110 protein-coding genes and 1 pseudogene are annotated in these 111,058 nt (G+C 60.5%); 54 read left to right on the top strand and 57 right to left on the bottom strand.

Annotated elements, in window-relative coordinates; translation table 11 throughout:
- Entirely contained in the window at positions 1 to 2,292 is a 2,292-nt protein-coding gene (locus K0H47_RS22070; RefSeq protein WP_219273633.1) for a CHASE2 domain-containing protein, read from the top strand.
- Between the two features lie 180 nt (positions 2,293 to 2,472).
- Here K0H47_RS22070 and K0H47_RS22065 read toward each other — a convergent pair whose 3' ends face one another.
- The 4 genes from K0H47_RS22065 to glyQ form a co-directional block, all read right to left on the bottom strand.
- A complete protein-coding gene (locus K0H47_RS22065; protein ID WP_010168506.1) occupies positions 2,473 to 3,243 on the bottom strand; it encodes a 1-acyl-sn-glycerol-3-phosphate acyltransferase in 771 nt (256 codons plus the stop codon).
- Between the two features lie 84 nt (positions 3,244 to 3,327).
- On the bottom strand, positions 3,328 to 3,867 hold the full coding sequence (gmhB, locus tag K0H47_RS22060; protein WP_172834592.1) for a D-glycero-beta-D-manno-heptose 1,7-bisphosphate 7-phosphatase: 540 nt from the start codon (positions 3,865 to 3,867) through the stop codon (positions 3,328 to 3,330).
- On the bottom strand, positions 3,867 to 5,921 hold the full coding sequence (gene glyS, locus K0H47_RS22055) for a glycine--tRNA ligase subunit beta (protein WP_063033741.1): 2,055 nt from the start codon (positions 5,919 to 5,921) through the stop codon (positions 3,867 to 3,869). The genes gmhB and glyS overlap by 1 nt, the downstream gene beginning before the upstream one ends.
- Complete coding sequence (gene glyQ / locus K0H47_RS22050; protein WP_003213601.1) at positions 5,918 to 6,871, bottom strand: glycine--tRNA ligase subunit alpha; 954 nt, start codon at positions 6,869 to 6,871, stop codon at positions 5,918 to 5,920. Before glyQ ends, glyS begins: the two co-directional genes overlap by 4 nt.
- A gap of 81 nt (positions 6,872 to 6,952) precedes the next feature.
- On the opposite strand from glyQ, the gene K0H47_RS22045 reads away from it, so the two are divergent.
- Together K0H47_RS22045 and K0H47_RS22040 are read left to right on the top strand one after the other, a co-directional pair.
- On the top strand, positions 6,953 to 7,510 hold the full coding sequence (locus K0H47_RS22045) for a DNA-3-methyladenine glycosylase I (protein ID WP_063033740.1): 558 nt from the start codon (positions 6,953 to 6,955) through the stop codon (positions 7,508 to 7,510).
- A gap of 40 nt (positions 7,511 to 7,550) precedes the next feature.
- Positions 7,551 to 8,438 (top strand): lysophospholipid acyltransferase, encoded by an 888-nt coding sequence (locus K0H47_RS22040; RefSeq protein ID WP_003213605.1) that lies wholly within the window; start codon positions 7,551 to 7,553, stop codon positions 8,436 to 8,438.
- Between the two features lie 129 nt (positions 8,439 to 8,567).
- Here K0H47_RS22040 and K0H47_RS22035 read toward each other — a convergent pair whose 3' ends face one another.
- Genes K0H47_RS22035 through def form a run of 5 tightly spaced genes read right to left on the bottom strand, consistent with a single transcriptional unit; the run spans position 8,568 to position 13,124 of the window.
- A complete protein-coding gene (locus K0H47_RS22035) occupies positions 8,568 to 8,879 on the bottom strand; it encodes a tetratricopeptide repeat protein (protein ID WP_063033739.1) in 312 nt (103 codons plus the stop codon).
- Between the two features lie 18 nt (positions 8,880 to 8,897).
- Positions 8,898 to 10,271, bottom strand: a complete 1,374-nt coding sequence (gene trkA / locus K0H47_RS22030; protein ID WP_219273631.1) for a Trk system potassium transporter TrkA — start codon at positions 10,269 to 10,271, stop codon at positions 8,898 to 8,900.
- A 22-nt stretch (positions 10,272 to 10,293) separates the two neighbouring features.
- Positions 10,294 to 11,604 (bottom strand): 16S rRNA (cytosine(967)-C(5))-methyltransferase RsmB, encoded by a 1,311-nt coding sequence (gene rsmB / locus K0H47_RS22025; RefSeq protein WP_219273629.1) that lies wholly within the window; start codon positions 11,602 to 11,604, stop codon positions 10,294 to 10,296.
- Positions 11,601 to 12,560 (bottom strand): methionyl-tRNA formyltransferase, encoded by a 960-nt coding sequence (fmt, locus tag K0H47_RS22020; RefSeq protein ID WP_219273628.1) that lies wholly within the window; start codon positions 12,558 to 12,560, stop codon positions 11,601 to 11,603. The genes rsmB and fmt overlap by 4 nt, the downstream gene beginning before the upstream one ends.
- A 57-nt stretch (positions 12,561 to 12,617) precedes the next feature.
- Positions 12,618 to 13,124: a peptide deformylase gene (def, locus tag K0H47_RS22015; RefSeq protein ID WP_003213617.1), complete on the bottom strand. Its 507-nt coding sequence runs from the start codon at positions 13,122 to 13,124 to the stop codon at positions 12,618 to 12,620.
- 150 nt (positions 13,125 to 13,274) lie between these two features.
- On the opposite strand from def, the gene K0H47_RS22010 reads away from it, so the two are divergent.
- From K0H47_RS22010 to K0H47_RS22000, 3 genes are all read left to right on the top strand, one after another.
- Complete coding sequence (locus tag K0H47_RS22010; protein ID WP_219273626.1) at positions 13,275 to 14,063, top strand: peptidoglycan-binding protein; 789 nt, start codon at positions 13,275 to 13,277, stop codon at positions 14,061 to 14,063.
- A gap of 63 nt (positions 14,064 to 14,126) precedes the next feature.
- The gene (dprA, locus tag K0H47_RS22005; protein ID WP_063033735.1) at positions 14,127 to 15,221 is read left to right on the top strand and encodes a DNA-processing protein DprA; all 1,095 of its coding nucleotides are present in this window, start codon (positions 14,127 to 14,129) and stop codon (positions 15,219 to 15,221) included.
- Between the two features lie 54 nt (positions 15,222 to 15,275).
- Positions 15,276 to 15,833 (top strand): L-threonylcarbamoyladenylate synthase, encoded by a 558-nt coding sequence (locus K0H47_RS22000; protein WP_003213622.1) that lies wholly within the window; start codon positions 15,276 to 15,278, stop codon positions 15,831 to 15,833.
- 140 nt (positions 15,834 to 15,973) lie between these two features.
- On the opposite strand, the gene K0H47_RS21995 is transcribed toward K0H47_RS22000, so the two are convergent.
- Positions 15,974 to 16,951: an NADPH:quinone reductase gene (locus K0H47_RS21995; RefSeq protein ID WP_003213623.1), complete on the bottom strand. Its 978-nt coding sequence runs from the start codon at positions 16,949 to 16,951 to the stop codon at positions 15,974 to 15,976.
- A 158-nt stretch (positions 16,952 to 17,109) separates the two neighbouring features.
- Here K0H47_RS21995 and hemF point away from each other — a divergent pair, with 158 nt between their 5' ends.
- Both hemF and aroE read left to right on the top strand, forming a co-directional pair.
- Positions 17,110 to 18,039, top strand: a complete 930-nt coding sequence (gene hemF / locus K0H47_RS21990) for an oxygen-dependent coproporphyrinogen oxidase (protein WP_003213625.1) — start codon at positions 17,110 to 17,112, stop codon at positions 18,037 to 18,039.
- Positions 18,039 to 18,857, top strand: a complete 819-nt coding sequence (aroE, locus tag K0H47_RS21985) for a shikimate dehydrogenase (protein WP_219273620.1) — start codon at positions 18,039 to 18,041, stop codon at positions 18,855 to 18,857. The genes hemF and aroE overlap by 1 nt, the downstream gene beginning before the upstream one ends.
- Positions 18,858 to 18,969: 112 nt before the next feature.
- On the opposite strand, the gene K0H47_RS21980 is transcribed toward aroE, so the two are convergent.
- From K0H47_RS21980 to betC, 3 genes are all read right to left on the bottom strand, one after another.
- On the bottom strand, positions 18,970 to 20,538 hold the full coding sequence (locus K0H47_RS21980) for a SulP family inorganic anion transporter (RefSeq protein WP_219273618.1): 1,569 nt from the start codon (positions 20,536 to 20,538) through the stop codon (positions 18,970 to 18,972).
- A 164-nt stretch (positions 20,539 to 20,702) separates the two neighbouring features.
- Positions 20,703 to 21,623, bottom strand: a complete 921-nt coding sequence (gene choX, locus K0H47_RS21975; protein ID WP_177069839.1) for a choline ABC transporter substrate-binding protein — start codon at positions 21,621 to 21,623, stop codon at positions 20,703 to 20,705.
- Between the two features lie 16 nt (positions 21,624 to 21,639).
- Positions 21,640 to 23,154 carry a choline-sulfatase gene (gene betC, locus K0H47_RS21970; protein ID WP_177069838.1) on the bottom strand — a complete coding sequence of 505 codons (1,515 nt, stop codon included), beginning with the start codon at positions 23,152 to 23,154 and terminating at the stop codon, positions 21,640 to 21,642.
- A gap of 103 nt (positions 23,155 to 23,257) precedes the next feature.
- On the opposite strand from betC, the gene K0H47_RS21965 reads away from it, so the two are divergent.
- From K0H47_RS21965 to K0H47_RS21940, 6 genes are all read left to right on the top strand, one after another.
- On the top strand, positions 23,258 to 24,208 hold the full coding sequence (locus K0H47_RS21965; protein WP_219273616.1) for a choline sulfate utilization transcriptional regulator: 951 nt from the start codon (positions 23,258 to 23,260) through the stop codon (positions 24,206 to 24,208).
- A gap of 31 nt (positions 24,209 to 24,239) precedes the next feature.
- Complete coding sequence (locus K0H47_RS21960) at positions 24,240 to 24,566, top strand: DOPA 4,5-dioxygenase family protein (RefSeq protein ID WP_177025274.1); 327 nt, start codon at positions 24,240 to 24,242, stop codon at positions 24,564 to 24,566.
- Between the two features lie 102 nt (positions 24,567 to 24,668).
- Complete coding sequence (locus K0H47_RS21955; protein ID WP_219273614.1) at positions 24,669 to 25,637, top strand: 2-dehydro-3-deoxygalactonokinase; 969 nt, start codon at positions 24,669 to 24,671, stop codon at positions 25,635 to 25,637.
- Positions 25,638 to 25,650: 13 nt separating this feature from the next.
- Positions 25,651 to 26,271 (top strand): 2-dehydro-3-deoxy-6-phosphogalactonate aldolase, encoded by a 621-nt coding sequence (locus K0H47_RS21950; RefSeq protein ID WP_003213643.1) that lies wholly within the window; start codon positions 25,651 to 25,653, stop codon positions 26,269 to 26,271.
- A gap of 33 nt (positions 26,272 to 26,304) precedes the next feature.
- Complete coding sequence (gene dgoD / locus K0H47_RS21945; protein WP_003213645.1) at positions 26,305 to 27,453, top strand: galactonate dehydratase; 1,149 nt, start codon at positions 26,305 to 26,307, stop codon at positions 27,451 to 27,453.
- A 172-nt stretch (positions 27,454 to 27,625) separates the two neighbouring features.
- Positions 27,626 to 28,930 carry an MFS transporter gene (locus K0H47_RS21940; RefSeq protein ID WP_063033727.1) on the top strand — a complete coding sequence of 435 codons (1,305 nt, stop codon included), beginning with the start codon at positions 27,626 to 27,628 and terminating at the stop codon, positions 28,928 to 28,930.
- Here the strand turns inward: K0H47_RS21940 and K0H47_RS31190 are convergent.
- The 4 genes and pseudogenes from K0H47_RS31190 to trpB all read right to left on the bottom strand — a co-directional run.
- Positions 28,923 to 29,013, bottom strand: a pseudogene (locus K0H47_RS31190) (outer membrane lipoprotein carrier protein LolA); the annotation flags it as partial. The gene K0H47_RS21940 and the pseudogene K0H47_RS31190 sit on opposite strands and share 8 nt — an antisense overlap.
- Before the next feature lie 21 nt (positions 29,014 to 29,034).
- A complete protein-coding gene (locus K0H47_RS21935; protein WP_063033726.1) occupies positions 29,035 to 29,481 on the bottom strand; it encodes an anti-virulence regulator CigR family protein in 447 nt (148 codons plus the stop codon).
- 139 nt (positions 29,482 to 29,620) lie between these two features.
- Positions 29,621 to 30,430 (bottom strand): tryptophan synthase subunit alpha, encoded by an 810-nt coding sequence (trpA, locus tag K0H47_RS21930; RefSeq protein WP_010168557.1) that lies wholly within the window; start codon positions 30,428 to 30,430, stop codon positions 29,621 to 29,623.
- The gene (gene trpB, locus K0H47_RS21925) at positions 30,430 to 31,671 is read right to left on the bottom strand and encodes a tryptophan synthase subunit beta (RefSeq protein ID WP_063033725.1); all 1,242 of its coding nucleotides are present in this window, start codon (positions 31,669 to 31,671) and stop codon (positions 30,430 to 30,432) included. The genes trpA and trpB overlap by 1 nt, the downstream gene beginning before the upstream one ends.
- A gap of 109 nt (positions 31,672 to 31,780) precedes the next feature.
- Here trpB and K0H47_RS21920 point away from each other — a divergent pair, with 109 nt between their 5' ends.
- Positions 31,781 to 32,677 (top strand): LysR family transcriptional regulator, encoded by an 897-nt coding sequence (locus K0H47_RS21920; RefSeq protein WP_063033724.1) that lies wholly within the window; start codon positions 31,781 to 31,783, stop codon positions 32,675 to 32,677.
- Here the strand turns inward: K0H47_RS21920 and K0H47_RS21915 are convergent.
- Complete coding sequence (locus K0H47_RS21915) at positions 32,674 to 33,000, bottom strand: YqjD family protein (RefSeq protein WP_003170746.1); 327 nt, start codon at positions 32,998 to 33,000, stop codon at positions 32,674 to 32,676. The two genes, K0H47_RS21920 and K0H47_RS21915, sit on opposite strands and share 4 nt — an antisense overlap.
- A 156-nt stretch (positions 33,001 to 33,156) precedes the next feature.
- Between K0H47_RS21915 and K0H47_RS21910 the strand changes: the two genes are divergently transcribed.
- Positions 33,157 to 33,372, top strand: a complete 216-nt coding sequence (locus tag K0H47_RS21910; RefSeq protein WP_017477941.1) for a dodecin — start codon at positions 33,157 to 33,159, stop codon at positions 33,370 to 33,372.
- 117 nt (positions 33,373 to 33,489) lie between these two features.
- Positions 33,490 to 33,717, top strand: coding sequence for a DUF1161 domain-containing protein (locus K0H47_RS21905; protein WP_003214893.1), 228 nt, complete (start codon positions 33,490 to 33,492; stop codon positions 33,715 to 33,717).
- A gap of 59 nt (positions 33,718 to 33,776) precedes the next feature.
- Here K0H47_RS21905 and K0H47_RS21900 read toward each other — a convergent pair whose 3' ends face one another.
- Positions 33,777 to 34,778: an LLM class flavin-dependent oxidoreductase gene (locus K0H47_RS21900; RefSeq protein ID WP_008439586.1), complete on the bottom strand. Its 1,002-nt coding sequence runs from the start codon at positions 34,776 to 34,778 to the stop codon at positions 33,777 to 33,779.
- A 216-nt stretch (positions 34,779 to 34,994) separates the two neighbouring features.
- Here K0H47_RS21900 and K0H47_RS21895 point away from each other — a divergent pair, with 216 nt between their 5' ends.
- Complete coding sequence (locus K0H47_RS21895; protein WP_017477943.1) at positions 34,995 to 35,426, top strand: OsmC family protein; 432 nt, start codon at positions 34,995 to 34,997, stop codon at positions 35,424 to 35,426.
- A gap of 113 nt (positions 35,427 to 35,539) precedes the next feature.
- Positions 35,540 to 35,779, top strand: a complete 240-nt coding sequence (locus tag K0H47_RS21890) for a DUF1161 domain-containing protein (protein WP_063033723.1) — start codon at positions 35,540 to 35,542, stop codon at positions 35,777 to 35,779.
- On the opposite strand, the gene K0H47_RS21885 is transcribed toward K0H47_RS21890, so the two are convergent.
- Complete coding sequence (locus K0H47_RS21885; RefSeq protein WP_177069834.1) at positions 35,780 to 36,202, bottom strand: hypothetical protein; 423 nt, start codon at positions 36,200 to 36,202, stop codon at positions 35,780 to 35,782. It abuts the gene before it with no gap.
- A 141-nt stretch (positions 36,203 to 36,343) separates the two neighbouring features.
- Here K0H47_RS21885 and K0H47_RS21880 point away from each other — a divergent pair, with 141 nt between their 5' ends.
- Positions 36,344 to 37,399, top strand: a complete 1,056-nt coding sequence (locus tag K0H47_RS21880) for an aminopeptidase (protein WP_219273612.1) — start codon at positions 36,344 to 36,346, stop codon at positions 37,397 to 37,399.
- Positions 37,400 to 37,495: 96 nt separating this feature from the next.
- Here K0H47_RS21880 and K0H47_RS21875 read toward each other — a convergent pair whose 3' ends face one another.
- Both K0H47_RS21875 and K0H47_RS21870 read right to left on the bottom strand, forming a co-directional pair.
- Positions 37,496 to 38,149: an HAD family hydrolase gene (locus K0H47_RS21875; RefSeq protein WP_063033720.1), complete on the bottom strand. Its 654-nt coding sequence runs from the start codon at positions 38,147 to 38,149 to the stop codon at positions 37,496 to 37,498.
- Positions 38,150 to 38,160: 11 nt separating this feature from the next.
- The gene (locus K0H47_RS21870; protein WP_063033719.1) at positions 38,161 to 38,703 is read right to left on the bottom strand and encodes a gamma carbonic anhydrase family protein; all 543 of its coding nucleotides are present in this window, start codon (positions 38,701 to 38,703) and stop codon (positions 38,161 to 38,163) included.
- Positions 38,704 to 38,805: 102 nt separating this feature from the next.
- Between K0H47_RS21870 and prlC the strand changes: the two genes are divergently transcribed.
- A complete protein-coding gene (prlC, locus tag K0H47_RS21865; RefSeq protein WP_374106772.1) occupies positions 38,806 to 40,857 on the top strand; it encodes an oligopeptidase A in 2,052 nt (683 codons plus the stop codon).
- Positions 40,854 to 41,126 (top strand): YheV family putative zinc ribbon protein, encoded by a 273-nt coding sequence (locus K0H47_RS21860; protein ID WP_003214872.1) that lies wholly within the window; start codon positions 40,854 to 40,856, stop codon positions 41,124 to 41,126. Before prlC ends, K0H47_RS21860 begins: the two co-directional genes overlap by 4 nt.
- Before the next feature lie 27 nt (positions 41,127 to 41,153).
- Here K0H47_RS21860 and K0H47_RS21855 read toward each other — a convergent pair whose 3' ends face one another.
- Positions 41,154 to 41,840, bottom strand: a complete 687-nt coding sequence (locus K0H47_RS21855) for a dual specificity protein phosphatase family protein (protein ID WP_063033717.1) — start codon at positions 41,838 to 41,840, stop codon at positions 41,154 to 41,156.
- Positions 41,841 to 42,115: 275 nt separating this feature from the next.
- Here K0H47_RS21855 and K0H47_RS21850 point away from each other — a divergent pair, with 275 nt between their 5' ends.
- The 6 genes from K0H47_RS21850 (at position 42,116) to K0H47_RS21825 (ending at position 49,656) form a co-directional block, all read left to right on the top strand.
- Positions 42,116 to 42,856 (top strand): gluconate 2-dehydrogenase subunit 3 family protein, encoded by a 741-nt coding sequence (locus K0H47_RS21850; protein WP_219273608.1) that lies wholly within the window; start codon positions 42,116 to 42,118, stop codon positions 42,854 to 42,856.
- Positions 42,857 to 42,858: 2 nt separating this feature from the next.
- Complete coding sequence (locus tag K0H47_RS21845) at positions 42,859 to 44,643, top strand: GMC family oxidoreductase (protein WP_093203302.1); 1,785 nt, start codon at positions 42,859 to 42,861, stop codon at positions 44,641 to 44,643.
- 12 nt (positions 44,644 to 44,655) lie between these two features.
- Positions 44,656 to 45,954, top strand: a complete 1,299-nt coding sequence (locus K0H47_RS21840) for a cytochrome c (protein WP_219273606.1) — start codon at positions 44,656 to 44,658, stop codon at positions 45,952 to 45,954.
- Between the two features lie 81 nt (positions 45,955 to 46,035).
- Positions 46,036 to 47,094, top strand: a complete 1,059-nt coding sequence (locus K0H47_RS21835) for a PA0069 family radical SAM protein (protein WP_219273604.1) — start codon at positions 46,036 to 46,038, stop codon at positions 47,092 to 47,094.
- Positions 47,095 to 47,291: 197 nt separating this feature from the next.
- The gene (locus tag K0H47_RS21830) at positions 47,292 to 48,023 is read left to right on the top strand and encodes a carbonic anhydrase (protein WP_003214859.1); all 732 of its coding nucleotides are present in this window, start codon (positions 47,292 to 47,294) and stop codon (positions 48,021 to 48,023) included.
- Between the two features lie 85 nt (positions 48,024 to 48,108).
- Complete coding sequence (locus K0H47_RS21825; protein WP_017477956.1) at positions 48,109 to 49,656, top strand: SulP family inorganic anion transporter; 1,548 nt, start codon at positions 48,109 to 48,111, stop codon at positions 49,654 to 49,656.
- A gap of 129 nt (positions 49,657 to 49,785) precedes the next feature.
- Here the strand turns inward: K0H47_RS21825 and K0H47_RS21820 are convergent, their stop codons facing one another.
- Positions 49,786 to 50,433, bottom strand: a complete 648-nt coding sequence (locus tag K0H47_RS21820) for a hypothetical protein (protein WP_063033714.1) — start codon at positions 50,431 to 50,433, stop codon at positions 49,786 to 49,788.
- Between the two features lie 368 nt (positions 50,434 to 50,801).
- Between K0H47_RS21820 and coxB the strand changes: the two genes are divergently transcribed.
- The 4 genes from coxB (at position 50,802) to K0H47_RS21800 (ending at position 55,193) form a co-directional block, all read left to right on the top strand.
- Positions 50,802 to 51,929, top strand: coding sequence for a cytochrome c oxidase subunit II (gene coxB, locus K0H47_RS21815; RefSeq protein ID WP_063033713.1), 1,128 nt, complete (start codon positions 50,802 to 50,804; stop codon positions 51,927 to 51,929).
- Between the two features lie 58 nt (positions 51,930 to 51,987).
- Positions 51,988 to 53,577 (top strand): cytochrome c oxidase subunit I, encoded by a 1,590-nt coding sequence (gene ctaD, locus K0H47_RS21810; protein ID WP_063033712.1) that lies wholly within the window; start codon positions 51,988 to 51,990, stop codon positions 53,575 to 53,577.
- A 141-nt stretch (positions 53,578 to 53,718) separates the two neighbouring features.
- Positions 53,719 to 54,270: a cytochrome c oxidase assembly protein gene (locus K0H47_RS21805; RefSeq protein ID WP_008439615.1), complete on the top strand. Its 552-nt coding sequence runs from the start codon at positions 53,719 to 53,721 to the stop codon at positions 54,268 to 54,270.
- A gap of 35 nt (positions 54,271 to 54,305) precedes the next feature.
- The gene (locus tag K0H47_RS21800) at positions 54,306 to 55,193 is read left to right on the top strand and encodes a cytochrome c oxidase subunit 3 (RefSeq protein WP_219273602.1); all 888 of its coding nucleotides are present in this window, start codon (positions 54,306 to 54,308) and stop codon (positions 55,191 to 55,193) included.
- A gap of 6 nt (positions 55,194 to 55,199) precedes the next feature.
- Here K0H47_RS21800 and K0H47_RS21795 read toward each other — a convergent pair whose 3' ends face one another.
- The gene (locus tag K0H47_RS21795) at positions 55,200 to 55,403 is read right to left on the bottom strand and encodes a twin transmembrane helix small protein (RefSeq protein ID WP_010168612.1); all 204 of its coding nucleotides are present in this window, start codon (positions 55,401 to 55,403) and stop codon (positions 55,200 to 55,202) included.
- A gap of 84 nt (positions 55,404 to 55,487) precedes the next feature.
- Here K0H47_RS21795 and K0H47_RS21790 point away from each other — a divergent pair, with 84 nt between their 5' ends.
- From K0H47_RS21790 to K0H47_RS21770, 5 genes are read left to right on the top strand one after another with little or no spacing between them, the layout of a single operon-like run.
- Complete coding sequence (locus tag K0H47_RS21790; protein WP_093210161.1) at positions 55,488 to 56,228, top strand: SURF1 family protein; 741 nt, start codon at positions 55,488 to 55,490, stop codon at positions 56,226 to 56,228.
- Positions 56,194 to 56,793 carry a hypothetical protein gene (locus K0H47_RS21785; protein WP_093203283.1) on the top strand — a complete coding sequence of 200 codons (600 nt, stop codon included), beginning with the start codon at positions 56,194 to 56,196 and terminating at the stop codon, positions 56,791 to 56,793. Before K0H47_RS21790 ends, K0H47_RS21785 begins: the two co-directional genes overlap by 35 nt.
- 10 nt (positions 56,794 to 56,803) lie before the next feature.
- Positions 56,804 to 57,883, top strand: coding sequence for a heme A synthase (locus K0H47_RS21780; RefSeq protein WP_093203278.1), 1,080 nt, complete (start codon positions 56,804 to 56,806; stop codon positions 57,881 to 57,883).
- Entirely contained in the window at positions 57,871 to 58,770 is a 900-nt protein-coding gene (cyoE, locus tag K0H47_RS21775; protein WP_063033709.1) for a heme o synthase, read from the top strand. Before K0H47_RS21780 ends, cyoE begins: the two co-directional genes overlap by 13 nt.
- A complete protein-coding gene (locus K0H47_RS21770; RefSeq protein ID WP_003214837.1) occupies positions 58,767 to 59,402 on the top strand; it encodes an SCO family protein in 636 nt (211 codons plus the stop codon). The genes cyoE and K0H47_RS21770 overlap by 4 nt, the downstream gene beginning before the upstream one ends.
- A gap of 201 nt (positions 59,403 to 59,603) precedes the next feature.
- On the opposite strand, the gene K0H47_RS21765 is transcribed toward K0H47_RS21770, so the two are convergent.
- The 3 genes from K0H47_RS21765 to K0H47_RS21755 are packed head-to-tail and all read right to left on the bottom strand — an operon-like array spanning position 59,604 to position 62,110.
- The gene (locus tag K0H47_RS21765) at positions 59,604 to 60,377 is read right to left on the bottom strand and encodes a MetQ/NlpA family ABC transporter substrate-binding protein (protein WP_017477968.1); all 774 of its coding nucleotides are present in this window, start codon (positions 60,375 to 60,377) and stop codon (positions 59,604 to 59,606) included.
- 51 nt (positions 60,378 to 60,428) lie between these two features.
- On the bottom strand, positions 60,429 to 61,103 hold the full coding sequence (locus tag K0H47_RS21760) for a methionine ABC transporter permease (RefSeq protein ID WP_063033708.1): 675 nt from the start codon (positions 61,101 to 61,103) through the stop codon (positions 60,429 to 60,431).
- Positions 61,103 to 62,110: a methionine ABC transporter ATP-binding protein gene (locus tag K0H47_RS21755; RefSeq protein WP_063033707.1), complete on the bottom strand. Its 1,008-nt coding sequence runs from the start codon at positions 62,108 to 62,110 to the stop codon at positions 61,103 to 61,105. Before K0H47_RS21755 ends, K0H47_RS21760 begins: the two co-directional genes overlap by 1 nt.
- A gap of 268 nt (positions 62,111 to 62,378) precedes the next feature.
- Here K0H47_RS21755 and katE point away from each other — a divergent pair, with 268 nt between their 5' ends.
- Positions 62,379 to 64,520: a catalase HPII gene (gene katE / locus K0H47_RS21750; protein WP_177069819.1), complete on the top strand. Its 2,142-nt coding sequence runs from the start codon at positions 62,379 to 62,381 to the stop codon at positions 64,518 to 64,520.
- Between the two features lie 112 nt (positions 64,521 to 64,632).
- Here katE and K0H47_RS21745 read toward each other — a convergent pair whose 3' ends face one another.
- From K0H47_RS21745 to zur, 4 genes are read right to left on the bottom strand one after another with little or no spacing between them, the layout of a single operon-like run.
- Positions 64,633 to 65,352 carry a PA5502 family lipoprotein gene (locus K0H47_RS21745; protein WP_003214825.1) on the bottom strand — a complete coding sequence of 240 codons (720 nt, stop codon included), beginning with the start codon at positions 65,350 to 65,352 and terminating at the stop codon, positions 64,633 to 64,635.
- 37 nt (positions 65,353 to 65,389) lie between these two features.
- A complete protein-coding gene (gene znuB / locus K0H47_RS21740) occupies positions 65,390 to 66,178 on the bottom strand; it encodes a zinc ABC transporter permease subunit ZnuB (RefSeq protein WP_017477973.1) in 789 nt (262 codons plus the stop codon).
- The gene (gene znuC / locus K0H47_RS21735; protein ID WP_017477974.1) at positions 66,171 to 66,956 is read right to left on the bottom strand and encodes a zinc ABC transporter ATP-binding protein ZnuC; all 786 of its coding nucleotides are present in this window, start codon (positions 66,954 to 66,956) and stop codon (positions 66,171 to 66,173) included. The genes znuB and znuC overlap by 8 nt, the downstream gene beginning before the upstream one ends.
- Positions 66,956 to 67,438 carry a zinc uptake transcriptional repressor Zur gene (zur, locus tag K0H47_RS21730; RefSeq protein WP_026078035.1) on the bottom strand — a complete coding sequence of 161 codons (483 nt, stop codon included), beginning with the start codon at positions 67,436 to 67,438 and terminating at the stop codon, positions 66,956 to 66,958. Before zur ends, znuC begins: the two co-directional genes overlap by 1 nt.
- Before the next feature lie 58 nt (positions 67,439 to 67,496).
- Here zur and K0H47_RS21725 point away from each other — a divergent pair, with 58 nt between their 5' ends.
- Positions 67,497 to 68,426 carry a metal ABC transporter solute-binding protein, Zn/Mn family gene (locus K0H47_RS21725; protein WP_219273600.1) on the top strand — a complete coding sequence of 310 codons (930 nt, stop codon included), beginning with the start codon at positions 67,497 to 67,499 and terminating at the stop codon, positions 68,424 to 68,426.
- Between the two features lie 128 nt (positions 68,427 to 68,554).
- Here K0H47_RS21725 and K0H47_RS21720 read toward each other — a convergent pair whose 3' ends face one another.
- Positions 68,555 to 69,508 carry a homoserine kinase gene (locus tag K0H47_RS21720; RefSeq protein WP_219273598.1) on the bottom strand — a complete coding sequence of 318 codons (954 nt, stop codon included), beginning with the start codon at positions 69,506 to 69,508 and terminating at the stop codon, positions 68,555 to 68,557.
- A gap of 56 nt (positions 69,509 to 69,564) precedes the next feature.
- Complete coding sequence (locus K0H47_RS21715; RefSeq protein WP_017477978.1) at positions 69,565 to 69,855, bottom strand: DUF2782 domain-containing protein; 291 nt, start codon at positions 69,853 to 69,855, stop codon at positions 69,565 to 69,567.
- A gap of 74 nt (positions 69,856 to 69,929) precedes the next feature.
- On the opposite strand from K0H47_RS21715, the gene polA reads away from it, so the two are divergent.
- Complete coding sequence (gene polA, locus K0H47_RS21710; RefSeq protein WP_177025289.1) at positions 69,930 to 72,722, top strand: DNA polymerase I; 2,793 nt, start codon at positions 69,930 to 69,932, stop codon at positions 72,720 to 72,722.
- Between the two features lie 266 nt (positions 72,723 to 72,988).
- On the opposite strand, the gene yihA is transcribed toward polA, so the two are convergent.
- Positions 72,989 to 73,630: a ribosome biogenesis GTP-binding protein YihA/YsxC gene (gene yihA / locus K0H47_RS21705; protein ID WP_003214811.1), complete on the bottom strand. Its 642-nt coding sequence runs from the start codon at positions 73,628 to 73,630 to the stop codon at positions 72,989 to 72,991.
- Between the two features lie 192 nt (positions 73,631 to 73,822).
- Here yihA and K0H47_RS21700 point away from each other — a divergent pair, with 192 nt between their 5' ends.
- The 6 genes from K0H47_RS21700 to K0H47_RS21675 all read left to right on the top strand — a co-directional run bounded on the left by K0H47_RS21700 (position 73,823) and on the right by K0H47_RS21675 (position 79,441).
- On the top strand, positions 73,823 to 74,125 hold the full coding sequence (locus K0H47_RS21700) for a cytochrome c5 family protein (protein ID WP_063033701.1): 303 nt from the start codon (positions 73,823 to 73,825) through the stop codon (positions 74,123 to 74,125).
- Between the two features lie 33 nt (positions 74,126 to 74,158).
- Complete coding sequence (locus tag K0H47_RS21695) at positions 74,159 to 74,764, top strand: cytochrome c4 (RefSeq protein WP_010168648.1); 606 nt, start codon at positions 74,159 to 74,161, stop codon at positions 74,762 to 74,764.
- Between the two features lie 169 nt (positions 74,765 to 74,933).
- The gene (locus tag K0H47_RS21690; protein WP_063033700.1) at positions 74,934 to 75,572 is read left to right on the top strand and encodes a thiol:disulfide interchange protein DsbA/DsbL; all 639 of its coding nucleotides are present in this window, start codon (positions 74,934 to 74,936) and stop codon (positions 75,570 to 75,572) included.
- Between the two features lie 10 nt (positions 75,573 to 75,582).
- Entirely contained in the window at positions 75,583 to 76,461 is an 879-nt protein-coding gene (locus K0H47_RS21685; RefSeq protein WP_003214803.1) for an endonuclease/exonuclease/phosphatase family protein, read from the top strand.
- A complete protein-coding gene (locus K0H47_RS21680) occupies positions 76,458 to 78,566 on the top strand; it encodes a diguanylate cyclase (protein WP_219273596.1) in 2,109 nt (702 codons plus the stop codon). Before K0H47_RS21685 ends, K0H47_RS21680 begins: the two co-directional genes overlap by 4 nt.
- Positions 78,567 to 78,664: 98 nt before the next feature.
- Entirely contained in the window at positions 78,665 to 79,441 is a 777-nt protein-coding gene (locus tag K0H47_RS21675; protein WP_093203252.1) for an N-acetylmuramoyl-L-alanine amidase, read from the top strand.
- A 16-nt stretch (positions 79,442 to 79,457) separates the two neighbouring features.
- On the opposite strand, the gene K0H47_RS21670 is transcribed toward K0H47_RS21675, so the two are convergent.
- Both K0H47_RS21670 and algB read right to left on the bottom strand, forming a co-directional pair.
- Positions 79,458 to 81,245, bottom strand: coding sequence for a KinB sensor domain-containing domain (locus K0H47_RS21670; RefSeq protein ID WP_063033697.1), 1,788 nt, complete (start codon positions 81,243 to 81,245; stop codon positions 79,458 to 79,460).
- A 10-nt stretch (positions 81,246 to 81,255) separates the two neighbouring features.
- Positions 81,256 to 82,602 carry a sigma-54-dependent response regulator transcription factor AlgB gene (algB, locus tag K0H47_RS21665; RefSeq protein ID WP_003214793.1) on the bottom strand — a complete coding sequence of 449 codons (1,347 nt, stop codon included), beginning with the start codon at positions 82,600 to 82,602 and terminating at the stop codon, positions 81,256 to 81,258.
- A gap of 393 nt (positions 82,603 to 82,995) precedes the next feature.
- On the opposite strand from algB, the gene K0H47_RS21660 reads away from it, so the two are divergent.
- The 5 genes from K0H47_RS21660 to K0H47_RS21640 all read left to right on the top strand — a co-directional run bounded on the left by K0H47_RS21660 (position 82,996) and on the right by K0H47_RS21640 (position 87,383).
- The gene (locus K0H47_RS21660; protein WP_063033696.1) at positions 82,996 to 83,280 is read left to right on the top strand and encodes a hypothetical protein; all 285 of its coding nucleotides are present in this window, start codon (positions 82,996 to 82,998) and stop codon (positions 83,278 to 83,280) included.
- A gap of 77 nt (positions 83,281 to 83,357) precedes the next feature.
- Complete coding sequence (locus tag K0H47_RS21655) at positions 83,358 to 83,522, top strand: DUF1328 domain-containing protein (RefSeq protein WP_003170804.1); 165 nt, start codon at positions 83,358 to 83,360, stop codon at positions 83,520 to 83,522.
- Positions 83,523 to 83,524: 2 nt separating this feature from the next.
- On the top strand, positions 83,525 to 83,992 hold the full coding sequence (locus K0H47_RS21650; RefSeq protein WP_063033695.1) for an inhibitor of vertebrate lysozyme family protein: 468 nt from the start codon (positions 83,525 to 83,527) through the stop codon (positions 83,990 to 83,992).
- 729 nt (positions 83,993 to 84,721) lie between these two features.
- Positions 84,722 to 86,053 carry a glutamate/aspartate:proton symporter GltP gene (gene gltP / locus K0H47_RS21645; RefSeq protein WP_063033694.1) on the top strand — a complete coding sequence of 444 codons (1,332 nt, stop codon included), beginning with the start codon at positions 84,722 to 84,724 and terminating at the stop codon, positions 86,051 to 86,053.
- Between the two features lie 100 nt (positions 86,054 to 86,153).
- The gene (locus tag K0H47_RS21640) at positions 86,154 to 87,383 is read left to right on the top strand and encodes a nucleoside recognition domain-containing protein (protein ID WP_003214785.1); all 1,230 of its coding nucleotides are present in this window, start codon (positions 86,154 to 86,156) and stop codon (positions 87,381 to 87,383) included.
- 92 nt (positions 87,384 to 87,475) lie between these two features.
- Here K0H47_RS21640 and K0H47_RS21635 read toward each other — a convergent pair whose 3' ends face one another.
- The 9 genes from K0H47_RS21635 to K0H47_RS21595 all read right to left on the bottom strand — a co-directional run bounded on the left by K0H47_RS21635 (position 87,476) and on the right by K0H47_RS21595 (position 97,598).
- Positions 87,476 to 88,087, bottom strand: a complete 612-nt coding sequence (locus tag K0H47_RS21635) for an ABC-type transport auxiliary lipoprotein family protein (protein ID WP_093203248.1) — start codon at positions 88,085 to 88,087, stop codon at positions 87,476 to 87,478.
- Positions 88,084 to 89,022: an MlaD family protein gene (locus tag K0H47_RS21630; RefSeq protein ID WP_063033691.1), complete on the bottom strand. Its 939-nt coding sequence runs from the start codon at positions 89,020 to 89,022 to the stop codon at positions 88,084 to 88,086. The genes K0H47_RS21635 and K0H47_RS21630 overlap by 4 nt, the downstream gene beginning before the upstream one ends.
- 1 nt (position 89,023) lies before the next feature.
- Positions 89,024 to 89,827 (bottom strand): ABC transporter ATP-binding protein, encoded by an 804-nt coding sequence (locus K0H47_RS21625; RefSeq protein ID WP_218263571.1) that lies wholly within the window; start codon positions 89,825 to 89,827, stop codon positions 89,024 to 89,026.
- Positions 89,824 to 90,972: an ABC transporter permease gene (locus K0H47_RS21620; RefSeq protein ID WP_063033690.1), complete on the bottom strand. Its 1,149-nt coding sequence runs from the start codon at positions 90,970 to 90,972 to the stop codon at positions 89,824 to 89,826. Before K0H47_RS21620 ends, K0H47_RS21625 begins: the two co-directional genes overlap by 4 nt.
- 55 nt (positions 90,973 to 91,027) lie before the next feature.
- Positions 91,028 to 92,071, bottom strand: a complete 1,044-nt coding sequence (locus tag K0H47_RS21615; protein WP_063033689.1) for a DUF5924 family protein — start codon at positions 92,069 to 92,071, stop codon at positions 91,028 to 91,030.
- Positions 92,072 to 92,143: 72 nt separating this feature from the next.
- Positions 92,144 to 93,526, bottom strand: coding sequence for a pitrilysin family protein (locus tag K0H47_RS21610; protein ID WP_219273594.1), 1,383 nt, complete (start codon positions 93,524 to 93,526; stop codon positions 92,144 to 92,146).
- Positions 93,527 to 93,584: 58 nt separating this feature from the next.
- A complete protein-coding gene (locus K0H47_RS21605) occupies positions 93,585 to 95,243 on the bottom strand; it encodes a Na/Pi cotransporter family protein (RefSeq protein WP_017477995.1) in 1,659 nt (552 codons plus the stop codon).
- Positions 95,244 to 95,457: 214 nt separating this feature from the next.
- A complete protein-coding gene (locus K0H47_RS21600; protein WP_003214768.1) occupies positions 95,458 to 96,225 on the bottom strand; it encodes a TerC family protein in 768 nt (255 codons plus the stop codon).
- Positions 96,226 to 96,290: 65 nt separating this feature from the next.
- Positions 96,291 to 97,598, bottom strand: a complete 1,308-nt coding sequence (locus tag K0H47_RS21595; protein ID WP_017477996.1) for a CitMHS family transporter — start codon at positions 97,596 to 97,598, stop codon at positions 96,291 to 96,293.
- 272 nt (positions 97,599 to 97,870) lie between these two features.
- On the opposite strand from K0H47_RS21595, the gene K0H47_RS21590 reads away from it, so the two are divergent.
- On the top strand, positions 97,871 to 98,272 hold the full coding sequence (locus tag K0H47_RS21590; RefSeq protein WP_219273592.1) for a GFA family protein: 402 nt from the start codon (positions 97,871 to 97,873) through the stop codon (positions 98,270 to 98,272).
- On the opposite strand, the gene K0H47_RS21585 is transcribed toward K0H47_RS21590, so the two are convergent.
- The 11 genes from K0H47_RS21585 to K0H47_RS21535 form a co-directional block, all read right to left on the bottom strand.
- The gene (locus K0H47_RS21585) at positions 98,269 to 100,230 is read right to left on the bottom strand and encodes a DUF4105 domain-containing protein (RefSeq protein ID WP_219273590.1); all 1,962 of its coding nucleotides are present in this window, start codon (positions 100,228 to 100,230) and stop codon (positions 98,269 to 98,271) included. The two genes, K0H47_RS21590 and K0H47_RS21585, sit on opposite strands and share 4 nt — an antisense overlap.
- Positions 100,227 to 100,547 (bottom strand): DUF2388 domain-containing protein, encoded by a 321-nt coding sequence (locus K0H47_RS21580; protein WP_003214760.1) that lies wholly within the window; start codon positions 100,545 to 100,547, stop codon positions 100,227 to 100,229. Before K0H47_RS21580 ends, K0H47_RS21585 begins: the two co-directional genes overlap by 4 nt.
- A gap of 26 nt (positions 100,548 to 100,573) precedes the next feature.
- A complete protein-coding gene (locus K0H47_RS21575; protein WP_017477999.1) occupies positions 100,574 to 100,882 on the bottom strand; it encodes a DUF2388 domain-containing protein in 309 nt (102 codons plus the stop codon).
- 107 nt (positions 100,883 to 100,989) lie between these two features.
- Positions 100,990 to 101,310, bottom strand: a complete 321-nt coding sequence (locus tag K0H47_RS21570; RefSeq protein WP_017478000.1) for a DUF2388 domain-containing protein — start codon at positions 101,308 to 101,310, stop codon at positions 100,990 to 100,992.
- A gap of 154 nt (positions 101,311 to 101,464) precedes the next feature.
- Positions 101,465 to 101,659: a DUF1127 domain-containing protein gene (locus K0H47_RS21565; protein ID WP_063033685.1), complete on the bottom strand. Its 195-nt coding sequence runs from the start codon at positions 101,657 to 101,659 to the stop codon at positions 101,465 to 101,467.
- Positions 101,660 to 101,923: 264 nt separating this feature from the next.
- Positions 101,924 to 102,139: a DUF1127 domain-containing protein gene (locus K0H47_RS21560; RefSeq protein WP_003214752.1), complete on the bottom strand. Its 216-nt coding sequence runs from the start codon at positions 102,137 to 102,139 to the stop codon at positions 101,924 to 101,926.
- Positions 102,140 to 102,457: 318 nt separating this feature from the next.
- Positions 102,458 to 103,951: an acetyl-CoA hydrolase/transferase family protein gene (locus K0H47_RS21555; RefSeq protein WP_093203226.1), complete on the bottom strand. Its 1,494-nt coding sequence runs from the start codon at positions 103,949 to 103,951 to the stop codon at positions 102,458 to 102,460.
- 180 nt (positions 103,952 to 104,131) lie between these two features.
- A complete protein-coding gene (locus tag K0H47_RS21550; RefSeq protein WP_093203222.1) occupies positions 104,132 to 105,568 on the bottom strand; it encodes an NAD(P)(+) transhydrogenase (Re/Si-specific) subunit beta in 1,437 nt (478 codons plus the stop codon).
- Complete coding sequence (locus K0H47_RS21545) at positions 105,568 to 105,888, bottom strand: NAD(P) transhydrogenase subunit alpha (RefSeq protein WP_003187417.1); 321 nt, start codon at positions 105,886 to 105,888, stop codon at positions 105,568 to 105,570. Before K0H47_RS21545 ends, K0H47_RS21550 begins: the two co-directional genes overlap by 1 nt.
- 15 nt (positions 105,889 to 105,903) lie before the next feature.
- Entirely contained in the window at positions 105,904 to 107,025 is a 1,122-nt protein-coding gene (locus K0H47_RS21540) for a Re/Si-specific NAD(P)(+) transhydrogenase subunit alpha (RefSeq protein WP_177025296.1), read from the bottom strand.
- A 447-nt stretch (positions 107,026 to 107,472) separates the two neighbouring features.
- Positions 107,473 to 108,372 carry a LysR family transcriptional regulator gene (locus K0H47_RS21535; protein WP_172834539.1) on the bottom strand — a complete coding sequence of 300 codons (900 nt, stop codon included), beginning with the start codon at positions 108,370 to 108,372 and terminating at the stop codon, positions 107,473 to 107,475.
- Positions 108,373 to 108,529: 157 nt separating this feature from the next.
- On the opposite strand from K0H47_RS21535, the gene K0H47_RS21530 reads away from it, so the two are divergent.
- Both K0H47_RS21530 and K0H47_RS21525 read left to right on the top strand, forming a co-directional pair.
- Positions 108,530 to 109,711 (top strand): acyl-CoA dehydrogenase, encoded by a 1,182-nt coding sequence (locus tag K0H47_RS21530; RefSeq protein ID WP_010168706.1) that lies wholly within the window; start codon positions 108,530 to 108,532, stop codon positions 109,709 to 109,711.
- Positions 109,712 to 109,724: 13 nt separating this feature from the next.
- Positions 109,725 to 110,945 (top strand): CaiB/BaiF CoA-transferase family protein, encoded by a 1,221-nt coding sequence (locus tag K0H47_RS21525; RefSeq protein ID WP_177025297.1) that lies wholly within the window; start codon positions 109,725 to 109,727, stop codon positions 110,943 to 110,945.
- Positions 110,946 to 111,058: the final 113 nt, after the last annotated feature.

Raw genomic sequence — 111,058 nt, 5'->3', positions numbered from 1 at the left:
GTGAGGCTGTGGCACAGGGCTGAAAAGCGTCAGCCGACCCAGGCTCAGCGGCTGTTCAATGGCCTGGTGCGCGAATGGCTCTGGGTCAGCCTGTTGTTGTTACCCATCACGGCATTCCTGTCACTGAGCCCGGGCTTTTCTCTCAACAACCTGCTGTATGACAGCCTCCGCCGCCTGGCGCCTTTGCCGGTGGATCCACGCATCTTGCTGGTGACCATTGATGACCGAAGCCTGAAGGAACTCGGCCAATGGCCTTGGTCCCGGCGCGTACACGCCGACCTGCTTGATCGGCTGAGCGCGGCCAAACCCACGAGTATTCTGTTTGATGTGATCTTCAGTGAGCCTGCCCGGGAGCCGGCCAATGACCTGCGCCTGGCCGAGGCTATGTGCAACGCCGGCACTGTCCTGTTGCCGTTGATTCGCGAAGGCACGCCCCGCTACGATCAACCTGTGGCGCAAATCCTGCCGGTGCTGCCCTTGCGCGATTGTGCCAGGGGTGTCGGCCATATCAACGTTGAAGCTGACGGCGACGGTATCGTTCGAAGCCTGTATTTGCGCGAAGGCCCGCCAGGCAACATGACGCCCCAACTCGCTTGGTTGGCGTTTGAACTGAGTGGCCAGCCATCCGTCATGCCGGGAGCGCTCGGTCCGACGGACAGCAACACCTGGCAGCGTGAAAACTCCATTCGAATTCCGTTCATCGCCAGCCATGCCGGCTTTCCCAGCGTGCCGTATGTCAGCGTATTACGTGGCGAGGTGCCGCCTGAGCTGCTGAGAGACCGCTTGATCCTGGTCGGCGCCACTGCGCCGGGTATGGGCGACCGGTACGTCACGCCGCTGTCAGCCAGCGTCGGCACCACCCCCGGTGTGGAGATCCAGGCCAACATTCTCAATGGCTTGCTGCAAGGGCGTAGCATCGTCGACTTGCCCGCGTGGATGGCGACACTGCTGGCCATCGTCATGGTCGCGCTGCTATTGGGCTCGCTGTTGTTTCGTCCGCGTTATGCACTATGGCTAACTCTCGGTTGCATGAGCGCCGCGCTGCTCGGTTCCTGGAGCCTGTTGCGCCTGGGCCATTGGTGGTCCCCGGGGGCTTGCCTGATCGGCATGTTGCTCAGCTACCTGATCTGGAACTGGCGGCGCCTGAGCGTGATCCTGGCCTACTTCGGTTGGGAGCTGGCACGCCTGGACAACGAACCCAAAGTGCTCCCGGAGCGGCGTAGGGCGCCCGCCAACCAAGGTGATGTATTGCAGGGACGGATCTTTGCCCTGGAACAAGCGGTCAGCCGTACCCGGGACACGCGACGCTTTATGGCCGATGGCCTGGAGTGTTTGCCGGTAGCAACGTTGATTACCGACCCCAAGGGCAACGTCCTGCTGGCCAACCGGATTGCCCGTGATGTATTCGGCAATGAGCTGGTGGCGGAAAACCTCTTGGAGCAGCTCGCGGCATTGGGTTACCCACCGCTGCAGGAGGGCGTTCGCCCTGCCCTGTCGGCACTGGAAATTGTCGAATTCCGCGACATCCATAACCGTAGCCTGCGCCTCGACCTGGCCCCGCTGCTGCCCGCGGACGGTGACGTGGCATTGGGCTGGCTACTCAGCCTCACCGACCTGAGCATTGAGCGCGATGCCCAGCAGCAGCGGGAAACCTTGCTGCGCTTTCTGTCCCACGACCTGCGCGCTCCGCATTCGGCGATCCTGGCCCTGTTGGATGTCCAGGACACTGCAGCACCAATATTTGGCCAGATCGAACAACAAGTCCGTCGCGCCCTGAACCTGACCGAATCATTCGTGCAACTGGCGAAAGCCGAATCTGACGGCTACCAATTCCAGCCCAGCCTGTTTGCCATGCTGGTGCTCGACGCATTTGATCAAGTCGCGGTGCACGCCCAGTTGAAAGGCATCCACCTGGTCCACGATCTGAATGAAGACGGCGAGGAAATGGTCTGGGCCGATCAATCGCTGCTGACCCGCGCCTTGTTCAACCTGCTGGAGAACGCGGTCAAATACAGTCCTTCGGGGACCACCGTGACGTTAAGCCTGACCAGCCGCGAAGATCGTTTGGAATGCCGCGTCAGCGACCAGGGACGAGGAATCGCTGCGCAGGACCTGCCAGAACTCTTCGCTCAATACCGGCGCTTCGCCTCTGCTCAAGGCAGTGAGGGATTGGGATTGGGACTGACCATGGTCAAGGCCGTCGTGGATCGTCATGGTGGGCGAATTGGCTGCGAAAGTGTGGTGGATGAAGGCACGACCTTCATCCTTCAGCTGCCATTGTGGAGAGAGTGAACGGCTGCTTTTTACCTGTGCATAAAAAACCGGTCTCAAGGACCGGTTTTTTAATGCGGAAAAAACTTATGCACCTTTTCCGCTGTTTTATGAGCTTGGGAAATATGTAAGTAAATCAGCAGCCTATAATTGAAAAAGCCCAATTCGCCAACAAACCGTACACAGGTTATCCACAGAAACTCAAATCACCGGAGTGTCGACAACAACCGGCTCCGGCGGCAGCGAACCCATGGCCCTTTGTTGCGCTTCATTCCATGCCTGGGCACGGTCGTTCAGCGCTGCAATAGCGCGTGGGCCTTCGCCCTCGGCATACATCGGTTCGCCAATCACTACAGTGATGGTGCCTTCACGCTTGGCCCAGCCCGTCTTTGGCCAGAACTTGCCGGCGTTGTGGGCAATCGGCAGCACCGGCAGGCCGGCGTTCACCGCCAAGGCCGTACCGCCGCGTGAGAACTTGCCCACAGTGCCATAGGGCACCCGCGTACCTTCGGGGAAGATCAGCACCCAAACGCCGTCCTTGAGCAGCTCGTCGCCCTTCTTCGCCACATGCTTGAGCGCTGCCTTGGGGTTGTCGCGGTCGATGGCGATCGGACGCAGCATGGCCATGGCCCAGCCGAAGAACGGCACATACAGCAGCTCACGCTTGAGCACCTGACTCAAGGGCGAGAAGTACGCAGACAGGAAGAAGGTTTCCCAAGTGCTCTGGTGGTTCGACAAAATCACGCAGGGCTGGTCAGGGACGTTTTCGGCGCCCTTGATCTCGAAACGAATGTTCAGGAACACCTTGGTCAACCACAACGCGCAGTTGCACCAAAAGACGTTGATGAAACGATAGCGCGCCTTGAACGGCAGAAAAGGCGCGATAAAAAAGCTCAGGGTGCACCAGAGGAAAGAACTGGTGCCCAGCAGCAGGTAAAAGAAGAAGGTTCTGATGGCCTGCAAAATCGACATGGCGGCATTTACCGTTGCGGGACAACGCCCGCCTGTTAAAAGCGCGCTCCCGAACAATCCTTGGTCAGGAAGTCAGAAGTGCTGCTAGTTGTTGATAAGTTCTGCGGCAACCGCCGCCAGATCGTCAAAAATCAAGGTACCTACCGGCAGGGTTTTAGCCTGGGTCTTTTCGCCTTTCCCGGTTTTTACCAAAACTGGCTGAGAGTCGACGGCTTTGGCAGCTTCCAGGTCACCGAGGCTGTCCCCGACAAACCATAGACCAGCCAATGGCACGTTGTAATGTTCAGCAATAGTTTTAAGCATACCCGGTTTGGGCTTGCGGCAATCGCAGCCTTCATCCGGGCCGTGCGGGCAATACACCACCAGCCCTACTTCACCGCCCTGCTCGGCCACGAGTGCGCGCAGGCGCGCGTGCATGGCGTCGAGGGTGGCGATGTCGTAGTAGCCGCGGGCGATGCCGGACTGGTTGGTTGCGATAGCCACCGTCCAGCCCGCTTTGCTCAACTGCGCGATGGCCTCGATCGAGCCGGGCAGTGGAATCCATTCCGCCACCGATTTGATGTAAGCGTCGGAGTCGTAATTGATCACTCCGTCCCGATCGAGAATCAGCAGTTTCAACATGATCAGCCCAGTACGGAAATGTCAGCGATATTGATGAACAAGCCACGCAGACGCGCCAGCATGGCGTAGCGATTTTTCCGCACACCCGCATCTTCGGCATTGATCATCACCGCTTCGAAGAACGCATCCACCGGCTCACGCAAGGTGGCCAGGCGCGCCAGTGCTTCGGCGTAGTTACGTTCGGCGATCAGCGGCTTCACTGCGTTTTCTGCCTTGGCGATGGCCGAGTTCAGCGAGAACTCCTTGGCATCGGCAAACAGGCCTGGGTCGACTTCGGCATTGCCGAGGTTGTCGGCCTTGCTCAGCAGGTTCGACACGCGCTTGTTCACCGCGGCCAGGGCACCGGCTTCCGGCAGCTTGCGGAAGGCCTGAACGGCTTGTACGCGCTGGTCGAAGTCCAGCGCCGAACCCGGTTGCAGGGCACGTACCGACAGGTACACCGAAACGTCCACGCCTTCGTCTTCGTAACGCGCACGCAGGCGGTCGAACACGAACTCCAGCACTTGCTCGGCCAGGCCCGCTTGCTTGACCTTGGCACCGAACTGGCCGACAGCGAACACCACGGCCTGGGTCAGGTCGAGGTCGAGCTTCTTGTCGATCAGGATCCGCAGCACACCCAGGGCCGCACGGCGCAGGGCATACGGGTCTTTGCTGCCGGTAGGCAACATGCCGATACCGAAGATACCGACGAGGGTATCCAGCTTGTCCGCGATGGCCACGGCCGCACCGGTGAGGGTGGTCGGCAGCTCGGCGCCAGCACCGCGCGGCATGTACTGTTCGTTCAGCGCCAGGGCGACGTCCTCCGGCTCGCCGTCATTCAGGGCGTAGTAGTAACCGGCAACACCTTGCATCTCCGGGAACTCGCCGACCATCTCGGTGGCCAGGTCGCACTTGGACAGCAGGCCGGCACGCGCAGCCCAGGCAGCATCGCCACCAATGCGTGGCGCGATGTAGGCGGCCAGCTTGGAGACGCGCACGGCCTTGTCGTAGACGCTGCCGAGTTTTTCCTGGAACACCACGTTTTGCAGGCGCAGGTTGAAGTCTTCGAGCTTCTGCTTTTTGTCTTGCTTGAAGAAGAACTCGGCGTCAGTCAGGCGCGGGCGGACGACTTTCTCGTTACCGGCGATGATCTGCTGCGGGTCCTTGCTTTCGATGTTGGCCACGGTGATGAACCGAGGCAGCAACTTGCCGTCGACGTCCAGCAGGCAGAAGTACTTCTGGTTGTCCTGCATGGTGGTGATCAGTGCTTCCTGCGGCACGTCGAGGAAACGTTCCTCGAACGAGCACACCAGCGGCACTGGCCATTCAACCAAAGCGGTCACTTCGTCCAGGAGGCTTGGCGGCACGATGGCGGTGCCTTCCTGCTGGCGGGCCAGCTCTTCGGTGCGCTTGCTGATCAGCTCGCGACGCTCATTAGCATCGGCCAGCACGTAGGCGGCACGCAGGTCAGCGGCGTAGTTGGCCGGCGAGGTGATGCGCACGGCTTCAGGATGGTGGAAGCGGTGACCACGGGAATCACGGCCGGCCTTCTGGGCGAGGATGGTGCAGTCGATGACTTGGTCACCGAGCAGCATCACCAGCCATTGGGTTGGACGCACGAACTCTTCCTTGCGCGCACCCCAGCGCATGCGCTTCGGGATAGGCAGGTCGTTCAGGGAATCTTCAACGATGGTCGGCAACAGGCTGGCAGTCGGCTTACCGGTGATGACCTGGCTGAAGCGTAGTTTCGGGCCGCTCTGGTCGATCTCGCTCAGCTCGACGCCACATTTCTTGGCAAAACCAAGGGCGGCTTGAGTCGGGTTGCCTTCAGCATCGAAAGCGGCCTGGCGTGGCGGGCCGTCGAGGTTGATGCTGCGGTCCGGCTGCTGGGTTTCCAGCGCGGTGAGCAACACCGCCAGGCGACGCGGTGCGGCGTAGACCTTCTTCGCTGCGAACTTCAGGCCAGCGGTTTGCAGGCCTTTTTCGATACCGGCCAGAAACGCGTCGGCCAGGGTGTTCAGTGCCTTGGGTGGCAGCTCTTCGGTGCCCAGTTCAACCAGGAAATCTTGAGCACTCATTGTGCAGCCTCCAGCTTAGCCAACACTTCATCACGCAGATCCGGGGTTGCCATCGGGAAGCCCAGCTTGGCGCGAGCCAGCAGGTAGGCTTGGGCGACGGAGCGCGCCAGGGTGCGTACACGCAGGATGTATTGCTGGCGCGCGGTGACCGAGATGGCACGGCGAGCATCCAGCAGGTTGAAGGTGTGGGATGCCTTCAGAACCATTTCATAGCTTGGCAACGGCAACGGCTGATCCAGTTCGATCAGGCGCTTGGCTTCGCTTTCGTAGAAGTCGAACAGCTCGAACAGTTTCTCGACGTTGGCGTGTTCGAAGTTGTAGGTCGACTGCTCCACTTCGTTCTGGTGGAACACATCGCCATAGGTCACCTTGCCGAACGGGCCGTCAGCCCACACCAGGTCGTAGACCGAATCTACGCCTTGCAGGTACATGGCCAGGCGCTCGAGACCGTAGGTGATCTCGCCGGTCACCGGGTAGCACTCGATGCCACCGGCTTGCTGGAAGTAAGTGAATTGCGTCACTTCCATGCCATTGAGCCAGACTTCCCAGCCCAGGCCCCAGGCGCCCAGGGTTGGCGATTCCCAGTTGTCTTCGACGAAACGGATGTCGTGGACCAGCGGGTCCAGGCCGACATGTTTCAGCGAGCCCAGGTACAGCTCCTGGAAGTTGTCCGGGTTCGGCTTCAGTACCACCTGGAACTGGTAGTAGTGCTGCAGGCGGTTCGGGTTTTCGCCGTAGCGGCCGTCAGTCGGGCGACGACTGGGCTGCACATAAGCGGCGTTCCAGGTTTCCGGGCCAATGGCCCGCAGGAAGGTAGCGGTGTGGAAAGTGCCGGCGCCTACTTCCATATCGTAGGGCTGAAGTACCACACAACCTTGCTCGGCCCAGTATTGCTGGAGGGCGAGGATCAAGTCTTGGAAGGTACGCACGGCTGGCGTAGGCTGGCTCACGAAATTCACCTGTTACTTGGGCTGCGATTTAAAGAGCGGGAGTATACCCGATTCGGCCGCGCCACCATCCCCTGGAGCCTTATGCCACGCTGCTTTTGGTGTTCTGAAGATCCGCTGTACATGGCTTATCACGATCAGGAGTGGGGAACGCCGCTGCGCGATGCGCAGGGACTGTTCGAGTTGCTTTTGCTCGAAGGGTTCCAGGCGGGCCTGTCCTGGATCACCGTTTTACGCAAACGCGAGCACTATCGAAAGGTCTTGTTTGGATTTGATGCACAGCGTTTGGCCCAACTGAGCGATGCCGAGATTGAAGCGCTGATGCTCGATCCGGGCATCGTGCGTAACCGCCTGAAACTCAATGCCACCCGACGCAATGCCGCCGCCTGGCTGACGCTGGAGGATCCTGTGGGGTGGCTCTGGTCGTTTGTCGGCGGCGTGCCCAAGGTCAATCATTTCAAGGATCGCAGCCAGGTTCCCGCGATTACGCCTGAAGCGGAAGCGATGAGCAAAGCCCTGAAAAAAGCCGGCTTTACGTTCGTCGGACCCACCATCTGCTACGCGTTCATGCAGGCCTCGGGCATGGTCATGGACCACACTCAGGACTGCGACCGTTACGCGGACCTGGCCAACGCCGGTTAGAATGGCGGTTTTGCGCACCACACACGATCAGGAGTGACCTGTGGAAAAGTTTAAAGGCGCCTTGCTGGTAGGCGCTCTTCGGTTGTTTGCCCTGCTGCCTTGGCGCGCGGTGCAAGCGGTCGGTTCGGCGATTGGCTGGATCATGTGGAAAACCCCCAACCGCTCCCGCGAAACGGTGCGGATCAACCTGTCCAAATGCTTCCCCGACATGGACCCGGCCGAGCGCGAGCGCCTGGTGGGACGCAGCCTGATGGACATCGGCAAGTCCCTGACCGAAAGCGCCTGCGCCTGGATCTGGCCGGCTCAGCGTTCCATCGACCTGGTGCGTGAAGTCGAAGGCCTGGAAGTGCTGCACGAAGCTCTGGCCTCGGGTAAAGGCGTGGTTGGCATCACCAGCCACCTTGGCAACTGGGAAGTGTTGAACCACTTCTATTGCAGCCAGTGCAAACCGATCATTTTCTACCGCCCGCCGAAGCTCAAGGCGGTGGATGACTTGCTGCGCAAACAGCGGGTGCAACTGGGTAACCGCGTGGCGGCGTCCACCAAGGAAGGCATCCTCAGTGTCATCAAGGAAGTGCGCAAAGGCGGCCAGGTGGGGATTCCTGCGGATCCGGAGCCGGCAGAGTCCGCCGGGATCTTCGTGCCGTTCTTCGCCACCCAGGCGCTGACCAGCAAGTTCGTGCCGAACATGTTGGCGGGGCACAAGGCGGTCGGAGTGTTCCTGCATGCCCTGCGGCTGCCAGATGGCTCGGGCTACAAAGTGATCCTGGAAGCGGCGCCGGAAGATATGTACAGCACCGACACAGCCACTTCATGTGCGGCGATGAGCAAGGTGGTTGAGCGGTATGTGGGGGCTTACCCAAGCCAGTACATGTGGAGCATGAAGCGCTTCAAGAAACGCCCGCCGGGTGAGGCGCGGTGGTACTGATGTACGTCGATCTGTAGACCCCTGCAGATCCAGTGTGGGAGCTGGCTTGCCCGCGATGGCATCACCTCGGTGTAACTGAAGGACCGAGTTGCCTGCATCGCAGGCAAGCCAGCTCCCACAGGAGTCTCTTCAGGCTTGGCGGTCGAGTTTCTTCAGGAACACCGTCATTTCTTTTTCGGCCTGCTTGTCGCCATGGGCCTGGGCCGCTGTAATCCCCTGCTCCCAAGCCAACCGCGCCGCAGCACTATCACCCTGCCCCAACTGCGCCTTGCCTAACAGCTTCCACGCCGCCGAATACTTCGGATCAAACTCGACGCACTTCTGCAAATGCTCCGCCGCCTTCGCGTTGTCCTTCAGATCCAGATAACCCTTGCCCAAACCAAACCGCAGCAGTGAATTATCCACACCCTTGGCGAGCATTTTTTCCAGGGATTCGAGCATGTCGGTCACTCCGTTTGATCAGAAAAAGCTCAGGCCCACGTGGAACAGTTTCTCCACATCGCGGATATGTTTTTTATCCACAAGGAACAGAATCACATGGTCGCCGGTGGCGATCACCGTGTCGTCGTGGGCGATGATCACTTCTTCATCGCGAATGATTGCGCCAATGGTTGTACCCGGTGGCAGGCCGATATCGCGGATCGCCTTGCCAATCACCTTGCTCGACTTCGAGTCGCCGTGGGCAATCGCCTCGATGGCTTCCGCCGCGCCTCGGCGCAACGAGTGCACACTGACGATATCGCCGCGCCGCACGTGGGCCAGCAAGGTGCCGATGGTTGCCAGTTGCGGGCTGATGGCGATGTCGATATCGCCGCCCTGGATCAGGTCGACATAGGCCGGGTTGTTGATGATGGTCATCACCTTCTTCGCCCCCAGCCGCTTGGCCAGCAACGACGACATGATGTTGGCTTCGTCATCGTTGGTCAGCGCCAGGAAGATGTCGGCGTCGGCGATGTTTTCTTCCAGCAGCAGGTCACGGTCCGAGGCACTGCCTTGCAGGACCACGGTGCTGTCGAGGGTGTCGGACAAATACCGGCAGCGTGCCGGATTCATCTCGATAATCTTCACCTGATAGCGGCTTTCGATGGCCTCGGCCAGGCGCTCGCCGATCTGCCCGCCACCCGCGATGACGATGCGTTTGTAGGTCTCATCCAGACGGCGCATTTCACTCATCACCGCGCGAATATTCGCCTTGGCGGCGATGAAAAATACTTCGTCGTCGGCTTCGATCACCGTATCGCCCTGAGGCAGGATCGGCCGGTCGCGACGGAAGATCGCCGCCACCCGTGTCTCGACGTTGGGCATGTGCTGGCGCAACTGGCGCAGTTGCTGGCCCACCAACGGCCCGCCGTAGTAGGCCTTGACCGCCACCAGTTGCGCCTTGCCTTCGGCAAAGTCGATCACCTGCAAGGCGCCTGGGTGTTCGATCAGGCGCTTGATGTAGTGGGTCACCACCTGTTCCGGACTGATGAGCACGTCCACCGGGATCGCGTCGTTGTCGAACAGCCCGGCGCGGGTCAGGTAGGCCGCCTCACGTACCCGGGCGATTTTGGTCGGGGTGTGGAACAGGGTGTGGGCGACCTGGCAGGCGACCATGTTGGTCTCGTCACTGTTGGTGACCGCCACCAGCATGTCGGCATCGTCGGCACCGGCCTGGCGCAGCACCGTAGGAAACGAGGCACGGCCTTGTACGGTTCGGATATCCAGGCGGTCGCCCAAATCCCGCAGGCGCTCCGCGTCGGTGTCGACCACGGTGATGTCGTTGGCTTCGCTGGCCAAATGCTCGGCCAGCGTACCGCCGACCTGCCCTGCGCCGAGGATGATGATTTTCATCCGGTCACTCCCTTAAAACCATTCAGCCGCGAGCGGCGGCAATCTTGATCAGCTTGGCGTAATAGAACCCGTCGTGGCCGCCTTCCTGGGCCAGCAACTGGCGGCCATGAGGCTGCTTGATCCCGGCCTGGATGTCGAGGTCCAGTTCCCGTGCGCCGCTGGTGCGGGCCAGGAAGGCATCGATGACTTCGGTGTTTTCGGTGGGCAGCGTCGAGCAGGTGGCATAGAGCAGGATGCCGCCGACTTCGAGGGTCGGCCACAACGCGTCCAGCAATTCACCTTGCAGCACGGCCAGGGCGGCGATGTCGTCGGGTTGGCGGGTCAGCTTGATGTCCGGGTGGCGGCGGATCACGCCGGTGGCGGAACACGGTGCGTCCAGCAGGATGCGCTGGAAGGGCTTGCCGTCCCACCAGGTGGCGGTGTCGCGGCCATCGGCGGCGATCAGTTCGGCGCTCAGGCCCAGGCGCGCGAGGTTTTCCCGCACGCGCACCAGGCGCTTGGCTTCCAGGTCGACGGCGACGACGCCGGCCAGGTCTGCTTGTACTTCCATGATGTGGCAGGTCTTGCCGCCGGGGGCGCAACAGGCGTCCAGTACGCGTTGGCCAGGCGCCAAGTCCAGCAGATCGGCGGCCAGTTGCGCGGCTTCGTCCTGCACGCTGATCCAGCCTTCGGCGAACCCGGGCAGATTACGGACATCGCCCGGTTCTGTAAGAACGATGCCGTCCTGGCTGTAGACACAGGCCGTAGCTGCTACGCCGGCTTCGCCAAGCAGCGCGAGATACGCATCGCGAGTGTGATGACGGCGGTTCACCCGCAGGATCATCGGCGGGTGCGCGTTGTTGGCGGCGCAGATGGCTTCCCATTGCTCGGGCCAGAATGCCTTCAGGGATTTTTGCAGCCAGCGCGGGTGAGCGGTACGCACCACCGGGTCATGTTCCAGCTCGGCCAGCAGCGCTTCGCTTTCGCGCTGGGCGCGGCGCAGCACGGCGTTGAGCAGGGCCTTGGCCCAAGGCTTTTTCAGCTTGTCGGCGCAACCGACGGTTTCGCCGATGGCCGCGTGGGCCGGGACGCGGGTGTAGAGCAGTTGATAGAGACCCACCAGCAGCAGCGCCTCGACATCGGCATCTGCGGCCTTGAACGGCTTTTGCAGCAGCTTGGCCGCCAGCGCCGACAACCGCGGCTGCCAGCGGGCGGTGCCGAAAGCCAGGTCCTGGGTGAAGCCGCGATCGCGGTCTTCGACTTTATCCAGCTGGGTCGGCAACGAACTGTTGAGGGAAGCCTTGCCGTTGAGTACGGCGGCCAGGGCCTTGGCGGCGGCCAGACGTGGGTTCATAGGGTGTCTACCGCTTGGCCGAGGACGATGCCGACGGCAAATTTCTCACGACGGCTGTTGAACAAATCGCTGAAGTTCAGCGCCTTGCCGCCGGGCAGTTGCAGACGGGTCAGGCACAGCGCCTGTTCACCGCACGCTACCAACAGGCCGTCTTTGCTGGCGCCGATAATCTCGCCGGGGGCACCTTTTCCATCGGCCAAGGTGGCGGCCAATACTTTCAGGGCTTCACCATTGAGGGTGCTGTGGCAGATCGGCCACGGGTGGAAGGCGCGTACCAGGCGTTCCAGCTCAACGGCCGGACGACTCCAGTCGATGCGGGCTTCATCCTTGTTCAATTTGTGGGCGTAGGTGGCGAGGCTGTCGTCCTGCACTTCGCCTTCCAGGGTGCCAGCAGCCAGGCCGGCGATGGCCTGGACTACGGCCGGCGGGCCCATTTCGGCGAGGCGATCGTGCAGGCTGCCACCGGTGTCTTCAGCGGTGATCGGGGTGGTGACTTTCAACAGCATCGGGCCTGTGTCCAGGCCCGCTTCCATGCGCATTACGGTCACACCACTTTCGGCGTCACCGGCTTCAACGGCCCGTTGGATCGGTGCCGCACCGCGCCAGCGAGGCAGCAGCGAGGCGTGGCTGTTGATGCAACCCAGGCGCGGGATATCCAGCACGGCCTGGGGCAGGATCAAGCCGTAGGCCACCACCACCAGCAGGTCCGGCTTCAGCGCAGCCAGTTCTGCCTGGGCGTCGGCGTTGCGCAGGGTTGGCGGCTGCAGCACGACAATGTTGTTCTCAAGTGCAAGCTGCTTGACCGGGCTGGGCATCAGCTTTTGCCCACGACCGGCCGGGCGATCGGGCTGGGTGTAGACCGCCACGATTTCATACGGGCTGGCGAGCAGGGCCTTGAGGTGTTCGGCGGCGAATTCGGGGGTGCCGGCAAAAACGATGCGCAGTGGCTCGGTCATGGGAAACGTCTCACAAAAGAAAAAGGCTTGCCGGAGCAAGCCTTTGAAAGAAGGGAATCAAGCTTGCTGGCGATGCTTCTTTTCCAGCTTCTTCTTGATCCGGTCGCGTTTAAGCGTGGACAGGTAATCGACAAACAGCTTGCCGTTGAGGTGGTCGCATTCGTGTTGGATGCACACCGCCAGCAGGCCTTCGGCAATCATCTCGAACGGCTTGCCGTCACGGTCCAGGGCCTTGATCTTGACGCGCTGGGGACGGTCGACGTTCTCATAGAAGTCAGGTACCGACAGGCAGCCTTCCTGATACTGGCCCATCTCGTCGGTCAGGGTTTCGAACTCAGGGTTGATAAACACCAGAGGCTCGCTGCGGTCTTCGGACAGGTCCATGACCACGACGCGCTGATGCACGTCGACCTGGGTCGCGGCGAGGCCGATACCCGGGGCTTCATACATTGTTTCAAACATGTCATCGACCAACTGACGAACCTTGGCGTCCACTACGGCCACTGGCTTGGCAATGGTGCGCAGGCGTGAGTCCGGAAATTCGAGGATGTTCAAAATAGCCATAAGCGTAATTGCTGCACATGTGAGGTAAAGGCAAGTCGGCGCCGGGGATGGACCCTTGATGTGCCGGAATAAGTGCCGTGGGAAAACGTCCGAAAGCCACGAAGGCCAAGGCGTTTCACGCGAATGCACATAATAAAGGAGATTCACCCCATGAGGAAATCGCTACTCGTCTTGCTGCTGTGGGCCCAGGCCGTTGTTGGCCAGGTTCCCGCGAGCTTTCCACAGGCGGGTCAACCGCTGCCGCTTCATACGCAACAAGCCATTCAGCGCTTTTTACTGCACAACCGCATTCTCGATACGCCCCAGGAACTGGACCACGCTCCCTATATTGTTGCAGCAGATGCCGGCCGAGTATTGGGCGCCAATGGCGAACGTGTTTATGCGCGTGGGGCCTTGGACCCTGCCGTGCAAAGCTACGGGATCTTCCGCCCGGGCAAGGCTTATACCGACCCCGATAGCCAGGAATGGCTGGGCATCAACGCTGATGACATAGGCACCGCACGTTTTGTTACAGCGGGCGACGTCAGCACATTGGGTGTGCAGCGGGTGACCCAGGAGGTGCGTCCCGGGGACCGGTTGCTCAGCCAGCAAGCACCCACGGACCTGGCCAGCCTGGTGGTTCAGTGGCCTGCCCGCGCCATTGCCGGGCAAATCATCGACGTGCCCCGGGGCGTGACGCAGATCGGCGTGCTGGATGCCGTGACGTTGAACAAGGGCCGCCGTGACGGGCTGATGGAAGGTCATTTGCTGGCCGTGGTGAAAGCCGGTGAAACCGTTCGGGACAGAGTGACCGGCGTTCCGGTGAAGATGCCTGATGAGCCTGCCGGGACGCTGGTAGTGTTCCGCACCTACGAAAAGCTCAGCTACGGCCTGGTGCTCGGCGCATCGCGTTCGCTGGCGGTAATGGACCGTTTTGAGGCGCCTGATCAAAGGCAATAATTAGGTTGCTAAATAAGTTACCAACAGAGTTATCCACAGCTTGTTCCGATCAAGGACGATCAAATGTTACCGACGAATGACCGTGAAATTTCCCCAGCAGAACTGGAAGCCCGACTACGCTTGCACAGGCTGCCGGAACTGGGTCCCAAGGGCTTTAAAAAACTTATCGAGGCCTTTGGTTCTGCGTCAAAAGCCATCAGCGCACCGGCCAGTGCCTGGCGTTCTCTAGGCCTCAAGGTGGCCAGCGCCGATGCCAGGCGTTGCGAGGAAGTACGTGATGGCGCCAGTGCGGCATTGGCCTGGCTGGAGCGTCCGGCCCAGCATTTGCTGATGTGGGACCAACCCGACTACCCGGCATTGCTCGCAGAATTGGATGACGCGCCCCCGCTATTATTCGTCGCCGGCAACCCGGCGATTCTGGAAAAACCGCAATTGGCGATGGTCGGCAGCCGTCGTGCCTCCAGGCCAGGAATGGACACCGCCGCCGCGTTTTCCCGCAGCCTGGCCAGTGCCGGTTTTGTCATCACCAGCGGCCTTGCCCTGGGTATCGATGGCGCTGCTCACCAGGCGGCGTTGGATGTTGGTGGACATACAATCGGCGTGCTGGGCACCGGGCTCGAAAACTTTTATCCACAGCGCCACCGACGCCTGGCCGAAGCGATGATTGCCCAAGGCAGCGCCGTGGTTTCCGAGTTTCCGTTGGACGCCCCGCCCCAGGCCGGCAACTTCCCACGCCGCAACCGTATTATCAGTGGCCTGTCCCTTGGGGTGCTGGTGGTGGAGGCCAGCATGGCCAGCGGTTCGCTGATCACCGCACGCCTGGCGGCGGAGCAAGGCCGCGAGGTATACGCCATCCCCGGGTCGATCCATCACCCTGGAGCCAAAGGCTGCCATCAATTGATTCGAGATGGTGCGGTGCTGGTGGAAACCATTGAACACATCCTCGAAAACCTGCGCGGCTGGCAGGCACTGTCCCGCCCGGCACCGATTGCGGTCACTCACCCACTGGTGGCGCTGTTGCACGCGGCGCCCCACACCAGTGAAGCCCTGGCGATTGCCAGCGGAAGGGCCTTGTCCGAGGTGCTGGCCAGCCTGACGGAACTCGAGCTGGAAGGCCGGGTAATCTGCGAAAGCGGGCGCTGGCTTGCGCGCGGCTAGGTTTTGTAACGAAGATCGGTAAACTGCGCAGAGCTTTAGTCCGGAGAGTGAGCAATGGTCAACAGGTGGCGTGTGCGAGAGGCCGCACGAGAAATTCGCGCAGGCGCGGTGATTGCCTATCCAACCGAGGCGGTCTGGGGCCTGGGCTGTGACCCTTGGAACGAAGAGGCCGTGGATCGGTTGCTGGCGATCAAGGGCCGGTCTGTGGATAAGGGGCTGATCCTGATTGCTGACAACATCCGTCAGTTCGATTTTCTCTTCGAAGACTTTCCTGATGAGTGGATGGACCGCATGGCCAGTACCTGGCCGGGTCCCAATACGTGGCTGGTGCCCCATCAGGATTTGTTGCCCGAGTGGATTACCGGGGTGCATGACACGGTGGCGTTGCGGGTTACTGATCATCCGCAAGTGCGGGATCTGTGCTCGCTGGTCGGGCCATTGATTTCCACCTCGGCCAACCCACAGGGCCGCCCGGCGGCGCGCACGCGGATTCGTGTGGAGCAGTATTTCCGTGGGCAGGTGGATCTAGTGTTGGGCGGGAATCTTGGGGGGCGGAAGAATCCGAGTCTGATTCGGGATCTGGCAACGGGTGAGGTTGTGCGGCCGTCTTAAGACCGAGTCACGGCCATCGCGGGCAAGCCCGGCTCCCACACTGATCTGCAGCGAACACAAAATTTATGTTCACCGCAGACTCCAGTGGGAGCCGGGCTTGCCCGCGATGAGGCCCTTACAGGCCCCAGAGACCTAAAGCCCTAAGGCAGCAGAATGGTCGACCCGGTAGTGCGCCGCGCCGACAACTCAATCTGCGCCTTCGCCGCATCCCCCAGCGAAAACCGCTGATTAATATCAATCTGCAACTTGCCACTGATGATCATCGAAAACAGATCATCCGCCATCGCCTGCAGGTTTTCCGGGTTGTTGGCATAGGTCGCCAAAGTCGGCCGGGTGACATACAGCGAGCCCTTGGCCGCCAGAATCCCCAGGTTAACCCCATCCACAGCCCCCGAAGCATTCCCAAAACTCACCACTAACCCGCGTGGCGCCACGCTGTCCAGCGAGGTGAGCCAGGTGTCCTTGCCTACGCCGTCGTACACCACTGGGCACTTCTTGCCGTCAGTCAGTTCCAGCACGCGTTGTGCGACATTTTCCTTGCTGTAGTCGATGGTTTCCCAGGCACCGAGAGATTTGGCCAGCGCCGCTTTTTCCGGCGAGCTGACGGTACCGATCAACTTCACGCCCAGGGCCTTGGCCCATTGGCACGCCAGCGAGCCCACGCCACCGGCAGCGGCGTGGAACAGAATGGTTTCGCCGCCCTTCAACTCATAGGTCTGGCGCAGCAGGTATTGCACGGTCAGGCCCTTGAGCATCGCCCCGGCAGCCTGTTCGAAGCTGATGTCGTCCGGCAGGTGCACCAGGTTGGCAGCCGGCAGCACATGCAATTCGCTGTAGGCACCCAGCGGGCCGCTGCCATAAGCCACGCGATCACCGACCTTGAATTGAGTGACTTCGCTACCCACCGCCTCAACCACGCCAGCGCCTTCAGCGCCCAGACCCGACGGCAAGGCCGGTGGTGCGTACAGGCCGCTGCGGAAATACGTGTCGATGAAGTTCAGGCCAATGGCCTTGTTCTGCACGCGAACCTGCTGCGGGCCGGGTTCTGCGGGGGTGTAGTCCACATACTCAAGTACTTCGGGGCCGCCATGGGCACGGAACTGGATACGTTTGGCCATCTGCACTCTCCTTAAGTCATTTCGCGTAGCCCCCTATCGGACTCCTAAGCTTGATCTTCGTCAACTGTGGCAGTAGTGGGTGCAGTGGTATCCTGTGCGCCCATTTGCCGCCGACGCCCAATGGCCTCGCGTAGCTTTGCCCGATTCAAGGTGATGTCATGACTACCCGCACCGAGGCTGTCAAAGCCTACCTGCTCGACCTGCAAGACCGCATTTGCAGCGCCCTGGAAACCTTTGAGACGGACACTCGCTTTATCGAAGACGCCTGGACCCGGCCTGCCGGCGGCGGTGGTCGTACCCGTGTGATCGAAAACGGTTCGGTGATCGAAAAAGGCGGCGTTAATTTTTCCCACGTGTTTGGCAGCGGCCTCCCACCGTCCGCCAGCGCGCATCGCCCGGAATTGGCCGGTCGCGGTTTTGAAGCCCTAGGCGTGTCGCTGGTGATCCACCCGCACAACCCGCATGTGCCGACTTCCCACGCCAACGTACGGTTTTTCATCGCTGAAAAAGAAGGCGAAGAGCCGGTATGGTGGTTCGGTGGCGGCTTCGACCTGACGCCCTACTACGGCAACGAAGAAGACTGCATCCACTGGCACCGCGTCGCCGAGCAGGCCTGCGCGCCGTTTGGCCCGGACGTTTATTCGCGCTACAAGGCCTGGTGCGACACCTACTTCCACATCAAGCACCGCAACGAACCCCGGGGCATCGGCGGTTTGTTCTTCGATGATTTGAACGAGTGGGACTTCGACACCAGCTTCGCCTTCATGCGCGCCATCGGCGATGCCTACATCGACGCCTACCTGCCAATCGTCCAGCGCCGCAAGGCCATGGCCTATACCGAGCAGCAGCGTGAGTTCCAGGAATTCCGCCGTGGCCGCTACGTCGAGTTCAACCTGGTCTACGACCGTGGCACCCTGTTCGGCCTGCAATCAGGCGGGCGCACCGAGTCGATTCTGATGTCGCTGCCACCGCAGGTGCGCTGGAGCTACGACTGGAAGGCCGCACCGGACAGCGAAGAAGCGCGTCTCACCGATTATTTCCTGCAAGATCGCGACTGGCTGGGCGTGCTGCCCAAGGCGGCGGTTTGATGGATCGTTATGTCGTCTTCGGCAACCCCATTGGCCACAGCAAGTCGCCTCTGATTCACCGTCTGTTCGCTGAACAAACTGGTGAGCAACTGGACTACAGCACCTTGCTCGCACCACTGGATGATTTCACCGGCTGTGCGAAAGCATTTTTCGCACAAGGCCGCGGTGCCAACGTCACCGTCCCGTTCAAGGAAGAGGCCTATCGACTGGCCAGCACCCTGACCGAACGCGCCCAACGGGCCGGCGCGGTGAATACCCTGAGCAAGCTTGCCGATGGCAGCCTGTTGGGAGACAACACCGACGGCGCCGGCCTGGTGCGGGATTTGACGGTGAATGCCGGGTTCGGCCTGCAAGGCAAACGCATCCTGCTGCTGGGCGCCGGTGGTGCGGTGCGCGGTGCGTTGGAGCCGTTGCTGGCTGAGCAGCCGGCTTCGCTGATCATCGCCAACCGCACTGTGGAAAAGGCCGAATTGCTCGCCGAACTGTTCGACGACCTCGGCCCGGTGTCCGCCAGCGGTTTCGACTGGCTGCGTGAGCCGGTGGACCTGATCATCAACGCCACCTCCGCCAGCCTGTCAGGTGATGTACCGCCGATTGCGGGCAGCCTGATCGAACCCGGAAAGACTTTTTGCTACGACATGATGTACGGCAAAGAGCCTACGGCTTTCTGCCGCTGGGCCAGTGAACAAGGCGCCGCGGTGGCGATGGATGGCCTGGGGATGCTGGTGGAACAGGCCGCGGAAGCGTTCTTCCTGTGGCGCGGTGTACGCCCGGATTCGGCGCCGGTGCTGGCTGAATTGCGTAGCCAACTGGCCTGACGCAATCCAAATGTGGGAGCTGGCTTGCCTGCGATAGCGGTGGGTCAGCTACACACTTGGCACTGATACACCGCTATCGCAGGCAAGCCAGCTCCCACATTTTCAACCGTGTTCAGTCTTCGAAATGGATGGGGCATTTATCGCCCCCTTCCAGTTTCTTCAATTCCTCCACCACCTGTTGCCGAGCCTTGCGCAACGCCAGGCTGCGCCCCAATCCGTTCAATCGGCGCGCTTCCTGGTGCAGCATCTCCACTCCGGAATAGTCGATAAAGTTGATCTGCTGTGCCTCGATCACCACCCGCTGACCGTGCAGGCTTTGCAGCCGTACTTGCAGGTAATGGCTGGCGCCGAAAAAGATCGACCCGCCGACCCGCAGCACATCGTCCTCACCGTCACGCCATTGCTGGACCCGCGGTTGCGAGGTGCGCTTGAGGTAGAAAAACAGCGACGCCAGCACCCCGGCGTAAATCGCCGTCTGCAACTCCAGCAACAGCGTGGCAATGCAGGTCAGGCTCATCACCGCAAACTCTGCGCGGCTGACCCGGAACAACGCCCGAATACCGCGATGGTCCACCAACCCCCAGCAAATCAGCAGGATGCTGGCGGCCATGCTCGGGATCGGGATATGCGCGATCAATGCCGCACCGAACAGCGCGAACAACGTCACCCACAGTGCGGAAAACACCCCCGCCAGCGGCGAACAGGCGCCTGCCTCATAACTCAGACCCGACCGGGTGAAGGAGCCCGCCGACAAGTACCCGGAGAAAAATCCGCCGACGATGTTGGATAAACCCTGGGCGCGCACTTCCTGATTTGCATCGAGCAATTGCTGGGAGCGGGCCGACAGTGAGCGCGCAATCGACAGGCTGGTCACCAGCCCCAGCATGCCCACCGCCACGGCACTCGGCAGCAGGCGCAGGACCAAGTCCAAGTCCATCGGCAGCGGGCTGAACGGCGGCAGTTTGCCAACAAATGAACTGACCAACGCCACCTGCCCGAACATCGCCGGCCATAGCCATGGGGTGAGGCTACCCAAGGCCAGCGCGATCAGCAGTGTGGGCCAGCGCGGCACCCAGAGTTTCAGCAGTACACCCACCAGCAAGGTCCCGAGCCCGAGCATCAGTGACGGGTGATTCCATTCCCCGGCATGGTTGATCAGCGCCAGCAGGCTGTTGATCGCCGTGGCCTGGCTGGGCAGGTCCAGCCCCAACAGATTGGGCAATTGCCCCAAGGCGATTACCACCGCCGCGCCGAGGGTGAAGCCGAGCACCACTGAATGTGAAACGAAGTTCACCAGGGCACCGAAGCGCAGCATCCCCAGCAGCCATTGGAAAACGCCGGCCAGGAAGGTCAGCAACAGGATGAGCGTGATGTAGTCCTGGGACCCGGGCACGGCCAGCGGGCTGACACTGGCGTAGAGCACGATGGAAATCGCGGCGGTAGGACCGCAGATCAGGTGCCAGGAAGAGCCCCACAAGCAGGCGATCAATACCGGGATGATCGCGGCGTACAGGCCGTACTCCGGTGGGAGACCGGCGATCAGCGCGTAGGCAATGGATTGCGGTAATGCCAGGACTGCACCGCTCAGCCCAACGATTGCATCTCGCCCGACGCTGGCGCGGGTTTGGCGCGGGAGCCAGCTGAGGAAGGGGAAGAGTTTGTGGCGGTTGGGCCAGGGCATTGAGGGCTCGGATTGATAGGTTTGGATCAGGGTATCAGGACAAACGCCGCACTGTGGGAGTCCGCTTACTGTGGGAGCCGGGCTTGCCCGCGATCCAGGCGCCGCGGTCTCACAGAGACACCGCGGTGATGCCATCGCAGGCAAGCCAGCTCCCACATGAAGCGTTAGAGTTTGGCTTTTACGGCGGCCAGCGCATCTTGACCGTCGACGGTTTTAACCCCGTCCAGCCACTTCTCCAGCACCGCCGGATTTGCCTTGATCCAGGCCTTCGCCGCATCAGCGTTGCTCACCTTCTTGTTCACCACCTCCGCCATGATGGCGTTCTCCATCTCCTGGGTGAAACTCAGGTTGGTCAGCAATTTGCCCACATTCGGGCAGGCCTGCGCATACCCTTTGCGAGTCAAGGTATACACGCTGCCGGTGTCACCAAAGTACTTTTCCCCGCCCTTGAGGTAATGCATCTTCAGCTGCACGTTCATCGGGTGTGGCGTCCAGCCGAGGAAGGTCACGAACTTCTGCTTCTTCACCGCCCGGGACACTTCGGCCAGCATCGCCTGTTCACTGGACTCGATCAGCTTCCACTGGCCCAGGTCGAAGTCGTTTTTCTTGATGATTTCCTGCAACGAGATGTTCGCCGGCGCACCCGAACCGATGCCGTAGATCTTCTTGTCGAACTTGTCGGCAAACGTGTTCAGGTCGGCAAAATCATGCACCCCGGCGTCCCACACATAATCCGGCACGGCGAGGGTGAACTCGGTGCCATCGAGGTTTTTCGCCAGTTGCACCACATCGCCATTGGCCACGAACTTGTCGTAGAAGCCCTGCTGCGCCGGCATCCAGTTACCCAGGAACACATCCACCTGGCCGTCCTTGAGCCCGCCAAAGGTGATCGGCACCGCAAGGGTGTCGACCTTGGCCTTGTAGCCCATGCCGTTCAACAGGAAACCGGTAATGGCATTGGTGGCGGCGATATCGCTCCAGCCCGGATCGGCCATCTTCACGGTGTCGCAGCTTGAGTCCGCGTAGGCGCCGGCACTGCTCAATGCCAGCAGCGCAACGCTCAACACGGTGGATAACTTTTGCATGGCCTTCCCCTCAGTTTTATTGGTTTTGGCAGGGTTGTGGAAAACGTGCCTTGCGCTCCAGATCGTCGAGGTCGATATGGTTGCGCATGTATTGCTGACTGGCGTCTACCAGTGGCTGGTGGTCCCAGCTCTTCAGCTTGCCTTGGGTCAGCGCCTCGAATACCAGGCGGCGACGGCGTTGGCTGGCGAGCACCTGCTGGTGGATCGCCGGGATGTCCCACTTGGCCCGCGCCTCACTCAAAAACGCCTCGAACAGTGGCCGGTGTTCCGGTGACTGGCTGAGTTCTTCCCGCTCGTGCGGGTCGTTGTGCACATCGAACAATAGGCAAGGATCGTCCTCGCTGTAGATGAACTTGTAGGCGCCCCGCCGGATCATCATCAGCGGGCTGATGGTGCCCTCGGCCATGTACTCGCCGAACACTTCGTCGTGCCCGCCCTGCCCTTGCAAGTGCGAGACCAGCGAGCGTCCGTCCAGTGGCAGGTTGGCGTCGAGTTGGCCGCCGGCCAGTTCCACCAGGGTGGGCAGCAGGTCGGCGGTGGACACGGCAGCCGTCACGCGGCCCGCCGCAAACTGCCCCGGCGCGCTGATCAGCAGCGGCACCCGGGCGGCCATTTCAAACCAGTGCATTTTGTACCAGAGCCCGCGCTCGCCGAGCATGTCGCCGTGGTCGCCGGAGAAGATGATGATGGTGTCGTCGGCCAGGCCGGTGTCTTCCAGGGTTTGCAGCAGCTTGCCGACGTTGCTGTCGATGTAGCTGCACGCACCGAAGTAGGCGCGGCGCGCATCGCGGATCTTGTTCACCGGCAGCGGCTTGTCCCACAGGTCATAGACCTTGAGCAGGCGTTGGGAGTGAGGGTCGAGATCTGCTTGTGGTGGCGTTGCAGGCAACGGGATGTCGTTGTCTTCGTACAGGTCCCAGAACGGCTTGGGAATGGTGTACGGGTCGTGTGGGTGGGTCATCGACACGGTCAGGCAGAACGGCTGGTCGCCGTCCTCGCGGATATGGTCGAACAGATACTGCTGGGCCTTGAACACCACCTCTTCGTCGAAATCCAGCTGGTTGGTGCGCACGCATGGCCCGGCTTGCAGCACCGACGCCATGTTGTGGTACCAGGTGGGACGCACGTCCGGCTCATCCCAGTTCACCGCCCAGCCATAGTCGGCCGGGTAGATATCACTGGTCAGGCGCTCTTCATAACCGTGGAGCTGGTCGGGGCCGCAAAAATGCATCTTGCCCGACAGCGCGGTGCGGTAGCCGAGGCGACGCAGGTAGTGGGCATAAGTCGGCACGTCGGCGGGGAAATCGGCCGCGTTGTCGTAGGCGCCGATCTTGCTCGGCAACTGCCCACTCACCAGGGTAAAACGCGATGGCGCGCACAGCGGACTGTTGCAGTAAGCGGCGTCGAACACCACGCCCTCAGCGGCGAGGCGACTCAAGTTCGGCAGTTTGATAGGCGAAGGACCGTAGAATGGAAGCATCGGCGCGGCCATCTGATCGGCCATGATAAAAAGAATGTTCTTGCGCTTCATGGTTTCGCGGCATTCCATAGTCAACGTTTATGCGAATGAGCATGCAGGCCATGGAAATCGTGGTAAAGCCCATGAGAAGCAATGTCTAGGATAAGCCCAGCTTATGTATGAATCCCTCGGTAACCTGTCACTCGACCTGCTGCGCGCATTTGAAGCCGCAGCGCGCCAACGCAGCTTTACGGCGGCGGCGATGGAACTGGGCACCACCCAGCCGGCCATCAGCCAGCAGATCAAGCGCCTGGAAGAACAGCTGAAGGTGCGCCTGTTTGATCGCATTTACCGTGGCATCGAACTGACCGACGCGGGCGCCCTGTTGTTCGAGCAGGTGCAGGCCGGTTTGCAGAGCATCAACCAGGGGCTGAGCGCGATTGCCGAGCAGGACCAGCACGAAGTACTCCAAGTGGCGACCGACTTTGCGTTCGCCGCTTATTGGCTGATGCCGCGCCTGCATCGTTTCCACGAGGCGAACCCGCAGGTGGACGTGAGCCTGGTCACCAGCGAGCGCAATCACGCCGCGTTGCGCAGCGATATCGATGTGGCGGTGTTGTTCGGCGACGGCCGTTTCAAGCAGGGCGACAGCCTCTGGCTGTTCAACGAGGAAGTGTTTCCGGTGTGCAGCCCGCAGTTGCTCCAGGACCGCAGCGCGCCGCTGCCAGTGCAGAGCCTGTTGGAGTTTCCCTTGCTGCACCTGCGCCAGCAAAACAACAACCAGTGGTTCGACTGGAGTGGCGTGTTTCGCGAGCTGGGCATCACCACGGCGCCTACCCCGGGCCAACTGCGTTTCGACAATTACACATTGTTGATCCAGGCCGCGATTGCCGGCCAGGGCGTGGCCATCGGCTGGCGCCACCTTGTGGATAACTTGCTCGAGCAAAAGTGGCTGTGCCGGCCGATTGGCGACACCGTGATCTCACGCTTCGGCTATTACGTGGTGCTGCCCCAGCGCAAACGTCGCAGCCAGTTGATCGAACGTTTCGTCGACTGGTTGATGACCGAGCAAGCCAGCAGCGCACAATCACTGACCGGCCTGGCCCTGCCGTCCATTGCGGTCTAGGATTTGCCGATCATTGAGGCCGGAGCCTGTCATGCAACGTATCAAGGGCTACCACGCCCATATCTACTTCGACGCCAACACCATCGACCAGGCGCGCAAACTCTGCGAGGACGCCGCGCAAATGTTCCCGCTGCGCATGGGCCGGGTGCATGAACGCCCGGTGGGCCCGCACCCGGACTGGAGCTGCCAGTTGGCGTTCGAGCCTGAATACATCGGCGTCGTATTGCCGTGGCTGGCCCTCAACCGCAACGGCCTGGTGGTGTTCCTGCACCCGACCACCGGTGATGACCTCAAGGACCACACCGACCATGCGATCTGGATGGGGCCGATGCGCACGCTAGACCTGTCGATATTCTAAGTTCATATATTCCCTATATATGGGACTGATATTTATATATTGAGACTTTGCCGGTCTTGGGTTTATATTCGCCTCATCCGCTCAGAACACTCAGGTGAAGCGATGCAGGCGCAATTGATCGCGCTCGATTGGGGAACCAGTTCCCTTCGTGCTTACAAGCTCGGCCCGGCAGGCGTCGTGATCGAACGGCGCACCTTGGCGTCGGGGATCATGCACCTGCCCACCGAACCCCGGGACATTGCCGGGGTTCGCAGCAGCAACGGGTTCGAGCTGGCATTCGACGCAGCCTGCGGTGACTGGCTCGACACCCAGCCCGACCTTCCCGTTATCGCCTGCGGCATGGTCGGCAGCGCCCAGGGCTGGAGCGAAGCGGCTTACCGCGACACCCCGGCCGACGTCTCTACCCTCGGCCAGGCGCTGCATGTGGTGCGCAGCCTGCGGGGCGCAGCGGTGCACATCGTTCCCGGCGTGATTCAACGCGGCGCCTTGCCCAATGTGATGCGCGGTGAAGAAACCCAGGTGCTTGGCGTGCTGCAAAGCCTGTCTGCCCATACCGGGCGCGACGTATTGATCGGCCTGCCGGGCAGCCATTCCAAGTGGGTGGAGGTGGTGGAAGGCTGCATCACCCACTTTGACACCTTCATGACCGGCGAGCTGTTTGCCGTGCTCAGCCAACACAGCATTTTGGGGCGCACCCAGCGCCCTTCCGAAGCGTTCCAGGCGGCCGCTTTTGATCGCGGCGTGCAGGTGGCGCTGTCGGTGGACGGTCAGGCCGGGCTGTTGTCGAACTTGTTCAGCGCCCGCACCCTGGGATTGACCGGCGAGCTGGCGCCCGACGAGCAGCCCGACTATTTGTCCGGCCTGATGATCGGCCACGAACTCATGGGCCTGCGCACCCGCCAGCCTGCCCAGCAGCGCGACATCGTTCTGGTGGGCACCACCCAACTCTGCACCCGCTACCAGCGTGCACTCCAACTTTGTGGCTTCCCCCACGTGACCCTGGCACAGGAGGCTACCGAGCGTGGCCTTTGGCAGCTGGCCATGGCGGCGGGGCTGCTGCCTGCAACCTGACGAGAGGCCCGACATGCTCAAGCAAGCACTCACACACAACGGTTTGATCGCGATCCTGCGCGGCCTGCGACCGGAGGAGGCGTTGGCGATCGGCGAGGTGTTGTACACCGCAGGCTTCAGGGTCATCGAAGTGCCGCTCAATTCACCGGACCCTTATTCCAGCATCCGCATCCTGCGGGACAGCCTGCCCGCCGATTGCCTGATCGGCGCCGGCACCGTGCTGACCCCGGAACAGGTTGATCAAGTCAAAGCCGCCGGCGGCCAGGTCATCGTCATGCCCCACAGCGATGCCAAGGTGCTGCGTGCCGCCAAGGCCGCGGGTCTGTACCTCTCGCCGGGTGTGGCCACGCCCACCGAAGCTTTTGCCGCGCTGGCCGAAGGCGCCGACGTGCTGAAGCTTTTCCCCGCCGAGCAAATGGGCCCGGCGGTGGTCAAGGCCTGGCTCGCGGTACTGCCTGCGGGCACGGTGCTGCTGCCGGTGGGCGGCATCACTCCGGACAACATGCAGGTATTTTTCGACGCGGGCGTCAAAGGCTTCGGCCTGGGCTCCGGGTTATTCAAGCCGGGCATGAGCGTCGCCCAAGTGGCGAGCAACGCCCAGGCCTACGTCGCCGCTTGGCATGCCTTGGGCTGATCAGCGTTCTCCATCTACAAGAGAGATAAGAAGATGAAAATCACCAAACTGACCACCTTCATCGTTCCGCCGCGCTGGTGCTTCCTCAAGGTTGAAACCGACCAGGGCGTGACCGGTTGGGGCGAACCCGTGGTCGAGGGCCGCGCCCACACCGTGGCTGCCGCCGTCGAAGAATTGTCCGACTACTTGATCGGCAAAGACCCACGCAATATCGAAGACATCTGGACGGTGCTCTACCGCGGCGGTTTCTACCGTGGCGGCGCGATCCATATGAGCGCCCTCGCCGGTATCGACCAGGCACTGTGGGACATCAAGGGCAAGGCCCTCGGCGTGTCGGTCAGCGACCTGCTCGGTGGCCAGGTGCGTGACAAAATCCGCGTGTACTCGTGGATTGGTGGCGACCGCCCGGCCGACACGGCCCGCGCCGCCAAGGAAGCCGTGGCCCGTGGTTTTACTGCGGTGAAAATGAACGGCACCGAAGAGCTGCAATTTCTCGACAGCTTCGAAAAAGTCGACCAGGCCCTGGCCAACGTCGCCGCGGTGCGTGATGCGGTAGGCCCCAACGTCGGCATCGGCGTCGACTTCCATGGCCGGGTGCACAAGCCCATGGCCAAGGTGCTGATGAAGGAGCTCGATCCCTACAAACTGATGTTCATCGAAGAGCCGGTGCTCAGCGAAAACTACGAAGCGCTGAAAGAACTGGCGCCGCTCACCAGCACCCCGATTGCCCTTGGCGAGCGGCTGTTCTCGCGCTGGGACTTCAAGCGCGTGCTCAGCGAAGGCTATGTCGACATCATCCAGCCGGATGCCTCCCACGCCGGTGGTATCACCGAAACCCGCAAGATCGCCAACATGGCCGAAGCCTACGACGTGGCCCTCGCCCTGCACTGCCCGCTCGGCCCGATTGCCCTGGCGGCGTGCCTGCAACTGGATGCGGTTTGCTACAACGCGTTCATCCAGGAACAGAGCCTGGGCATTCACTACAACGAAAGCAATGACCTGCTGGATTACGTACGTGATCCGGGCGTTTTCGACTACGACCAGGGCTTTGTGAAAATCCCCAATGGGCCAGGCCTGGGCATCGAGATCAACGAGGAATACGTGATCGAGCGCGCGGCCATCGGGCATCGCTGGCGCAACCCGATCTGGCGTCATGCCGATGGCAGTTTTGCGGAGTGGTGATTTCCTCCTGAAGAAACACCGTCAGTGTGGGAGCTGGCTTGCCTGCGATAGCGGTGAGTCAGCTTGCATCTGAGGCACTGACACTCCGCTATCGCAGGCAAGCCAGCTCCCACAGGGATCGCGTTTCTTCAGTAAGACCTGTCCTCAATAACCATAAGAAGAGGCAACCCCCATGCAATCCGAGTCCTTCACCGGGCAGGCTTCTTTAGTCACGCCCAGCCGAAAGCGTTTCTTCATCATGGTGCTGCTGTTCATCACCGTGGTGATCAATTACCTGGACCGCAGCAACCTGTCGATTGCCGCCCCGGCCCTGACGAGCGAGTTGGGGATCGACCCGGTGCATGTCGGGCTGATTTTCTCCGCGTTCGGCTGGACCTACGCGGCCATGCAAATCCCCGGCGGCTGGCTGGTGGACCGGGTACCGCCGCGCATTCTCTACAGTGTCGCCCTGCTGCTGTGGTCGATCGCCACCGTGATGCTCGGCTTTGCCGCCAGCTTCATCGCGCTGTTCGTATTGCGCATGGCGGTCGGTGCCCTGGAAGCCCCGGCTTACCCGATCAACAGCCGCGTGGTGACCACCTGGTTCCCTGAGCGTGAGCGGGCCACGGCGATTGGTGTTTATACGTCCGGGCAGTTTGTCGGACTGGCATTTCTCACGCCGGTATTGGCCTGGCTGCAACACACCTTTGGCTGGCACATGGTGTTTGTCGCCACCGGTGGCGTGGGCATTGTGTGGGCGTTGATCTGGTACGCCGTGTACCGCGAGCCACGGGATTTCAAAGGTGCCAATGCGGCGGAAATCGAGCTGATCCGCGAAGGTGGCGGGTTGGTGGACATCCAGGCGCAGGCGGCCAAGGCGCCATTCAGTTGGGTCGACCTCGGCATCGTGCTGAGCAAGCGCAAGCTGTGGGGTATCTACCTGGGGCAGTTCTGCCTGAACTCCACGCTGTGGTTTTTCCTGACGTGGTTCCCGACCTACCTGGTGAAATATCGCGGCATGGACTTCATCAAGTCCGGCCTGCTGGCGTCGCTGCCGTTTCTGGCGGCGTTTGTCGGGGTGCTGTGTTCGGGGCTGTTTTCCGACTGGCTGATTCGCCGGGGAGCGTCGGTGGGGTTTGCGCGCAAGTTGCCGATCATTGGCGGGCTGTTGATTTCCACGGCGATCATCGGCGCCAACTTTGTTGACTCCACGGCGTGGGTGATTGCGTTTCTGGCGGTGGCGTTTTTCGGCAACGGCCTGGCGTCGATTACCTGGTCGCTGGTGTCGACCCTGGCGCCGGCAAGATTGCTGGGGCTGACGGGTGGGGTGTTTAACTTCATCGGCAATCTGTCGGCGATTACCACGCCGATTGTGATTGGCTTTCTGGCGACAGGGGATTCGTTTGCACCGGCGATTACCTATATCGCGGTGCTGGCGTTGCTGGGGGCGTTGTCCTACATCTTGCTGGTCGGCAAGGTCGAGCGTATAGAACTGTAGGAGCGAGCTTGCTCGCGAAAAACCTGAGAGCGCCGCGGGGTGTCAGATGCCCCCGCGTTATCGTTAACGTTTTTCGCGAGCAAGCTCGCTCCTACAGGGAGTTACTAGTACAGCGCGCCATCCAGAATTTGATAAACGATGCTGGTGCCAATCGCGATCAGCACGATGTCCCCGCCCGAGCGGCGCCATTCGTAGCCAGGATATTGCGGCAGATGCGACAGAGCCCGAGGGTCCAGACGCTCGCCGTAGTAGTTCGGCGGCAGGCGCTGGCCGCGCACCAGGTGGATGCCGGGAGGCGGCGGAGCACCACGGCGGAAGTCGCCATGGTTATCGCGGATCACTTGCCGAACAGGGCCGAAGTCCTGAGGAGGCCCGCCACGGTGATTGTCCTGGGGCCCGCGGCGGTCATCGCCACGGTGATCGTTCTGTTGGCCTTGAGGGCCGCCACGGTCAGGTCCGCCACCTTGGTCGTACGGTGCGGCTTGCACCAGGGCGCTGGCGCCGAGCAACAGCACACCCAGACCGGCTATCACACGTTTAGGCATCTTCATCAGGGGTTTCCTCAACTGCACAAACAACAAAAAGGGATTTCGAACCGGGTCCGAAATCCCTTGGTCTTGTCAGTTTAGGTGCTGATTTGCCAGCATGATTCCTCTGTATCAGGAACTTTACCTACCGCTTACGAGCCGCTTACTTACGGGCGTTGCGCACACCTTCCGAAAGCGCCGAGCACAGGGTCAATACACCGTCGATGGCCTGCTGATCATTGCTGGCGTTGGCGATGTGATCGATCAGTGCCGAACCCACCACCACACCGTCTGCCAGGCGGGCAATTGCAGCGGCCTGCTCCGGGGTGCGGATACCAAAACCGATGCTGATCGGCAGGTCGGTATGCCGACGCAGGCGGGTCACGGCTTCTTCGACGTGTTCCAGGGTCGCGGCGCCGGCACCGGTCACACCGGCCACCGAGACGTAGTACACAAACCCGGAGCTGCCGTTGAGCACGGTCGGCAGGCGCACGTCGTCGGTGGTCGGGGTGGTCAGGCGGATAAAGTCGATACCGGCAGCCTGGGCCGGGTCGCACAGCTCGCCGTTATGTTCCGGAGGCATGTCGACCACGATCAGGCCGTCGACGCCGGCTTCTTTCGCATCGCTAATGAAGCGTGGCACGCCGTACATGTGGATCGGGTTGAAGTAGCCCATCAGCACCAGCGGCGTGTCGCTGTTGTCCTTGCGGAACTCGCGAACCATTTGCAGGGTTTTCGTGAGGTTCTGCTTGGCGGTCAGCGCCCGGATGTTGGCCAGTTGAATCGCCGGGCCGTCGGCCATCGGGTCGGTGAACGGCATGCCCAGCTCGATCACGTCGGCGCCGGCCGCAGGCAAGCCCTTGAGAATCGCCAGCGAGGTGTCATAACCCGGGTCGCCGGCGGTGACGAAGGTCACCAGGGCGGCGCGGTTTTGTTCTTTCAGTTGCGCAAAACGTGTTTGCAGGCGGCTCATCAGTGTTTCTCCTGCTGGGATGGCTCTTGTGAAGAGTGTTCCATGTGGTGCATCACGGTTTGCATGTCTTTGTCGCCACGGCCGGACAGGTTGACCACCATCAGGTGATCCTTCGGCAAGGTCGGTGCGCGTTTGAACACTTCAGCCAGGGCGTGGGCGCTTTCCAGTGCAGGAATAATCCCTTCCAGGCGGCAGCATTTGTGAAAGGCGTCGAGGGCTTCGTCGTCGGTCACCGAGGTGTACTGGACGCGCCCGATGTCGTGCAACCAGGCGTGTTCAGGGCCGATGCCCGGGTAGTCCAGGCCGGCGGAAATCGAGTGGGCGTCGATGATCTGGCCATCGTCGTCCTGCAACAGGAAGGTGCGGTTGCCGTGGAGCACACCCGGTACGCCGCCGTTGAGGCTGGCCGCGTGTTTGCCGGTCTCGATGCCGTAGCCGGCCGCTTCAACGCCGATGATTTCGACGCTGGTGTCATCCAGGAACGGGTGGAACAGGCCCATGGCGTTGGAACCGCCGCCGATGCACGCCACCAGGCTGTCGGGCAGACGGCCTTCCTGGGCCTGCAGTTGGGTACGGGTTTCCTTGCCGATCACGGCCTGGAAGTCGCGAACCATGGCTGGGTACGGGTGCGGACCGGCCACGGTGCCGATCAGGTAGAAGGTGCTGTCGACGTTGGTCACCCAGTCGCGCAGGGCTTCGTTCATCGCGTCTTTCAGGGTGCCGGTGCCGGCGACTACCGGGATCACTTCAGCGCCCAGCAGCTTCATGCGGAATACGTTGGCCTGCTGGCGCTCGATGTCGGTGGTGCCCATGTAGATCACGCATTGCAGGCCAAAACGCGCGGCCACGGTGGCCGTGGCCACACCGTGCATGCCGGCGCCGGTCTCGGCGATGATGCGTTTTTTACCCATGCGCCGCGCCAGCAGGATCTGGCCGATGCAGTTGTTGATCTTGTGGGCGCCGGTGTGATTCAGCTCTTCGCGCTTGAGGTAGATCTTGGCGCCGCCGCAGAACTCGGTCAGGCGTTCGGCGAAGTACAGCGGGCTTGGGCGTCCAACGTAGTCGCGCTGGAAGTAGGCCAGTTCTTCGTTGAAGGCCGGATCGATCTTGGCCGCTTCGTATTCGCGGGCCAGGTCAAGGATCAACGGCATCAGGGTTTCCGCCACGTAGCGGCCGCCGAACGAACCAAACAGGCCATTGGCGTCTGGGCCGTTGCGTAAATCGGTCTGGGTCTGAGTCATGGGACGCTCCAGGTAGAAAATGTGTAAGAGGCAATGACGGTCACTCTACCCCTGACGCTTGCACGTGAAAACCGATAAGATCGCCACAACCTGTCAGGAAAACTCACAGATGAGCCGAGACCTCCCACCCCTGAACGCCTTGCGCGCTTTCGAGGCGGCTGCACGCCTGAACAGCGTCAGCCAGGCCGCTGAGCAACTGCACGTGACCCATGGCGCGGTCAGCCGGCAGCTCAAGGTGTTGGAAGAACACCTCGGCGTCAGCCTGTTCGTCAAGGACGGGCGCGGCCTCAAACTCACAGATGCCGGCATCCGCCTGCGAGATGCGAGTTTTGAGGCGTTCGAGCGTCTGAGGGACACCTGCGCAGAACTCACACAAAGCAGCGCAGACGCACCGTTTGTGCTCGGCTGCTCCGGCAGTCTGCTGGCGCGCTGGTTTATTCCGCGTTTGGGGCGCCTGAACGCGGATCTGCCGGATTTGCGCCTGCACCTGTCGGCGGGCGAAGGCGACCTCGACCCGCGCCGCCCCGGGTTGGACGCGCTGCTGGTGTTCGCTGAGCCGCCATGGCCGGCGGATATGCAGGTGTACGAATTGGCCAGCGAGCGCATCGGCCCGGTCATGAGCCCGCGATTTGCCCATTACGAGCGTTTGCGCCAGGCACCTGCCGAAGCGCTGCTCAATGAAGCCCTTTTGCACACCACATCACGCCCGCAAGCCTGGCCCAGTTGGGCGCAGCACCATGGGATCGACGCTGGCGCGTTGAAGTACGGTCAGGGGTTCGAGCATTTGTATTATTTGCTGGAGGCGGCGGTGGCGGGGCTGGGGGTGGCGATTGCGCCAGAACCGCTGGTGGCAGAGGACCTGCGAGCGGGTCGCCTGGTCGCGCCGTGGGGTTTCAGTGAAACCCCGGCGCAACTGGCGTTGTGGCTACCCAAGCGCGCCGCGGATGGGCGCGCCCGGCAACTGGCGCAGTGGCTCAAGGCTGAGCTTGCGCGCCAGGTTGTTTAGTCGCCGCGTTTGCACAGCAAGTAAGCCGCCAGCAGGCCCAGTGCGCCAACGGCGACGCCAGCGGTAGTCCATGGGTGCTCTTGCGCGTAGTCCCGTGTCGCAACACCGGTTTCGCGGATTTTGACTTTGCTTTCTTCATAGGCATCGCTGATCAGGTGACGGGAATGCTTGAGGGCATTCTCGGCATTGCTTTTCAGGGCCTTCAAGGTTTTGCGCGACTCGTCAGAGGCATCGTCCTTGAGGCTTTCCAAAGATTTGAGCAGGCTCGAAATCTCGGCTTCCATGCTTTCCAATGACGCTTTGCGTAAAGAGGTGTTGGCCATGTGGGCTCTCCTGGAGTGATTGAGTGGCGTGTGTTGTTTCCGACTGCGGCGGTTTCAGAAAGTGCAGTAAATCTGAACTTTCGTATGGGAATAGTCGCCAGAAGCAGTACGAGAATTCACTGCTAGGCTTCATTAACGACCCCAGGAGAAAACCTTATGAGTGATCATCACACCTACAAGAAAGTCGAACTGGTGGGCTCTTCCACCACCAGCATCGAGGACGCCATCAACAATGCCTTGGCTGAAGCCCACAAGAGCATCAAGCACTTGGAGTGGTTTGAAGTGACCGAAACCCGCGGTCATATCAAGGACGGCAAGGCCGCGCATTTCCAGGTCACCCTCAAAGTGGGGTTCCGAATTGCCAGTAGTTGACTGAGCCGGTTGAACTTGCGCGCTGGCCGATTGCCATAAACTCCGCTACAACCTTTAGGCACGTCGGCGTGACGAGCGGCGACGTGCTTCCTTTCGATCAACCCAAGGAAGTGACGGATGAAGAACTTTTTGTTGGCGGTAGGTTTGTTGAGCATTGCGGGCACAGCCCTGGCGGCGGGCAAGCCTTGTGAAGAGCTGAAAAGCGAGATTGCGGCAAAAATCGACGCTAAAGGCGCTTCAGGCTACTCCCTGGAAATCGTGGACAAAGGTGCTGCACCTAGTGACCACACGGTTGTCGGCAGCTGTGAAGCCGGTACCAAGGAAATCGCCTACAAGCGCGGGTGATCCCGTGTTGCAGACGTAAAAAACCGACGCAAGTGCGTCGGTTTTTTTACGCCTGCGATTCAGCCCTTCATGATCTGGGCCAGCAGCTCGTAGGAATGGATCCGGTCGGCATGTTCGTACAGGTCACAGGTGAAGATCAGCTCATCAGCGCCAGTTTGCTCCACCAGCACCTCCAGTTTGGCGCGGATCTTCTGCGGGCTGCCCACCATGGCCAGGCCAAGGAAACTGCCTACAGCGTCTTTCTCATGGGGCAGCCACAAGCCGTCCATGGTCTTGACCGGCGGGCGCTGCACCAGGCTTTGCCCGCGCATCAACGCGAGGATTCGCTGGTACACCGACGTAGCCAGGTAATCAGCCTGTTCATCCGTATCGGCGGCCACCAGGGGGATGCCGAGCATCACGTAGGGCTTGTCCAGCACGGCCGAAGGCTTGAAGTGGTTGCGGTAGACGCGAATCGCTTCATGCATCAGGCGCGGCGCGAAATGTGAGGCAAAGGCGTAAGGCAAACCGCGCTCACCTGCCAGTTGCGCACTGAACAGGCTGGAACCCAATAGCCATACAGGGACGTTGGTGCCGGTGCCGGGTACGGCGATCACTCGCTGGTCCGGAGTGCGCGGGCCGAGGTAGGCCATCAGTTCAGCCACGTCTTCCGGGAAATCATCGGCGCTGCCGGAGCGTTCACGGCGCAGGGCGCGGGCGGTCATCTGGTCGGAGCCGGGCGCGCGGCCCAGGCCCAAATCGATACGGCCCGGGTACAGGCTTTCCAGGGTGCCGAATTGCTCGGCGATCACCAACGGCGCGTGGTTGGGCAGCATCACGCCACCGGAACCGACACGAATCGTCGAGGTGCCGCCCGCCAGATAACCCAGCAATACTGAGGTCGCCGAGCTGGCGATACCGTCCATATTGTGGTGTTCGGCCACCCAGAAACGGTTGTAGCCGAATTTTTCCACGTGCTGGGCCAGGTCCAGGGAATTGCGCAGCGACTGCGCCGGACTGCCGTTGGCGCGCACTGGCACGAGGTCGAGGGTCGAGAACTTTACGTCGGACAGCGATTTCATAAGCCTGCTTCTCCAATGGGGGCGCAGGCTTCTAAGACGAACCAAAACCTGCCGCTTCATGTGCATGTCTATGCAATGAGGGCATATACCCGAGATTCAATAGCGATGGTGAAATTTCCTACTTAATTGCTAGGTTTCTCCGACAAGATGAACTTTGCCGTGGCGTCTATCCTCAGAACCCTTACTGACGCAAAACCACCGTTCGAGGAGACCGCTATGAGTATCGTTAAAAAAGCATCCGCGCATTGGGAAGGCGACCTGAAGACTGGCCTGGGTTCCATTTCCACGGAAACTGGCGTGCTGCGCGAAGCGCCCTACGGCTTCAAGGCCCGTTTCGAAGGGGGTAAGGGCACCAACCCTGAAGAACTGATCGGCGCAGCCCATGCCGGTTGTTTCTCCATGGCGTTTTCCATGATTCTCGGCGACGCCGGGCTCAAGGCCGACAGCATCGACACCCAGGCCGAAGTGACCCTGGACCAAGTGGACGGTGGCTTTGCGATTACTGCCGTGCACCTGACCCTCAAGGCGAAGATCCCGGGCGCCAGCCAGGCGCAGTTCGATGAACTGAGCAAAAAGGCCAAGGAAGGATGCCCGGTGTCCAAGGTACTGAATGCAACCATTACCCTGGATGGCACGCTGATTAGTTGATGCAACCCTCTTGCAGGGGCGAGCTTGCTCGCTCCTGCAGGTGCAAATGTGGTCGAATAGCCGATTGCAGACTTAGCGCACACCCGTGCGCGTGCATTCAGGGAGCTTTACACATGAAACGTATTGCCTTGGCGGTTATCTGCGGTGCACTGGCCACGTCGGCGCTGGCCGCGCCGAAAGACTGTGAAGAGCTCAGGAAAGAGATCGAGGTCAAAATCCAGGCGAATGCCGTTCCGTCCTACACCCTCGAAATCGTCAGCAAGGAAGAAGCCGACAAGCACGACAGCGCCATGGTTGTCGGCAGCTGTGAGAACGGCACGAAGGCCATCGTCTACCAGAAGAACAACGACTGATCAGATGCAGTTGACGCTACGTTCTTCCGCCAGTAACTGACCCGCTTTGTTGTACAGCCGGATATTCGGGTTGTAGCCCAGTGAGCGCCCTTCCAGGCGATAGCGCTGGCCTGCCTCGAAACGGTCGTATTGCAGGGTCATGAAGCAGGTTCGGTCGGTGGTTTGGCCCATCCCGCCGAAGCTGCCACCGGTAGGCACCTCGAAATCAAAACGCACCATCAGCTCATGGCTGCCAGGCGGCACCTGGAAGAAGCGCCCGTCGTTCAGGTTTTTCCCGTCCAGGCGTTGCGCCATCACCAGCTTGGCGCCGGGTGTCGGGGTGGCGAAGTCAACCCAGGCTTGCTGCGGATCAACCGCCGGTAGCGGCGTCAACGTACAGGCACTGAGAAGGACTGCAGCGATGGGAAGCAGTAGCTGACGCATGTTAAGCACTCAACGGTAGGAATGGTTTTTAAGCGGCTGCGTTCGGCGGCACGCTCCCTATGAGTATAAACACGCCACGCCATGGAAAAATTCCCCACAGGCGAGATAGTCTGGCGGGATAGTCACCTGCGAGAGGTTTTAATGGTCAGGCGTTTACTTCCCGGGTTGATGCTGCTGTTGCTCAGTGGCTGCTCCAGCGTCAGTTATTACAGCCAACTGGCAGACGGCCAATGGCTATTGCTGCGGGCCCGGGAGCCGGTCTCCGAGGTCATCGCCGACCCGTCCCGGCCACAGGTGCTGCGGGACCACTTGGCGCAGTCGCAGAAGGCCCGTACCTTCGCCAGCGAGCACCTGCACCTGCCGGACAACCAGAGTTACCGTCTGTATGCGGACATTGGCCGCCCTTATGTGGTCTGGAACGTCTTCGCCACGCCGGAATTTTCCCTGTCGCCGCAGACTCACTGCTTTCCGATTGCCGGGTGCGTGGCCTATCGCGGTTACTACAACCAGGGCGCCGCACGCGGCCAGGCGGCGTTGCTGAAGCAGCAAGGCATGGACGTGTCGATTGGTGGCGTGGAGGCCTACTCCACCCTCGGCTGGTTCAATGACCCGATCATGAGTTCGATGATGAGCTGGGGCGATGAGCGCCTGGCCACGCTGATTTTTCATGAGTTGGCACATCAGCGGTTTTATGTGAAGGACGACACCGAGTTCAACGAGTCGTACGCCACCTTCGTCGAGCAGGAAGGCACCCGGCAATGGCGCGCGGCCCGTGGCTTGCCGCCAGCCAGCGAGTCGTCGTTGAAACAGCGCGACCAGTTCACCCGGCTGGTGCTCGACACCCGCAAACGCCTGGAGCAGCTGTATACCCAGCCGCTGGCGGCAGATGCCATGCGCCAGACCAAGGCGGCTGAATTCGAACGCCTGCGCCGTGACTACCGGCACATGCGCGATAGCCAGTGGGGTGGCGACAAGCGTTATGACGCCTGGATCAACCTGCCGATGAACAACGCAAGGTTGCTGCCGTTTGGGCTGTATGACCAGTGGGTACCGGCGTTCGCCGCGTTGTTCCAGCAGGAAGGCGGCGATTGGCCGAAGTTCTTTGCGGCGGTGGAGAAGCTGGGCGGGTTGCCGGTGGAACAGCGCAAGGCGGCCCTGAGGGCGTTGGAGGGATCCGGGCAAGTGGTTGGCCGGTAGGGCCTCATCGCGGGCAAGCCCGGCTCCCACATTTGACTGAGTTGTCTTGGCCGACCGTGATCAAATGTGGGAGCTGGCTTGCCTGCGATAGCGCATTCAAGGCCGTTGCAAAAACGCCTGATGCATCTCGGCCAATGTTTCAAAGTGCCAGGTCGGCGCCTCGGCACTCAGCTCTTCATGGCTGCCAAACCCATAACCTACCGCCGCCGCATCCAGCCCATTGCTGCGCGCGCCGATCAGGTCGTGCTTGCGGTCGCCAATCATCAAGGTGGTGGCCGGGTCCAGGCCTTCTTCGGCCATCAGGTGGGCGATCAGCTCGACCTTGTTGGTGCGGGTGCCGTCCAGCTCGCTGCCGTAGATCACCTTGAAGTGTTTGGCGAAATCGAAATGCCGGGCGATTTCACGGGCGAACACCCAAGGCTTGGATGTGGCCACATACAGCTGGCGACCCTGGCCATTCAAGTCCTCAAGCAGCGGCATCACGCCGTCGAATACGCGGTTTTCGTACAGGCCGGTGACCTTGAAGCGCTCGCGGTAAAAATTCACCGCCTCCCACGCCTTGGCTTCGTCGAAGCCATAGAACTGCATGAATGCTTGCAGCAGCGGCGGGCCGATGAAGTGCTCAAGCTTGGTCAGGTCCGGCTCGTCGATCCCCAGTTTGGCGAGGGCGTACTGGATCGAGCGGGTGATGCCTTCGCGCGGATCGGTGAGGGTGCCATCGAGGTCGAACAGAACGGTTTGGTAATGCATGGGTGTCCTTGTCATTGGTCGAAGCCTTCGGCCAGGTGCAGGTCTTTGAGCTTTACGTAGTTCGCGGCGCTGTAGGTGAAAAACGCCCGCTCCTTGTCAGTCAGCGGGCGGATTTGTTTAACCGGGCTGCCGACATACAAAAAACCGCTCTCGAGTTTCTTGCCCGGCGGCACCAGGCTGCCGGCGCCGATGATCACATCGTCTTCCACCACGGCGCCGTCCATCACAATGCTGCCCATGCCGATCAGAATCCGGTTGCCCACCGTGCAGCCATGCAGCATGACTTTGTGGGCAATGGTCACATCGTCGCCGATCAACAGCGGGAAACCATCAGGATTGAAGGGCCCGGCGTGGGTAATGTGCAGCACGCAGCCATCCTGCACGCTGGTGCGCGCACCGATGCGGATGCGGTGCATGTCGCCGCGGATTACCGTCAGCGGCCATACCGAGCTGTCGGCGCCGATTTCGACGTCGCCGATCACCACCGCCGATGCATCGACGAAAGCCCCGGCGGCCAAGGCCGGCGTGTGATTCTGGTAGGTGCGAAGGGTCACGATAGGCTCTCTCTCTTCTGCTGATAGCTGCGGTGGGCGTTGATTGTAATTAAGATGGCCCCATCTTTGTTCTTACATGTTTCTTCAGCCAAGGTGCCAACCGTGAGCGCGAACAACCCTCTTCTGCAGTCCTACGACCTGCCGCCGTTCTCGGCGATCCGTGCCGAGCACGTACAGCCGGCCATCGAACAGATCCTCGCCGACAACCGCGTCGCCATCGAAGGCATCCTGCAAAGCCAGGGTAAAAATCCGACCTGGGCCGGCCTGGTCCTGGCCATGGACGAACTCAATGACCGCCTGGGCGCTGCCTGGAGCCCGGTCAGCCACCTGAACGCCGTGTGCAACAGCGCCGAACTGCGCGAAGCCTACGAGGCTTGCCTGCCGGCATTGAGTGCCTACTCCACCGAGATGGGCCAGAACCGCGAGCTGTTCCAGGCCTTCGAAGCCCTGGCCAACAGCCCGGAAGCCGCCGGCTTCGACGTGGCGCAAAAAACCATTCTGGAACACTCCCTGCGGGACTTCCGCCTGTCGGGTATCGATTTGCCGCCTGAGCAGCAAAAACGTTATGCCGAAGTGCAGAGCAAACTCTCCGAACTGGGCAGCAAGTTCTCCAACCAATTGCTCGACGCCACCCAGGCCTGGACCAAGCACGTCACCGACGAAGCGACCCTCGCCGGCCTGACCGATTCGTCCAAGGCGCAAATGGCTGCGGCTGCCCAGGCCAAAGGCCTGGACGGCTGGCTGATCACCCTGGAATTCCCCTGCTACTACGCGGTGATGACCTACGCCCACGACCGCGCCCTGCGTGAAGAAATCTACGCCGCCTACTGCACCCGTGCGTCGGACCAAGGCCCGAATGCCGGTCAGAACGATAACGGCCCGGTCATGGAACAGCTCCTCGACCTGCGTCAGGAGCTCGCTCAACTGCTGGGCTTCGCCTCGTTCTCCGAACTGAGCCTGGCCACCAAAATGGCCGAGTCCAGCGACCAGGTGCTGAGCTTCCTGCGAGACCTGGCCAAGCGCAGCAAGCCGTTCGCCACCCAGGACCTGCAACAGCTCAAGACCTACGCCGCCGAACAAGGTTGCCCGGATCTGCAAAGCTGGGACAGCGGCTTCTATGGCGAAAAACTGCGCGAACAGCGTTACAGCGTTTCCCAGGAAGCCCTGCGCGCCTACTTCCCGATCGACAAGGTGCTCAGCGGCCTGTTCGCTATCGTGCAGCGCCTGTACGGCATCGAAATCGCCGAGCAGAAAGGCTTCGACACCTGGCACCCGGACGTTCGCCTGTTCGAAATCAAGGAAAACGGCCAGCACGTCGGCCGCTTCTTCTTCGACCTGTACGCCCGCGCCAACAAGCGCGGCGGGGCCTGGATGGACGGCGCCCGTGATCGTCGCCGCACCCTTGATGGCGTGCTGCAAAGCCCGGTGGCCAACCTGGTGTGCAACTTCACCCCGGCCGACAGCGGCAAGCCTGCCCTGCTGACCCACAATGAAGTGACCACGCTGTTCCACGAATTCGGCCACGGCCTGCATCACCTGTTGACCCGTGTCGAGCACGCTGGCGTGTCCGGCATCAACGGCGTGGCCTGGGATGCGGTGGAGTTGCCAAGCCAGTTCATGGAGAACTGGTGCTGGGAACCGGAAGGCCTGGCGCTGATTTCCGGCCACTATGAAACCGGTGAGCCGCTGCCTCAGGACCTGCTGGAAAAAATGCTCGCCGCGAAGAATTTCCAGTCCGGCCTGATGATGGTTCGCCAGTTGGAGTTCTCGCTGTTCGACTTCGAGCTGCACGCTACCCACGGTGATGGCCGCAGTGTGCTGCAGGTGCTGGAAGGCGTGCGTGATGAGGTGTCGGTGATGCGTCCGCCCGCCTACAACCGCTTCCCCAACAGCTTCGCGCATATCTTCGCGGGCGGTTACGCTGCGGGTTACTACAGCTACAAGTGGGCGGAAGTGCTGTCGGCGGATGCCTTCTCCAAGTTCGAAGAAGACGGCGTGCTCAATGCCGAGACTGGCCGGGCGTTCCGCGAAGCGATCCTGGCCCGTGGCGGTTCACAGGCACCGATGGTGCTGTTCGTCGACTTCCGCGGACGTGCGCCCTCGATTGACGCACTCTTGCGCCACAGCGGCCTGAGTGAGGACGCGGCAGCATGAGTGAAGCGCCTGTGAAAACCAAAAAACGCTTTATCGCCGGGGCAGTCTGCCCGGCGTGCAGCGAGCCGGACAAGTTGATGATGTGGAGCGAAGACGATGTGCCACATCGCGAGTGTGTGGCTTGCGGCTACTCCGACACGCTGAATGAACAAGGTCTGTCAGTGCCCAAGGAATTGGGCACGCGGGTCAATACGTCGGCATTGAAAGCACCGGATCCCAAGGTGCAGGCGGTGCAGTTCTTCCCCAATCCGAAGCTGAAAAAAGACTGACCGGCATGTGCCCCCTGAGCTGATGGCTCAGGGGGTGATCACCAGGGCGGTTTTTTCTGCCGCCGCGTCCTTGGCGTTGTCCGCGGTGTTCAGCCAGCTTTTCATCGAGCACAGTGCAAAGGCGCTGGTGCTGCAATCGCCATTGGCCAACGCTGTGCGTAGCTTGTCGATATCAGCCTTCATCATGTAGCGAACGCCGTCCTTGAAGCCTTTGCTGGCTCCAAAGCCACCGAGCGTCATTTCGTTCAGCGCTTCCTCTTTACTCCACCCCTGAACCACCACTCGATACATCGCCGCCATCAACCCGGTGCGATCCGAGCCGTGCTTGCAATGCATCAACACCGGGCCGTTGGCTTGTGCGTCCTGAATGGCGCGCAGGGCTTCCAGTACATCGGTGTCGTCGACATGGTTGGTTCGGTAGGTCAGTTGCACTTGCTTGATATCAGACGACTTCAGCCAGTTGGCATCAGATTCGGGCAGGAAGTTGATGACCGTACCGATCTTGAGTTTTTCCAGGACAGGAACGGCGCTGCTATCCGGTAGCGCGCTGCGATAGAGGGTGGGCGACATCTGATACAGGTTGTATTGGCTTCCCACGGGCTGGGCCCATTCCAGTGAGCGAATGGAAGCAGTGTCGTCGGCGTGCGCTTGGACGGTGGTAAACAGCGCCATGAATGCCAGGCTGATGGCAGGCAGCAATTGGTGATTGAACATGGGCGATGTAACCGAATAGGGAAATGGCTGATGGGGCACAGATTCGCCTACAGCGGATCAATGCCTCGTGAGGCACTCGTCAAAGAATCGTGAACGCCCGCTATTTTTTTCCCGCTGAATCGATTCCCCTCGATCCTTAGCCTGCTATCCTTTGTAACTATTGATTTCTGCCGTGTTCTATCCTTTTGGGTCCTTTGGATCCTATTTGCTGCCAAAACTATAAGCCGCTCCCCGAAGCGGCTGATAAATCCGTGACCACATGATGAGGTGCCACCATGTCTGATCAAGATCAAGACAACCCCCGGCGTGAGTTTTTGCGCAAATCCTTGACCTTGATCCCCGTGGTCACTGTCGCCAGCACGGGCCTGGGCGGTTCGATGCTGATGGCGGTTCCCGAGCCGGCTCAAGCCAGCCCTGAAAAGGCGCCTGTCAGCAGCAAGGCCTATGAGCCGAGCTATTTCACTGCCGAGGAATGGGCTTTTATCAACGCGGCCGTTGCCCGCCTGATCCCGGCGGACGACCAAGGCCCAGGCGCCCTGGAAGCCGGCGCGTCGGAATACATTGATCGTCAGATGAACACGCCGTACGCGGCGGGTGCCCTGTGGTTCATGCAAGGCCCGTTCAATGCCGACGCGCCGCCTGAAATGGGCTGGCAGAGCAAATTGGTGCCCAAGGAGATCTATCGCCTGGGCATTGCTGCCACGGATGCCTGGTCGAAAGCGATGAACGGTAAGCTATTTGCCGAGCAAGACAGCGCTACCCAGGACAAATTGTTGCAGCGCCTGGAGGCTGGCGACGCGCAATTCGAGAGCGTACCGCCGAAGATTTTTTTCAATCTGTTGCTGCAAAACACCAAGGAAGGGTTCTTCTGCGACCCGGTCCACGGTGGCAACAAAGGCATGGTCGGCTGGACCATGATCGGCTTCCCCGGCGCCCGCGCCGATTTCATGGATTGGGTTGAACGCAACGAGCAATACCCCTTCCCGGCTGTATCGATCCGTGGCGAGAGGGCATAAACGTGGCGACCATCATGAAGAAAGTGGATGCGGTGATCGTCGGCTTCGGCTGGACTGGCGCGATCATGGCCAAGGAGCTGACGGAAGCGGGCCTCAACGTGGTAGCGCTGGAGCGCGGCCCGATGCAGGATACCTACCCGGACGGCAACTATCCCCAGGTCATCGACGAACTGACCTACAGCGTGCGTAAAAAGCTCTTTCAGGACATCTCCAAGGAAACCGTGACCATTCGCCATAGTGTGAATGACGTCGCAATGCCCAACCGCCAACTCGGCGCCTTCCTGCCCGGTAACGGTGTTGGCGGTGCCGGTCTGCACTGGTCCGGCGTGCACTTCCGGGTGGACCCGATCGAGTTGCGCATGCGTAGCCATTACGAAGAGCGCTACGGGAAAAACTTCATTCCCAAGGACATGACCATCCAGGATTTCGGCGTCAGCTATGAGGAGCTGGAGCCGTTCTTCGACTATGCCGAGAAAGTCTTCGGCACCTCCGGGCAGGCCTGGACGGTGAAGGGGCAGTTGGTAGGCGAAGGCAAGGGTGGCAACCCTTACGCGCCGGATCGCTCCAATCACTTCCCGCTGGAATCGCAGAAGAACACAGTCTCCGCACAGCTGTTCCAGAAGGCCGCCACGGCCGTGGGCTACAAACCCTACAACCTGCCTTCCGCGAATACGTCGGGTCCTTACACCAATCCCTACGGTGCGCAGATGGGGCCGTGCAACTTCTGCGGCTTCTGCAGCGGTTATGTCTGCTACATGTATTCCAAGGCTTCTCCGAACGTGAATATTCTGCCGGCATTGCGGCTGGAGCCCAAGTTCGAGCTGCGGCCCAATTCCCACGTGCTGAAGGTCAATCTCGACAGCTCCAAGCGCAAGGCCACCGGCGTGACGTATGTCGACGCTCAAGGGCGGGAATGCGAGCAGCCAGCGGACCTGGTGATCCTCGGTTCCTTCCAGTTCAACAACGTGCGCCTGATGCTGCTGTCGGGCATTGGCAAACCCTACGACCCGATCTCCGGCGAGGGCGTGGTGGGCCGGAACTTCGCCTACCAGAACATGGCCACCATCAAGGCGTTCTTCGATAAGGACGTGCACACCAACAACTTCATCGGTGCCGGCGGCAATGGCGTGGCGATCGATGACTTTAACGCGGACAACTTCGACCACGGGCCTCACGGCTTTGTGGGCGGCTCGCCAATGTGGGTCAACCAGGCAGGCAGCCGGCCGATTGCTGGCACCTCAAACCCGCCGGGCACGCCGGCCTGGGGCAGCGCGTGGAAGCGCGCCACGGCTGATTACTACACCCACCAGGTGTCGATGGATGCTCACGGCGCCCATCAATCCTACCGTGGCAACTACCTCGATCTTGACCCGGTTTACCGCGATGCCTATGGCATGCCGCTGCTGCGCATGACCTTCGACTGGCAGGAAAACGACATCAAGATGAACCGCTTCATGGTCGACAAAATGAGCAAGATCGCCGAAGCGATGAACCCCAAGGCGATCGCCTTACTGGGCAAAAAGGTGGGCGAGCATTTCAACACCGCGTCCTATCAGACTACCCACCTCAATGGTGGCGCGATCATGGGCACCGACCCGAAAACCAGTGCCTTGAACCGCTACTTGCAGTGCTGGGACGTACACAACGTGTTTGTCCCGGGCGCTTCCGCGTTCCCACAAGGCCTGGGCTACAACCCTACGGGTCTGGTGGCGGCGTTGACCTACTGGTCGGCGCGGGCGATTCGCGAGCAGTACCTGAAAAACCCCGGCCCACTGGTTCAGGCATAAGGAGCGATGACCATGAAAGCATTTGTTATTGCCTCCCTCGCCTTGATCAGCAGCTGCTCGGTCAGTGCGGCTGAAACCGACCTGGTCAAACAGGGCGAATACCTGGCGCGCGCCGGTGACTGTGTGGCCTGCCACACCGCCAAGGGCGGCAAGCCGTTCGCCGGTGGCCTGCCGATGGAAACCCCGATCGGCACCATCTACTCCACCAACATCACCCCGGATAAAACCGGCCTGGCCGACTACAGCTTCGAAGACTTCGATCAGGCCGTGCGCCATGGCGTCGCCAAGAACGGCAGTACCCTTTACCCGGCGATGCCCTATCCGTCTTATGCGCGGGTCAGCGAAAGCGACATGCAGGCGCTGTACGCGTACTTCATGAAGGGCGTGGAACCGGTGGCGCAAGCTAACAAGGACAGCGACATTCCCTGGCCGTTGAGCATGCGTTGGCCGTTGGCCGGTTGGCGCTGGATGTTCGCGCCCAAAGTCGAGGACTATCAGGCCCAAGCGGGCGCGGACCCGGTGATCAGCCGTGGCGCGTATCTGGTGGAAGGACTTGGCCACTGTGGTGCCTGCCATACGCCACGGGCGCTGACCATGCAGGAAAAATCCCTGAGTGCGTCGGACGGCAGCGCTTTCCTTTCCGGCAGCGCACCGCTGGAAGGCTGGATTGCCAAGAGCCTGCGGGGCGATCACAAGGACGGCCTGGGCGGTTGGAGCGAGGAACAGCTGGTGCAATTCCTCAAGACCGGCCGCAGTGATCGCAGCGCAGTGTTTGGCGGCATGAGCGACGTTGTGGTCCACAGCATGCAGTACATGTCGGAAGATGACCTGACGGCTATCGCCCGCTATCTCAAGAGCCTGCCGGCGGTGGATCCCAAGGATCAGCCGCACCAGTACGACAAGCAGGTCGCCGATGCGCTGTGGAAAGGCGATGACAGCAAGCCGGGGGCATCGGTGTATATCGACAACTGCGCGGCGTGCCACCGCACCGATGGCCATGGCTACACCCGGGTATTCCCGGCGTTGGCGGGCAACCCGGTGTTGCAGACGGCGGATGCCACCTCGTTGATCAACATTGTGTTGAACGGCGGTACGCTGCCGGCGACCCACACCGCCCCTTCGACCTTCACCATGCCGGCGTTTGCCTGGCGTTTGTCGGATCAGGAAGTGGCGGATGTCGTCAGTTTCGTGCGAGGCAGTTGGGGTAACAAAGGCGAGCCGGTGAAAGCCAGTGACGTCGCGAACCTGCGCAAGAATGATATGCAGACGACCTCCGGCGATGACCTTGGCCAGGTGACCTCCAAGCACTGATTGAAGGTTGACCGCCAAACGGCACTGGTCAGAAACCGTGCGCCCCTATACTGTATAAAAAAACAGTATAGGGGCGCGTTCATGTCCACTCCTCTGCCGCCTCGCGGGCGCGGCACGGCCACCAACCTGCATAACCGTTTTGCGCCCACTGTCAGTGTGGTGGAAGACGACGGCTGGTATCAGGAAGTGCCACAGACCCAGGGCACCGAAGTCCGTATCGAAACCGCGAAAACCATCATCACCCGCAACAGCTCGCCGGATATCCCGTTTGATCGGGCGATCAACCCGTATCGTGGCTGCGAGCATGGCTGTATCTACTGCTATGCGCGGCCCAGCCATGCGTATTGGGACCTGTCGCCGGGGCTGGATTTCGAAACCAAGCTGATCGCCAAGACCAACGCCGCTGACGTGCTGGAGCAGCAATTGTCGAAACCGGGCTACACCTGCGCGCCGATCAACCTGGGCTCCAACACCGACCCGTACCAGCCTATCGAACGCGAGTACAAGATCACCCGGCAGACCCTCGAAGTGCTGCTGCGCTATCGCCACCCGGTGACGATTATTACCAAGGGTTCGCTGATCCTGCGGGACCTCGACCTGCTGACCGAGCTGGCGCAGCAGCGGCTGGTGGCGGTGATGATCAGCCTCACCAGCCTGGACGACGAACTCAAGCGCATCCTGGAACCGCGCACGGCTGCGCCCAAGGCGCGGCTGCGGGCGATTCGGGTGATGCGTGAGGCGGGGATCCCGGTGGGCGTGTTGTGTTCACCGATGATTCCGATGATCAACGACAGTGAGCTGGAAAGTTTGCTGACCGAAGCGCATGCCGCTGGCGCTCAAAGTGCGGCGTACATGATGCTGCGCCTGCCCTTGGAGGTGGCGCCGTTGTTTGAGGAATGGCTGGCGGCCCATTACCCGCAGCGCGCGGCCCATGTGATGAGCCTGGTGCGGCAGGTGCGCGGTGGTGAGGTCTATGACAGTCGCTTCGGTGTACGCATGCGCGGCGAAGGGCCGTTTGCCGATCTGTTGGCGCAGCGTTTCGCCAAGGCGATCAAACGGCTGGGGCTGAATCGCCGGGAAGGGTTTAATCTGGATTGCACGGCGTTTTGCCCACCGGGCAGGCAGATGGCATTGTTGTAAACTGCTGTGTAAGGCGCGCGACCGTGTAGGAATAGTCGCGTTTTGATATCACTGAAAGCCCCGATCTAGAGCGGTTCATTCAGTTTGAGTTAAGTTTCGGCGGGTACCTTGTTTATCGAGTGACTAATGAGTCGGCGCTTCGGTTTGGGCGCCAGCCGCACTGGAAAACTCCCCTGCTCCAATCAAGAGGATGAATCATGAGTGACAAGGATAAACAGCCGTTGGCTGCGTCGGCTTCAGCCCCTCACGAGGCGGAGTCCGCCGATGCAGCGCTGCAGCACATCGTTGAAGGCTTTTTGCATTTCCATAACGAGATCTTTCCGCAGCAGGAAGAACTCTTCAAAAAACTCGCTACGGCCCAAAGCCCACGAGCGATGTTCATTACCTGCGCCGACTCGCGCATCGTTCCCGAGCTGATCACCCACAGCTCCCCGGGGGATTTGTTCGTGACCCGTAACGTCGGCAACGTCGTGCCGCCTTATGGGCAGATGAACGGCGGTGTTTCCACGGCCATCGAGTACGCGGTACTGGCCCTCGGCGTGCAGCACATCATCATTTGCGGCCACTCCGACTGTGGCGCCATGCGCGCAGTGCTCAACCCCCAGAGCCTGGAAAAAATGCCCACGGTAAAGGCCTGGCTGCGCCACGCCGAGGTCGCCAAGACCATGGTCCAGGACAACTGTGACTGCGCCAACGAACACGAAAGCATGCATGTGCTGACCGAAGAAAACGTGATCGCCCAGTTGCAGCATCTGCGCACGCACCCGTCGGTAGCCTCGCGCATGGCCAATGGGCATCTGTTTATCCATGGCTGGGTCTACGACATCGAGACCAGCGAGATCAGGGCCTACGATGCGGATCAGGCGGCGTTCCTGCCGTTGAACGGTACCCAGCCGATCCCATCCGCGACGCCTAAAGCGCGCTTCTAAAACAATCCCCTGTCGGGTAACGCGATGGCTGCCATTCGAGCAGCCAGGCGTTGCCACGCCCGGCAAATGCCTCGGGAGAGTCATCATGCGTGCTGCTCAATTAAAAGCTGTGCTGCCACGGGAGCTGCTGGCCTCTGTGGTTGTGTTTCTGGTTGCCCTGCCGCTGTGCATGGGGATCGCCATCGCGTCAGGGATGCCACCTGCCAAAGGCCTGATCACCGGGATTATCGGTGGGCTTGTGGTGGGTTGGTTGGCGGGATCGCCGCTGCAAGTCAGCGGCCCGGCTGCCGGCTTGGCGGTGCTGGTGTTCGAACTGGTGCGCCAGCATGGCATGGCCATGCTCGGGCCGATCCTGTTGCTGGCGGGTTTCCTGCAGTTGGTGGCCGGGCGTTTGCGCCTGGGCTGCTGGTTCCGTGTTACGGCGCCTGCGGTGGTCTACGGGATGCTGGCGGGTATCGGGGTGCTGATTGTCCTGTCGCAGGTCCATGTGATGCTCGACGGTGTGCCAAAACCCTCCGGGCTGGATAACCTCGCCGGCTTTCCCGCCGCGTTGATTCAGGCGATTCCTACACTGGGCGGCGGGCTTGGCTGGCAGGCTGGCCTGCTCGGGCTGTCGACGATTTTGGTGATGTGGCTGTGGGACAAGTTCCGTCCGCAAAAGCTGCGCTTCGTGCCCGGCGCCTTGCTCGGCGTGGGTTTGGCGACAGTCACCAGCTTGGTGCTGGCGTTGCAGGTCAAGCGTGTGGAGGTGCCGGAAAACCTGGCGGACGCCATCGACTGGCTACGCCCCAGCGACCTGCTGAACCTGGCGGATCCCAACCTGTTGATCGCCGCGTTCGCCGTGGCCTTTATCGCCAGTGCGGAAACGTTGCTTTCGGCAGCGGCGGTTGACCGCATGCACAGTGGCCAGCGTTCCGATTTCGACAAGGAATTGTCGGCGCAAGGCGTGGGCAACATGTTGTGCGGTCTGGTCGGTGCCCTGCCGATGACCGGTGTGATCGTGCGCAGTTCGGCCAACGTCCAGGCCGGTGCCACCACGCGTTTGTCGGCGATGTTCCACGGCTTGTGGCTACTGGCGTTCGTGCTGTTGCTGTCCAGTGTGCTGCAAAGCATTCCGGTGGCGAGCCTGGCGGGTGTGCTGGTGTACACCGGGATCAAGCTGGTGGACATGAAGGCGTTTCGTGGCCTGGCGCGTTACGGGCGGATGCCGATGTTTACCTACGCAGCGACGGCCCTGGCGATCATTTTTACCGACTTGTTGACGGGCGTGTTGGTGGGCTTCGGGCTAACGCTGGTCAAGCTGGCGTTCAAGGCTTCACGCTTGAAAATCAGCCTGGTGGACCTGCCACAGGATGGCGAGATGGAGTTGCGATTGACGGGGGCTGGGACCTTTCTCAAGGTGCCGGCATTGACTCAGGTGTTGTCGACGGTACCTGCCGGGACCACCTTGCATGTGCCACTCAATAACCTGAGTTACATCGACCACTCCTGCCTGGAGTTGCTGGAAGAATGGGGTCGGGCCAATGCGGCCAAGGGCTCGAAGCTGATGATCGAGGCGCGGGGGTTGAAGCGCAGGTTGGAAGGACGGGTAAGAACGACGACCGGAATAGGCTCGGCGCCGTCTGTTGGCTGACGAAACCGGATCAAAATGTGGGAGCGGGCTTGCTCGCGAAGGCGGAGTGTCAGTCACTGAATGTGTTTCTGATACACCGCCTTCGCGAGCAAGCCCGCTCCCACATTGGATCTTTGCAAGCCGGCAAATCTAAGCTGGCTGGTCCAGCTCAAGGCCCACACCCAACTGCCGCGACAGGCACGGCCAGCGCTTCCACGCCGCTTCCGTGTCCGGGCTCTTGAGCTTGTCGCGGTACGTCTCGACCGACTCTAACGCAAAGCTCTCTTCGTTAAGCATCTCATCCACGGCGTGGTGCACGGCTTCATCCAGCTGGTTGGCAAAGGTCTCGCCGATCAATTGGTGGGCAATCACGTTCGCCACCGTGGTATCCAGCGGAATCAACGGCTGGCCGAAGTGCTTGATATACAGATCGTTGACCTCTTCCACCAAGCGATGAGCCAGATAAGCCTCGTCCAGCAAACCGTCCAAACCTTCATGCCCGGCCAGGATCGCTGGCGGTTGCAGGAAGAAATGCTCGGCGATTTTCAGCACCGGTTTGATCTGGCTCTCAATACCGGCTTCTCGGGCGACATCATTGGCTGCGTCCAGCAGATCCGGGACCTGGTCGATGTAGGCACTGACAAAACGCGTCATCACGCCTTTGGCGTCGACGTCAGGCAGGGAAATCGCCGGGTGCAGGTGTGGTAACTGGACTTCCAGCTGCTGAGCAAGCTGGCCGGTGCTGGATTCGTGTTGATGGGCACGGGAAATCTGCTCGCGCAATGCGGCGGTGTTCATGAAAGCTCCAGTGATGCAGGCGTAGGAAATAGGGAGAGGATAAGGTAGCTCGTTTATACGAGCGCCTAAGACGCATTTGTCATAATTATTTCACGGTTATGCGCTGGCGTTATATCAAATCGCCATCGTTCGTCGGATAACGGGCGCCATCGGTCCTGTTGTGTGGTCTGTTTCCTCATTTTCGTTCATTTGCCCGATCACATTGCGGGGTGGCGGTCGCTGTCTATACTCGGTTTTGTACGCAATTAGCTGATGACGCCCGACTGCATGAGCAGGCAAGGCTTGGCGGTTGTAAGCAGTATGGAAGCCGCTCCCTTGGCCGCAGGTGCAAACCGGCGGGATAACAAGAATGATAAGGGGAACCCGCAATGACGCGACATCCACATGTTTGGATGGGCCTACTGTTGTGGTCAGTATTCAGCCAGGCGCAAGCCGCCTGGACCACGAATATGGCGCCAGGGGCCACTGAAGTCAGTCACGCCGTGTTTGACCTGCACATGACCATTTTCTGGATATGTGTGGCGATTGGCATTGTCGTGTTTGGCGCGATGTTCTGGTCGATGATCGTTCACCGGCGCTCCACGGGCCAGGTGGCAGCCAAATTTCACGAGAGTACGACGGTAGAAATTCTCTGGACCGTGGTGCCCTTGCTGATCCTGGTGGCGATGGCCATTCCGGCCACCAAGACGCTGATCAACATCTACGACAGCACTGAATCGGATATCGATATCCAGGTCACGGGCTACCAGTGGAAGTGGCATTACAAATACCTGGGTCAGGACGTCGAATTCTTCAGCAACCTGGCTACGCCCGCCGAGCAGATCCATAACCAGGCCGTCAAAGGCGAGCATTACCTTCTGGAAGTCGACCAGCCGCTGGTGCTGCCAGTGGGTGCCAAGGTGCGTTTTCTGGTGACCGCCGCCGACGTGATCCACTCCTGGTGGGTGCCTGCGTTTGCGGTGAAGCGTGATGCGATTCCAGGCTTCGTCAACGAGGCCTGGACCCGGGTCGAGAAGCCCGGCATCTACCGTGGCCAGTGCGCCGAGCTGTGTGGCAAGGACCATGGCTTCATGCCGATCGTGGTGGAGGTCAAGTCCAAGGCCGACTACGACACTTGGCTTGGCGAGCGGAAGGCCGAAGCCGCCAAGCTCAAGGAGCTGACCTCCAAGGAATGGACCCTGGATGAGCTGGTGGCCCGTGGCGACAAGATTTATCACACCACTTGCGTGGCCTGTCACCAGGCTGAAGGCCAGGGCCTGCCGCCGATGTTCCCGGCGCTCAAGGGCTCGCCGATTGCCACCGGGCCCAAGGAAGACCACCTGCACCGCGTTTACTTCGGCAAGCCCGGCACCGCCATGGCGGCGTTCGGCAAGCAGCTGTCGGAAGTCGATATCGCAGCGGTCGTGACCTATGAACGTAACGCCTGGGGCAACAACAAAGGCGACATGGTCACGCCTAAAGACGTGCTGGCTCTGAAACAGGCGGAAAGCAAATGACTTCCTTCATTGCGTATTCCCTGAACCGTCCCGCCCACTCGTTCGCAGGAGAAAAGCCATGAGCGCTGTGATCGATGACCACGGTCATGCCGGTGACCACGCTCACGGCCCCGCCAAGGGCCTGATGCGCTGGGTCCTGACCACCAACCACAAAGACATCGGGACCATGTACCTGTGGTTCAGCTTCGCCATGTTCCTGCTCGGTGGCTCGTTCGCCATGGTGATCCGTGCCGAGCTGTTCCAGCCCGGCTTGCAGATCGTCGAGCCGGCGTTCTTCAACCAGATGACCACCATGCACGGCCTGGTGATGGTGTTCGGTGCGGTGATGCCGGCGTTTGTCGGCCTGGCCAACTGGATGATCCCGTTGATGATCGGCGCGCCCGACATGGCCCTGCCGCGCATGAACAACTTCAGTTTCTGGCTGTTGCCGGCGGCGTTCCTGATGCTGGTGTCCACCCTGTTCATGCCCGGCGGCGGGCCGAACTTCGGCTGGACCTTCTACGCCCCGCTCTCCACCACCTACGCACCGGAAAGCGTGACCTTCTTCATCTTCGCCATCCACCTGATGGGCATCAGTTCGATCATGGGCGCGATCAACGTCATCGCCACCATCCTCAACCTGCGTGCCCCTGGCATGACCCTGATGAAAATGCCGTTGTTCGTCTGGACCTGGCTGATCACCGCGTTCCTGTTGATCGCGGTGATGCCGGTGTTGGCGGGTTGCGTGACCATGATGCTGATGGATATCCACTTCGGCACCAGCTTCTTCAGCGCTGCCGGTGGCGGTGACCCGGTGTTGTTCCAGCATGTGTTCTGGTTCTTCGGCCACCCCGAGGTGTACATCATGATCCTGCCGGCCTTCGGCGCCGTCAGCTCGATCATCCCGACCTTCTCGCGCAAGCCGCTGTTCGGTTACACCTCGATGGTGTACGCCACGGCGAGCATCGCGTTCCTGTCGTTCATCGTGTGGGCGCACCACATGTTCGTGGTGGGCATCCCGCTGGTGGGCGAGCTGTTCTTCATGTACGCCACGCTGCTGATCGCGGTACCTACGGGGGTGAAGGTGTTCAACTGGGTCAGCACCATGTGGCAAGGCTCGCTGACCTTCGAGACGCCGATGCTGTTCGCCGTGGCCTTCGTGATTTTGTTCACCATTGGCGGTTTTTCCGGGCTGATGCTGGCGATCGCCCCGGCGGACTTCCAGTACCACGACACCTACTTTGTGGTGGCGCACTTCCATTACGTACTGGTGCCCGGGGCGATCTTCGGGATCTTCGCCTCGGCCTACTACTGGCTGCCGAAATGGACCGGCCACATGTACGACGAAACCCTGGGCAAGCTGCACTTCTGGCTGTCGTTCGTGGGGATGAACATGGCGTTCTTCCCGATGCATTTCGTGGGACTTGCCGGCATGCCGCGTCGGGTGCCGGACTACAATCTGCAGTTCGCCGATTTCAACATGGTCTCCTCCATCGGCGCCTTCACCTTTGGTGCGACGCAGATTTTCTTCCTGTTCATCGTCATCAAGTGCATCCGTGGCGGTAAGCCTGCGCCCGCCAAGCCGTGGGATGGTGCCGAAGGGCTGGAGTGGAGCATCCCTTCGCCTGCGCCATACCACACCTTCACCACGCCGCCGGAGGTCAAATGAACACCTCCCTATCCTGTGGGAGCTGGCTTGCCTGCGATGGCATCACTTCGGTGTACCTGAAAGACCGAGTTGCCAGCATCGCAGGCAAGCCAGCTCCCACAGAAAGGCCATTCACAGAACATTCATTCGTAGGTGGCCGCCATGCTTGAGTCCGTGCCTATCAAGCGCCTGGTTACACGGCTGCTGATCCTGGTGGTGGCAATGTTCGCCTTCGGCTTCGCCCTGGTGCCGATCTACGATGTGATGTGCAAGGCGTTCGGCATCAACGGCAAGACCGCCGGGCAGTACGAAGGCGAGCAGGTGGTGGACCCTACGCGCCAGGTGCGGGTGCAGTTCCTGTCCACCAATGCCATCGACATGGTCTGGGAGTTCCACTCCAAGGCCGACGAGGTGGTGGTCAATCCCGGCGCGGTCACCGAGATGCTGTTCGTGGCCTACAACCCCACTGACAAGCCGATGACCGCCCAGGCGGTGCCGAGCATTTCGCCCGCCGAGGCGGCGATGTACTTCCACAAGACCGAGTGTTTTTGCTTCACCCAGCAAGTGCTACAGCCAGGTCAGCGCATAGAAATGCCGGTGCGCTTCATTGTCGATCGCGACATGCCGAAGGATGTGAAGCATTTGACCCTGGCGTACACGCTGTTCGATATCACCGCGCGCCAACCGCCCGTGGCTGTCCATACCGGCGGCTAGGCGTTGCTTGCGGGCTCGATTAGGAGAACGAATACATGTCGACTCATGATACGTACTACGTACCAGCGCAAAGCAAATGGCCAATAATTGCCACGTTGGGCATGCTGATTACGGTGTTCGGATTGGCTACCTGGTTCAACGACCTGAAGGCCGCACGCCCGGAATCCCACGGCCCGCTGATCTTTTTCGTCGGCGGCCTGCTGCTGGCCTACATGATGTTTGGCTGGTTCGGCGCGGTGATCAAGGAAAGCCGCGCCGGTTTGTACAGCTCGCAGATGGACCGCTCCTTTCGCTGGGGCATGACCTGGTTCATCTTCTCCGAGGTGATGTTCTTCATCGCGTTCTTCGGCGCACTGTTTTATGTGCGGCATATGTCGGCGCCGTGGCTGGCGGGTGAAGGCCATAAGGGCATCGCCCACATGCTGTGGCCGAACTTCGAATTCGCCTGGCCGCTGCTGAACAATCCTGACCCGAAACTATTCCCTGCGCCCAAGGGCACCATCAGCCCCTGGGGCTTGCCGCTGATCAACACGATCTTGCTGGTCAGCTCCAGCGTGACCATCACTATCGCCCACCACGCCTTGCGCAAAGGTCATCGCGGCGCGCTGAAGATCTGGCTGGCGATCACCGTGTTGCTGGGTTGGGCGTTCCTCGGGTTCCAGGCCGAGGAATACATCCATGCCTATAAAGAGTTGGGCCTGACCCTCGGTTCCGGCGTATACGGCGCGACCTTCTTCATGCTCACCGGCTTCCACGGCGCCCACGTGACCATCGGCACCATCATTTTGTTTGTGATGCTGATACGCATCCTGAAAGGGCATTTCAACAACGAGTACCAGTTCGGGTTCGAGGCGGCCAGTTGGTATTGGCACTTTGTGGACGTGGTGTGGATCGGGCTGTTTTTCTTCGTTTACGTGCTTTGAGGCCGTTCACCAAGGCGCATGAGACACCAGCTGGCCGCTGAAGAAACCCCAGGTGATCAGCCCTAAGGTGATCACGGCCAGCACCACACGCACGGTCAAGGCAGTGACGAGGCGATTGGAGTTGCCCTCGTCCTTGACCAGGAAGAACAAGCCACTGAACAGGCTCACGACGGTAGCAATCAGCATCAGGGCAATGGCTGCTTTGAGCATGGTGGGCTCCGGGGCTCTTTTTTGGAGGGGGCGAGCAATGAGATTCAGTATAGCCAGCGCAGCACCGACCTCTGCGGCAATGCCATGAAACCCTTTCGCCCCGGTATTGCGCCGACGCTGGTGGTGCTTGCGCTGCTGCCGTTGCTGGTATTTCTCGGTTTCTGGCAGCTGTCTCGTGGCCACGAAAAACAGGCGCTGCTGGAAACCTACGCCGAGCGCCGCGCTGCCGAGCCCATGAGCAGTACGCAATTACAAGCCACCGAAGATCCGGCGTTCCGTCGCGTGCATTTGCGCGGCCAATTTGATGCCGAGCACAGCGTGCTGCTGGATAACCGCTTTCGTGACGGCAAGGTCGGTGTGGAAGTGCTGCAACCGTTCCACGATCAGGCCAGCGGTCAGTGGCTGCTGCTCAATCGCGGCTGGTTGCCCTGGCCAGACCGTCGCACACCACCGGCTTTCACCACCCCCGAACAACTGCTGAATCTTGACGCCTGGGTCTATGTGGCTCCGGGCGAGACCTTCCAGCTGCACGCCGATCCGGCGGGCGCACAGTGGCCGCGATTGCTGACTGCACTGCATCCCGAAGCGTTGTGGGCCGAGTTGGGCCGTAGCGGATTCGCCTATGAAATGCGAGCCGAAGCCGGCCCCGGCACTTACGAAACCAACTGGCCTGTGGTCGCCATGGGCCCTGAAAAGCACCTGGGCTATGCCGTGCAATGGTTCGCCATGGCGCTGGCGCTGTTCGGCCTTTATCTCTACCTCGGATGGCACAACACAAAGGAGAAGCGCCATGGGAGCGGCCATGAATCCACTCAACATGTCTGACGCGCCAGCAGCGCCCAACCGGCGCAAGGGTCGCTGGCAACTGATCCTGATTTTGCTGATGGTGATCGGCCCGATGGTGCTCGCCACCTTCATGTACAAGTTGCAGTTCTGGGTGCCGGACAGCCGCAGCTACCACGGTGAGATGATCGGCAATGGCCAGACCCGTGCCGACATTGGTGTGCAGGCCGACGAAGACCGCTGGCAACTGCTGGTGACTGCGCCCACCGCCTGCACTGCCGATTGCCAGCAGCTGGTGTACCTCGCACGCCAACTTCAGATCGGACTGGGCCGCGATGCCTCTCGCGCCAGCCATGCCCTGGCCAGCGCGCAGCCCGTCAGCACCGCCTATGACGCCAAGCTCAAGGCCGAATACCCCCAACTGCAGCGCTACTCCCTCGACCTGTCGACCTTCAATAAAGACGCTGCCGCCCGAGGCACTGGCGATGCCCAGCTGTGGATCGTCGACCCCCACGGCAACCTGGTGCTGCGCTACGACGCCCGGGTCAAGGGCAAGGACCTGCTCAACGACCTGCGCCTGCTGCTGAAACTGTCGAACATCGGATAAGGACACCGTCATGGCCAAACCTGGATTTCGCCTCGCGCTGTTTGCCACCCTGCTGGCCCTGATCGTGGTGCTGCTGGGCGCCTACACCCGGCTGACCCACGCGGGCCTTGGTTGCCCGGATTGGCCGGGGTGCTATGGCTTTATCAGCGTGCCAAAAAGCGAAGCCCAGCTGGCCCATGCCGAACTGCATTACCCGGATACGCCGGTGGAGTCGGACAAGGGATGGAACGAGATGACCCATCGTTATTTTGCCGGCACCCTCGGGCTGCTGATTGTGCTGTTGGCAGCGCGCGCCTGGACCCATCGGCATCACCCGGGCCAGCCGTTAAAGTTGCCGTTGTTCCTGTTGGCTGTAGTGTTTGCCCAGGCGGCGTTTGGCATGTGGACGGTGACGCTGAAGCTCTGGCCGCAAGTGGTCACCGGGCATTTATTGGGCGGGTTTGCGACGTTGAGCCTGCTGTTTTTGCTGACGCTGCGGCTGTCCGGTGTATTGCCGGCGCTGATCGTGCCCAGGCGTTTGCAGTATTGGGCGACGGCTGGCCTGGTGCTGGTGATCGGCCAGATTGCCCTGGGTGGATGGGTCAGCTCCAACTACGCGGCCGTGGCCTGTATCGACCTGCCGACCTGTCACGGGCAGTGGTGGCCGGCGGCGGATTTCGCCAATGGCTTTCACCTGACCCAGCATATCGGCCCCAATTACCTCGGTGGGCAACTGGACAGTGATGCACGCACGGCGATTCACCTGACCCATCGGATTGGTGCGCTGCTGGTCACCATCGTACTGCTGGGCCTGGCCTGGCAACTCAAGGTGGTCGGCATGACTCGCTTGGCCGGCCTGTTGCTGATCGCCCTGGCGGCGCAAATTTGCCTGGGCTTGAGCAACGTGTATTTCCACCTGCCGCTGCCGGTTGCGGTCGCTCATAACGCCGGCGGCGCGGCGTTGCTGCTGACGCTGGTGCTGGTCAATTACCACGCTCGCACCAGTCTGGTTCGGGTGCGGCACCAGTTGCCGTTCGGCTGGCGCTTCAGCCCGCGTAAACATGTGTCGGGCCTCATGACCCTAAAAGGAGAGATGCCATGGCGACCTTGATCGGCGAGCGTCATAGCCAGGCGATCTGGCGTGACTATCTTGAGCTGACCAAGCCAAAAGTGGTGGTGCTGATGCTCATCACCTCGCTGGTGGGCATGTTCCTCGCCACCCGCGCCGGGGTGCCTTGGCCGGTGCTGATTTTCGGCAACCTGGGGATCGCGCTGTGTGCCGGTGGCGCGGCGGCGGTGAACCATGTGGTGGATCGGCGCATCGATGCGCTGATGGCGCGCACCCATAAACGTCCGCTGGCGGAAGGGCGCGTATCGCCCGTGGCGGCGCTTGTTTTTGCGCTGTTGCTGGCGGTTGTCGGGCTGGCGCTGTTGCTGGCGTTTACCAATCCACTGGCCGCCTGGCTGACCCTGGCCTCGCTGTTGGGCTACGCGGTGATCTACACCGGTTTCCTCAAACGTGCGACGCCGCAGAACATCGTCATCGGCGGCCTGGCCGGCGCCGCGCCGCCTTTGCTGGGTTGGGTTGCCGTCACTGGCCACGTCAGCGCCGAGCCGCTGCTGCTGGTGCTGATCATCTTCGCCTGGACCCCGCCGCACTTCTGGGCCCTGGCGATTCACCGCAAGGAGGAATACGCCAAGGCCGACATCCCGATGCTGCCGGTGACCCACGGCGAGCACTACACCAAGGTGCATATCCTGCTCTACACCTTCGCCCTGCTGGCGGTCAGCCTGATGCCGTATGTCATCCACATGAGCGGCATGCTGTACCTGGTGTGCGCACTGGTTCTGGGCGGGCGCTTTCTGCAATGGGCCTGGGTGCTGTACCGTGGCAGTCGGCCGCACGCGGCGATCAACACCTTCAAGTACTCTATCTGGTACCTGTTCGCGCTGTTTATCGCCCTGCTCGTAGACCACTACCTATTGTTGAACCTATGACTCGAACTCAAAAAACTGTCTTCATTCTGGTGGCCATTGTCGCGTTGATCATGGGCCTGACCGTCAACAAAGTCCTGAGCGGCAAAGGCCAGGGCGACCCGACTGCCTTGATCGATGCGGGCATCATCCTGCTGCCGCAAAGCCGCCAGTTGCCGCCGGTGACCATGACCAACCAGGACGGCCAGCCGGTGGTGGTCAACGAGCTGAAAGGCAAGTGGAGCGTGTTGTTCTTCGGCTACACCTTCTGCCCGGATATCTGCCCCACCACCCTCGCCCAACTGCGCCAGATCAAGAGCGAGCTGCCTAAAGACGTGGTGGATAAGTTGCAGGTGATCCTGGTCAGCGTTGACCCGAACCGCGATACGCCGGCGCAGCTCAAGCAGTACCTCGGCTACTTCGATCCACAGTTTGAAGGTCTGACCGGTGCTAACGTGGACGATGTGCAGAAAGTGTCCAATGCGGTAAGCATTCCATTTATTCCGGCGGACACCAGCAAGCCCAACTACACCGTCGACCATAGCGGCAATCTGGCGCTGATCGGTCCGGACGGCACCCAGCGCGGGTTTATCCGGGCGCCGTTAAACAACCAGAAGCTAGTGGCGCAGTTCCCGGGGTTATTGCAGCGTAAATAAGCCTGCCGACCATTTCCTGAGCGACACAAATCAAATGTGGGAGCAAGCCTGCTCCCACATTGGTTTAGATCGTTCCCACGCTCTGCGTGGGAATGCCGCACTGGACGCTCTGCGTCCGCTTTTGAGGTCGTGACGCGGAGCGTCACAGGATGCGTTCCCACGCAGAGCGTGGGAACGATCGATCGGGGTTTCGGCCTTGGATCAGAACGCTGGCAGGATCGCGCCTTTGTACTTCTCGAGTATGAACGCTTTCACTTCCGGTGTGTGCAGGGCTGCTACCAGCTTCTTCACCGCATCCGAATCCTTGTTGTCTTCGCGGGTCACCAGAATGTTCACGTAAGGCGAGTCGTTGCCTTCGATCACCAGTGCGTCCTTGGAGGGGTCCAGCTTGGCTTCCAGGGCGTAGTTGGTGTTGATCAGCGCCAGGTCGACCTGGGTCAGCACGCGCGGCAGGGTGGCGGCTTCCAGTTCGCGGAATTTCAGGTCTTTCGGGTTGCCGGTGATGTCCTTGATGGTCGACAGGATGTTGGTCGGGTCCTTCAGGGTGATCAGGTTGTGCTTGGCCAGCAGCAACAGCGCGCGGCCGCCATTGGTGGCGTCGTTCGGGATCACGACGTTGGCGCCGCTTGGCAGGTCTTCCAGCTTTTTGTACTTGCTGGAGTAGGCGCCCAGAGGTTCCAGGTGCACAGCGCCGACGCTCACCAGGTGAGTGCCCTTGGCTTTGTTGAACTCATCCAGGTACGGCTGGTGCTGGAAGAAGTTGGCGTCCAGGCGTTTTTCGGCAACCTGTACGTTTGGCTGGACGTAGTCGGTGAAGACTTTGACCTGCAAATCCACGCCTTCTTTAGCCAGAACCGGCTTCACGAATTCGAGGATTTCAGCGTGGGGCACCGGGGATGCGGCCACGGTCAGGGTTTCAGCGGCGTGGGCGGAGAACGCGGCAACGGCGGCGAAAGCAACCAGTAGTTTTTTCATTCAACAAGCTCCTTGTTCGGGAATTGGCCGGCTTCGCGCCGGCAATAGCCGTTATTTTCGAGAAAAGTGCACCACCAGCTTGTCGCCGACGGTTTGCAGAATTTGTACCAGGATCAACAGCAGCACCACGGTGACCACCATCACGTCGGTCTGGAAGCGTTGATAACCGAAGCGGATCGCCAGGTCACCCAGGCCACCGGCACCCACCACACCAGCCATGGCCGTGTAGGAAACCAGTGTAATCGCCGTCACCGTAATCGCCGCGAAGATGCCGGGGCGGGCTTCGGGCAGCAAGGCGTTGGTGATGATCTGCCGGGTAGTGGCGCCCATGGCCTGGGTCGCTTCGATAATCCCGCGGTCCACTTCGCGCAACGCGGTTTCCACCAGGCGCGCAAAGAACGGCGTGGCCCCCACCACCAGCGGCGGAATCGCACCGGCAACACCCAGCGAGGTGCCGGTGATCAGCACCGTGAACGGGATCATCACGATCAGCAGAATAATGAACGGCAGCGAACGCAGGATGTTCACGATCAGCGACAGCATCGCGTACAGGCCTTTTTGTTCGAAGAGCTGGCGCGGGCTGCACAGGAACAGCAGTACCCCCAGCGGCAGGCCCAGCAGCACGGTGAACAGCAGCGAGCCGAACAGCATGGTCATGGTGTCGCCGGTGGCCAACAGGATTTCGGACCAGTCGATGTTCGAGAAAAAGCTCAAGAAGATTTCCATTAGCGCAGCACCTCCATGTGGACGTCTGCGGCGGTGAAGGCGGCGAACGCGGCCTCCATGTCACCACCGGTGACGGCGAGGGTCAGTTGCCCGTAGGGAATGTCTTTGATGCGATCGATACGACCGGCAAGGATGCTGTAGTCCACACCCGTTTCACGGGCGACGGTACCCAGCAGCGGTGCGTAGGTCGCTTCGCCCTGGAACGTCAGGCGCACGATGCGGCCCGGCACGTGAGCGAAGTCATCACGCTGCTCGCCTTCGTCAACCTGCTCGGACTCTTGCACGAAGCGCTTGGTGGTCGGGTGTTTGGGGTGCAGGAACACGTCGGCGACGGTGCCTTGCTCGACGATCACGCCGGCGTCCATCACGGCCACGTGGTCGCAGACCCGGCGGATCACGTCCATTTCATGGGTGATCAGCACGATGGTCAGCTTCAGCTCACGGTTGATCTCGGCCAGCAGTTGCAGCACCGAGGCGGTGGTCTGCGGGTCGAGGGCGCTGGTGGCTTCGTCGCACAGCAGGATCTTTGGCTTGGTGGCCAGGGCGCGGGCGATGCCGACGCGCTGCTTCTGGCCGCCGGACAGCTGCGCCGGATACTTTTTGGCATGGTCGGACAGGCCAACCCGGGCCAGCAGTTCGGCCACACGCAGGTCGATTTCCTTGCGGGAAAGTTCGCCCGCGAGGGTCAGCGGCAACGCCACGTTGTCGGCGACGGTCTTGGAGGCCAGCAGGTTGAAGTGCTGGAAGATCATCCCGACCTGTTGCCGGAAACGGCGCAGGCCGTTGGCGTCGAGGGCGGTGACTTCTTCGTCATCGACCTTGATCTGGCCACCGCTGGGTTCTTCCAGGCGATTGATCAGGCGCAGCAAAGTACTTTTTCCCGCACCGGAATGGCCGATCAGACCAAACACCTGGCCATTTTCGACGCGCAGGTTGGTGGAATGCAGTGCGGGGATATCCTTACCGGCGACCCGGTAGGTTTTATGGACGTTATGAAACTCGATCACGTAGCGAACCTTGTGGGGCGCATTAAAAAGGGATCAGCGGTTAGCCGGGCGCGCATTTTAGCCTGTCCGTATAGCGTTTCTTAGCATTTATTTCTCATCCGACCAGCGATTTGGCAATAACGCGATCAAAGGTCATAAAAAAGGAACGGTACAAAACCGTGTCAGTCACTACATAAGCAACTCGAAATTCCCAGGTGCCGTGCCTGGGGTTTTGCTCAAGAAGAGCCGGGGATCGCTCTGGCCTACGCAAACGAGGAGTTTTTGTCTGATGAGCACTAAAAAGCCAGTCACCCCGCCCAAGAGCGAACTTGCGGGTACCGACACTCTGGACCGTGGTAACACCAACGCCAAGCTGCAAAGCCTGGAAACATTTCGCTCTGACGCTACCGGCCAGGCGCTGCGTACCAACCAGGGCGTGAAGGTTTCCGACAACCAGAACAGCTTGAAGGTCGGCTCCCGGGGTCCTTCGCTGCTGGAAGACTTCATCATGCGTGAAAAAATCACGCACTTTGACCATGAGCGCATCCCGGAACGCATCGTTCATGCCCGGGGTACCGGTGCCCATGGTTATTTCCAGACCTATGAAAACCATTCGGCGCTGACCAAGGCCGGGTTCCTGCGTAACCCCGAACACAAAACCCCGGTATTTGCGCGTTTCTCCACGGTTCAGGGCCCTCGCGGCTCGGGTGATACCGTGCGTGACGTGCGTGGTTTTGCCGTAAAGTTCTTCACCGACGAAGGTAACTTCGACCTGGTGGGCAATAACATGCCGGTCTTTTTCATTCAGGATGCGATCAAGTTTCCTGACTTCGTGCATGCGGTAAAACCTGAGCCGCATAACGAGATTCCTACAGGCGGCTCGGCCCACGATACGTTCTGGGATTTTGTTTCGCTGCAGCCAGAGTCAGCGCATATGGTGATCTGGGCCATGTCTGACCGGGCGATTCCGAAAAGCCTGCGGACCATGCAGGGTTTTGGCGTGCATACCTTCCGTTTGGTGAATGCCGAGGGGAAATCCAACTTCGTTAAATTCCACTGGCGTCCTACCGTCGGCACCTGTTCCCTGGTGTGGGACGAGGCGCAGAAGCTGGCGGGCAAAGACACGGACTTCCACCGTCGTGACCTGTGGGAATCCATTGAAAGTGGTGATTACCCGGAATGGGAATTGGGCGTACAGATCATCGCCGAAGAAGACGAGCATAAGTTCGACTTCGATATTCTCGACCCGACCAAGTTGATCCCCGAAGAGCTGGTGCCCATCACGCCGCTGGGCAAGATGGTGCTCAACCGCAACCCGGACAACTACTTTGCCGAGACCGAGCAAGTGGCGTTCTGCCCGGGGCATATCGTGCCGGGTATCGATTTCTCCAATGACCCGCTGCTGCAAGGCCGCCTGTTTTCCTACACCGACACGCAGATCAGCCGACTCGGCGGCCCGAACTTTCACGAGTTGCCGATCAACCGTCCGGTCGCGCCGTTCCATAACGGCCAGCGTGATGCCATGCACCGCACCACCATCGACAAGGGTCGCGCGTCCTACGAGCCGAACTCCATTGATGGCGGCTGGCCGAAAGAAACTCCGCCTGCGGCGCAGGACGGTGGTTTTGAGACTTATCCGGAGCGAATCGACGCCCACAAGATCCGTGAGCGCAGCGAGTCGTTCGGTGATCACTTCTCCCAGGCGCGCTTGTTTTTCCGCAGCATGAGCAAGCACGAGCAAGAGCACATCATCGCGGCTTACAGCTTCGAGCTGGGCAAGGTGGAGCGTGAATTCATCCGGGCTCGGCAGGTGAACGAGATCCTCGCCAACATCGACCTCGAACTGGCCAAGCGCGTGGCGCAGAACCTGGGCTTGCCGGCACCGAAGAAAGGCACGGTGCCAGAGCGCAAGACGTCTCCGGAACGTTCACCAGCGCTGAGCCAGGCCAATTTGCTGTCGGGTGATATCAAGACCCGCAAGGTCGCGATCCTGGCGGCGAACGGCGTTGATGGTGCGGCGATTGATGCCTTGAAGAAGGCGCTGGAAGCCGAGGGTGCGCATGCGAAGCTGCTCGGGCCGACATCGGCACCGGTGACGACGGCGGATGGCAAGAGCCTGCCGGTGGATGCATCCATGGAAGGTTTGCCGTCAGTGGCGTTCGATGCGGTGTTTGTGCCGGGTGGTGCCAAGTCGGTTCAGGCACTGAGTGGCGACGGCGTTGCGTTGCATTACCTGCTGGAGGCGTACAAGCATCTGAAGGCGATTGCCTTGGCCGGAGAGGCAAAGCAGTTGCTGGATGTGCTGAAGCTTGAGGCAGATGCGGGGCTGATAGTGGGCGGTGATGCGAAGGCGTTGAAGGCGTTTTTTGCAGCGATTGCCCAGCATCGGGTCTGGGATCGGGAGCCGAAGGCTAAAGCTGTTCCGGCTTAAGTCATTGGTTGATTGTTAGACCGCTTTCGCGAGCAAGCCCGCTCCCACATTTGACCGCATTTCAAAGTTGGAACTCGGTTAAATGTGGGAGCGGGCTTGCTCGCGAATGGCGTTATTCAGTCTTACGCGGAATCAGTACAACCTGCGCCGGAACCTTCTTCAGGATCTGCCGGTGAATCTTCAGATCATACCCCGAATCAATGCGCTTCACCCGTTTGGTCAGCAGCGTGGCCAGCCATGGATAATCTTCGGTGCGCGGTGCCTGGATGCTCACATCGCACTGGTAATTCACCACATCGGTGGCGATCTCATCCAGTTGATGGCGCAGCGCTTCAATATCGGTGAGGTTCAGCGCAACCGTGGTGCTTGGCGCTGCAGGGTCGATGACCTTGGCGGGCGGCTTGGCCTCAGCGGCTTTCAAGGCAGCCTCGGCTTTATCCAACTCGACTTTACGGGCGTGGGCAATCGCGCTGTTGACGCCACCGGTCAGCGCCGGCGCCTTGGGCATTAAAGCCCGTGCGCGGCTCAAGGCCGTGGCAGCTGCGTTGACGTCACCTTTTTGCAGGACGATCTGACTGCGCTGCAAGTAGGCTTCGGCCAGTTGGCGCTGATAAGGCTCCAGCGCCGGGTCGTTGGGCGACTGGGCCTGCAAGGCGGCCAGCTCGTCTTCGGCGGTGGCCAGTTCACTGCTGGCGAGGTTTTGCTCCAGCTGTGCGATGGCCGCAGCGCGCGCGTCCGGCGCCTGGGGGGCGGCGGGCGGGGTGCTTTGGCAGGCGCCCAGCAGCAAGGAAAATGCGGCAAGGAGCAGATAACGGGCGTTGAACAGCTTCATTCCTGCGACTCTCTAATTGCGCAAAAAGCGAGCAAGTCTACACCCCACGACGGGGCAGGACAAAACTCAGCAGAAACAGGGCGGCCGCCGTGACCACAATCGACGGGCCGGCCGGGGTGTCCTTGAACCAGGACAGCGCCAGGCCACCGCACACCGCAAGCATCCCCAACAGGCTGGCGCCGATCGCCATTTGCTCCGGCGAGCGGGCATGACGCTGTGCCGCTGCCGCCGGGATGATCAGCAGTGATGTGATCAACAATACGCCGACAATCTTCATCGCGACAGCAATCACCACGGCGATCAGCAGCATCAGGGTCATGCGCAGCGCGGCCACGGGCAAACCTTCGACAGTGGCGAGTTCTTCGTGGACGGTGATCGCCAGCAGCGGGCGCCACAGCGTCACCAACAGCACCAGCACCGCCGCGCTGCCGCCGAGGATCCACGCCAGGTCGGTGGGGCTGATCGCCAGCAGGTCGCCGAACAGGTAGGCCATCAGGTCGATACGCACTTCATGCATGAAGCTCAGCACCACCAGGCCCAGGGACAAGGTGCTTGGGGCCAGGATGCCCAGCAGCGTATCGGAAGCCAGCGGCTGGCGCTGTTGCAGGGTCACCAGCAGCACCGCCAGCAACAGGCAGCCGACGGTGACGGCAATGGTTGGGCTCACATCCAGCAGGAAACCCATGGCCACGCCCAGCAGCGCAGCGTGGGACAAGGTGTCGCCAAAATAGGCCATGCGCCGCCAGACCACGAACGAGCCCAGTGGGCCCGCCACCAGCGCCAGAGCCAAGCCTGCCAGCAGGGCGTAGAGCAGAAAATCAGCCATGCTTGCAGCTATCTCCATGAACGTGGGTATGGGGTGTGGCGGGGTCAGAGACAACAGCGCCATGCAGGTCATGGGCATGGTCGTGATGGTGGTGATAAATCGCCAGGCTCTGGGCGTTCTTGCCGAACAGCTCGACGAAAGCCGGGTCGCCGCTGACCTGTTCCGGGTGGCCGGAGCAGCACACGTGGCGATTAAGGCACACCACCTGGTCGGTGGTGCTCATCACCAGGTGCAGGTCGTGGGAGACCATCAGCACGCCGCAGCCATGGCGGTCCCGCAGGCGGGTGATCAGGCTGTACAACTCGGCCTGGCCGGCCACGTCGACACCTTGCACGGGTTCATCGAGTACCAGCAGTTCCGGCTCGCGCAACAGGGCACGGGCGAGCAGCACACGCTGCATTTCGCCGCCGGAGATACTTTGCACCGGGCTGTCGATCACCTGTTCGGCGCCGACTTCCTTAAGGGCGGACTGCGCGCGGGCGCGGTCTACGCCTGGCACCAGGCGCAGGAAGCGCAGCACTGACAGGGGCAAGGTCGGGTCCACATGCAGCTTTTGCGGCATGTAGCCCACTCGCAGTTTAGGCTTGCGCCATACGCTGCCGCTGTCGGGTTTGAGCAGGCCGAGCACGGCGCGCACAAGAGTGGTCTTGCCGGCGCCGTTGGGGCCGATCAGCGTGACGATCTGACCTGGCTCGACGCTCAGGGCGATGTTGTCCAGCACGTTTTGCCCGGCGAACGTGACCCCGACCTGCTCCAGGCGGATTAACGCAGTGCTCATCAAGCCCCCTGGCAGCCCGAGCACACACCGACCACTTCGACGGTTTGCCCTTCGACCTTGAAGCCGACGTCGCCGGCGCTCTTGATGATGCTGTCGCTGATGCTTTTTTGCTCAAGCTCGATGGCGGCGTGGCACTCGCGGCAAATCAGGAACTGGCCCTGGTGCGCGTGTTCCGGGTGGTTGCAGCCGACAAAGGCATTGAGCGAAGAGATGCGGTGCACCAGGCCGTTGTCCAGCAGGAAGTCCAGCGCGCGGTACACCGTGGGCGGCGCGGCGCGGCGGCCATCCTGCTCGCTGAGCACGCCGAGGATGTCGTAGGCACCCAGAGGCTTATGGCTTTGCCACACCAGCTCCAGCACCCGGCGACGCAGGGCGGTCAGGCGCAGGCCTTGGCGCGCGCACAAGGCGTCGGCCTCTGACAGCGCGGTGTGCACGCAGTGAGAGTGGTCGTGGGGACGGCTGGCAAGCGGTGTTTTAGGCATGAGCGGCGACAGATATTTGTGAGAGACGTTATTATGTTACCTGTTCCTGCCTCCTTGAGTGGTCATCGTGTCCAGACTTTTTCCCGTTTTTGTCGTATTTGTCACCAGTTTGTTGCTTGCCGGTGCCGCTCAGTCGGAGGTTCGGGTGCTGACCAGCATCAAACCGTTACAGCTGATTGCCGCCGCCGTGCAGGATGGCGTGGCGATTCCTGAGGTATTGCTGCCGCCGGGCGCCTCGCCCCATAACTATGCGTTGCGTCCTTCCGACGTACGGCGCGTGCAGTCGGTGGACCTGCTGTATTGGATCGGCCCGGACATGGAAAGCTTTCTGCCACGCGTATTGAAAGGTCGCAGCTTGCCGACGGTGGCCGTGCAGGACCTGCCAGGAATGAAATTGCGCCGGTTCGCCGAAGATAGCCACTCCCATGCTGAAGATGCCGACGAGCATGATCACGATCATCGCCCAGGCAGCCTGGATGCGCATTTGTGGTTGTCGACGGTCAACGCCCGAGTGATCGCCAACCGTATCGCTGCGGACCTCACTGCTGCTGATCCGGCCAACGCCGAGCGTTACCAGAGCAACGTGAAGGCCTTTGATGGCCGTATGGACGCGTTGGATGCGCGCTTGAAAGCACGTATGGCGGATGTCGCCGGCAAGCCTTACTTCGTATTCCATGAGGCGTTCGATTACTTCGAAGATGCCTACGGCCTCAAGCACACTGGTGTGTTCAGCGTTGCCGCAGAAGTGCAGCCGGGCGCCCAGCATGTGGCGGCGATGCGCACGCGGTTGCAGGAAGTGGGCAAGACTTGTGTGTTCAGCGAGCCGCCGCTGCGCCCTCGCCTGGCGGAAACGCTGGTGGCGGGTTTGCCGGTGAAGCTGGCCGAGCTGGATGCGTTGGGCGGTTACACGCCGGCCTCCGCCCAAGGGTATGAGCAGGTGCTGGAGAAGCTGGGGAATGACCTGGCTGGGTGCCTGGAGTCCCTGTAAGGCTCAGCGAAGATCAAATGTGGGAGCGGGCTTGCTCGCGAAGGCGGAGTGTCAGGCACCAGATGCATTGACTGATCCACCGCTTTCGCGAGCAAGCCCGCTCCCACATTTTTGACCGCGTACGATCTTTACAGCGCGAACGGCAGCGGGGTCTTGACCTGCTGGCGTTGCGCCAAGCGCACTTGAAACTCTCGCGGGTCGTGAATCAGCACGTCCTGCCCGGCGAACGATTCAGCCGCAATCAGGCGTGACAGCCAGAACCGCACACAGGCCACGCGCAACATCGTCGGCCACAGCTCCGCTTCCTTGGCGGTGAACGGTCGCAAGCCCGCATAAGCCCCCAACAATGCCCGTGCCCGCTGGCCGTCGATCACGCCGTCGGCGTCCGAGCACCAGTCGTTCAGGGCAATCGCCACGTCGTACAGCATCGGCCCGGAGCAGGCGTTGTAGAAGTCGATCAGCCCGGTCAGGTGCGTACCTTCGAACATCGCGTTGTCGCGGAACAGGTCGGCGTGGATATTCGCCCGGGGCAGCGCAAGGATCTGCACCTTGTGCGCCTCGATCTCATCCAGCGCAGCTTGCAGCAGGCGTTGTTGTTCCGTGTCGAGGTGTGAAATCAGTTGCGCGCCTTCGCTGAGCATCCAGTCCAGCCCGCGATCGGTCTTGCGTTCCAGTACCTTGTCGCCTTGGGTGGCCAGGTGCAGGTGACCGAGCAATTCGCCCACTTGCACGCAATGCTGGGCGTTGGCTTCCTTGATGTGCTTGCCCGCCAGGCGCGGTTGCAACAGCGCCGGTTTGCCTGCCAACTCGCGCAAGGCCACGCCGTCGGTGGTACGCAGGGCGTAAGGCACTGGCAGGTCGGCGTCGTGGAGCACGTCCAGCAGTTCGATGAAGAACGGCATTTCCTGCACGGGGCCGCGCTCGACCAGGGTCAGGACAAACTCGCCCTGTTCCAGGCTGATAAAGAAATTGGTGTTTTCACTACCAGCGGCAATCCCCTGGAAATCAAGCAGGCGGCCGAGCCCGTAAGGGGCAAGAAAGGTTTCCAGCTCGGGCCGAGCCAGGGGGGTGAACACAGACATGGTTAAAACTGCCGTTACGGGCGCTGCGGGGAGCAGCGCCGATTAAAGTTAAGAAATCATTTCCATTCGAAGATCTTCCATGACGGGATCAGCATATCCGGCTGGTCAGAGCGGATGAAGTTCGCATCGGTTCCGTCCGCGCGCACCAAGAAGTAAGGCGGAAAGCCTTTCTGAGTCACCTTGATTGCGTACAGGAAGCCATTTTGGCGGTATTCCTGGATGGTCTTGTCGCCTTCCGTGCGAATGGTGACCTCCGGATCTGCCGAAGGCGCTCCGTCGGCTGCCATGGCGGCCAGCGGAAGGAATGCAATCAAGCCGGTCAACAACAAGCGATTTACTGTACGCATGATAACCTTGTCCCTTTGTCGTCATTGGTCCGGCTATTCTAGCGCCTGACCCGCCGAAAAGGTTGATCCTGCTCATGAGCCAAGCCCCCCTCGTCCTGGTGGACGGTTCTTCTTACCTGTACCGCGCCTTTCACGCGCTGCCGCCGCTCACCACTTCCAAAGGCCTGCCTACCGGCGCGGTCAAGGGCGTGCTGAACATGCTCAAAAGCCTGCGCAAACAGTACCCGAACAGTCCGTTCGCGGTGGTGTTCGACGCCAAGGGCGGGACATTTCGCGATGAGCTGTACGCCGAATACAAGGCCAACCGCGCGAGCATGCCCGATGACATGCGCGTGCAGATCGAGCCGCTGCACCAGAGCGTGATCGCCCTGGGCTTCCCGCTGCTGTGCGTCGAAGGCGTGGAAGCGGACGACGTGATCGGCACCCTGGCCCGCAGCAGCGCGGCCGCCGACCGGCCGGTGGTGATTTCCACCGGTGACAAGGACATGGCGCAGTTGGTGGACGGGCACATTACCTTGGTCAACACCATGACCGGTAGCGCCATGGACGTTGAGGGCGTGAAGGAGAAATTCGGTGTCGCTCCCGAGCAGATCATCGATTACCTGGCGTTGATGGGCGACTCGTCCGACAACATCCCGGGCGTTCCGGGCATTGGTCCGAAGACGGCTTCCGGCCTGTTGGTAGGCGTGAACGGCGGTTTGAAAGAGCTCTACGAGCAGCTCGATATCGTGCCGACCTTGCCGATTCGTGGTGCCAAGACGTTGGTCGCCAAACTGGAAGAGCATAAGGCGAGTGCGTTCCTGTCCTACGAGTTGGCGACGATCAAGATCGATGTGCCGCTGGATGTGGGCCTGGACGACTTGCACCTGATCGAGCCGGATCGCGAGAAGCTGCTGGAGCTGTACACGCTGCTGGAGTTCAAGAGCTGGATTGACGAGATTCAGCGCGATGCCAAGCGTGTTGAGCTGAGCGCCGCCCCATCGGCCGCAGTCGTGGACGAAGCGATTGAAACAGTCGCTCCGGTTTCTGTAGAGCCGGTGTACGAAACCATCCTCACCCAGGCTCAGTTTGATGTCTGGCTGAAGAAGCTCAACGACGCCAAGCTGTTCGCCTTTGATACCGAAACCACCGGGATCGACGCTCAGAAAGCGCAATTGGTGGGTGTGTCGTTTGCCGTGCAGGCCCATGAAGCAGCCTACATTCCGCTGACCCACTCCTACATCGGTGCGCCGGAACAGCTGGATCGGGACACCGTGTTACTGGCCCTGAAGCCGTTGCTCGAAGACCCGGAAAAACTCAAGGTCGGCCAGCACGCCAAGTTCGACATGAACATCCTGGCCAATTGCGCCATCGGTGGCGACCCGGCACACGGCATCACCGTGCGCGGCATCGCCTTCGACACCATGCTTGAATCCTACGTGCTGAACTCCGTGGCGACTCGCCACGACATGGACAGCCTGGCGAAGAAGTACCTGGACTACGATACCGTCAGCTTCCAGGACATCGCCGGCAAAGGCGCCAAGCAGCTGACCTTTGACCAGATTCCCCTTGAGCAGGCGGGACCTTACGCAGCGGAAGACGCCGATGTGACCCTGCGCTTGCATCAGGAACTGCACAAGCAGCTCTCTGCGATTCCTACCTTGGCCAGCGTCGTGTCCGACATCGAGATGCCGCTGGTGCCGGTCTTGGCGCGCATTGAGCGTCAGGGCGCCTTGGTGGATGCTGCCCTGCTGGGTATCCAGAGCATTGAGCTGGGCAACAAGATGGTGGACCTGGAGCGCCAGGCGTATGAAATCGCCGGCGAGGAGTTCAACCTGGGCTCGCCCAAGCAGTTGGGCGCGATCCTCTACGAGAAGCTCGGGCTGCCGGTGTTGAAGAAGACCGGCAAGGGCCAGGCCTCGACGGCCGAGGAAGTCTTGGCCAAATTGGCTGAAGACGACTACCCGCTGCCAAAAGTGCTGATGCAGTACCGCAGCATGAGCAAGCTGAAAAGCACCTATACCGACCGTCTGCCCGAACAGATTAACCCGCGTACCGGGCGGGTTCACACGTCCTATCACCAGGCCGTCGCAGCTACCGGGCGGCTGTCCTCCAGCGATCCAAACCTGCAGAACATTCCGGTGCGTACTGCCGAAGGCCGGCGTATTCGCCAGGCGTTTGTCGCGCCCAAGGGCTACAAGCTGCTGGCGGCGGACTATTCCCAGATCGAGCTGCGCATCATGGCGCATTTGTCCAAGGACGCAGGGTTGCTGAATGCGTTCCGCGACGACCTCGACGTGCACACCGCCACGGCGGCTGAGGTGTTCAAGGTTGAGTTGGCTGAGGTCACATCCAATCAGCGTCGCAGCGCCAAGGCGATCAACTTTGGCCTGATCTACGGCATGGGCGCCCAGAAGCTCGGCAAGGACATCGGCGTCGACACCAAGACCGCCAAGGCTTACATCGATGTGTACTTCGCCCGCTACCCGGGGGTCCGCGAGTACATGGAGCGCACCCGTGCCCAGGCGGCTGACCAGGGCTACGTGGAAACCTTGTTCGGGCGCCGCCTGTACCTGCCGGAGATCAACTCCAACAAGCCTCAGGAACGTGCGGGCGCCGAGCGTACGGCGATCAACGCGCCGATGCAGGGTACCGCGGCCGATATCATCAAGAAGGCCATGGTCAAGGTCGACAACTGGCTGACGGCCTCGGGCCTGGACGCTAAGGTCATCCTTCAGGTGCACGATGAATTGGTGCTGGAGGTGCGTGAAGACCTGGTAGCTGAAGTCAGCGCGAAGATTCGTGAGCACATGAGTGATGCGGCGAAGCTGGATGTGCCACTGGTGGTGGACGTCGGCGTGGGCGACAACTGGGACGAGGCGCACTAAGCCTGGGGCTTGGGCCGCGGCATCATGCTGCGGCAGCGCTTTAGATCGGAAAACGCGGCGGGTTATTTCCAATAGTTTTTTGAACGTGCCGGAACTTAACCCGTGAACTGCTACTCAGAGTTACTGAATGGGTGGTGAAGCCCTTCAATGCTCCTATGTTGTGTTAAGTGTTGGCAGATATCTGGACCCCGCCCTAGCGGTCCGGAACTTGGACCCCGAACTTCCCCTCCCCATACGAAGTCCGGGGTTTTTTTTGCCCCGAGTTTTTACTCGGCGGCTTCCGAACCTTTGTCAGCCAGTTCCATCCAGCCTGCCAGTACCGTGTAGGCATCCTCCAGGCCCATGCGTTTTGGCGCCGAGAACAGCTGGATAGTCACCGCGTCGCCCCAACCCTTACGGATTTCTGCCTGCACTTTGAGCAGGGTGTTCTTGGCTGCGCCGTAGGTCAGCTTGTCGGCCTTGGTCAGCAGGACGTGCATCGGCATGCCGCTGGCGACGGCCCAATCGAGCATCAACAGGTCGAAGTCGGTCATTGGATGACGGATGTCCATCATCAGAATCAAACCCTTCAAACTCTCCCGGCCACCCAGATAGGCTTCCAGGTGACGCTGCCAGTGCAGCTTCAGCGGGATAGGTACTTTTGCATAACCGTAGCCCGGAAGGTCGACCAGACGCCGATCATCGTCTAGCTTGAAGAAGTTGAGGAGCTGTGTGCGCCCCGGGGTTTTCGAGGTGCGGGCCAGGCTGGCGTGGGTCAGGGTGTTCAGCGCGCTGGATTTGCCGGCGTTGGAACGGCCGGCGAAGGCGACTTCGAAGCCTTCGTCATCGGGGCATTGGTCGACTTTGGCGGCGCTGAGCATGAAGGTGGACTGTTGGCACAGGCCGAGGATGGGATTCTTGAGTTGCATGAGTTTTCCGATGTGGGCGGTGCCGGGAATAGGTGCGGCAAGCGGTGTCGTTTCCGTTTCAGTAGCGCCAGTATATAATGCCGCAGATTTTGTGTGTGCTTTGTCCCAGCGAAGGATGAAGTTCACGGGAGCGATAGACCTTTATTGCGCATTAGAACGCAAAACGCTCTCAAACCCTGAAAAGGTCGATGTATGACCAAGTGGCTGCTAGCCGTCGGTGTCTTGATGCCACTTTACAGTGCTCAGGCTACACAGGAACCGGAGGCTGTGTACAACCGCGTTTGCGGGGCCTGCCATGCCGGACAGTTGCCCAACGCCCCTAGACGGGGTGACCAGGCAGCCTGGAAGCCAAGATTGGCTCAAGGTATGGACACGCTGGTGCAACACGTGACCCAGGGTTTCAAGGCGATGCCGCCGCGTGGTTTGTGCATGGACTGCAGTACCGAGGATTACCATGCCGTCATTCAGTTGATGGTGAGTAAACCCGGTCCATAACTCTTTAACCCTTAGCCGTAGTTGGATTAGCTGATGAACAAACTGATCGTGAGTCTGCTGTTGACCTTGGGCATCACCGGTGTTGCCCATGCCGCAGGCGACGCCACTGCCGGCCAGGCGAAAGCCGCCGTATGTGGTGCTTGCCATGGACCGGACGGTAATAGCCCGGCGCCAAACTTTCCAAAACTGGCCGGCCAGGGTGAGCGTTACCTGACCAAGCAGATGCACGACATCAAGGACGGCAAGCGTACGGTCCTGGAAATGACCGGCTTGTTGACCAACCTCAGCGATCAGGACCTGGCGGATATCGCGGCGTATTTTGCCAGCCAAAAGGGCAGCGTGGGGGCTGCTGATCCGAAATTGGTGGCCCACGGTGAGGAACTGTTCCGTGGCGGTAACCTGGAAAAAGGCATGCCTTCCTGCATCGGTTGCCACTCGCCTAACGGCGCGGGCCTCGCTGCTGCTGGCTTCCCGCACTTGAGCGGCCAACATGCCCAGTACATCGGCAAACAGCTGACGGACTTCCGCGAAGGCAATCGTACCAACGACGGCGATACCAAAATCATGCAGAGCATCGCCGGGAAACTCAGCAACAAGGACATCGAAGCCGTGTCCCAATACATCCAGGGCCTGCACTAATTGCCCCGGCTACGTTAACGCTCGATTAATCCGTCGATGCAAGCATAAAAAGGGTGGCTTAGGCTGCCCTTTTTTGTGGCCGGTGCCGTTACACTAACGAACTCATGCCCGCGTAGACCTGTCACAACAAAGGTCGCGTGAGGCGACTTTATTTGTCCAGGAGTAAAGCATGCGTAATCTGATCCTCAGCGCCGCTCTCGTCACTGCCAGCCTTTTCGGCATGACCGCACAAGCTGCCGATAATGTGCCGCTTGAAGCCGGTAAAACCTACGTTGAGCTGGCCAATCCTGTGCCGGTTTCCGTACCGGGCAAGATCGAAGTGGTGGAGCTGTTCTGGTATGGCTGCCCGCATTGCTACGCTTTTGAGCCAGTCATCAATCCGTGGGTCGATAAGCTGCCTCAGGACGTGAATTTCAAACGTATTCCTGCCCTGTTCGGCGGCCCATGGGATGCCCACGGCCAGCTGTTCATTACCCTGGACACCATGGGTGTAGAACACAAGGTTCACGCGGCGGTGTTCAATGCCATCCAGAAAGAAGGCAAGCGCCTGGTGAAGCCTGAAGACATGGCCGATTTCGTCGCCACCCAAGGCGTCGACAAAACCAAGTTCCTGGAGACATTCAACTCGTTCGCTGTGAAGGGCAAGATGGCCCAATACAAGGAACTGGCCCAGAAATACGGCGTGCAAGGCGTACCGACGCTGATCGTCAACGGCAAATACCGCTTTGACATCGGCAGTGCCGGCGGCGAAGAGCAAGCGCTGAACGTAGCCGACCAGTTGATCGCCAAAGAGCGCGCAGCCAAGTAAGGGGCCCGTCATGCGTCGCTGGGGTACTGAACGTGTCGTTGGCCTGCATGACCCTAAGGTCAACGAGCACCACCTTGAATCCACGGGCCTGCCGGCAGACAGTCGGCTGCGCCTGCTCAGTTTCAATATCCAGGTGGGCATCAGTACCGAGAAATACCGGCATTACCTGACCCGTGGCTGGCAGCACCTGCTGCCCCACAACGGGCGTGCCGGTAATCTGCAAAAGATCGGCGACCTGCTGGGCGACTTCGATCTGGTAGCCCTGCAGGAGGCCGACGGTGGCAGCCTGCGTTCGGGCTACATCAACCAGGTCGAGCACCTTGCCCAGCTCGGTGCTTTTCCCTACTGGTATCAACAACTCAATCGCAACCTCGGCAAACTCGGCCAGCACAGCAATGGTGTGCTCAGCCGCCTGAAACCGTGGGCAATCGAGGATCACCCGTTGCCCGGGCCAAAAGGCCGCGGGGCGATTCTCGTGCGGTTCGGTGAAGGGCCGGAAGCGTTGGTCGTGGTGATGATGCACCTCGCGTTGGGGGCACGAACCCGCACCCTGCAGTTGGCCTACATCCGCGAGTTGATTGGCAACTACAAACACCAGGTGCTGATGGGGGACATGAACACCCACGCCAGCGACCTGCTACAGAATTCCCCGTTGCGCGACCTTGGGTTGCTGGCGCCGCAAGTCGAAGCCACCTTTCCCAGTTGGCGTCCGCAACGTTGTCTTGATCACATCCTGCTCAGCCCGACCCTGACACTCGAAAGTGTGCAGGTACTGGCGCAGCCCATCTCCGATCACCTGCCCGTCGCGGTAGAGATTCGTCTGCCGGGTTCGCTCACGGCTGATGCATTGCCCGCGTTGAGCCCCGGCCCTCGCGGACCTCTTGCATGAGCGACGACGCCCAGCGTTGGAAAGAAAAATACCTTAAAAGCGTCGAGCAACAAGAAAAGCTCGAACGTCGCTGGGCCGCCCGCCTCGACCTGCTGCGCCGGGGGCTGGTACGCAGCACCCTGGCGGCAGAAGGGACCGACCGTGCGGTTGACCAATGCATGAAGGAAATGCGCGATGTGGTGCGCACCGACGACATGGACGCTGCCCTCGCTGCATTGCTGCCGCGTCTGGAAAAGGCCGTGCTGGATTCGGAGCAACGCCGCGAAACCCGGGTCGACCAGATCGGCAGCGCGTTGACGGCCCTGGTCACTCAGTTGCAGAAACTGCCCTTGCCGCGGGAAGTCAGTCGCCCGCTGAAGGCGTTCGCCAAGCAGCTGGACGGTCGGGTCGGCCAGGCGCGGGAGATCCCGCTGTTGCTGAGTGAGCTGAGCGGCCTCCAGGGGCAGGCGTTGAGTAACCTGGAGCCGGAGGGCGAAACCAACCGTTCGGGCCCGGGGCTGTTGCAGCGACTGTTTGGCGCCAAAGATGCCGCGGCCGAAGCCCCGGAGGTCGACTCACCCACGGCACCCCGCCCGACCGCTCCTGCGCCTGCTGCGCCAAAGCCCAAGCCGGTGGATGAGCCTGAAGCGCCGGCGCAGTCGGCGGAGCTGGCCCAGGCGCTGCGGGCATTTGCACCGCAGCCGAAGGCCCCGGCCCCTGTCGAGTCGCCTCCTGAGCCCGTACCGCAAGTAAAGGCTGCTGAAGCTGTCAGCGAAGCGGCGCCAGTTGCCCCCGCCGTCGTGGCTGCGGCGCCCGTCATCGAGGCGCCCGCTGCGATTATCGAAACGCCGGAGCCCGAACAACTGATCGAAACGGAGGTTGAGCTCGAGAGTGCCCTCGCCGCCATGGTCGAAGTACCAGAGGTGCAGGTCCGTGAGCCGGAGCGGACAGAGATCGGCAGTCTCTCCCTGCCACCGGTCCTGGCCGACGAGTCGCAAGAGGCGCCCGAGCTGGCAGAGCTGAACCCCGACGAGCTGCAAGCGGATCAGACCTACGCCCTGCCCGACACCCCCGAGCCGTCTTACAGTTCGGTGGCCAAACACATCGAAGACACCCTGCTCGGCTTGCTGGAAGACCTGTCGCTGCCCGAGCGTTATCGGCCCCAGGCCGAAGCCATGCGCGAGCGCCTGACCCATGGATTGAACTGGTACGAACTGCTGCCGATTCTCGATGACCTGGCGGTGTTGATGCTGGCGATCACCGACAGCGGCCAGCACGAGTTTGAAGCCTACCTCAAGCAACTCAACGAGCGTCTCGAGGCGTTCCAGGGGCACCTGCAGGTCGCCAGTGACGGCCACGCGGACAGCCGCTCGGCTGCCAGGGAGTTGGATACCCAGATCCGCGAACAGGTGGATGGTTTGCAAACCAGCGTGCAGGACGCGGCGGACCTGGATAGCCTCAAGCACGTGCTGGAGAGCCATCTTGAGGGTCTGCTGGGTACCATGGACGAACACCAGCACCAGCGTGACCAGCGCGAGCAGGAAGTGGCTGCACGCCTCAAAAGCCTGGCCGAACGGGTCGCCAATATGGAACATGAGGCCCAGGGCTACCGTGAGCATCTCGAGGTTCAGCGCCAGAAAGCCCTGATCGACCCGCTCACCGGTTTACCCAACCGCGCGGCCTGGAGCGAACGCCTGGAGCAAGAGGTCAACGCCTGGCACCAGCGTGGGAATAACCTGTCACTGGCGATGCTGGACCTGGATCACTTCAAGCGTATCAACGACGGCTATGGTCATCTGGCCGGCGACAAGGTGCTGAAGATCATCGCCACGGTGCTCCGAAAACGCTTGCGCCCCAACGACTTCATTGCACGCTTTGGCGGTGAAGAGTTTGTGTTGCTGATGCCCAACTCCTCACTGTCCGATGCCTTGGCCGTAGGTGAAACCCTGCGCGCCGCCATCGAAGCCTGCCCGTTTCACTTCAAGGGCGAGCCGGTGACCATCACGGTATCCATGGGCATGGCGCAATTTCAGCCGGGTGAACGCAGTGACCTGGCGCTCAAACGCGCTGACGAGGCGCTGTACCGTGCCAAGGGGGCGGGACGCAATCAGGTGCAGGCGGCCTGAAAATGTTCCATTTTGTTTAAAGCTTCGCATTTGGCCGCCTGGCAGCAAATGGTACGTTACACTGTTGCATTATCGTCTTAAGCGTATTGTCTGCTGCCATGAAACTTCTGTGTTCTGCCTTTCTGCTTCTCCTGCTCGCTGGTTGCGCGAGTGGCCCTCGCCTGGACACCAGCCATCCGTCGGTGAACCACGACAATCGTGTGCAATTCGTCGTCGTGCACTACACCTCGGCGTCCCTTGAGCGTTCCTTGGCGCTGTTGACCCATGGCCAGGTCAGCAGCCATTACCTGATCGGTGATGATGCCTCGGCCACCATCTATAAGCTCGTGGATGAGAGCCAGCGCGCCTGGCATGCCGGAGAAAGCGAATGGATGGGCCGTACCTGGCTCAACTCCAGTTCGATCGGGATCGAGATTGTGAACCCGGGTTATCGCGATTTGCCGACGGGCCGCGTCTGGTACCCGTACTCCGAGGCTCAGGTGCAGTCGCTGGTGGTGCTGCTCAAGGACATCAGCAAGCGTAACGGTATCGACCCGCGAAATATCATTGGCCATAGCGACATTGCCCCGCTACGCAAGCTGGACCCGGGGCCGTTATTCCCCTGGAAGCGCCTGGCGGATGAAGGGCTGGGCATGTGGCCAGACGCCAAGGCGGTTGCCCGTTACCAGGTGCAGTACGCGGCCGATCTGCCGAGCATTACCTGGTTCCAGGAAGAGTTGGCGAAGCTGGGTTATCCGACGCCGCAGACGGGTGAGTTGGATGTGGCGACACGGCATGTGTTGGCCGCGTTCCAGATGCATTTCCGCGCGTCGCTGTTTGATGGGACGCCGGATGCCGAGAGTGCCGCGATCTTGCGGGCGTTGAATCACCAATAACGGTTGGCGCGTGATCCTACAGGGGCAGCGCCATATAGAACTGAGTTCCCTGCCCCGGCCGTGAATAAACCCCCATGCGGCCACCGTGCAATTGCACGATCTCCTTGCACAGCGCCAGGCCCAGCCCGGCGCCGCCTTTCTTGCGGCCTACCTGCACAAACGGTTCGAAGATCCGCCCTTGCTGGCCGTAGGCAATGCCTTCACCGTTGTCCTCGACGCTGACAATCACCCGTTCGCCATGGCGGCGCGCCTGCAAGCGGATCTGCCCACCGTCGGCAGTGTGCCGAAGGGCATTGCCCAGCAAATTGTCGAGTACCCTCTCCAACTGCGCCCGATCGGCATGCAACCTCGGTAGCGGGGATTGCTCCTCAACCAGCAGTTCGATGTTCTGCGCATTCGCCTGTTCCGCGAAGCGGGCGCGGGCATGTTCGAGCAGGTCGCTGATGTCGCACGGGCCGAGGGTGAGTTTCTGCAAGCCATTCTGGTAGCGCGAGAAGTTGAGCAAGTCGTTGATCAACTGCATCAGGCGCTGCATTTCCTCGTTGACCGTATCCAGCAGGTCCGCTTCGCGGGATTCCGCAGGAAACTTCGCCCGTTCCCGGAACAAGCCGAATGCCATGTGCATGCCTGTGACCGGCGTGCGTAACTCATGGGACGCGCGCAACACGAACTCACTGCGCACTCGTTCAAAGGCGCGCTGTTCGGTGACGTCATGCAGCACCATTACCGCGCCCAGAATGTGCCCCTGGGTATGGCTGACCGGTGTCAGGCTATACGTCAGCAGGCGCAGCTCACCCTCAACCTCCACTTCCAGATCTTCAGGTGCACGCTCCAGGTTGCCGCCGCGCAGTACCAGGTGCAGTTGTTCATCCAGTTCCGGCCGGCCCAGGGCTTCGCCAAGGCCTTGGCCCAGGCGATTCTCGTCCCAGCCCAGTTGGCGCTGTGCCACCGGGTTAAGGTGTTCCAGTCGACCCTGGCGGTCAATCATCAGCAGGCCGTCGTCGATGCTGTCGAGCACCGCCTGCAGGCGTTGCTGCCCGGCAAGCAGTTCATCGACATTGGTTGCCTGATGTTGGCGCAACGCCTCGGCCATGATGCCGAAGCGTCGGGTCAGCAGGTTCATCTCCGCCGCCGACGAAATGGGCAGTGTGACTTCGAAGTTGCCCTGGCCGATCTTGTCGGCGGCCTTGGCCAGCGCTTCGATCGGCCCGCCAAAGCGTCGGGCAATGCCATGGGCGGTGATGAAGCCGATGATCAGCACTGCCAGCCCGACCAGACCCAGCAGGCCGGCGATCAACAACGCGCGTTCGCGGGACTTGTGTTCGGTGTCGTTGATGTTATCCAGGGCTTTCTTATGCTCGGCGATCAGGCCGTTGCGCAAGATATTGAAGCGCTCGGTCAGCTCGTTGTTGTTGCGCAGCTGCGCTGGAGCATTTTCCTTTTTATCGAATGCCTCGAGAAAACTCAGGTAGTCGGATTTGGCCTGAGTAAAACCGCTGGTTGCCGCGTCCTTTTGTTCGTGTTCGATGCCTTGCTGCAGCAGGGCGAAATAGCGTTGCTTGGAGTCTTCCAGCGCAGCAGTGTTCGGCTGTTCGTTGAGCATGATCATCAACTGGTCGCCGAGGGTCTGCCGAAGCTTGAGGCCCAGGTCCAGGGTGATGAAGTTGCTGCGAATCAGCGATTCCTGGGTCTTGGCCATTTGCATGACACTCACCAGGCCCAGCAGCAACCCCAGCAGGGCAACGGTGATCAGCGCGGAGATGCTCAGGAACAGCCGAGTGCGCAGCTTCATCGCAAGCTTCATAGGCTACAGCTCACAGGTTGTATTGTTTGCGTTTGCGGTACAGCGTTGACGCATCAATGCCAAGGGTGCGGGCTGCCTGGTCCAGGGTGTCACTGGTGGCCAGCACGGCGCCGATATGCGCCTTTTCCAATTCATCCAGGCTCAACGCCGCACCGATGCGCGGGGCGTTGTTGGTTGGCTGTTCGGCCATGCCGAGGTGGCTGATCTCAACCTTTTCCTGCGGGCAGATGATGCTGGCTCGCTCCACCACGTTGCGCAGTTCGCGGATGTTCCCCGGCCAGCGGTAGTTGAGCAGCGCCTCACGGGCTTCATCGCTGAAGCCGCGAGCCGGCCGCGCATATTCCTTCACGAAGCGCGCCAGGAAGCGGTCGGCCAGGGTCAGGATGTCTTCGCTGCGCTCGCGCAGAGGTGGCAGGTGCAAGGTGATGACATTCAGGCGGTACAGCAGGTCTTCGCGGAAACGACCGTCACGAACCATGTCTTCCAGGTTCAGGTTGGTGGCGGCAAGAATTCGCACGTCAGCACGGCGAGTCACTGGGTCACCGACGCGCTCGTATTCCTTGTCCTGGATAAAACGCAGCAACTTGGGTTGCAAAGTAAGTGGAAAGTCGCCGATCTCGTCGAGAAACAGCGTGCCGCCATCTGCCTGGTTGACCCGGCCCAAGGTGCTTTCACTGGCGCCCGTAAACGCACCACGGCTATGGCCGAACAGCTCGCTTTCCATCAGCTCCGCCGTCAGCGACGGGCAATTGATGGTGACGCAGGATTTTTTCGCCCGCTTGCTCCAGCCGTGGATCGCTCGGGCCAGCTCACCTTTACCGGTGCCGGACTCGCCAAGAATCAGGATGTTGGCATCAGTGCCCGCCACCTGGCGTGCGGTTTCCAGCACTACCATCATTGCCGGGCTGTGGGAGTCCAGACCGTCCTTGGGCTGGCGCACTGCGCCTTCCAAGGCTTCCAGGCGCGCCGAGAGCTGGCGTACTTCCAACTGTTTGGCCGTGGCCAAGCGCAATTGGTCGGGGCTGCAAGGTTTGACGAGGTAGTCGGCCGCGCCGGCCTGGATCGCATCCACGGCGGTGTCGACGGCCGAATGGGCAGTGACGATTACCACGCGCATCCACGGTGCCTGGATACGCATTTGCGCCAGTACATCGAGACCGTTGTCTTCGCCAAGGCGCAGGTCCAGGAAGCACAGGTCAAACACCTGGCGTTGCAACAGGGCATCGGCCTGGGCGGCGCTGTTGGCGGTGGCTACGGTGTAGCCTTCATCTTCCAGGCAGTAACGGAAGGTGCGAAGGATCGCGGATTCGTCATCCACTAAAAGAATGCGGCCTTGAAGTTCCTTGGCTGATTCCATCTGTCCCGCGCTCCCACTAAGAATGAATGATGTTGTTTAGTCCCGGAATAATCGGGCAAGTTGCATGGTTTATTCTGATTGATTAAAGCCGTCATCGCGCAGCTATCTGCACTTCTTCTTAAAGAGACGCCGTTTTGAGGCGTTTTTATCCCCTTCTTGCCCATTCGGCAGTCGACCGCTGCCTTCCTATCCCTTGATCCGACCAGTGACCATCGTGCATTTCGCACGGCAAGGATAGGGGCATCGTGCAGGATGCTCGTGGTATCAAAGCGCTTTTGTTTTCAAGTTATTGATTTTATTGGTTTTTATTTTGTTAAAAAACTGGCACGCAGGCTGCAATACACCTCATACGAGTTTCATAAACGAATAATCAGAATGCGGGAGAGATACAGCATGACTCGCCAAAGCCTGACCCAACTGCGTGTATCGCCACTGCGTCTGCAACAGGGGCTGTTTGCCAGCCTGGCCCTGATGGTGACCCTGATTGGCGGTCAGCAATTGGCGCATTGGCAGAGTCAGCAGCAAGTAGCCGCGCATTTTGAACGCCCGATGATGACCCAGACCCATTTCCGCTCCGTTGGCAGCACCGCCGCCAACGTGACAACCCCGCAACTGACGGCGGTTGAACAGGATTCCACCCTCGGCGACCTGCCTTATCAGGAACGCTGGGTGTTCTAAGCAAGACACGGTCCTTTAATCGAGCGACCGCAGGCACCACCGCTGTTACCCCTAAAAGAAGCGTAAGGAGAATCACCATGTTGAGTTGGGCAATCACATTTCTGATCATCGCCATTGTGGCTGCAGTCCTGGGCTTCGGTGGTATCGCGGGCACCGCCACGGGTATCGCCAAGATTCTGTTTGTGGTCTTCCTGGTGATGTTTATCGCTTCCTTCTTCTTTGGTCGTCGTGGCCGAGGCTGAACATGTTCAATTCGTCTCTTAAAGTCCTGGCTGCCGCCCTGTTGTTGGGCGGCAGCGGCTTGGCGCTGGCTGCCAATGACGGCCAGACTCGGGCCAACGAACTGCTGAGTGCGAACCCGCAGTACCGCGAAACTTGGCAGAGCGTGGTCAAGAAGGAAGAGCGCTTGCCGGAATGGGTGTTGAACCTGTCGGGCAGCGCTGAACAAATGAATGCCGTTGAAGAGGATGGCGACAAGTACTTGGTAGGGCCGCTCTGCGAGACCGCAGACACGTGCTTGAACAAGCGCCTGATAGTCGCTTTCAGCTTCGATAAGGAAGATGCCTACGCCATGTTGGTGGAAGTTCCTGCGGGCCTGCCTGCGGACAAATCGCCAACACGGCACGCCGACTACCGTTTTCTTGGCAAGCCGAACGAAGGCATGCAGAAGCTGCTGATGGAACAGCTCAAGAAAGATCCGAATTGGTACTAGGTTCGGTCTGACGACGCTGTCGTCTACCGGCTTATCGTCCATAGAAAGAAGCGCCATGCTTCTTTCTGTTTGCACCGCCCGACAAGGGCGGTGCATGACCAAGGGGCCGGGTTGCTCTGATCAATCGGATCGGCGTGACCTACGGGGACAGGGAGTGCCTGCGCAAGGGCCGGGTCAGGTGAAAAGCTGCGACGCAAGTTCCCAAGCCAATGGTTTGTGGAACTTGCGACGGGCTTGCGGCTCTTATGCCCGCTTCAGTCATGCCGCCCATAGCGGCCATTTTCCTTTTTGCGTCGCCCCAACCATTTCTTGGTGTTTCCGCGTGACCATCTATCGAGAAAGTTTGTCTTCTGCCAGACGAGTTTTTCGATGGTATGCGTAGGAAATTTCAGGGGTTTTCAACCGCGACCGTAGATTTTCAAAAAACCCTGCGCAAGCCTGAAATGGCAGGTTCGCGGCATTTATGCCTGCCGAAATGTCGTATTCGAACTGACCGTTCAGACAGAAAAACTCAAAAAAACTCATGCCGATTCGGCATAGGGTAGGCGTTTACGGCATTAGACGTCGCCTGCTTGCATCGGAATAGTTGCGCCTTTTTTCGCCTGCCAGTGAGCCATATCGGCCAACTGCGGTGACCTTCTACGGGGGCAGATGCACACACTTTTTCGCTCTCGAGCGTTCCAGCTGCTGGCGCATCTGCCTGAGTCCACTTGAAGTAAGGGTAATGACATGAAGAAGGCAAAGCTAAGCCTCGCCTGGCAGATCCTCATCGGTCTGGTGCTGGGGATTGCAATCGGTGCGGTGCTTAACCATTTCAGTGCTGAAAAGGCCTGGTGGATCAGCAACGTATTGCAGCCCGCTGGCGATATCTTTATCCGCCTGATCAAGATGATCGTTATCCCGATCGTGATTTCGTCGCTGATTGTCGGGATCGCCGGTGTTGGGGATGCGAAAAAGCTCGGTCGGATCGGCGTTAAAACCATCCTTTACTTCGAAGTGGTCACCACCATCGCCATTGTGGTCGGCCTGCTGTTGGCCAACCTGTTCCATCCGGGTACCGGCATCGACATGAGTACCCTGGGTACCGTCGACATTTCCAAATACACGGCCACCGCCGCCGAGGTCCAGCATGAGCATGCGTTCATCGAGACGATCCTCAACCTGATCCCGTCGAACATCTTCGCCGCCGTCGCCCGTGGCGACATGCTGCCGATCATCTTCTTCTCGGTATTGTTCGGCCTCGGCTTGTCGAGCCTCAAGCCTGAACTGCGCGAGCCCCTGGTGACCATGTTCCAGGGCGTGTCCGAGAGCATGTTCAAAGTCACCCACATGATCATGAAATATGCCCCGATCGGTGTATTTGCCCTGATCGCGGTGACCGTCGCCAACTTCGGGTTCGCTTCGCTGCTGCCGCTGGCCAAGCTGGTGATCCTGGTTTACGTCGCCATCCTGTTCTTCGCCTTTGTGGTGCTCGGCCTGATCGCCCGCCTGTTCGGCTTCTCGGTGATCAAGCTGATGCGCATCTTCAAGGATGAACTGGTGCTGGCCTACTCCACCGCCAGTTCCGAAACCGTACTGCCGCGTGTGATCGAGAAGATGGAAGCCTACGGCGCGCCGAAGGCGATCTGCAGCTTTGTGGTGCCGACCGGTTACTCGTTCAACCTCGACGGTTCGACCCTGTACCAGAGCATCGCTGCGATCTTTATCGCCCAGCTGTATGGCATCGACCTTTCGATTGGCCAGCAACTGATGCTGGTGCTGACCTTGATGGTCACCTCCAAAGGTATCGCCGGCGTACCGGGTGTGTCGTTCGTGGTATTGCTGGCGACCCTGGGCAGCGTGGGTATTCCGCTGGAAGGCCTGGCGTTCATCGCCGGTGTCGACCGCATCATGGACATGGCGCGTACCGCACTGAACGTGATCGGTAACGCCTTGGCCGTACTGGTCATCTCCCGCTGGGAAGGCATGTACGACGATGCCAAGGGCGAGCGCTACTGGAACTCCCTCCCGCACTGGCGCACCAAGCAAGTGATGCCGGCCGGCGAGACCACTCGCGGCTGATCGCCAGAGTTGGCTCCTACACAAACCCCGGAAAATTCCGGGGTTTGTCGTTTCTGCCAGCCCCGCTATCATTCGCCCCATCTTTCGGGGGATTCAACTGATGCTCAATGGCCTGTGGCTTGGCTTTTTTATCGTGGCGATGGTGTCCGCGCTGGCGCAATGGCTGATTGGCGGTAACGCCGGCATCTTTGCGGCGATGGTGGAAAGCATTTTCGCCATGGCCAAGCTGTCGGTCGAGGTGATGGTGTTGTTGTTCGGTACCCTGACCTTGTGGTTGGGCTTCCTGCGCATCGCCGAGAAAGCCGGGATCGTCGACTGGCTGGCCAAGGCCCTTGGCCCTCTGTTCCGGCGCCTGATGCCGGAAGTGCCCGCCGGCCACCCGGCCATCGGCTTGATCACCCTCAACTTCGCCGCCAACGGCCTGGGCCTCGACAATGCCGCCACGCCCATCGGCCTCAAGGCCATGAAGGCGCTGCAAGAGCTCAACCCCATCCCCAACACCGCCAGTAATGCGCAAATTTTGTTCCTGGTGCTCAACGCGTCTTCCCTGACCCTGCTGCCGGTCACCATCTTCATGTACCGCGCCCAACAAGGTGCAGCGGACCCAACGCTGGTGTTCCTGCCGATCCTGCTGGCCACCAGCGCCTCGACCCTGGTGGGCCTGCTGTCGGTGGCGGTGATGCAACGCCTGCGGCTGTGGGACCCGGTGGTGCTTGCGTATCTGATTCCGGGTGCGCTGGTACTGGGTGGTTTCATGGCCTTGCTGGCGACGCTCTCAGCCACTGCGCTGGCGGGCCTGTCGTCGATCCTCGGCAATCTCACGCTGTTCGGGCTGATCATGCTGTTCCTGGTGATCGGCGCGCTGCGCAAGGTGAAGGTCTACGAGGCGTTTGTCGAAGGCGCCAAAGAAGGTTTTGACGTGGCCAAGAACCTGCTGCCGTACCTGGTGGCGATGCTCTGTGCCGTGGGCGTGTTGCGGGCGTCCGGCGCGCTGGATTTCGGCCTGGAAGGGATTCGCCATGTGGTGGCCTGGACCGGCATGGACACGCGCTTTGTCGACGCGTTGCCGACGGCGATGGTCAAGCCGTTCTCCGGCAGCGCGGCGCGGGCGATGCTGATTGAGACGATGCAGACCCAGGGCGTGGACAGCTTCCCGGCGTTGGTGGCAGCGACGATTCAGGGCAGTACCGAGACCACGTTTTATGTGTTGGCGGTGTACTTTGGCTCGGTGGGGATCCAGCGGGCGCGGCATGCGGTGGGGTGTGCGTTGTTGGCGGAGTTTGCTGGCGTCGTGGCGGCGATTGCGGTGTGCTACTGGTTCTTCGGCTAAGGCTTAAATTGCTATCGCAGGCAAGCCAGCTCCCACATTTTGATTTGTGAATACCTTCAAATGTGGGAGCTGGCTTGCCTGCGATGAGGCCTTCAGCGTTTTGGTGCTGTATTGCCCTGGCCCACCACCCAATCTACCACCTGCTTGTTCAGTGCATCCCCAGCCTGACCAAACCCGGCCACCACCGCCGGCACTTTGGTATCCCCCACCGGCTGTCTCACCTCAAACCGCTTGCTGGCAATAATCCGCTGATCACTGCCGCGCACCAGTCGCGCATCCAGCCGTATCACTACCTCAACCGCACTGCCGCGATACTCACTCTGAAACGCCTGCAACTGCCCGCCCAGCTCAAAGTCCGCCTGCAGATTGGTCTCATCGGTACTGAGCAGCGTCACCCGTCCGTCCCGCTGGAACCCGTCCAGCAACCGGTTACGCAACAGCACCGGTGCCGGATCGCTCCAGCGGGAATTCGCGTAGCTGCTGATCAGGTCACCGTTAGGTACTACGGCAATCCGCGGGCTGTCGAGGAATTCGCTGGTCTGCGGCTTGGCCACTCGCAGCGACCAGGCCACAGGGCTGGCCTGCGCGGTGGTCTGCGCCGAGGGCAGCCGGTACACGTCCGAAGGGTCCGCCTTGGGCAAGATCGAACACGCACTGACCAATGCCAGGGCAACGGGGGCGATCACTTGGTAAGCACGCTTCATGGCGTGAACTCCTTGTTCTTGTCGCTGCCCAGCAGGTAACCGCTGGGGTTGGCTTCCAGGCGGCGGGAAATGGCGCGCAACGAGCCCAGGGTCTCCCGCAACTCGCGCACCGCAGGTGCCAGTTCGTTGAGACCCTGCATGCCGCTGTTGAGGGAGTCCTTGTTGTTGGTCAGCAAGGTGTCGAGGGTGGCCGTGCTTTGTTGAAGGGACTGCATGGCCTTTTCAGCACTGCCGAACACCTGCTTGCCCTGATCATTGAGTAAACCGTTGGCGTTGCGCATCAGTGCGGTGGTTTGCTCCAGGGTGGCGCTGGCCTGTTTGCTCACCTGCATCAATTGCTGCATCACCACCTTGATGTCGCCGCGTTGGTCGGCAATCGCGCCGGTGGTCTGTTGCAGGTTGTCCAGGGTATTGCTGAGGCGCTCGACGTTCTCCCGGGAGAACATGTGGTTGGCGTTGTGCAGCAGCAAGTTGATGCTGGTCATCAGGTCATTGCTGTTGTTCAGCAGGCGAGCGATAGGTGACGGTGAGGCGATGATTTGCGGCAACTCGCCGTCCTTGCCCTTGAGTTCCGGGCTTTGGGGCGTGCCGCCGCTGAGCTGGATGATCGAGGTGCCGGTGATGCCGGTCAGGGCCAGCTTGGCCTGGGTGTCTTCCTTGATCGGTGTTTGCCCGGCCAGACGGATGCGTGCCAATACCCGGCGCGGGTCTTTCGGGTCGAGGCGCAGGCTGGTGACGTCGCCCACCTTGATCCCGCTGTACTGCACGGCGCTGCCTTGGGACAAACCACTGACCGCCTCGTTGAAGATCACTTCGTAATCCTGAAAGGCGCTGTCGACGCTGGATTTGGCCAGCCATAGGCCAAACAGCATGGCGCCGACCACGACGATCACGCTGAACAGACCGATCATCACATGATGGGCTCGGGTTTCCATGTCATACCTCGTTGAGCAGTTGAGCGGCATCCAATGCCGCGCGGCCCCGTGGGCCATGGAAGTATTCGTGAATCCAGGCGTCGTCGGTTTCCGAGACGACATTGATGGCATCCGCCACCAGTACCTTTTTCTGCGCCAGCACCGCCACGCGGTCGGTGATGGTGTACAGCGTGTCGAGGTCGTGGGTGACCAGGAAGACACTCAGGCCCAACGCATCGCGCAGGGTCAGGATCAGTTGATCGAAGGCGGCGGCGCCGATCGGATCGAGGCCGGCGGTGGGTTCGTCGAGAAACAGAATGTCCGGGTCAAGCGCCAGGGCACGCGCCAGGGCCGCACGCTTGATCATGCCGCCGGAGAGTGACGATGGATATTTGTCCGCGGCCGACAGCGGCAACCCGGCCAGCGCCAGCTTTACCGCCGCCAGGTGTTCAGCATCGGGGCGACTGAGGCCGGCATGTTCGATCAGCGGCAAGGCAACGTTCTCGGTGACCGTCAGCGAGGAAAACAGCGCGCCCTTCTGGAACAGCACGCCGAAACGCCGCTCCACCATCGACCGCTCATGCTCCGAGAGGCTCGGCAAGTTCTGCCCGAACACCCGCACTTCCCCTTCGCTGGGCTGACGCAGGCCAATGATGCTGCGCAGCAGCACCGACTTGCCGCTGCCGGAGCCTCCGACGACGGCGAGGATCTCGCCCTTGTACAAGTCCAGGTCGAGGTTCTCGTGCACGCTTTGCGAACCAAAGCGATTGCATAGCCCGCGGACTTCGATCACCGCCTCAGTGGGCGCACGGCGCAGACGACTCACCAGCCCATCTCCATGAAGAACAGTGCGGCGACCGCATCCAGTACGATCACCACGAAAATCGATTGCACCACGCTGGAGGTGGTGTGGGCACCGACGGATTCGGCGCTGCCGCTGACCTTGAAACCTTCGAGGCAGCCGATGGCGGCGATCAGGAATGCGAAGATCGGCGCCTTGATCATACCCACGATAAAGTGCTGCACACCGATGTCCGATTGCAGCAGTGAGAGGAACATCGCCGGTGAAATATCCAGGGCCACGGCGCACACCACACCACCACCGATAATCCCCGAGAGCATCGCGAGGAACGTCAGCATCGGCAGCGCCACCAGCAATGCCAGCACCCGGGGCAGCACCAGCAACTCCATCGGGTCGAGGCCCAGGGTGCGAATCGCGTCGATCTCTTCGTTGGCCTTCATCGAGCCGATTTGCGCGGTGAAGGCACTGGCGGTGCGGCCCGCCATCAGGATCGCGGTGAGCAATACGCCGAATTCCCGCAGGAAGGAGAACGCCACCAGGTCTACGGTAAAAATGCTCGCGCCAAAACTGGCCAGCACCGTGGCGCCGAGAAACGCCACCACCGCGCCCACCAGAAAGGTCAGCAAGGCCACGATGGGGGCCGCGTCGAGACCGGTTTGTTCGATATGCGCAACCATTGGCGTCACGCGCCAGCGCTTGGGCCGGAATACGCCACGGGCGAAGGTTTCGAGGATCAGGCCGATAAAACCCAGCAGTTTCATGCCGTCTTGCCAGACGGTGTAGACCGCGCCGCCGATGCGCGCCAGCAACATGATGCCGGCGGCTTCTTCCGGTTCTTTGACCGGCACACAGAAGTCGTTCAGGGAGCGGTAGACGGTTTTCAGCAATGCGCGGTCGGCGGTCGAGAGGCTGCAGTCGGTCTGTTCGGCGGACTGTTCGATGCGCTCGGGGCCGAGCAATTCCACCAGCAGCGAGGCGCCGGCCGTGTCCAGGGCGCCGAGGCCGTTAAGGTCGATGCGTGCGCCCGCGTCGTACTGGCCGTCGAGCTTTTCCGACAGCTTCTTCAGGTTGGCATAGTGGGCAAGCGTCCAATCCCCTGTAATCCTCAGCAATGGAGGCTGGGTGGACGTGTCCAGATGGGCTGCACCGGCCGTTGTGCTACTGGTCATAAGCTCCGAGCTTGTTTGGCTATTCCAGAATTCCTACGTAATAGCACGATCCTGCCTACTTTGGCGCGTCTGGCGTTGTGGCGTCCTGACCGGGGTCAGTCACCTTGAAGCGCAACACACCGATCACTTGGCCATCTTCGGTCAGCACCCGTACCTGCCAGCGTCCCACCGAGTCGGGGGGGAAGTTCTGCTTGTGGGTCCAGGCCCGATAGCCTTCCTTGCGCCCACCATGGATGTCCAGGGCGATGCGGTCGACTTCCTTGCCGTTGAATTTCCACACATGGTAGATCCGCTCATCCAGGCCGCGCGGCGCGTTGATCGCGGTGTAGGCATACAGCCCGCTGCTGCGCAGTTGGGCGGCGCTGACTTCTGTCAGGTCATCGCCGGGCGTGCGGTCCTGCAATTGGGTGCTGATGGCTACTTCGGTCATCCACAGGGTAGCGGGCGGCACCCACGTGCGCAGGAACCATCCCGCGCAACCAATCGCTGCGGTAACCCCCAACAGCATCGCCCAGCCCTTGATGCTGCGCAGCGGCAGGCTAACCGCCAGGCTCGGGATCGACAGCAGCATCGCCACGCCGAGGGCCAGTTTGTAACTCTCGGCGGTGGTCAGGTGGAGGATGATCGGCAGCGCGGTCAGCAGGGCCGCAAACAGGGTCAGGGTGTGCAGTGCAAGAAAGAGCGAGCGTTTGGGCGCCAGCCATTTGTAGTACAGCGGGTCGGTGATGGAGACCAGCGCTGCCGCGCCCAGCAGGCCGGTAAAAATCGACTGGCCGCTGTTCCAGGTGGTGGTGACAAAAAAGAACGGCAGAACAAAAAACAGGCTTTCCTGGTGGATCATCTGCGTGGCGTAGCGCAGCAGCGGCTCGGGGATTTCCCGTTTGAAGACTTTGCTGAACAGTTGGGTGAGGCTGTTTTCGAGCATCAGCCATAACCAGCTCACCAGCATAATGATCGCGATCCAGCTGGCCATGCCTTGCTGGCGATCCACCAGGATGAAGCTGCTCACACCCGAGATGAAGCCGCCGAGTGCAATCACCCCTGGGTAGCGCTTCATCAGCTCGAGGATGCGCTGGATGTAGTGGGTCAGGTTAGGCATTCGGCAGTTCACAGTTTTTGTAGGAAAAAATCCCAGACAGAATAACGTTTTAGCCGTTTTCTCGGGGCCTCATTAAGCAATCCCTTTGCGATAACGCCACGCGCCCAGCAACACAATCGCAAGCAGCCCCAGTGCGCCGGCGGCGATCCAGTTGAGGGTGTCGTAGCTGAACAACGGTTTCTCGATGCGCCAGTAGCCGTTCTGCTTGAGCAGCTCGCGCATGGCCTGGTTGGCTTGCTCCAGGCTGACGGCCTTGATGCGCTTGGCCGGGTCGCTGAAACGCCCTTTGGCGTAGTCGCCCGAGGCACTCCAGTAATAGTCGGCCAACGCGCTATTACCTTGAACGGCCCAAGCCTGGCGGGCGATGGCGGCTTGTTGCAGGCGGGCGAAGGTGGCCGGGTCGAGGCCGTCCTTGAGCAACTGGGCCCTGAGGGTTTCCAGTACGTGCTCGGCTTCGGGCAGGTTGTCGCGTTCAAGGTCGGCGTTGAGGCTCATGAAGCCGACACCGCCCAGCACTTCGCGCTCGCTCCATGGGCCGTAGGACAAACCATGCTGCAGCCGCAGTTGGCGATACAGCGCCCAGTCCAGGTAGTCCTTGAGCAGGTCGAAGGTTTCATCGTACTGGTCGTCCAGTACCGGCTCGGGGAATAACCAGTGCAGTTTGGCGTTGTCACCGACCCAGCCGTGGATCAGGTCTCGGCGAATGGCGGCGGCGTGTTGAATGTCCGGCAGTGGGCGATGTTCGCTGGGGTCAACCGGGTCAAGCGCGCCGTAGGTGCGTTCGAAATAGGCCGGCAGCAGCTTGTCGAGGTCGCCGACAATGATCAGGGTCATGTTGTTGGGGGCGTACCAGGCCTTGCGCAGCTTTTCCAACTGGTCGCGAGTCAGGTGCTCGACTTCGGCCCGCTCGGCGCATTTGAGGCCCAGCTCGACGGCAAGCTGACTGCTGGCCTTGTGGCCGAGGTCCTGGCGGTCCAGCAGGCGTTGCAGGTGTGAGTAATGGCCGCCGTCTTCGCGCTCCACCACCTGTTTGGCGGCGTTGATGTTTGTGTCGGTCAGCTGGGTGCGGGTGATGATGGCCAGCAGCAGGTCGAGTACCTTGCGCTGGTTTTGCGCCGGGGCCTCGATGACGAAGGTGGTGTCGGCGTTGCTGGTGTAGGCGTTCCAGTCACCGCCGAGGGCTTGCATGCGTTCTTCCAGCTCACCTTCACCACCGCCGTCGATACCGCTGAACAGCAGGTGTTCCAGCAGGTGTGGCAGCTCCTTGTCTTCGCAACTGAAGTCATCGAGGCCCACACCCACCACCAGGCGAATGGCCACGTGGCCGCGTTCAGTGCCCGGCTTGAGCAGCAATTGCAGGCCGTTGGGCAGCGTGTAGCCCTCGACTTGCAGGCGGTCAAAGGCAAAGGTGTGTGCCGAGCCCATGAGCAGGCAGGCGAATAGCAGGCGACGCATAACAGGCTTCCTGGCGAGTGAGGTCCGTTGTTAACTGACTTCACTCGCCGTCGTACGTTCAGGGCGAATGGGTGATGTCGGCAATATCGTCCGCCGAGAGGGCGCCGGTGTCGGTGGTTTCCAGCACCACATAAGCGCTGCTGCAAAACAGCGAGTTCAGACGCTTCATGTCGGCAATCAGCTCCAGGTGCAGGGAACTGGTCTCCAGGCTCTGTACGATTTTACGTTGCAAGCGGCTCACGTGGGCGTGGGCCAGGCGACGCTCCTGGGCGCGGAAGCGACGTTTTTCCCGCAGCAGTTGCCGGGCGCTTTCCGGGTCGGCGCTGAGGAACACCGACAGGCCCAGGCGCAGGTTGGCAATCAGCTGGGTTTGCAGGCCGGCCAGCTCTTCCAGGCCGACTTCGGAGAACGAGCGGCGCTGGGAGGTCTTTTGCTGCTGGACCTTGCGCAGCATGCGTTCGATCAGGTCGCCGGCCAGTTTCAGGTTGATCGACAGCTCGATGATCTCGGCCCAGCGTCGGCTGTCTTGCTCGCTGAGGTCTTCCCGGGGCATTTGCGCGAGGTAGAGCTTGATCGCGCTGTAGAGCGCCTCGACATCGTCGCTCAGGCTGCGCATTTCCTGGGTGATGGCGGTTTGCTTGCCCCGCAGCACTTCCAGCATCGAGGTCAGCATGTTGTCGATCAGGTCCCCCAGGCGCAGGGTTTCGCGGGCGGCGTTGGCCAGTGCCAGGCTTGGGGTGGCGAGTGCTGCCAGGTCCAGGTGGCGCGGCTTGGCCAGACCGTTGACCTCCTCGCGTTCCGGTAACAGCCAGGCGCATAGGCGGGACATCGGGCCGATGGTCGGCAGCAGAATCAGGCAACGGATAACGTTATAGAGCAGGTGAAAGGTGATCACCATGCCTTGGGGGCTGTAGTCCAGAGTGTCCATCCAGCCGACCAGCGGGTCGAGTACCGGGATGATCAGCAACAAGCCGATCAGCTTGTAGAGCAGGCTGCCCAGGGCCACCTGGCGCCCGGCAGCGTTCTGCATGCTGGTGCTGAGGAAGGCCAGCACGCCGCTGCCGATGTTGGCGCCGATCACCAGGCCGATGGCCACGTGCAGGCCGATCACGCCGGCACCGGCCAGGGTCGCGGTCAGCAGGACGGCGGCCAGGCTGGAGTAGGAAATCATCGCGAACAGCGCGCCGACCAGGGCGTCGAGCAAGATGTCGCCGGTCAGCGAGGCGAACAGGACTTTAACGCCCTGCGCGTGAGTAATCGGGCCCGCGGCTTCGACGATCAATTGCAACGCGAGGATGATCAGCCCGAGGCCGATCCCGACGCGGCCCATCTGCCCGGCGCGGGTCTGTTTGCGCGACAGGAAGAAAATCACCCCGAGGAAAATCAGCAGCGGTGACAGCCATGACAGGTCAAAGGTCAGTACCCGGGCCATCAACGCCGTACCGACGTCGGCACCGAGCATGGTCGCCAGGGCGGGCATCAGGCCCATCAGGCCCTGGCCGACAAACGAGGTCACCAGCATCGCCGTGGCGTTGCTGCTTTGCACCATGGCCGTCACCAGGATGCCGGCGATAAACGCCAGCCAGCGCTTGGACATGTTCTGCCCGATGACCTGGCGCAAGTTGGAGCCGTAGACCCGCAGGATGCCGGTACGGACGATGTGCGTGCCCCAGATCAGCAGGGTTACCGCAGAAAGCAGATTGAGCAGGGTCAGCATGCTGGGCCCCCTGTGTTGAGTCGCGCTCCAATCGGAGCCAGTGAATAGTGCCGCGTGCCTTTCTACGTCTTGTACTTAAGCTGTAGTTGGCGAATGGGCTCGGCGCCAGCATCGCATAGCTAAAGTCGGGATTGAAACAAAACTGTCATGAAATCAGCTTTTTGCAGATGAAAAAAAGGGGCTCGAGAGCCCCTTCTTCAGCAGCGGGTCAAGGTTATTGACCCGGAATGTCCTTGCGCAGTTTCACAGGGTCCTGCTGTTTCTTCTTTTTCGCGATGGCAGTGCGCATCTTGATGTTCACCGCTTCTACCGCCAGGGAGAACGCCATGGCGAAGTAAACGTAGCCTTTTGGTACGTGAACATCGAAGGCTTCGGCGATCAGCACGGTACCCACCACCAGCAGGAACGACAGCGCCAGCATCTTCAGCGACGGGTGTTTGTCGATGAAATCGCTGATGGTGCCAGCGGCCAGCATCATCACCAGTACGGCGACAATGATCGCGGCCACCATCACCGGTACGTGGGAAACCATACCAACGGCGGTAATCACCGAGTCCAGGGAGAACACGATGTCGATGATCGCGATCTGGATGATGGTGTAGATGAACTTGCCACCGGCACCTTTCGGCTCGTCGTGGGTTTCGTCTTCACCTTCCAGGGCGTGGTACATCTCCTGGGAGCTTTTCCAGAGCAGGAACAGGCCACCGAAGAACAGGATCAGGTCGCGGCCGGAAATGCCCTGGCCGAACACCACGAACAGGTCGTCGGTGAGGCGCATCACCCAAGTGATCGACAGCAACAACAGAATCCGCGTGACCATTGCCAGGGCCAGGCCGAAGATCCGGGTACGTGCCTGCATGTGCTTGGGCATGCGGCTGACCAGGATCGAAATCATGATGATGTTATCGATGCCCAGGACGATCTCGAGGGCCGTCAGGGTGAAGAAAGCAATCCAGATTTCCGGATTGGTCAGCCATTCCATGTGTATTCCTTTGAGCGAGTGTTAGACCGCGCCAGCCTTAAGAGCCGGCGCAGTGAGTTGTACGATTATAGAGTGCTGAACAGCGGAAAAATCCCCATCAGCAAAGCGGCGACCATTATGCACAGGCACACCAGCACCGCCCACTTGAGGGTGAAGCGCTGGTGATCGCCAAACTCGATACCCGCCAGGGCCACCAACAGGTAGGTGGATGGAACCAGTGGGCTCAACAAGTGCACGGGTTGGCCAACGATCGAGGCACGGGCCATTTCCACGGCGGTGATGCCGTAGTGGCTGGCGGCTTCGGCCAGTACCGGCAGAACGCCGTAGTAGAAGGCATCGTTGGACATGAAGAAGGTAAACGGCATGCTCACCAGCGCGGTGATCACGGCCAGGTAAGGGCCCAGGGCATCAGGGATGACCGCCAGCAGGCTCTTGGACATGGCATCGACCATGCCGGTGCCGGACAGGATGCCGGTGAAGATACCGGCGGCGAAGATCAACCCGACTACCGCCAATACGCTGCCGGCGTGGGCGGCGACGCGGTCTTTCTGCTGCTGCAGGCACGGGTAGTTGACGATCATCGCGATACTGAAGGCCACCATGAACAGCACGGGCAGCGGCAGCAGGCCGGCGATCAGGGTGCACATCAGGGCCAAGGTCAAGGCGCCGTTGAACCAGATCAACTTTGGACGGCGGGCATCCGGGTACTGTGAAACGCTGATTTCGCTGTGGTCGATCTCGTCGCCGTGCAGGTGCAGTTCGCCGAGGCGCGCGCGTTCGCGTTTGCCGTACATGTAGGCAATTACCAGGATCGCAACCACACCCGCCAGCATCGCCGGGATCATCGGTACGAAAATATCCGACGGGTCTACATGCAGCGCGCTGGCCGCGCGGGCCGTCGGGCCGCCCCACGGGGTCATGTTCATCACGCCGCCGGCGAGGATGATCAGGCCGGCCATGATCCGCGGGCTCATGCCGATGCGCTTGTACAGCGGCAGCATGGCGGCCACGCAGATCATGTAGGTGGTGGCGCCGTCACCGTCCAGCGAGACCACCAGGGCCAGTACGGCGGTGCCGACCGAGACCTTCAGCGGGTCGCCCTTGACCAGTTTGAGGATCTTGCGCACAGCCGGGTCGAACAGGCCGGAGTCGATCATCAGGGCAAAGTAGAGAATGGCGAACATCAGCATCACGCCGGTCGGCGCGAGCTTGGTGATGCCTTCGAGCATCATCGGGCCGATCTTCGGCGCAAAGCCGCCGAACAGCGCGAACAGGATCGGTACGATGATCAGGGCAATCAGCGCAGACAGGCGCTTGGTCATGATCAGGAACATGAACGTGATGACCATGGCAAAGCCAAGGAAAGTCAGCATAGGAATACTCCAGGCGTAGCGCGGCTAGGGAATGGCGAACCGGTTGGGTCAGCGCAGAACGAACAGCACGAGGCGTACGGGTGGAGTCGGGGCAAAAAGGCGGGTACGAGCGGACATCGGGAATCACCATTGTTGTTGTTAACAACCGGTCTGTTGCCGGTAGTGGTGGGCGATCCTAGTCCCGGAAGCTTTCAGCCAGCTTTCGCTTAAGAAACGGGCTACGTTGAATGGACGACTGGTCCTGTATGAAATAAGGACGTGGGAGACAGAGCATGCATGAGCAACACCGAGGCGGCTGCCATTGCGGGCGGGTGCGTTATCAGTTCAGCGGGGCGTTGGTGGATATTGCCCACTGCCACTGTTCGATTTGCCGGCGGGTCAGCGGCGGCTTGGTGACAACCTGGATCACCCTGCCCCGTTCCGCGTTCGCCTGGGTGGCGGGAACGCCGGCGCAGTACGATTCTTCGTCGACGTGCGTGCGGTATTTCTGTTCTAACTGTGGGGCGCACTTGGCGCTGGTGACGCAGCTGAGTTCCGAGAGTATCGATGTGACCATCGCAACCCTGGATCACCCGGAGCTGGCCCCGGCAGATCGGCACATCTGGGTAGAGAGCCGATTGCCGTGGTTGCATCTGGATGAGCAACTACCGGAAGAAGACGGAGAAACGCTCTAGGGTAGTTCGAACCCGCCGGAGGCCTTGTGCAGTGCGCGCAAGTGCTCGCCTAGCTGCTTGAGGTTGGCTTCACATGCGGCAATCTCCGCCGCGCGGGCTGGTTCCAGCAGCGCCCTCACCTCTTTGTCTAGATCGCCGGTCAGCGACTGCAACTGCTTCTGGCGCGCGGCGCTTTCTGATTCCAGGCGTTTGGATTCTGTCGGCTGGGGCAAGCCGTAACCGCTGGTGCCCAGCAGCTCTGCCGGGCGACTGAGGAAGCCGCTGTTGGCGAGGATCTGCTGCAAGGTGGCGTTGGCCTTTTCCATGCCGCCGTTCTTCAGCTCCCGGGCGCCGAGGTAGCGCTGTTTGACTTCATCCTGGGCCAGCATGAGTTGCTTGCGGAAACTCGCCTGCTCCAACAGTAGCAAGGCTGCGCTGGTGCGCAGGTCGGCTTCGGCAAACCATGGGTGACGTTCCTCGGCGCTCAAGGACAACCAATCCTCCACTTCAGCCTGTTTGATCGGCAGGCGCTTTTTCAGGACCTCGAACATCGCCTGGTAACGCTCGCGGAAGGAGTCGAAGTGATAGCCCAGGCGCAGCGCGCGTTTTTTGTCATCCAGCACGCTGGTATCGGCCAGGCCCCGGCCCTTGAGGACTTCCAGCAGGCCATTGGGCGTGATGTTGTCCAGGCCGGTCAACTGCGGGTTGGCGCTGCCGCTGCGTAACAGTTTCAGGCTCTCCACCGCACAGTTGTTGGAGATGAAGAAGTAGTTGCCGTCGTAGCTCCAGTGCATTTCGGCGGCGTGTTCGACGGTGTCGTTGATCTCCTGGCGCGTCAGTTTCAGGGGCACCGAGGCCAGGCCACGCAGTTCGGTCTTGGTGTACTCGTCGATCACCTGGGACAACGGCAGCACGAACAGCCGCGACGGGTACTTGCCGATCAGGCCGTCCCAACTCGACAGCTGTACGTCACCGACAAACGCGCGGTAGGACAGAACCAGGTGCTGGTCCAGATCCAGTCGGCAATCCGGGCCGCGTGGCCGGCCCGGGGCGCAGATCACCAGGCGCAGCATGCTGTGGCCCCAGCGGCTCACCAGGTTCTGGTTGGCTTCGGCCAGCAGGTAGTCGATTTCATAGACCCGCTCGGGGTCGACCTGGCCCAGTGGCGTCTTGGCGAAGTCGTTGCCGGCGTTGAGGAAGGCGTAGGTTTTCGCACAGGTGTCCTTGGCGGGCGGTGCCCAGCCAAAGTGTTCCTTGTAATAGCGGTACAGCGAAGGCCGACGGCAGGCGTAGCTCGGATCGAGGAGGAAGTACTCCATGTTGACCGCGACGAACTCCAGCGGGCTGGTGGTTTCGTAGATGTCCGGGCTGCGAGCCACCTGGTGGTTGTTCTGTTCACGTTCGCCGCGGCGCCCGACGTATTGCGGCCACCCTGCGAGGTCCAGCAGGCGCGGGTCATCACTGAGGGTAAAGCGACGGTCGTTCTGGCCCCGGCATTGATCGGGCAGGCCGATCAGGCCGGTGATGTTGTTCTGGCGGCTGCAACGCTGGATCAGCTTGCGGTCAGCGCTGGACCACAGGCGGGCACGGTCGTAGATGTGGGTCAGTTCATGCAGCACGGTGGCGAGCATTTCCCGGCGCACGGTGCCGTGGGGGCGATTGGTTTTTTGCGTCGCGGCGCTGCCGTCGGTGAGGCTTTCCAACAGGTTGCTGTTGAGGTCCAGTTCGGACACCAGCGAGGCCTGGCCGTAGGCGTTCTCGGGCATCTTATCGGTCCAGCCGACGTCGATGGTCCGGTCCAGTTGCTCAATGAAGCGTGGCGGCAACGCCAGCATCGCTTCATCCAGCAATGCCTGGCTGGCCTGCTGCTGGGCCGGGCTCAAGCCATCGGTCTTGAGCCGTAGTTGCAGAGCGGCCTGAGCCGCGCTGGCGCCCAGCAGCAAGGTGCCGGCCAGTAGCCAGGCGGCAATGCGCCTCACAGAGAGAGGATAGCTTCGGCGAGGACCTGGTCGCTGGCGTCGCGGGCTTCCGGCACGCGGGTCCGCAGGGTGTCGAAGGCGGCTTCCAGTTGAGCGCCGCGAATCTCACCATTGCTGGCGACGAAACTGGCGGCATCGTCATGGGCTTCGCGTACGACTTTGGAGTCCCGGATGGACGTGGTGGTGTCCGACGTGAAATCGATGGTACGGGCCGAAGCGCGGACGATGATGTTACTGGTGGCCTTCAGGGTTTGTGCCTGGGCAACACCGGCCAATAACAGCAGGCCAAGAGCGGCGGCGATCAGCGGGCTACGCATGGAATGACTCCGAAATACAAAGATGATTATTGGACGAGAATTGCTTGCGCCAGTTCAAGGTCACTGGCGTTAAGTTTTGGCTGGGTATGGCGCAGATAATCCAGCGCTGATTCCAGTCGGGCTCCCCGCCATTGGCCGTCAGTGGCAATGAAAGCGGCAGCGTCATCCTGGGCGGCCAGTATCAGTTTATGGTCGAACGGTGCGGAGGTCACTTTGCTGGTGGCGTACGCACTGACAACGAGGCTCTGGGTGGACAGGTCAAAGGCCAGAACCTGCGTGGACCAGCAGGCGCAAAATAATACGGGAACGATCAACAGGCGGTATGAAAAAGCCATGGGACTCGACAACTGAAAGCGAGCGCCAAGGCTAGCGTAATGCCCGTGCGAGAGCCAGCGCGGAGGGTTCAAGGAGCGCTTGGCGCTCCCCTCTTCCTCGTCTGCGGTCAGATGGCCAGGATCGCTTGGGCCAGTTGAGCGTCAGTCGCAGTGTTCAGTTGCGGGGCCTGTTGGCGGATCTGGGCCAGGGCGCTTTCCAGCTTCACGCCACGGATCGCGCCCTCGCTGGCGACGAAGCTGGCGGCGTCGTCTCGGGCAGCACGCACGACCTTGTTGTCACGCAAGGAGGATGTGGCGTCGGAAGTCGCATCTGAGGTGGCTTTCAGTGCGCCGACGATCGAGTCCGTGGTCACGATCAGGCTGGAGGCGTTGGCATTGGCAGCCAGGGCCAGCAGGGCTGCAGTGCTCAGCAGGCGAAGACGGGACATGGGGTGACTCCTGTAGATGAACGAATAAGGGTGGCACAAAGCCGCTAAGTGAGCAGCAGGACCATGGGCATCAGACGCCCGTTCTACAGGGTTCGCCACGTGGTAAATGGATATTAAGCCGCCGTTTATCTGTTCGGATAGCCACCCGAAGCGATTACTCACTCCAGAACGACTTGGACAGCTCAGCTGCTCGGTCGCCGTGACTGATGCCAGCGTCAGACAATTCCCGCGGATCCAACTGGGCCAGCAGCCTGCGGGTGCGGGAACGTTGCTCCCAGCGAGCAAGCGCTGCGGCCGTGCGCTTGAGTAGCCGTATCAACAGAGGGCGTTGCTGGATTTGGGTATTCATGGCGAGCGCCTTTCATGAGGTTCTGGAACACCATGTTGGGCTGGAAGGTAATACCAGTACAGATACACTAAGTCTTAATTGTACTGCTTAATTGTTATGTTTTTTAAACTGTACCTATCCATATAAAAGCCGACTGTTTTCACTCTCAAAAAACCCAGATCCCAGAAACGACAAAACCCGCCTCCGGTTACCCGGGGCGGGTTTTGTTTTCACAATTCAGAGTGCTGGCGGTGGACCCGGTGGGTCAGGGCCAGCGGACGCTAATTAGCGCCAGAACGGCTTGCTCAGCTCTTCGTAGCGTTGTGCTTCGCTGATACCGGCGTCAGCCAGCAGACGCGAATCCAGACGAGCCAGTTGATGGCGGCTGGAGATGCGGCGCTGCCACAACATCAGGTTGGCGAGAACGCGCAGAGGCAGGGAAGCCTGGGTGTTTACAGCTTTTTCTTCGAAGAACAGATCGGAACTGAGTGTACGTTCCATGATGACATCCTTCCGCTTGTGGCGGGATTAGGTAGTGGTTTAACTGATGCCAATGATCCTCCTCCGGCGCAAGACTCTCTAGATACAGTTCACCTGTATTGTGAGGGGCCAGTTAACTGTTTATAGGGGCTGTACTGTACGAAATTGGGGCAACTGTACCTATGGGCACTTTAATGGTGCGTTTTAGGTGATTTTGGAGGTATGAGTAGGATTTTTCGGTAGGAAATGACCGGTACAGCAGTACAGTTTTTTATAAAAATTGAATTTGGAAACCCGGACTGATGAAACTGTGCTTGCATCAGTCCGAATCTGTATCAATCACGCCTTCAGCATGTGCCCGGTTTCTTCCAGGTTGATGTGCCAACTCAGGGCTTCTCGCAGGATATGCGGGGTGTGACCGCCTAGTGCACAGGCTTGGGTGAAGTACGTGTTCAGGGCATCGCGGTAGGCCGGGTGCACGCAGTTGTCGATGATGACCCGAGCCCGCTCCCGCGGCGCAAGGCCCCGTAGGTCGGCCAGGCCGACTTCGGTCACCAGGATATCGACGTCATGCTCGGTATGGTCCACATGGCTGACCATTGGCACCACGCTGGAAATCGCGCCGGCCTTGGCAATCGACTTGGTAACAAAGATCGCCAGGTGCGCGTTGCGCGCAAAGTCGCCCGAGCCGCCGATCCCGTTCATCATCCGGGTGCCGCAGACGTGGGTGGAGTTGACGTTGCCGTAGATGTCGAACTCCAGCGCAGTGTTGATGCCGATGATGCCCAGGCGGCGCACCACTTCCGGGTGGTTGGAGATTTCCTGGGGTCGCAGCACGAGCTTCTCTTTATAGCGGTCCAGGTTGCCGAACACGTCGGCGTTGCGCCGTTCCGACAATGTGATCGAGCTGCCTGAGGCAAAGCTCAGCTTGCCGGCATCGATCAGGTCGAACGTGGAATCCTGGAGGACTTCCGAATACATCGTCAGGTCTTCGAACGGCGACTCGATCAAGCCACACATCACTGCGTTGGCAATGTTGCCGATGCCTGCCTGCAGCGGACCGAGCTTATTCGTCATGCGTCCGGCGTCGACCTCTTCTTTAAGGAAGTTGATCAGGTGATTGGCGATCGACTGGGTGTCGCTGTCGGGCGGCGTCACGGTGGAGGCCGAATCCGCCTGATTGGTGATGACGATCGCGACGATCTTCTCCGGCGGGATCGGGATTGCGGTACTGCCGATGCGGTCGTCCACGGCCACCAACGGAATCGGTGTGCGAGTCGGGCGATAGCTTGGGATATAGATGTCGTGCAGACCTTCCAGGTTCGGGTTGTGTGCCAGGTTGATCTCGACGATCACCTGCTTGGCGAAAATCGCGAAACTGGCGGAGTTGCCAACGGAAGTGGTCGGCACAATGTGGCCTTGCTCGGTGATCGCTACGGCTTCGATTACCGCAATGTCCGGCAGCTTGAGCTGATTGTTACGCAGTTGCTCGACGGTCTCCGACAAATGCTGGTCGATAAACATCACCTCGCCGGCATTGATCGCCTTGCGCAGGGTGCTATCTACCTGGAATGGCATGCGTCGCGACAGTACACCGGCTTCGGTCAGTTGCTTGTCCAGGTCGTTGCCCAGGCTGGCGCCGGTCATCAGGGTGATTTTCAGCGGTGATGTCTTGGCGCGTTCGGCCAAGGCGTGAGGCACGGCCTTGGCTTCACCGGCGCGGGTGAAGCCGCTCATGCCGACGGTCATGCCGTCCTGGATCAGTGCGGCAGCGTCAGCCGCGCTCATGACCTTGTTCAACAACGAAGGCAAGCGGATACGATCACGGTACATGGATTGTTATCTCGGGCTACGGAAGCAAGATGCGCAGTCTAGTGATTTCAAAAAGTTTCGTCCCGCTACCATGGTCGAATGCCAGGCAGCGATTTAGAGCCTTTTGTCGGTTTTCTATCAGCAATAAAAAACCCCAGCCTACTAAAGGCCAGGGTTTTGGGTATTGCGCTGGCGCAGTGTTTATTCGACGGCCTTGACCATGTCTTCGATGACCTTCTTGGCATCGCCGAAGACCATCATGGTCTTGTCCAGGTAGAACAGTTCGTTGTCCAGGCCGGCATAGCCGCTGGCCATCGAGCGCTTGTTGACGATGATGGTCTTGGCCTTGAACGCTTCGAGGATCGGCATGCCCGCAATGGGCGACTTTGGATCATTCTTGGCGGCCGGGTTGACCACATCGTTGGCGCCGAGCACCAGCACCACGTCGGCCTGGCCGAACTCGGAGTTGATGTCTTCCATCTCGAACACCTGGTCGTAAGGCACTTCTGCCTCGGCCAGCAGCACGTTCATGTGGCCAGGCATACGGCCGGCAACCGGGTGGATCGCGTACTTCACGGTCACGCCGCGGTGAGTCAGCTTCTCGGTCAGCTCTTTCAGCGCATGTTGCGCCCGGGCTACCGCGAGGCCGTAGCCCGGTACGATGATAACGGTGTCGGCGTTGGTCAGCAGGAAGGTCGCGTCGTCAGCCGAGCCGGACTTCACCGGGCGCGCTTCTTTCGAACCAGCCGGGCCGGCGGCGTCTGCCGTGTTGCCGAAACCGCCGAGCAGCACATTAAAGAAGGAGCGATTCATCGCCTTACACATGATGTACGACAGGATTGCGCCGCTTGAGCCCACCAGCGAGCCGGCGATGATCAGCATCGAGTTGTTCAGCGAGAAGCCGATACCCGCCGCCGCCCAGCCTGAGTAGCTGTTGAGCATCGAGACGACCACCGGCATATCGGCGCCGCCAATCGGGATGATGATCAACACGCCCAGCACGAATGCCAGGGCCAGCATCAATGCGAAAGCGCTGAGATTGCCGGTGAACATGAAGGCCAGGCCCAGGCCCAGCGTCAACAGACCCAGCACCAGATTCAGCTTGTGCTGACCGCCGAACTGTACCGGTGCGCCCTGGAACAGGCGGAACTTGTACTTGCCCGACAGCTTGCCGAAGGCGATGACCGAGCCGGAGAAGGTAATTGCACCGATGGCTGCACCGAGGAACAACTCCAGGCGGTTGCCGGCGGGGATCGACTCCCCCAGGTGTTTGACGATGCCCAAGGATTGCGGCTCGACTACGGCGGCAATCGCAATAAACACCGCAGCCAAGCCGATCATGCTGTGCATGAACGCTACCAGCTCCGGCATCTTGGTCATTTCCACGCGCTTGGCCATGATTGAGCCAGCGGTACCTCCGACCAGTAGGCCAACGATGACGTAGCCGATGCCGGCAGTCGCCAGCTCCGCGCCGAGCTTATAGATGAGGCCCACCGTGGTGAGGACTGCCAGCGCCATACCGAGCATGCCGAACAGGTTGCCGCGCCGCGAAGTGGTTGGGTGTGACAAGCCCTTGAGGGCTTGGATAAAGCAGATCGACGCGATCAGGTAGAGCGTCGTGACCAGATTCATGCTCATTACTTCGGCGCCTCTTCTTTTACTTTCGGGGCTTTCTTCTTGAACATCTCAAGCATCCTGCGGGTAACCAGGAAGCCACCGAACACGTTGACCGCCGCGAGGGCCACGGCCAGGGTACCCATGGTCTTGCCCAGCGGCGTCACGGTGAGTGCAGCTGCCAGCATGGCGCCGACGATCACGATCGCTGAAATCGCGTTTGTCACGGCCATCAGCGGGGTATGCAAGGCCGGGGTGACGTTCCAGACCACGTGATAACCGACATAAATTGCCAGCACGAAGATGATCAGGTTGTAGATACCGGGGGAGATAAGCTCTTCCATCGTCTGAATCCCTGCTTAGGCGTTTTTGCGGATGACTTGGCCGTCGCGGCACATCAGGCACGCGGCGACGATGTCGTCTTCGAGGTTGATTTCAAACTGCCCTTCCTTGGTGAAGACTAGCTTCAGGAAGTCCAGCAGGTTGCGCGCATACAGCGCCGAGGCGTCGGCTGCGACGGCGCCGGCCAGGTTGGTCGGGCCACAGATGGTCACGCCGTGTTCCACGACCACCTGGTCTGCCACGGTCAGCGGGCAGTTGCCGCCTTGGGCTGCAGCGAGGTCGATGACCACTGAGCCTGGCTTCATCTGTGCCACGGTCTCGGCGCTGAGCAAGGTCGGTGCCTTGCGGCCCGGGATCAATGCGGTGGTGATGACGATGTCGGCTTGCTTAGCACGCTCATGCACGGCCAGGGCCTGACGCTGCATCCAGCTTGTTGGCATCGGGCGCGCGTAGCCGCCGACACCGACGGCGCACTCACGCTCTTCGTCGGTTTCGTAGGGCACGTCGACGAACTTGGCGCCCAGGGATTCGATCTGTTCCTTTACGGCCGGACGCACGTCGGACGCCTCGATGACCGCACCCAGACGTTTCGCGGTAGCGATCGCCTGCAGCCCTGCTACGCCCGCGCCGAGAATCAGCACGCGGGCGGCTTTCACTGTGCCGGCGGCAGTCATCAGCATTGGCATGAAGCGAGGGTAATGATGGGCGGCGAGCAACACGGCCTTGTAGCCGGCGATGTTGGCTTGGGAAGACAGCACATCCAAGCTCTGCGCGCGGGAGGTACGCGGCGCTGCCTCAAGGGCAAAGGCCGTAACGCCATGCTCGGCCAAGCGGGTGATGGTTTCGTTGCTGAACGGATTGAGCATGCCCACCAGCACGGCGCCGCTTTTGATCAGCGTCAGTTCGCTTTCATTGGGGGCAACCACCTTGAGGATCAACTCGGCGCCGAATGCATCACTGGCGCTGCCAATGGTTGCGCCTGCCGCTTCATAGGCACTGTCGACGACACTGGCATTGATGCCCGCCCCGCTTTCCACAGTAACCTTATGGCCCTGGCCGATCAGCTTCTTGATGGTTTCCGGGGTGGCAGCCACCCGCGTTTCACCGGTCTGGGTTTCGAGAGGAACACCAATGTGCACGTCAAATCTCCTGCATGATCTTTTTGCTTTGATTTTGTAAAAAGGCCAGTGCACCGCAATGAGGTGCATCTGGGCGGCCGATCAGCACGATCCCGCTGAAATACAGCGGGGCGCGGCATTTTGCAGGCGAACTTTACGGCCTTCAAGAGATTATGACGGGTGACGAAAAATTAACTACAAGTCACCCTGTGACTGATTGTCGCAATTCTTGGATATAAGCCTTTTAAATACATAGGGTTAAAGGGTTTCAGCTGAAATATGAGCGTTTTTCCATCGCCGATGTGAATGGTTGTGTATGGCTGTGACTTTATGGCTACAGGCCAATATGAGCATGGCTTTGAAGCTTTTTCAGGGGTCAAAGATGCGGTCTTCTAAATTGCGACATATATATACATATGTAGGTATTTTTTTAATCTGACTACAAAGTCAGTTGGTTGGTCTTCCCCTTTATATATCGGGGTTATAGCGTTTTGACTGATCGATCAGCCAGTCCCTGAATGCGTGAAGAGAAGCAGATTCGACTTTTCTCTCGGGAATCATCAAGTAGTAAGCCTTTGAACTGGCCAATACCTGAGGGCTGGCGACCACCAGGCGCCCTTCGCTCAATTCCCCCTGAATAAGGAACGGCGGGATCAGTGCGACGCCCATGTCGTGCATGGCTGCCTGGGACAACATGGAGAATAGCTCGTAACGCGGGCCTGTCATGTCGCGGGGTATGTCCAGCTGTTGCGCGTTGAACCATTGGCGCCAGGCATAGGGTCGGGTGGTTTGCTGCAGCAGGGGCAGTTCGGCGATTTCCTGCGCGGTGAAGTGCGTACGCTCACCCAGCAAGCGTGGGCTACACACCGGAAGCGGGTTTTCTCCCATCAGTTTGTGGGATTCGGTGCCGGACCAGTCGGCATCGCCAAAGTAGATCGCGGCGTCAAATTCGGTATCGGCGAACAGGAAAGGCCGTGTGCGGTTGGTGAGGTTGACGGTGACCTCCGGGTGTTGGTGCTGGAAGTCCTTGAGGCGCGGGATCAGCCACTGGGTGCCGAAGGTCGGCACCACCGCCAGTTCGATTACGTTGGTGCCCTGCTGGCCCATGACTGACAAAGTGTCGCGCTCGACCGCGTCCAGCTGCGTAGCCACCCGGCGGCTATACGAAAGGCCCGCCTCTGTCAGCTTTACGCCTCGGCGTGAGCGTCGAAACAGCTCGACACTTAAAAACTCCTCAAGGCTAGCGATTTGTCGGCAGATTGCGCCTTGGGTAATTGAAAGCTCCTGCGCTGCCTTGGTAAAGCTCTCGTGGCGGGCTGCTGCCTCAAAACTCACCAATGCTGTGGTACTGGGAATCTTTCTACGCATGTACCGTGGCCTCACAAGTAAATAGCTTATAAGCGGGTTTCTGATGTTTCGGAGTGAGAAATTAGCACAAGCCTATGCAAAAACCTCGTTTGCCCTCCTCGCTTGCCCGGCCTAGGCTCCATGCACGACTTTTGATTTACTTCGCGAGGACTCGCTCATGGGCGGTAAGGCAAGCTTCAACTGGATCGATCCACTATTGCTGGATTCACAGCTCACCGAAGAAGAGCGCATGGTGCGCGACAGTGCCGAGCAGTTCGCCCAGGACAAGCTGGCGCCGCGTGTGCTCGAAGCCTTCCGTCATGAAAAGACCGACCCTGCGATCTTCCGCGAAATGGGTGAGACCGGCTTGCTGGGGGCGATGATTCCAGAGCAGTACGGTGGCAGCGGCTTGAACTACGTCAGCTATGGCCTGATCGCACGTGAGGTCGAGCGCGTGGACTCCGGCTACCGTTCGATGATGAGTGTGCAGTCCTCGCTGGTGATGGTGCCTATCAATGAGTTCGGCACCGAAGCGCAAAAGCAGAAATACTTGCCAAAGCTGGCCTCTGGCGAATGGATTGGCTGCTTTGGTCTGACAGAGCCTAACCATGGTTCCGACCCGGGCGCGATGATTACTCGTGCGCGTAAGGTGGATGGCGGCTACAGCCTCACCGGCAGCAAGATGTGGATCACTAATAGCCCGATTGCAGACGTGTTCGTGGTGTGGGGCAAGGACGATGCAGGCGACATCCGCGGCTTCGTCCTGGAAAAGGGTTGGAAAGGCCTGAGTGCTCCGGCGATCCACGGCAAGGTCGGATTGCGCGCTTCGATCACCGGTGAAATCGTCATGGATAACGTGTTTGTTCCTGAGGAGAACATTTTCCCGGATGTGCGTGGCCTGAAAGGACCGTTCACTTGCCTTAACTCGGCACGCTACGGGATCTCGTGGGGCGCGCTGGGTGCTGCGGAGTTCTGCTGGCATACCGCGCGTCAGTACACCCTTGATCGTCAACAGTTCGGGCGTCCCTTGGCGGCCACCCAACTGATCCAGAAGAAGCTTGCAGACATGCAGACTGAGATAACCCTCGCCTTGCAGGGTTGCCTGCGGTTGGGTCGCATGAAGGATGAAGGCACTGCGGCGGTGGAAATCACCTCGATCATGAAGCGCAACTCCTGTGGCAAGTCCCTCGACATTGCCCGGATGGCGCGTGACATGCTAGGTGGGAACGGCATCTCCGACGAATTCGGCATTGCCCGTCACCTGGTCAACCTTGAGGTGGTAAACACCTATGAGGGCACCCACGACGTGCATGCGCTGATCTTGGGGCGCGCGCAAACCGGTATTCAGGCGTTCTATTAATAGGAGAACGACCATGGGCGCGCTATCGCACCTGCGGGTACTGGATTTGTCGCGAGTGCTGGCGGGCCCTTGGGCCGGGCAGATACTGGCGGACCTCGGCGCTGAAGTGATCAAGGTTGAGCGGCCCGGCAATGGCGACGACACCCGTGCCTGGGGGCCGCCCTTCCTTAAGGATGCCTATGGTGAGAACACCACTGAGGCGGCGTATTACCTATCGGCCAATCGTAACAAGGAGTCGGTGACGATCGACTTCACACGGCCGGAGGGTCAGAAACTGGTGCGTGACTTGGCGGCGAAGTCTGACATTCTGATCGAGAACTTCAAGGTTGGGGGCTTGGCGGCCTACGGGCTGGACTATGAGTCGCTCAAGGAGATCAATCCGGAGTTGATCTACTGTTCTATTACCGGGTTTGGTCAGACTGGGCCCTATGCGACGAGGGCGGGCTACGACTTCATGATCCAGGGGCTTGGCGGGCTGATGAGTCTGACTGGCCGCCCTGAGGGTGAAGACGGCGCCGGGCCGGTCAAGGTGGGGGTAGCACTGACGGATATCCTTACGGGGCTCTATTCAACGGTTGCGATTCTGGCTGCCATGGCTCACCGGGATCATGACGGCGGTGGTCAGCATATCGATATGGCGCTGCTGGATGTGCAGGTGGCTTGTCTGGCTAATCAGGCAATGAACTACCTGACGACGGGAGTCTCTCCTAAGCGTTTGGGCAACGCTCATCCGAATATCGTGCCGTATCAGGACTTTCCTACGGCGGATGGCGACTTCATTCTTACTGTGGGTAACGACGGGCAGTTCCGCAAGTTTGCCGAGGTGGCTGGGCAGCCCCAGTGGGCAGATGATCCTCGGTTTGCCACTAATAAGCTGCGAGTGGCCAATAGAGCGACGCTGATTCCGTTGATTCGTCAGGCTACTGTGTTCAAGACCACTGCTGAATGGGTGGCTCAGCTGGAGCGGGTGGGCGTGCCTTGTGGGCCGATCAATGATTTGGCGCAGGTGTTTGCCGATCCTCAGGTTAAGGCGCGTGGGTTGGCGATGCAGTTGCCTCATGCGTTGGCAGGGATGGTGCCCCAGGTGGCCAGTCCTATGCGCTTGTCCAAGACGCCCGTTGAGTATCGTAGTGCGCCGCCGCTATTAGGTGAGCATACCTATCAGGTGCTGCAGCAAGTGCTGGGTTTGACGCCTGCGAGTGTGTCGGCTCTAAGGGAGGCTGGAGTCATCTGAAGGCCCTCTTCTATATAGATGGCTGTTTAGGCTCTCTATATAGAAGAGAATTGGTCGAATTTTAGTCAGAAGTGCTTATTTGATAGAAATCCTGAATTAAGGGTTGACGGCAA

This window comes from Pseudomonas sp. Xaverov 83, from assembly GCF_019352905.1.
Classification (GTDB): Bacteria; Pseudomonadota; Gammaproteobacteria; order Pseudomonadales; family Pseudomonadaceae; genus Aquipseudomonas; species Aquipseudomonas yamanorum.
Note: the sequence above shows the minus strand (reverse complement) of the source record. Positions and strands in the feature narration are given on the sequence as shown.

Coding starts and splice junctions, on each gene's coding strand:
- K0H47_RS22065 (WP_010168506.1), bottom strand. CDS start 3,243: ATGTCGATTTTGCAGGCCATCAGAACCTTCTTCTTTTACCTGCTGCTG.
- glyS (WP_063033741.1), bottom strand. CDS start 5,921: ATGAGTGCTCAAGATTTCCTGGTTGAACTGGGCACCGAAGAGCTGCCA.
- K0H47_RS22045 (WP_063033740.1), top strand. CDS start 6,953: ATGCCACGCTGCTTTTGGTGTTCTGAAGATCCGCTGTACATGGCTTAT.
- K0H47_RS22035 (WP_063033739.1), bottom strand. CDS start 8,879: ATGCTCGAATCCCTGGAAAAAATGCTCGCCAAGGGTGTGGATAATTCA.
- trkA (WP_219273631.1), bottom strand. CDS start 10,271: ATGAAAATCATCATCCTCGGCGCAGGGCAGGTCGGCGGTACGCTGGCC.
- rsmB (WP_219273629.1), bottom strand. CDS start 11,604: ATGAACCCACGTCTGGCCGCCGCCAAGGCCCTGGCCGCCGTACTCAAC.
- fmt (WP_219273628.1), bottom strand. CDS start 12,560: ATGACCGAGCCACTGCGCATCGTTTTTGCCGGCACCCCCGAATTCGCC.
- def (WP_003213617.1), bottom strand. CDS start 13,124: ATGGCTATTTTGAACATCCTCGAATTTCCGGACTCACGCCTGCGCACC.
- K0H47_RS22010 (WP_219273626.1), top strand. CDS start 13,275: ATGAGGAAATCGCTACTCGTCTTGCTGCTGTGGGCCCAGGCCGTTGTT.
- dprA (WP_063033735.1), top strand. CDS start 14,127: ATGTTACCGACGAATGACCGTGAAATTTCCCCAGCAGAACTGGAAGCC.
- K0H47_RS22000 (WP_003213622.1), top strand. CDS start 15,276: ATGGTCAACAGGTGGCGTGTGCGAGAGGCCGCACGAGAAATTCGCGCA.
- K0H47_RS21995 (WP_003213623.1), bottom strand. CDS start 16,951: ATGGCCAAACGTATCCAGTTCCGTGCCCATGGCGGCCCCGAAGTACTT.
- hemF (WP_003213625.1), top strand. CDS start 17,110: ATGACTACCCGCACCGAGGCTGTCAAAGCCTACCTGCTCGACCTGCAA.
- aroE (WP_219273620.1), top strand. CDS start 18,039: ATGGATCGTTATGTCGTCTTCGGCAACCCCATTGGCCACAGCAAGTCG.
- K0H47_RS21980 (WP_219273618.1), bottom strand. CDS start 20,538: ATGCCCTGGCCCAACCGCCACAAACTCTTCCCCTTCCTCAGCTGGCTC.
- choX (WP_177069839.1), bottom strand. CDS start 21,623: ATGCAAAAGTTATCCACCGTGTTGAGCGTTGCGCTGCTGGCATTGAGC.
- betC (WP_177069838.1), bottom strand. CDS start 23,154: ATGAAGCGCAAGAACATTCTTTTTATCATGGCCGATCAGATGGCCGCG.
- K0H47_RS21965 (WP_219273616.1), top strand. CDS start 23,258: ATGTATGAATCCCTCGGTAACCTGTCACTCGACCTGCTGCGCGCATTT.
- K0H47_RS21960 (WP_177025274.1), top strand. CDS start 24,240: ATGCAACGTATCAAGGGCTACCACGCCCATATCTACTTCGACGCCAAC.
- K0H47_RS21955 (WP_219273614.1), top strand. CDS start 24,669: ATGCAGGCGCAATTGATCGCGCTCGATTGGGGAACCAGTTCCCTTCGT.
- K0H47_RS21950 (WP_003213643.1), top strand. CDS start 25,651: ATGCTCAAGCAAGCACTCACACACAACGGTTTGATCGCGATCCTGCGC.
- dgoD (WP_003213645.1), top strand. CDS start 26,305: ATGAAAATCACCAAACTGACCACCTTCATCGTTCCGCCGCGCTGGTGC.
- K0H47_RS21940 (WP_063033727.1), top strand. CDS start 27,626: ATGCAATCCGAGTCCTTCACCGGGCAGGCTTCTTTAGTCACGCCCAGC.
- K0H47_RS21935 (WP_063033726.1), bottom strand. CDS start 29,481: ATGAAGATGCCTAAACGTGTGATAGCCGGTCTGGGTGTGCTGTTGCTC.
- trpA (WP_010168557.1), bottom strand. CDS start 30,430: ATGAGCCGCCTGCAAACACGTTTTGCGCAACTGAAAGAACAAAACCGC.
- trpB (WP_063033725.1), bottom strand. CDS start 31,671: ATGACTCAGACCCAGACCGATTTACGCAACGGCCCAGACGCCAATGGC.
- K0H47_RS21920 (WP_063033724.1), top strand. CDS start 31,781: ATGAGCCGAGACCTCCCACCCCTGAACGCCTTGCGCGCTTTCGAGGCG.
- K0H47_RS21915 (WP_003170746.1), bottom strand. CDS start 33,000: ATGGCCAACACCTCTTTACGCAAAGCGTCATTGGAAAGCATGGAAGCC.
- K0H47_RS21910 (WP_017477941.1), top strand. CDS start 33,157: ATGAGTGATCATCACACCTACAAGAAAGTCGAACTGGTGGGCTCTTCC.
- K0H47_RS21905 (WP_003214893.1), top strand. CDS start 33,490: ATGAAGAACTTTTTGTTGGCGGTAGGTTTGTTGAGCATTGCGGGCACA.
- K0H47_RS21900 (WP_008439586.1), bottom strand. CDS start 34,778: ATGAAATCGCTGTCCGACGTAAAGTTCTCGACCCTCGACCTCGTGCCA.
- K0H47_RS21895 (WP_017477943.1), top strand. CDS start 34,995: ATGAGTATCGTTAAAAAAGCATCCGCGCATTGGGAAGGCGACCTGAAG.
- K0H47_RS21890 (WP_063033723.1), top strand. CDS start 35,540: ATGAAACGTATTGCCTTGGCGGTTATCTGCGGTGCACTGGCCACGTCG.
- K0H47_RS21885 (WP_177069834.1), bottom strand. CDS start 36,202: ATGCGTCAGCTACTGCTTCCCATCGCTGCAGTCCTTCTCAGTGCCTGT.
- K0H47_RS21880 (WP_219273612.1), top strand. CDS start 36,344: ATGGTCAGGCGTTTACTTCCCGGGTTGATGCTGCTGTTGCTCAGTGGC.
- K0H47_RS21875 (WP_063033720.1), bottom strand. CDS start 38,149: ATGCATTACCAAACCGTTCTGTTCGACCTCGATGGCACCCTCACCGAT.
- K0H47_RS21860 (WP_003214872.1), top strand. CDS start 40,854: ATGAGTGAAGCGCCTGTGAAAACCAAAAAACGCTTTATCGCCGGGGCA.
- K0H47_RS21855 (WP_063033717.1), bottom strand. CDS start 41,840: ATGTTCAATCACCAATTGCTGCCTGCCATCAGCCTGGCATTCATGGCG.
- K0H47_RS21850 (WP_219273608.1), top strand. CDS start 42,116: ATGTCTGATCAAGATCAAGACAACCCCCGGCGTGAGTTTTTGCGCAAA.
- K0H47_RS21840 (WP_219273606.1), top strand. CDS start 44,656: ATGAAAGCATTTGTTATTGCCTCCCTCGCCTTGATCAGCAGCTGCTCG.
- K0H47_RS21835 (WP_219273604.1), top strand. CDS start 46,036: ATGTCCACTCCTCTGCCGCCTCGCGGGCGCGGCACGGCCACCAACCTG.
- K0H47_RS21830 (WP_003214859.1), top strand. CDS start 47,292: ATGAGTGACAAGGATAAACAGCCGTTGGCTGCGTCGGCTTCAGCCCCT.
- K0H47_RS21825 (WP_017477956.1), top strand. CDS start 48,109: ATGCGTGCTGCTCAATTAAAAGCTGTGCTGCCACGGGAGCTGCTGGCC.
- K0H47_RS21820 (WP_063033714.1), bottom strand. CDS start 50,433: ATGAACACCGCCGCATTGCGCGAGCAGATTTCCCGTGCCCATCAACAC.
- coxB (WP_063033713.1), top strand. CDS start 50,802: ATGACGCGACATCCACATGTTTGGATGGGCCTACTGTTGTGGTCAGTA.
- ctaD (WP_063033712.1), top strand. CDS start 51,988: ATGAGCGCTGTGATCGATGACCACGGTCATGCCGGTGACCACGCTCAC.
- K0H47_RS21805 (WP_008439615.1), top strand. CDS start 53,719: ATGCTTGAGTCCGTGCCTATCAAGCGCCTGGTTACACGGCTGCTGATC.
- K0H47_RS21800 (WP_219273602.1), top strand. CDS start 54,306: ATGTCGACTCATGATACGTACTACGTACCAGCGCAAAGCAAATGGCCA.
- K0H47_RS21795 (WP_010168612.1), bottom strand. CDS start 55,403: ATGCTCAAAGCAGCCATTGCCCTGATGCTGATTGCTACCGTCGTGAGC.
- K0H47_RS21790 (WP_093210161.1), top strand. CDS start 55,488: ATGAAACCCTTTCGCCCCGGTATTGCGCCGACGCTGGTGGTGCTTGCG.
- K0H47_RS21785 (WP_093203283.1), top strand. CDS start 56,194: ATGGGAGCGGCCATGAATCCACTCAACATGTCTGACGCGCCAGCAGCG.
- K0H47_RS21780 (WP_093203278.1), top strand. CDS start 56,804: ATGGCCAAACCTGGATTTCGCCTCGCGCTGTTTGCCACCCTGCTGGCC.
- cyoE (WP_063033709.1), top strand. CDS start 57,871: ATGGCGACCTTGATCGGCGAGCGTCATAGCCAGGCGATCTGGCGTGAC.
- K0H47_RS21770 (WP_003214837.1), top strand. CDS start 58,767: ATGACTCGAACTCAAAAAACTGTCTTCATTCTGGTGGCCATTGTCGCG.
- K0H47_RS21765 (WP_017477968.1), bottom strand. CDS start 60,377: ATGAAAAAACTACTGGTTGCTTTCGCCGCCGTTGCCGCGTTCTCCGCC.
- K0H47_RS21760 (WP_063033708.1), bottom strand. CDS start 61,103: ATGGAAATCTTCTTGAGCTTTTTCTCGAACATCGACTGGTCCGAAATC.
- katE (WP_177069819.1), top strand. CDS start 62,379: ATGAGCACTAAAAAGCCAGTCACCCCGCCCAAGAGCGAACTTGCGGGT.
- K0H47_RS21745 (WP_003214825.1), bottom strand. CDS start 65,352: ATGAAGCTGTTCAACGCCCGTTATCTGCTCCTTGCCGCATTTTCCTTG.
- znuB (WP_017477973.1), bottom strand. CDS start 66,178: ATGGCTGATTTTCTGCTCTACGCCCTGCTGGCAGGCTTGGCTCTGGCG.
- znuC (WP_017477974.1), bottom strand. CDS start 66,956: ATGAGCACTGCGTTAATCCGCCTGGAGCAGGTCGGGGTCACGTTCGCC.
- zur (WP_026078035.1), bottom strand. CDS start 67,438: ATGCCTAAAACACCGCTTGCCAGCCGTCCCCACGACCACTCTCACTGC.
- K0H47_RS21720 (WP_219273598.1), bottom strand. CDS start 69,508: ATGTCTGTGTTCACCCCCCTGGCTCGGCCCGAGCTGGAAACCTTTCTT.
- K0H47_RS21715 (WP_017477978.1), bottom strand. CDS start 69,855: ATGCGTACAGTAAATCGCTTGTTGTTGACCGGCTTGATTGCATTCCTT.
- polA (WP_177025289.1), top strand. CDS start 69,930: ATGAGCCAAGCCCCCCTCGTCCTGGTGGACGGTTCTTCTTACCTGTAC.
- yihA (WP_003214811.1), bottom strand. CDS start 73,630: ATGCAACTCAAGAATCCCATCCTCGGCCTGTGCCAACAGTCCACCTTC.
- K0H47_RS21700 (WP_063033701.1), top strand. CDS start 73,823: ATGACCAAGTGGCTGCTAGCCGTCGGTGTCTTGATGCCACTTTACAGT.
- K0H47_RS21695 (WP_010168648.1), top strand. CDS start 74,159: ATGAACAAACTGATCGTGAGTCTGCTGTTGACCTTGGGCATCACCGGT.
- K0H47_RS21690 (WP_063033700.1), top strand. CDS start 74,934: ATGCGTAATCTGATCCTCAGCGCCGCTCTCGTCACTGCCAGCCTTTTC.
- K0H47_RS21685 (WP_003214803.1), top strand. CDS start 75,583: ATGCGTCGCTGGGGTACTGAACGTGTCGTTGGCCTGCATGACCCTAAG.
- K0H47_RS21680 (WP_219273596.1), top strand. CDS start 76,458: ATGAGCGACGACGCCCAGCGTTGGAAAGAAAAATACCTTAAAAGCGTC.
- K0H47_RS21675 (WP_093203252.1), top strand. CDS start 78,665: ATGAAACTTCTGTGTTCTGCCTTTCTGCTTCTCCTGCTCGCTGGTTGC.
- K0H47_RS21670 (WP_063033697.1), bottom strand. CDS start 81,245: ATGAAGCTTGCGATGAAGCTGCGCACTCGGCTGTTCCTGAGCATCTCC.
- algB (WP_003214793.1), bottom strand. CDS start 82,602: ATGGAATCAGCCAAGGAACTTCAAGGCCGCATTCTTTTAGTGGATGAC.
- K0H47_RS21660 (WP_063033696.1), top strand. CDS start 82,996: ATGACTCGCCAAAGCCTGACCCAACTGCGTGTATCGCCACTGCGTCTG.
- K0H47_RS21655 (WP_003170804.1), top strand. CDS start 83,358: ATGTTGAGTTGGGCAATCACATTTCTGATCATCGCCATTGTGGCTGCA.
- K0H47_RS21650 (WP_063033695.1), top strand. CDS start 83,525: ATGTTCAATTCGTCTCTTAAAGTCCTGGCTGCCGCCCTGTTGTTGGGC.
- gltP (WP_063033694.1), top strand. CDS start 84,722: ATGAAGAAGGCAAAGCTAAGCCTCGCCTGGCAGATCCTCATCGGTCTG.
- K0H47_RS21640 (WP_003214785.1), top strand. CDS start 86,154: ATGCTCAATGGCCTGTGGCTTGGCTTTTTTATCGTGGCGATGGTGTCC.
- K0H47_RS21635 (WP_093203248.1), bottom strand. CDS start 88,087: ATGAAGCGTGCTTACCAAGTGATCGCCCCCGTTGCCCTGGCATTGGTC.
- K0H47_RS21630 (WP_063033691.1), bottom strand. CDS start 89,022: ATGGAAACCCGAGCCCATCATGTGATGATCGGTCTGTTCAGCGTGATC.
- K0H47_RS21620 (WP_063033690.1), bottom strand. CDS start 90,972: ATGACCAGTAGCACAACGGCCGGTGCAGCCCATCTGGACACGTCCACC.
- K0H47_RS21615 (WP_063033689.1), bottom strand. CDS start 92,071: ATGCCTAACCTGACCCACTACATCCAGCGCATCCTCGAGCTGATGAAG.
- K0H47_RS21610 (WP_219273594.1), bottom strand. CDS start 93,526: ATGCGTCGCCTGCTATTCGCCTGCCTGCTCATGGGCTCGGCACACACC.
- K0H47_RS21605 (WP_017477995.1), bottom strand. CDS start 95,243: ATGCTGACCCTGCTCAATCTGCTTTCTGCGGTAACCCTGCTGATCTGG.
- K0H47_RS21600 (WP_003214768.1), bottom strand. CDS start 96,225: ATGGAATGGCTGACCAATCCGGAAATCTGGATTGCTTTCTTCACCCTG.
- K0H47_RS21595 (WP_017477996.1), bottom strand. CDS start 97,598: ATGCTGACTTTCCTTGGCTTTGCCATGGTCATCACGTTCATGTTCCTG.
- K0H47_RS21590 (WP_219273592.1), top strand. CDS start 97,871: ATGCATGAGCAACACCGAGGCGGCTGCCATTGCGGGCGGGTGCGTTAT.
- K0H47_RS21580 (WP_003214760.1), bottom strand. CDS start 100,547: ATGCGTAGCCCGCTGATCGCCGCCGCTCTTGGCCTGCTGTTATTGGCC.
- K0H47_RS21575 (WP_017477999.1), bottom strand. CDS start 100,882: ATGGCTTTTTCATACCGCCTGTTGATCGTTCCCGTATTATTTTGCGCC.
- K0H47_RS21570 (WP_017478000.1), bottom strand. CDS start 101,310: ATGTCCCGTCTTCGCCTGCTGAGCACTGCAGCCCTGCTGGCCCTGGCT.
- K0H47_RS21565 (WP_063033685.1), bottom strand. CDS start 101,659: ATGAATACCCAAATCCAGCAACGCCCTCTGTTGATACGGCTACTCAAG.
- K0H47_RS21560 (WP_003214752.1), bottom strand. CDS start 102,139: ATGGAACGTACACTCAGTTCCGATCTGTTCTTCGAAGAAAAAGCTGTA.
- K0H47_RS21555 (WP_093203226.1), bottom strand. CDS start 103,951: ATGTACCGTGATCGTATCCGCTTGCCTTCGTTGTTGAACAAGGTCATG.
- K0H47_RS21550 (WP_093203222.1), bottom strand. CDS start 105,568: ATGAGCATGAATCTGGTCACGACGCTCTACCTGATCGCGTCGATCTGC.
- K0H47_RS21545 (WP_003187417.1), bottom strand. CDS start 105,888: ATGGAAGAGCTTATCTCCCCCGGTATCTACAACCTGATCATCTTCGTG.
- K0H47_RS21535 (WP_172834539.1), bottom strand. CDS start 108,372: ATGCGTAGAAAGATTCCCAGTACCACAGCATTGGTGAGTTTTGAGGCA.
- K0H47_RS21530 (WP_010168706.1), top strand. CDS start 108,530: ATGGGCGGTAAGGCAAGCTTCAACTGGATCGATCCACTATTGCTGGAT.
- K0H47_RS21525 (WP_177025297.1), top strand. CDS start 109,725: ATGGGCGCGCTATCGCACCTGCGGGTACTGGATTTGTCGCGAGTGCTG.